The sequence below is a fragment of the Bacillus sp. FSL K6-2971 genome (assembly GCF_038006405.1).
GTDB classification, from domain to species: Bacteria; Bacillota; Bacilli; order Bacillales; family Bacillaceae; genus Bacillus; species Bacillus pumilus.
The window spans coordinates 632,988-748,330 of record NZ_JBBOVD010000001.1 but is presented as its reverse complement, the minus strand read 5'-3'; the positions used below and the strand labels follow the sequence as shown (position 1 = coordinate 748,330).

The window sequence follows — 115,343 nt, the reverse complement described above, 5'->3', positions numbered from 1 at the left end:
AATGAAGCCAGACGTCCTGGACCGACAACCCCTAATAGGTCATCAATTTGATAGTACTTCGCAATGTTAAAGGTCGCCATATTGTATGCATCGATGATAGGCACGCCTTCTTCAAGGGCAATTGAAATCAAACGATTAATCATACCCTCCTCATAAAAATGAGGCGCCGCTCCATCTGTTGTATAGAAGAAGTGATCATAGTGTCTAAAGTCACGCTCGTGCAGCTCTCTTAAAATGTTCACTAAATCTGGGCGGATGGAAGAATGACGAAGTGAGACATGGTAGCCAAGGGATAAGCGCTTTAGCACATCGTCTGCATTCATCGCTTCATGATCGCTGTCCGCGCCAAACAGCTTCATTTTTGTTAGCGTTTTCTCAGAAGCTCCAGGGAAATGCCCTTCAATTCGTTTCCTCTGCTTCTTCGTTTCTTGCATGCAATATAAAATGAGATCATCACCGTCCATCAATCTTGGCCAGCTTGTTAATTCGCCGCCTTGAAGGACATCAGGATGATCAATCCATTCCTTCCGGTAGTTGATAGGAAGCATCTCATCTTCATATCTGACTTCAGTTTGAAGATCGTATCTAGACCACCAGAAATACTGAAATGGCTGCTGTTTTAATTCACATAGAGTGGAAAGCGCTTTCTTTTCATTGCTCTGCAAAAGAAGAAATAAGTTATCACTGACCATCGTTGTTGTGCCAAATTGAGACACATATTCTGCAAGTGATTGGGGATTATAAATATGGAACGGGTGCGCGTGAGGCTCTATATACCCAGGCACAATGTATTTCCCTTCACAATCAATCACACGTTTAGCTGATTTATTTTGAGGAAGCTCTGCTCCGACATAAACAATTCGATCATCATGTATCCAAATATTTGCCTTCACCCATTGTTTTAAAAACGGGTTTAGCACGAGTCCATTCGTTAAAAGGAGTGTTGGAACTATTTTTGAGTCGACTACATCGATTTGTGTGCGGATGTCATTGTTTCTCCAATTAAAAGTACGTTCGGACATTCACATACTCTCCTTCATTTGTATTAGCCCTATCGTAACATAACGAACCACGTTACGCATTAATGAAACGTTACAATTTCTTGAAATCACACTTAAAATATTTAAAAAAGGAGATTTACCTTCAATGAAACCTAATCTCGGCTTAATGGAAGCGCTCATTCGAATTGCCTGTGGAATGACAATATGTACTGTGGCTGGTTCTTTATATGCTAGAAAACCATGGAGTAAAATGCTGCTTTTCAGCATCATGTTCGGCGGAATGAAACTGGCATCTGGCATTCTTCGTTTTTGTCCAGTGACGTATATGTGTGAGCAGCAGGACACACATGAAGAGAAGGCTGAGTGAGACAGCCTTCTTTTTTTGTGATCGTTTTCATATCACTCCGCTGCTTCACACCATTCCACCATCGTACCTGCGATGATTTCTGCAGCTTCAATGACATGCTCAATGTCGATGGATTCATTCGGAAAATGGGCAAGCTCCGTTGTTCCAGGTCCGAAGACAATGATCGGGATACCTGCCGCCTGTGACAGTAATCCTCCGTCTGTTCCCCAAGGAGCGGCTTCGATCTTTGGCGGCTCCTTCTTGACCGCTTCATATTGTTCCTTCAATAGACCTAAAAGTGGATGGTCCGTATCGATTGAGCCTGGAAGCCATCTTGCACCAAACCATTCGACTTTAACAGGATGCTCTTTGAACCATTCATCCTCTTCCCCAAGTCTCATCATCCAATTTTCTAGTTCCTTCTCTGCCTGCTCAACCGTTTCACCTGGCATCACACCAAGTCTTCCCTCCATTGTGACTAGATCTGCTACAGAGGACGGCCAATCACCACCTTGAATTTTCCCTATGTTGATGGGGATTGGAATGGGGATATGCTGAAATAATGGTTCGGTGATGCGTTGATTTCGTTCTTCTTCAAGTGCCGCTACATGCGAAAGAACGATCGTACTCTTTTCAATAGCGGAAACGCCATGATATCTTGTTCCGCCATGAGCTGCCCTTCCTTTAATATGCAGTCTGAACCACTTAGATCCCTGCTGAATCGGAAAGATTTTCATATGACTTGGTTCTGGAATGATGGCCGCATCTGCTGTATACCCTCTCAGTATGGCTGCAAGGGTGCCGGCACCGCCGCTCTCTTCTTCGACGACACTATGAAACACGACATCTCCTTTCAGCGGAATCTGAAGCGCATGCAGTGCCTCTAGTGCAAAGAGTAAAGAAACATTTCCGCCTTTCATATCTGTTGCCCCGCGTCCATAAAGTCTCCCGTTTATGATATGCCCGCTGTAGGGCTGATATGTCCATTGTTTCGTATCTCCTGCTGGCACAACATCGACGTGCCCGTTTAATAAAATGGATTTGCCGCCCCCTTTTCCCTTCAATCGTCCGGCGACATTGGGACTTCCTTTAAAGGAACGTCTCGGGGAATAGAAATACGGGTGTTCTAGCAAGTCTTCTCCGCCAATGTCCCATACATCTACATCAAAACCAATGGCAGACAGCTTATTTGCTACGATTTGCTGCACATCTTGTTCATTCCCTTGGGTGCTCTCACATTGCACCATTTGCTGAAGAAGCGCAATCGCTTCATCTTGGTGCTCTCTCATCCAGCTTCTGATACGTGTGATTGGCTGCAAGTCATTCATCCTTTCTACACAACAGATTTGACATCAGGCGCTAAAATTAAAGGTGCCTCTGTCGCCCTTATGACATCTTCCGGCTGATACGGCGGCATGACTTCACGTAAAATGAGCAGCTGTGATTTGACCTCAATGACTGCCATATCCGTAATAATTAGATCCACACAAGACTTAGCAGTTAAGGGCAGTGTGCAGGCAGATTTCACCTTTGACTCACCATGTTTATCGAGGTGGCTCATCACCACCACAACCTTTTTCGCCTTTTGCGCAAGCTCAATCGCTCCGCCCATCCCGGGTACTCGTTTGCCTGGCACAATCCAATTCGCAAGATCACCCTGACTGCTTACTTCAAGTGCACCTAAAATGGTCATATCCAGCATGCCTTTTCGAATGATGCCAAAAGCGGTCGTGCTGTCCATGTATGAGCCGCCTTTTGTTAACGTAATAGGAAAACCACCGGCATTGCACAAATTCGGATCTTCTTCTCCTTGTGCTGGTGAGGCGCCTGCCCCCATAATGCCGTTTTCTGCATGAAGCCATACGTTGTAATGCGCTGGAATGTAATCAGCCGCAAGGGTTGGGATGCCGATCCCAAGATTGACGATCATGCCATCTTCAATTTCCTGCGCCGCCCGTTTGGCTATGCGGTGTCTTAAATCGATGTCTCCCATGCCCATGTCCAGTTCACTCCTTTTGATTGCACGATCTGGTTCACAAATACGCCTGGTGTCACGATTTCCTCTGGATGAAGACTGCCTACAGGCACGATCTCTTCCACTTCCGCAATGGTCCAGTCTCCTGCCATCGCCACAATCGGGTTTGTATTCCGTGCACTTTTATCAAATATCAGATTTCCTGCTTCATCTGCTTTGAAGGCATTCACAATGGCAATATCCGCTGTCAGCGCAGGCTCAAGGATATATGTCTTTCCGTTTAGCGGCACGAGCTGCTTCTCATCGAGATTGAGGCTATCCATGCCGACATCTGTTACAATGCCTGCCAAGCCCATCCCGCCAGCTCGTATTTTTTCTGCTAGAATGCCCTGCGGGTAAAAATGAACGTCTAGTGTTCCTGCCTGCATTTTCTGTCCGGCTATTGGATTTGAGCCAATATGAGAAGCAATGATCTTCTTGACTCTTCCTTCTGTGATCAGCCGGCCAACACCTATTTGCGGGAAGCCTGCATCGTTTCCGATCAATGTCAGATCTTTAATATTCGCTTCTAGGATGGCGTCGATCAATGATGGCGGCGACCCTACGCCGCCAAACCCGCCAAACATGATGGTCATGCCGTCCCTAAAATGCGTGATCACTTCATCTACATTCACTGTTTTGTTCATCATCTTTCCTCCCTACATCGCAGATGGGAAAAACCCTCGGTTGATGACTTCTTGTTCGACCTGCGTGATGGTCTGCTCAAATAATTGAATGAGTTCATCCATCTCCTGCTGCGTGATAGAAAGCGGCGGTGCAATCATGACCGCTGCACCTCCCAATCCATCCTCGCCGGCGCTTGCTGGGTATACGAGCAAGCCATTTTGCTTCGCTGTCTCAACGACTAAATGCGTCATCTGAGCATGGGCAGGAAATGGTGTTTTCGATAAACGGTCTGCGACAAACTCAATGCCGATGAGCAGTCCCTTTCCTCTCACATCTCCTATGATGAAATGGTTTGTTTGCAATTCCTTTAAAGCATTCATTAAATAGCGGCCAGACAGATCCGCTCGGTCAGGAAGCTGATGTTTTTTCATATATCGAATGACAGCCAGTGAGACGGCTGCTGAAAGCGGATTGCCGCTATAGGTATGACCTGCCATCACAGATCCAGAACCGCTCAGAATTGGCGCGATGACATGATCCGCTGAGACGGCAGCCGCAATCGGTGAATAGCCAGCACTCATCCCTTTGCCGAGAACCATAATATCTGGTACGACGCCCCAATGCTCCATCGCAAACATTTTCCCAGTTCGTCCAAAGCCTGTCATGACTTCGTCTGCAATCATTAAAATATCGTTTTCCTCACAGACACGCTTCATTGCTTCAAAATATCCGTCTGGCGGTACTAGAGCCGCTCCCGATGCTCCGACAATCGGCTCTGCAATAAAAGCGGCAATCCTCTCTTTTCCTATACGCTGAATGACGGTTTTAAATTCCTGGACATACCATTCAACCTGCTTGCCCTCTTCCTTCGGCAGCCATGAACGATAGCTATATGGCGGAGACAGCACTGGGTTCTTTTCGAGCAATGGTTCAAAGCGCTCTCTCCTTGCAATATGTCCGGACATCGACAGCGCACCGAGGGTGATGCCGTGATAACTCATCCATCGTGAAATAATGTGATTCTTCTCAGCCTTTCCCTGCTCCTGCCAATGCTGAATAGCAATTTTCATAGCCGTTTCCGTTGCCTCTGATCCGCTTCCGACAAAAAAAGACCAGTTCAGGTTACCTGGACAAAGCGTACTCAATTCATAGGCAAGTTCTTCTGCTGGTTCATTTGTGAATTGTGATCTGTACGTAAAGCTCACTTTTTCCGCTTGCTCGGTCATGGCATCAATGATTTCACGTATGCCATGTCCAATACTTGCCGTGACAGCCCCCGATGAGCCATCTATATATTTTTTTCCGTCCCGATCATATAAATAAATTCCCTCTCCTTTCACAGCCACAGGATAATGCTGATTCAACATTGGTTTGATTAAGTAATCCCGGGTATCCACTTTGCCATTCCTCCCTCTCTCGTCAGCAGCTGCCTCTTTCTTTTTCATGAATCGCAAGAAAATTTTGTATACTTGTTATAAGATTAGCTTAATCAAGAGGGCAGTCATCCTCCATTCGCCACATGCCCGAATTTCAGACGCATTTTTTATACATCGTGTATAAGAGTGTTCAAAAGGAGGTCATGAGTCTATGGCGATTCTCGTCAAAGATGCACTTTCGCTCGATATCATGAAGGGAACAAAGCTGCTTGCTGGAGAAAATGGACTGGATCGCCTCATTCAGTGGGTGACCATCGTGGAAATCATCGAGGACACGTCGAGGCTTTCCGAAGGGGAATTACTCGTCACAACCGGATTTGGGCTCGCAGACAATCAAGAAAGACGCGCCCGGCTTGAGGAATTGATTCAATCTCAAAGGCTATCAGCTATCGCCATTTATAAAGGTGTGTACTTAAGCGACATTCCAACATCACTCATTCAAGCGGCGAAAAATAGCGGCATTCCGCTCATCGAGATTCCGCCACACATCAATTTCTCAGATATTACAAAAGCCGTGTTAGAACAAATCGTGAGTAGCCAGCTTCATCAGCTTAAATATTCATCCGCGATTCATCAAAGACTGACCCAATTAAATGTAAGGAATAAAAATGTGACGCAAATTACAGAAGAACTGGCACATCTCACTGCAGCGAACATTGTCGTTCTTGATGTCTTTTTACATCAAACAGCGGCTCATCTCATAAAAGATGAAGTGACGTACTCTCCTGTTTTTGGCTTTCTGACAGATCATGAACCAATTGAAACTATGCCCCTTCTCAAGCAGGCAGAGGAAAAAGGGCGGCTCGTCTATGACACGTGCGGAGCATTTGTCCTCGCCGCATGTCCGGTGATTGCGATGGGTGATATTTTCGGGTTTATTGTGTCTTTAAAGAAAAAGGATACGTGGCATCATCTCGACGCGATTGCGATCGAGCATGCCGGGGCCGTGTATGCGATTGAATGGCTGAAGCAAAAAGCCATTCAAGATACAGAAAACCAAATGCAGGGACATTTGTTAGATGATATTTTGCAGCAGCAATATACAGAAGAAAGCTACGTGGTCGAACAAGCAACAAAGCTGCAATATGATATGAGCGAGGAGCAGGTGGTGATCTACTTTCAATTCCAGCATCAGCACACACAGCTCGATCACCAAATGATGCAGCGTCTATCGCAATTACTCACGTCGATCTTTGAACGCAGACATATTCCCTTTTTACTAAAGGCAAGGCTTGATTCCATTTTTGTCCTGACACCCGCAGGAAAAAAAGCGTTTCAAGAAGCGGAATGGTATCGCGCAGCAGAGGAGTGCCGGAGCACTTGGTCTTATTTTTTCCCCGTCCATCCGATTGTCATTGGTATTGGGAGAGCCTATGACCAGATCAGTCTCTTTTCTAAAAGCGCGAAGGAAGCGCAGTATGCAGCAAGGCTTCTTCCGCTTTTAAAGACAGACGACAGCATCATTCATTATCAAAAGCTCGGCTTATATGGGATGCTTCTTGAAATGAATGAAGCGGGTATGAATTTGCATGATTTTTACGTGGAGCTGTTAAGTCCTTTGCTTTATACGAAAAAACAAGGGGCTGACCTGATCCATACACTCGAAGTGTATTTGGCACACAATGAAAATATTCAAAAATCTGCGGGAGAATTGTTTATCCACAGACATACATTAAGCTACCGGCTGAAACAAATTGAAACGAGAACAGGCTGCAGCCTCAAATCCACTGATGATCGGATGAAGCTGCAGCTCAGTATCATGGCGTACCGCCTATCTGGTCTACTTGATCAGATGAGAACCATTTCATGATTCATTCGGCGTTTTGACCCATAGATTCATATCTTCAATTTTGTCAAAAATATAGCAGTTGTTTTGGAAGCGTCCGGTATACGTATAACCGAGCTGATAAAATACTTGATTCATTCCATAGGACAGTGCACGGGCAAGAGAATAAAAGACATAGATATGCATCGACTGGAGTTCCTTTTCAAGTGCTAGAATCAAATGATGCATGAATCCTAGTTTTCTATATGAAGGAAGGGTCGCACAATCTGTTAATTCCGCATGACCATACGGCGCATTGATTTCAGCGGATGCTGCACTCACAATGTGTCCGTCATGTTCAACGGCATAAAAAACAGTCCCTTCCTCCATTACCTTTTGAATATAATCTGGCTCGTTCATTGGCGTAGGATACGTTTCAAAGACCGTATCATAGAGCTTTGCCAGCTTGTGCACATCCTTCAGATCGGCTTTCCTCATCACATACTCATCCTGCCACGTGCCTTGATCTTTTTTAATCGGCTTTTCTTGTATAGACGCAACTATTTCATCTTCCTTCAGCCAATATGGACTGTTCATCCGCCCCTCAGTGAGAAATAGAGACATGCCGTACGCATCACTTCCAAGAAAATAATGAGAAAACACGCCTTCAAGCCGAAAGCCTTTCTCTAAAAAAAGAGGCATATGCTCACGCCTTACTTTCACAATGACCTTAGAGGCCTTGCAGTCTGCTGCTTCCTGAAGAACGGACTGAATCACATCCCGCACCCTCCCGCTATAATCATCTAAACGAATTCGCTCATTAAATGAATCAATACAGACCAAGGCAGAAAAACGCTCGTTTGCAAGTTTCTTCAATTGCACCATACACTCATTCCTCTCTTAGCTAATGAAAAACTTCCAAATTAAAAATGAAGAAATAGCGATGCCAGAAAAAATCGAAATGATCATATAGCTAATGGCTAAGCTTTTTTTCAATTTATTTTGCTTAATGGCAATCAACATGATGTTATTTATAGTTATTAGAAATAAAATAAGTATGACGATTGCAAAGATAATAAATGCTTTGATTTCCATGTTTCCTCCCGATACCTATTCGTGATCCCATACTACTTCTTCATTTTCAATCGGCATCCCTTCTCATGAACAAAAAACACCTTTCCATCTCATCAGATAGAAAGGTGTTTTGATTAAACGGTTTTCCCCGCAGCCTTCAGCGCACGGGCACCAATGTCACGGCGGTAAAATAGACCTGGTTGAATGATTTCTTCAACCGCTTCATACACTCTTGATCTTGCCGCTTCAAATGTGTCGTCAAATGCCGTCACATTCGCTACACGGCCGCCATTTGTGACGAATTGATCGTTTTCCTTTTTCGTTCCTGCGTGGAAGGTCACGACATCAGACACCGTTGTTTGCAAAGCACCGATTGGCGCGCCTTTTGCGTAGTCCTCCGGATATCCTTCTGAAGCAAGAACGACACTGACAGCGGCAGTGTCTTTCCACCGCAAGTCCACATCTTTTCCGTCCAGAATGTCGAGGAAGACTTGAACTAGATCTGATTCAAGACGAGGGAGAACCACCTGCGTTTCAGGGTCGCCGAAGCGTGCATTGAACTCAATGACCTTTGAGCCTTCTGGTGTTAGCATTAAGCCTGCATATAAAATGCCTGTAAACGGACGCTCCTCCTGCACCATGGCACGAGCAGCCGGTTTGACGACATCTTCCACCGCTTTTTGGACAACTTCATCTGAAATTTGCGGAACTGGTGAATAAGCGCCCATTCCGCCGGTATTCGGTCCTTTGTCATCTTCAAATGCCCGTTTGTGATCTTGCGCGATCACCATTGGGTACACCTTTTCTCCATTAACAAAGGCCATCAGTGAAAATTCCTCGCCTGTTAAAAATTCCTCGATGACGACAGAAGCACTTGCATCGCCAAACTTTTCATCCTCTAAAAAGTCGTGCAGACAGTCGATCGCCTCTTCAAGTGTCATCGCAACGGTCACGCCTTTTCCTGCTGCGAGACCATCTGCTTTAATGACAATCGGCGCACCCTTTTCTTCCACATATGCTTTCGCTTCTTCAAACGATGTAAAAGTGGCATAAGCGGCGGTAGGGATATCGTAGTTTTTCATTAAGTCTTTTGCAAATTCTTTTGAGCCTTCAATGACTGAGGCTTTTGCATTTGGTCCAAATACCTTTAGACCTGCCTCTTCAAATGCATCGACGACACCTGCAATTAAAGGAACCTCTGGACCGACAATCGTTAAGCCGATTTTATTGTCTTTTGCAAAACGAATTAACGCCTCATGATTACCTTCGCCGATTGGAACAAGTTTCGCAGCATCTGTCATTCCATCATTGCCGGGTGCGACAAATACTTGGCTGACAAGTTCACTTTGGTTCACTTTCCATGCGATGGTATGCTCTCTTCCGCCTCTGCCGATAATTAATACGTTCACACTGTCATCCCCTTAATGTTTGAAATGTCTAACGCCAGTGAAGACCATGGCGATGCCGTATTCATCTGCCTTTTGAATCGATTCTTCATCACGAATGGAACCGCCTGGTTGAATGATCGCTGTGACGCCTGCCTTCGCAGCAGCTTCCACTGTATCGCCCATTGGGAAGAACGCATCAGAGCCTAGTGCGCTTCCTTTCGCTTTTTCACCTGCTTGTTCAATCGCAATGTTCGCTGAGCCCACACGGTTCATCTGACCAGCGCCGATACCTGCTGTCATTTGATCCTTCGCGAGGACAATGGCATTTGATTTCACATGCTTGACGACTTTCCATGCAAGCTTTAAATCTTTCCATTCGTCTTCTGTTGGTTCTCTTTTCGTTGGAATAGAGATGGTTGCTTCCTCTAAGCCGTACGTGTCAATATCCTGCACGAGCAGTCCGCCATGGACACTTGTCAGCTGCTTTTCTTTTTTCTCAAGATTCGCTTCTACATCTAGTGTTAATAGACGAAGATTCTTTTTCGCTGTTAACACGTCAAGTGCTTCTTGGCTAAAGGATGGGGCGATGACGATTTCTAAGAAAATCGTATGCAGCACCTCAGCTGTTTGTTTGTCTACTTCACGGTTAAGCGCCACAATGCCGCCAAAAATAGAGGTTTCATCTGCTTTGAATGCACGGTCAAAGGCTTCTGCAATCGTTTCTCCTGTACCAACGCCGCACGGATTCATATGTTTTACAGCAACAGCCGCTGGCTCCGTAAATTCACGTACGATTTGAAGAGCTGCATCTGCATCTTTGATGTTGTTGTAGGAAAGCTCTTTTCCGTGTAATTGCGTTGCAGTAGCTAAAGAGCCTTTGCTTGGAAGAGCATTTTCATAGAAAGTCGCCGCTTGGTGCGGGTTTTCTCCATAACGAAGGGATTGTTTTTTCTCAAACGTGACGGTGAACTGCTCTGGCTCCGTTTCGCCAACATAGTTCGTTAAATAATCCGCAATAAGGGCATCATAAGCAGCCGTATGACGGAATACCTTCGCCGCAAGCTCACGTTTTTTCTCTAGCGACACGCCGCCTTCTTTGATTTGCTGAACGACTGTATCATAATCACGAGGATCGACAATCACTGTGACGTCTTGGTGGTTTTTCGATGCCGCACGAAGCATTCCCGGTCCGCCAATATCAATGTTTTCAATTGCTTCTTCATACGTTACATCGTCTTTTGAGATCGTCTCTTTGAATGGATAGAGATTCACGACAACAAGATCAATCGGCTGAATGCCATGCTTTTCAATCTGTGCCATATGCTCATCGTTTTCTCTCACTGCCAATATTCCACCATGAATGTTCGGGTGAAGCGTTTTGAGTCGTCCGTCCATGATTTCAGGGAATCCAGTGACTTCAGAAATCCCAATGACATCAATGCCATTCTCTTGAAGAAGCTTATGAGTACCTCCAGTTGAAATGACTTCAACACCAAGTTCTGTTAATTCTTTCACAAAAGGTACAAGATTTGTTTTATCAGAAACACTGATTAATGCGCGTTTGATCGTCATGCCTTCGTCACCTCATTAAGATAATTCTAAAAGTGATTTGATCACTTTTGGATATAGTGTGTGTTCTAGTTCATGCATTCTTTTTTCAATCGATTCAAGCTCTTCGCCTTGTTCAATATAAATCGCGGCTTGGTCAATAATCGGACCTGTATCCATCCCTTCATCGACAAAATGGACGGTGATGCCTGCCACTTTGACGCCTCCTTGATAGGCTTGTCCGATGGCATCAAGACCTGGGAAGGCTGGCAGCAAGGATGGGTGGATATTCACAATTTTCCCTTTGTATGCTTCAAGTAATGTCGGACCGATCAGTCTCATATACCCCGCAAGGAAAACCCATTCTACTTCATGAAGCCTCAGTTGTTCGATGATCGTTTGTTCAAAAGCGGCTTTATTCGGAAAAGCTTTCGGTGTAAAAGCAAAGGAGGGAATGCCCTCTTTCTCAGCACGCTCCAGCACCTTTGCACCCGGTTTATCACAAATCACAATGGCGGCCTCTGCCTGCCACTTTTCTTCTTTTAACGTATCTATAATGGCTTGAAAGTTCGTCCCGCTTCCAGAGGCGAAGATCGCAAACTTCTTCATGAGAGGCTTCCACCGCCGAATGTGACACCTTCTCCTTTTTGAACACGTCCGATGAGAAATGCTTTCTCTCCATCTTGTTCAAGCTCACTAATCACATCCACAAGATCGTCCTCTTTGACAGCTAGGACAAAGCCAATGCCCATATTAAACACGTTGAACATCTCTTCTGCCTTCAACTGACCCTTTTCTTGGATAAAGGAGAAAATTTGTGGTACTGGCCATGAGCCGTTATCAATCTCAACGCCAAGACCTTCAGGCAGCATACGTGGTAAATTCTCAATAAAACCGCCGCCTGTCACATGTGCCATGCCATCAACTTTGCCGGCTTTTACTTGTTTGAGTACGGGCTTCACATAAATTTTTGTCGGTTCAAGAAGCTCTTCACCGAGCGGTCTTGTAAAAGGTTCATACGTTTGGTGCAGATCAAGACCAGCGTCTTCCAGCAAGACTTTACGAACGAGAGAGTATCCATTGCTATGAATTCCACTTGAGCTGAGTCCAATGAGCAAATGTCCCTCTTTGATGCTGTTTCCTGTCACGATTTCGTCCTTTTCAACGACACCTACTGAAAAACCAGCAATATCATATTCTTCTTCTGTGTAAAGACCTGGCATTTCGGCTGTCTCACCGCCGACAAGTGCTGAACCAGACTGCTCACATCCGTCAGCCACACCTTTGACAATGGATTCAATTTTTACCGGATCTGCTTTTCCAACGGCTAAGTAATCTAAGAAAAAGAGCGGTTCTGCCCCTTGTGCAAGCACATCGTTGACACACATGGCCACGGCATCGACGCCGATCGTATCGTGTTTATCCATTAAAAAGGCAAGCTTTAATTTCGTTCCGACACCATCTGTTCCTGAAACAAGAACGGGCTTTTTGTATGGCAGCTCAGATAGATCAAACATACCGCCAAATCCACCTAGAGCGCCCATGACACCTGCTCGTTTTGTACGTTCTACGTGTGTTTTCATTCGTTTGACGGCCTCGTACCCTGCTTCGATGTCGACACCGGCGTTTTTATATGCTTCTGACATCCCATTCACTCCTTTTAGCTGCTGCTTTCCATGTATTTTCGGCAGAATGAAAGAGCAGCATATCAACTCATCTTGACTGCTGCTCCTTTATTCGATTATTTCGTCAGGACTGTTTCCTTCACATGCGGAAGAACTGTATCTTCATATATTTCAGTCGGATATTTCCCAGTAAAGCATGCTAAACACTGACCGCGTTGCGGATCATCATACTTCCTGCCAATCCCATCCATTAAACCGTCTACAGATAAAAATGCAATGGAGTCTGCACCGATTTCCTGTCTAATTTCTTCCACTGAATGAGAAGAAGCAATCAGCTCTTCGTGTGTGGATGTATCAATTCCATAAAAACATGGGTGTGCGATTGGCGGTGAACTAATGCGTACATGGACTTCCGTCGCACCCGCTTCTCTTAGCATCGTGACAATTCTGCGGCTCGTTGTCCCGCGTACGATGGAATCATCCACCATCACGACACGCTTTCCTTCGACTACACCGCGCACAGCAGACAGCTTCATCCGTACGCCCTGCTCACGCAATGCTTGAGACGGCTGGATAAACGTCCGGCCAACATAACGGTTTTTAATCAAACCGAGCTCATACGGAATACCTGTTGCTTCGGCATATCCAATCGCTGCAGAAATACTGGAATCTGGTACACCTGTCACAACATCTGCTTCGACATGCGCTTCCTCAGCAAGCTTTTTGCCAAGACTCTTTCTCGCACTATGCACATTGATGCCGTTGATATTGCTGTCAGGTCTTGAGAAATAAATGTATTCCATGCTGCACATGCTGCGGTTAATGTTCATCGAGAAGCGCTCAGATTTGAGGCCTTCGTCATTAATGATCAGCATTTCGCCAGGCTCCACATCACGTAAATACGTGGCACCGACGACATCAAATGCACATGTTTCAGAAGCGACAACATAAGCATCCCCAAGCATACCAAGTGAAAGCGGGCGTAAGCCGTTCGGATCAAGCGCCACGATCATTTCTGTTTCCGTCATGATTAAGAAAGCATAGGCTCCCTTAAGCATGGACAGTGCATTTTTGATCTGCTCCTTTAATTCCATATGCCCGCTGCGCTTAATTAAATGAGCCAGCACTTCGGTATCAGAAGAGGTCTGGAAAATGCTCCCTTGGTTCTCTAGCTGCTGCTTTAACTGCGTTGCATTCACTAAGTTCCCATTATGAGCAAGGGCAAGGCTGCCATTGTTTTGCGAACGGAAGAAGAGGGGCTGCACATTTTCAAAGCCGCCTCCACCTGCTGTCGCATACCGAACGTGTCCGATCGCACCTTTTCCTTTCAAATCCTTTAGCTCACCGTTTTGAAAGACTTCCGTAATCAGTCCAAGGCCTTTGTGTGACGTCAGGTTCTCACCATCTGTTGCAATGATTCCCGCACCTTCTTGTCCTCGGTGCTGAAGGCTATGCAATCCGTAATATGTGATTTGCGGGGCTTCTTCGTGTCCCCAAACCCCAAAGACACCACACTCTTCATTTAAGCCTCTGATTTCAGCAAGCATGGGATCGCTCCTTTCCATGCACGTTCAAGCTCGTTGACCGCTGCATGAATCCATTGTTGTCCTTCTTGATTTTTGACAGTAAATACACCATCATTTGTAACCGTTCCGACTTCTTTCGCATCTTTGACAGCCGCAGCAAACGCTTCGCGGTGCTCTGGTTTAACTGTGACAACAAAACGTGACTGTGTTTCACTGAATAATGAAGCTTCACTGTCTAAATCGATTTGGATATCTGCACCAAGCCCGTCAGTTCCAAATGTACTTTCAGCAAGTGCTACACCAAGTCCGCCTTCAGATACATCGTGTGCTGATTGAACGAGACCGTTTTGAATCGCGGCTAGCAGAGCTTCTTGACGCGAAAGCTCTACGTTCAAATCAATTTCCGGTGCTTTTCCGTAAATACGGCCTTCTGTCATCTTTTGAAGCTCACTGCCTGCGAATTCTTCCTTCGTCTCACCAATGACGAAAATGACATCGCCAGCCTGCTGGAACGATTGAGTCGTAATATGAGCAGTATCTTCAACCAAACCAACCATCCCAATGACTGGTGTTGGATAAATCGCTGTTCCATTTGATTCATTATATAAAGAGACGTTCCCACCGATAACCGGTGTGCTTAGCGTGCGGCATGCTTCGCTAATCCCGTCAGCAGATTTTTCAATTTGCCAGAAAATTTCTGGTTTCTCCGGGTTACCGAAGTTCAGGTTATCTGTCACTGCAAGTGGACGAGCGCCTGAGCAGACAATGTTACGTGCTGCTTCTGCGACGGCGATTTTCCCGCCGACCTCTGGATCAAGGTAGAGATAGCGTGCGTTACAATCTGTTGTCATCGCTAGGGCTTTTTTCGTTCCGCGGATTCTTAGTACGCCCGCATCAGAGCCCGGTGCAACGACGGTATTTGTCCGAACCATGTAGTCATACTGATCATAGACCCATTCTTTACTTGCAATCGTTGGCTGCTGAAGAAGCTGCTTTAATGTCTGAGCCGCATCTGTGATCGCTGGAGCTTCCACTTTTGTTTCTAAAAACTCACGATAGTATGCAGGCTCGCTTGACGGCTTATGATAAACCGGTGCTTCTTCTGCAAGAGCGTCAACAGGAAGCTCACATACCACTTCCCCTTGATGGAGTAAACGAAGCATTTTATCGTCTGTCACATGACCGACTGATACTGCTTCTAGATCGTATTTTTCGAAAATATCAATAATTTCTTGCTCACGGCCTTTTTCAATGACCAGAAGCATTCTCTCTTGCGATTCAGACAGCATCATTTCGTATGCGGACATGCCTGTTTCACGCTGCGGAATGAGGTCTAGATTCATCTCAATACCAGAACCTGCTTTACTCGCCATTTCCGCACTTGAGCTTGTTAAGCCAGCCGCTCCCATATCTTGAATCCCAACGAGCGCATCATTTTTGATGACTTCAAGGCACGCTTCAAGCAGCAGTTTTTCCATGAATGGATCGCCGACTTGAACCGCTGAACGTTTTTCTTCTGATTCATCGGAAAATTCTTCAGACGCAAATGTTGCACCGTGAATACCGTCACGTCCCGTTTTAGCACCAACGTACATCACCGTGTTGCCGACACCTTTTGCCTGCCCTTTTTTGATGTCCTCATGGTTGATTAATCCAACACACATCGCATTCACAAGCGGATTGCCTTCATAGCTTTGATCAAAATGAACTTCTCCGCCGACTGTAGGAATTCCGATACAGTTTCCATAGCCTGCGATCCCTGCCACTACTTCTTCAAACAAGTACTTCACGCGCGGTGAAGTCAGTTCACCAAAACGAAGAGAGTTTAGTACAGCAATTGGACGCGCACCCATGGAGAATACATCACGGATAATTCCGCCGACACCAGTAGCTGCTCCTTGATACGGTTCAATCGCAGATGGATGGTTATGTGATTCGATTTTAAATACAACCGCTTGGTTGTCTCCAATATCAACGATTCCAGCGCCTTCCCCAGGACCTTGAAGAACATGCTCTCCTTTTGTCGGGAATTTGCTTAAAACAGGCTTTGAGTTTTTATAACTGCAATGCTCTGACCACATGACAGAAAAAATACCCGTTTCTGTGTAGTTTGGCAGCCTGCCAATAATGGATTCGATTAAAGCGAATTCTTCATCACTCAATCCCATTTGCTGATACAATTTCTCTTCTTTAATTTGCTTGTGACTTGGTTCAAGCAGTAGTGACATGAGTGTCCCTCCAATTTTTCACGATAGATTGAAACAATTTAAGTCCGTCTGCGCTGCCTAGTAATGTATCCACCGCGCGCTCAGGATGCGGCATCATGCCGAGTACATTGCCCTCTTCATTCGTAATACCTGCAATTCGATTGACACTGCCGTTAATATCGTCTCCGTAAGTGAAAGCGATTTGGTTATTTTCAATAAGCTTTGCTAAAGTGTCTTCATCACAGTAGAAGTTGCCTTCACCGTGCGCTACAGGAACCGAAATGGATTCGCCTTTTTGATAGCCGCTTGTAAATTGCGTTTCGTTGTTCTCTACAATGAGTTCAACTGGACGACAGATAAATTTCAAGTCTTTATTTCGTCTCATCGCACCCGGAAGAATGCCAAGCTCCTGAAGAATTTGGAACCCGTTACAAACACCGAGAACAGGTTTTCCTTCCGCAGCTGCTTTTTTCACCGCTGGCATAATGTTTGAAAAGCGAGCAATCGCACCACATCTTAAGTAATCCCCATAAGAGAAACCGCCTGGTACGAGTACACCGTCAAATCCGTCTAGACTCGTTTCGTCGTGCCATACATATTCAACTTGTTCACCTAACTCATCTTGAATCGCATGGTACATATCGATATCACAGTTAGAGCCAGGCAAGACGATCACTGCAAACTTCACTGTGCGACAACCTCCTCCACCTCATAGCGGTAATCTTCAATCACCGTATTGGCCAGTAATTTTTCACACATTTCTTTGACGACTGTGTCTAAATCACGATCTGATTTTTCAATGACAAGCTCCATGTATTTCCCGATACGGACATCCTTTACTTCCTGATAAGACATGCTGTGCAAGGCGTGCTGCACGGCACTTCCTTGTGGATCAAGAACGCTCTCTTTTAAGCTGACAAAAATTTTCACTTTATACATGTTTATGGCCTCCAAGTCTTTTGAAAATTTCTTCGTATGCATTTGTTAAGCCGCCCAGGTTTCGTCTGAACACGTCTTTATCAAGCTTTTCGTTTGTATCTTTGTCCCAAAGCCTGCACGTATCAGGTGAAATCTCATCAGCTAGCAAAATACGATTCTCGTGATCTATTCCGAATTCAAGTTTGAAATCAATTAAATTCACATGGCAGTCTGAGAAGATTTGCTTTAACTCTTCATTTACTTGTCTTGTGATCTGCTTCATTTCCTCGACCTGCTCTGGTGTCGCTGCATCTAAAATGCGAATATGATCTTCTGTAATGAGCGGATCGCCGAGTGCATCATCTTTGTAGTAAAACTCGATCAATGGTGTATCCAGTTTTGTTCCCTCTGGAATGCCAAGGCGCTTTGACATACTGCCTGCCACCACATTTCGTACAACGACTTCAAGCGGCACAATCTGCACCTTTTGAATGAGCTGCTTTGTTTCAGAAAGGCGTTTCACAAAGTGATTGTTGATCCCTTTCTCATGCAGCATTTGAAAGATTAAGCTTGAAATTTCGTTATTCAGTCTGCCCTTGCCTTCGATTTCAGCTTTCTTTTCGCCGTTAAATGCTGTCGCTGAGTCTTTATATTCGACATATAGAATATGCTCGTCATCGGTCTGATAGATTTTTTTCGCTTTGCCTTCGTAGAGAAGTTCTTGTTTCACAGTCATTCAGGTTGGCCTCCTAATTTGAATGTTGGCAATTTTCAGGATTGGGCACCTGACGAGCAGGCGACCCATTTCTTACGCAAGACCTAGACGTTCGAAAATCATATCGACATTTTTCAAGTGATAGTTGTAATCGAAGCAGTCAGCGATTTGTTCAGGTGTTAAGCGTGATGTGATTTTTTCTTCCGCTTCTACTAATGAACGGAAATGCACTTGCTTTTCCCACGCTTCCATTGCCTTCGGCTGAACCGTATCATATGCCTCTTCACGTGCCATGCCTGTATCGATTAATGCAAGAAGAACGCGCTGTGAGTAAATCAAGCCAAGTGTGCGGTCCATGTTGCGTTTCATGTTCTCAGGGAAGACCGTCAAGTTTTTCACAATGTTTGAGAAACGGTTTAGCATGTAGTTCAGTGCAATCGTTGCATCTGGTAAAATGATGCGTTCAGCAGACGAATGAGAAATATCACGCTCATGCCAAAGTGGTACATTTTCATAAGCTGTCAGCATATATCCACGGATGACGCGGGCAATTCCCGTCATATTTTCAGAGCCGATTGGGTTGCGTTTATGCGGCATTGCTGATGATCCTTTTTGTCCTTTTGCAAAGAACTCTTCTACTTCACGTGTTTCACTCTTTTGAAGTCCACGAATTTCAACAGCAAATTTCTCAATGCTTGTTGCGACGAGTGCAAGAGTTGCCATGTAATCGGCATGACGATCACGCTGCAAGGTTTGGGTTGAGATTGGTGCAGCTTTGATGCCAAGCTTCTCACATACATATTGCTCAACAAACGGGTCGATGTTCGCATATGTGCCAACAGCTCCAGAAATTTTGCCGAATTCAATGCCAGCTTTTGCTTGTTTAAAACGTTCTAGGTTACGCTTCATTTCTTCGTACCAAAGACCAAGCTTCAGGCCAAATGTTGTCGGTTCAGCGTGTACACCGTGTGTACGGCCCATCATGACGGTATATTTGTGCTCTTTTGCTTTTTCTTTTAGGATGTCAACAAATCTCTCAATGTCCTTGAGCAAGATATCGTTCGCCTGTTTTAATAGATATGAAAGCGCCGTATCCACTACGTCTGTAGAGGTTAACCCGTAATGAACCCACTTTCTTTCTTCTCCTAGAGATTCAGATACAGCACGCGTAAAGGCAACCACGTCATGGCGCGTGTCTTGTTCAATCTCTAGAATACGATCAATATCAAAGCTTGCATTCTTGCGCATGGTCACAACGTCTTCTTTTGGAATAACGCCGAGCTCTGCCCAAGCTTCACAAGCGAGAATTTCTACTTCAAGCCATGCATTAAATTTGTTTTCCTCTGTCCAGATTGCTGACATTTCTGGTCGTGCGTAACGTTCGATCATTTCCCGTTTCCTCCATCTCTTTCAGTCCATATCTTTGTGATGTTTGTCATCCATTCATCATCAAGCTGTTTCATAAATGTCATATGCCCCATTTTGCGGCCGGCTTTTACTTCATGCTTTCCATATAGATAAAGCTTCGCTTCTTTGAGAAGCTCTGGATGCTCTTTTGGGATGTCTACTTCATCGCCTAATAAGTTCACCATCATGCCCTCTGATAAAAGGGCTGTACCGCCAAGCGGCAAACCGCATATCGCGCGAACGTGCTGTTCAAACTGACTCGTCTCACATAAATCGAGCGTATAATGACCAGAATTATGCGGGCGAGGCGCCAGTTCATTGACGAGCAGTTCTCCTTCGTTTGTCAGGAACAGTTCTACAGCAAGTGTACCCACTAGCCCCAGCTTTTCAGCCAGTGTCGTTGCCAGCACTTTTGCCTTCTCCTGAATGCTTTCATCAACTCTTGCAGGCACAATGCTCTGGAACAAAATGTTGTGCTTATGAATGTTCTCAGCGACAGGGAATACCGCAATCTCCCCATGAATAGAACGAGTGACGATGACCGAGAGCTCCATTTGAAATGGGACCCAGCTTTCTAAAACACAAGTTCCATGTGTGAGCAATGCAGTTGCTTCATGAAGCTGTCCTATTTCCTTGATCACATACTGCCCTTTTCCATCGTAGCCGCCTCTGCATGTTTTCAGAACGGCTGGCAAACCAACTACGGTTACTGCGTCTTCCAGCTCTTTTTCATCATGAATGATACGATAAGGCGCGACTTCACAGCCTGCATCTACAATCCCTTTTTTCTCCGTTTCACGATTTTGAGTTAAAAGAAGAAGTTCACTTCCTTGCGGTAAATTGGCTTCTTCCTTCAATTGATTAAGTGCATCATAATCAATATTTTCAAATTCATATGTCACGACATCGCTAATTTCTGCGAGCTGTCTGATTCCATCCAGGTCACTATATGCAGCTGTGATTTCTGTATCAGCAACCTGTCCACAAGGAGATTGTGCGACTGGGTCTAAGACAGCTGCCCGGTACCCCATTTGCTTTGCGCTGACGGCCATATATCTGCCAAGCTGTCCTCCGCCGATAATACCGATGGTTGCGTTTGGAAAAATGGTCTGCTTAGCCAAGCTGATCACTGCTTTCTAGTACAGTCTGTTTTGTTTGCTCTCTTCTTTCTTCAAGGCGAGCAGCGATTGTTTCATCAAATGCTGAAATCATTTGTGCAGCTAGAAGCCCTGCATTTGTTGCACCGGCTTTGCCAATCGCAACTGTCGCAACTGGTACACCGCCTGGCATTTGAACGATGGATAATAAGGAATCCAGTCCATTTAGTGCTTTTGATTGTACGGGCACACCAATGACCGGCAGTGTCGTTTTCGCTGCGACCATCCCCGGTAAATGTGCTGCGCCTCCAGCACCGGCAATGATGACTTTTAGTCCTTTACCTCTTGCTTCTGTCGCATATTCAAACATCAAGTCAGGTGTCCGGTGTGCGGATACTACCTGTTTTTCATACGGAATGTCTAATTCCTCTAAGATATCGCACGCATGTTTCATTGTTTCCCAATCAGATGTACTTCCCATGATGACACCTACAAGCGGCTTCATTTTGTCCCCACCTTTAAGCTGATATTCGATTTTGTATCGTTTGACACGCTTCCCAAACCTAAGCAGCTTGTCAAACGCCGAACAAAAAAGCCCGATTTGCATTGCATTGTTAGGAAGCAACACAAACCGGGCCATGGTAAGCGCTGTTCGCTTTTGAAACGCCATGTCAGTTTTGTTCACTATCCTGCATAGTCCAGTCATTTACGGTAACTGGGTAGAAACTTATGGGCCATATTCCCAAGATTATATGAGGTTCGTGTTTTGAATTCATGTTTATCTTAACAACGGATGTTCATGATGTCAACGGATTTATCGAACAATCTATGAAGTCGTCGTTTTAATGTTCGGATTTAGACTATTTTTCCTTCAAATACGATTTTTTTCCCAACCGGAATGATCTGAATCGACCCATTTTCCTTCTTTTCTTGAAAAACCGGCTCCTCCATTCGTCGGACAGGCGAGTAGCCTTCCGCTGCCATCTGGGACAACACTTGATCGATCGACATGTTGTCTTCCACATAGAATTTTTTCTTCTTTGGTTTTGCGGTCATTCTTTAATTCTCCTTTTCTTCACAGCCTTCACCCAGAAGCCGCCGTGAATTGATTTGGGCTCATAAGAAATGATAAACGCCTTTGAATCAAGCGTTTTAATCGTTTCATATAATTGCAGTTCATATTTTCTCGGTGTTAAAATTTGCATTGCTGACCGGTCTCCTTCAAGACCGCCTGCTGCCCAGGTGGTGACACCATATCCTTTTTCTCTCAATTGTCTTGGGAGATCGACATCTAATTCTTTTGTGATCACGTTAACAGTTGTGTAGCCAAGTGCCAGCTTCTCTTCAATTTTCATCCCGACAATGATCCCCATCCCATAACCTAGCGCATACGCAATGACATTTTGGATTTGATCTAAGTTATCAAGTACGATACTTAATCCAATCACATAAATAAGCATTTCAATCGTACCAGCAAATGCAGCTGCGTACCGTCTTCCTTTCATTGTTAAAATCAAACGCATGGTGGAAAAAGAGACATAGACAATATTAATGACTAAAATGATCAAAACCATGGTGAACGCATTGGATAAAAGTTGTTGAAGCACGATTCGAACCCCCTGCACTAAAAAATCAAATAAAGCACCCCATATTCTACTAGAGAACATACCTTGATACAATCAAATTTGCGCGAGAAAAACACATATATCTTTCGACAAGAAAGGTGGTCTTTGTTACCAAGAGTTTACCCGTTTTTTCCTCTTCTCAACATGAAAACCTCCTTTTTCAAAAAAGGAGGTTTTCAGTGTGTGTATTATCCAAATCGAACAGGCACAAGTGATGGAATCAAATACTCTCCGACAATGCTCCAAAGCAGTGCAATGATGACAAGCTCCACCAATAAAAAGATCCAGCTGGCATACATCAAATCACCGCGCACCGCTTCATGCTCCGATTGAACCGAGTGAAACAGTACGACCGCAATCAACTGGAGACCAAAAAACATCATCACAGATAAAATGACCGTCACATATGGAATATTCAGCATGGCAAATACAAGCCAAAGGATGGATAAAACCAAAACCGGTACAAGTGCGGCACCAAACTTCATGATCACTTCTTTCAGTGATATGTTTCCTTTTAGCATGTACTTTCCGAGTAACCAGACGGTCAGCATCATCAATGTCAACAAAATGAGTGTAAAGACCGCTACCCTCAAAAAGGCGTCACCAAAAGAGTAATGAATGCCAAAGCCTAATAAACGAGTCTTTGACGCCTTTAATTGAACATAGTTGCCTAAAGCAAAAAACACGCTGAATAACACAATCGAGATCCAGGCGTACTTCATCCGTAATGTTTCCGCTTGATTGATGGACCGGCTCGGTGATTTTAACATCGCAAGTCCATATGAGCCATAGCGCTTAAACGCGCCTCCTACACCTTGCAGCATACGCTGAATGGCAGAACGCTCATCATCCGCTGCTGCTTTTACTTTCGACGTTCTTCCACGTTTTGCGGCGCTTCTGCTAAGGCGGGATTGCCTCGTTTCTTGATCTATTGATGGCTCTTCATTTTTTAAGTCTGATGTACTTTGCTCTTCATCTTTTTCTAACATCTCATATCAACTCCTATCCAGCACAATCCTTATAGGCTCATACGAATGACCTATTCGGATGACTCCTCTTAAAGTAGCGGAGTCTCTCTGTTCAGTCAAGATTCCTTGACGTTCATACGAATAGACGGATAAAAGGCAGCAGAGGTTTTAAAGTGCCAAGAAAATAAGACAAAACAAAAAAACAGCAGCTTCCATGAGCTGCTGTTTCAGCGTGTAGACAACCCCTCGCATTCGTTGTCAGTCCTGCGCGCTGGTGCTTACGAATGTCAAATTCGCTCCGCGCCAGTGCTCGTCCTTCCTAGACTTCAAATGTTTTCTATCACGCTGAAAGAAGACAAAGGGATAAAATAAAGATCATTTTAACCCTTTGTCAACAATTAATGATTTAAGAAAACAAAGTAGAGAATAAAGATCACAAACAATCCGTACATAATCGGATGTACTTCTTTGGCTTTCCCTTTAAAGATCATCGTAATCGGGTAGAAAATAAAGCCAACCGCAATCCCTGTTGCAATACTGTATGTGAGTGGCATCATAATCATCGTTAAGAACGCTGGTACGGCAATTTCAAAACGATCCCATGCAATCTTCGCAAGCGGAGCGACCATCAGTGCACCCACAATAATCAAAGCAGGTGCTGTCACATTCGATGTAACGATGGATAATAGCGGCGAGAAGAACATCGCAAGCAAGAAGAAAATACCTGTCACGACAGCTGCAAATCCAGAACGTGCACCAGCCGCAACACCTGAGCTAGATTCAACATAAGATGTTGTCGTCGATGTTCCAAGAACAGAACCTACAACGATTGAAGATGAATCCGCTAGAAGTGCTCTTCCTGCACGCGGCAGCTCATTATTTTTCATTAAACCAGCTTGGGTTGCAACAGCCACAAGCGTTCCTGCTGTATCAAAGAACCCAACGAATAAGAACGTTAAAATCACGACAAGCATTTGAATCGAGAAAATGTCTGGCAAGTGAATCAAGGCTTGTCCAAAGGTTGGAGATAAGCTTGGAATACTTCCCACAATTTGAGTCGGTACTGGGATAAGACCAACAATCATTCCTGCAATAGCTGTCACAAGCATCCCAATGAAGACACCTGCATTTACTCGCAGAACCATTAAAATGACAGTCACCACGATACCAAACACCGTTAATAAGACAGGACCACTATGAATGTTTCCAATCGAAACGAGCGTATTATCATTATTGGCAATAATGCCAGAGCCTTGCAGACCGACAAACGTAATGAATAGGCCAATACCTGCACCAACCGCCAGCTTCAGCTCAGCCGGAATGGCATTGATGATTTTTTCACGGAAACCTGTTAAAGAAAGGGCAACGAAAATCAATCCTGAAACAAATACACCAGAAAGTGCTGCTTCCCATGTGATGCCCATGCCAAGAACAACCGAGAAGGCGAAAAAGGCATTCAAGCCCATACCTGGTGCAATCGCAATCGGATACCTGGCAATTAGCCCCATCAGAATACACCCTGCGGCAGAGGCTAACGCCGTCGCTGTAAAGACAGCGCCCTGATCAATTCGTAATTTATCTGGAAAATCCGGTACTGCTACTAAAGCAAGTGTGGTCGGATTGACAAACAGAATGTAAGCCATCGACAAAAATGTGGTTAAACCACCGATGATTTCTCTGCGGTAATTCGTTCCTAACTCATCAAACTGAAAAAACTGTTTCAAGCCAACTGACTCCCTTCATGTCCTTTTGCTTTAGTCTGCCCCATTCACAAGTCAAATAAAAAACGCCCCAACAGTTTTGGGACGCTTGACTACATATGTGAATTCAGACGGTGACATAAAACAAGAACAATGCATGATTTATATCAAACGAGTGTGAATTGACGTAGTCAAGCTATTTACGGTAGCTTGGTAGAAACTTGCGGGCCATATCCCCGCTATTATACGACTTCTATCTATTTGATTTCTGTGTCTATTGTACCAACTTCATTTTTAAAACACAATACGAAAAGCGAACATTTTTCAAAGAAATGTCCGCTTCATTCGTCTTATTACACGAATTTGGAAAATCGCATCTAGTTCTTTATACATCCTTCTCCAAATCCTTCTCTTTTGCAAAAACTGCTGCGGCTACATGGAAAAACTCTTTCACTGCCGGAGAAGCTTGGGAGAGAGACGGACAGGCAAGTGCAACCTCACGGTGATGAGAGACATTCAACTTTCGAATGTGCACAAGCTGCTGCGTTTTTAAAAACAGCTCAGGACCTATCGTGACACCAAGTCCTTCTCCGACCATACGAGCAATGGTCGTACAATCGTGTACTTCAAATAAAGTAGCTGGCTTCAATTGAGCCTCAGAAAATATATCCTCTACATGTGATTGATACATGCCAGTCGGCATAATAAATGGTTCATCCGCCAAATCTGTAATGTCTACAATGGACAGCTGGTGAAATCGATGATTTGGATGATAGGCGACCACCATTTCATCTTTGATCAGCGGCAACAAGTCAAAGGCTTCATCCGCATGGCCTTTCACAACAAATCCAACATCAATGATGCCAGAGCCCAGCCACTCCAATATTTCTTCATACGTCCCCTCATAAAATTTAAATTCGATTTTCGGATGCTTTTTCTGATAGCTCACAAGCAGCTTAGGCAATAAACAAGCAGATGCACTGGCAAATGTACCGATACGAATCAAGCCAGTTTCGATATTTTTCGTTAACGCAATCTCCTGCTGGATCTTCTCCACCCTATTTAACACTTCTCTAATATGCGGGAGAAGCGTTTGACCGATATCTGTCAGCATGATGCCCTTTTTTCGATCACGAATGAATAAGGACACATCCCACTCCGTTTCTAAACTCGCCACCGCATGACTGACCGCGGACTGCGTCATATTTAATGCTTCAGCTGCTGCGGTAAAGCTGCCAAGCTCGACCACTTTTGCAATAATATCAAAGCGAACAAAGCTCATGAGTATTCACTCATCTCCTTCATGAAAAACATCAATTTTACTTATGTTAGCACGGAATTTAAACTAAATACAACGTATCAAATTGAAGGAAGGGTTCAAAAATGAAAAACACATCACATCAGTTATTGATTATTCTTTTAGCTGTCGGTTCATTCGTCACAGGCACTTCAGAATTCGTCGTGTCAGGCATTCTAGATATGATTTCTGTTGATTTAAATATCTCCATTCCTGCTGCCGGGCAGCTTATCACCGTTTACTCTCTCTTTTATGCAGTAGGTGCTCTCTTTTTAGTGATGGCAACATCGAAATTGAACCGAAAAAAGGTTCTGTTATCGGCTATTTTTGTGTTTATTTTAGGCAATGTGGTCGCCTTTCTTAGCCATCACTTTATGCTACTCCTGCTATCCCGAGTCATCATGGCCATGAGTGGCGGCTTATATATTGTCGTCGCCACGAATTATGCAGCGCAGATCGCCCCTCCAGAAAAAAAGGGAAGTGCAATGGCGACGGTCATTACTGGTTTTACCGTTTCACTCGTACTTGGTGTCCCTATTGGCACATTTCTATCAGGTCATGTAGATTGGCACTATATTTTTCTCATCATTGCACTAGGTACTGCTTGTCTTTTACTACTGCTTTATCAATTACTGCCACGCATGGAGGGACATTCACAACTGCCATTGAAGCAGCAATTACATCTCCTTCAAGATAGCAGGGTGATCAGCGGCTTAGCCACGACCGTCTTTTGGATCTTAGGCTACACAATGGTGTTCACTTATATCTCACCTTTATTACGACAGACCGCTGGCTTCTCTCTTGAAATGACAAGTATCGCCTTACTCATTTTAGGAATCGCTGCTTTTATAGGCTCACGATTTGGCGGCTTCGCCGTTGATCAATGGGGACCAAACCGAACCATCTCGATCAGCATCATGATCCAGATGCTCGCTCTATTCACCCTATTTTTTACACAATTTTCTACAATTAGCGTCTTGATCACATTAGCCATATGGGGCATCGCAACATGGACGACAACGCCAGCAAAGCAGTTTTATCTCATTTCTCTAAAACCTCAAGCATCAGAAACCGTGCTGAGCTTTAATACAGCGATTATGAATATTGGCATGATGCTCGGATCGTCAATGGGCGGCGTGATTATACAATATACAAATGTCACGAACTTAAGCTGGATTGGCGGTTTAGCTAGTTTTGTGGCATTCATGTTGATTCGGTACTCGTTCCATCGCAATCAGCTGGTCCAAAAGCAGACAAAAAGCGAACATGTATAATCATGTTCGCTCTCTTATTTATTGACTAGCTTTTGAAGTTTCTTTTTTGACTGGAATGGTTACCTTTATCGCTTTCTGTGGTGCCAACATATTCAGTTCTGACAAATCAAGATAAAGCCCATAATCTTTAAAAGAAAAATGGTTTAATGATAAAGTCTCTAGATTCTTATCATCAAATTCAAAGGTGGATTGCATGGAAGCTGTCTTTACATTCGTCATCTTCGCATGGTTCCCCTTCAAGTAATATCCGCTTTCATAGTCTGCTTGTGGATTGGGCCATGATTTCATCTTTTCAACATCGCCTAATCCAATGAATTCACCTATATTCTTCATCACATCCTGATCTAATTCTTTTTGATCTACTCCAGTAAATTGATAATCAACCATCACAGAACGGTCTTTTTGCTCTATCTTATTGATTTTGATTCCGATGCCATGGTGTTTTGTTTTGAACTGAACAGGCAGCTTTGTCTTGAGAGGAATGATGTGGCTGTATTCTCGTTCGATATCCACAGATGTGTCAAATGTCAATTCGGTCGCCTTTGGATTGATCGGCTGATTCAAAATCGTCAAATGTTCTTTTCTATTTTTATCAGAAGTCAGTTGTTTTTTCCTTAAAACAGTTCCAATCTCAAGCTCATACTCATTTCCTAAATTATCTTTCATCCCATGTATACTAACTTTATCATCTTTGGCAAAACCATTGTAATCAATGGCATATTGAATAGCAGAGCCATTCACTCCGTTTTCAACCTTTACGTTTCTTATTTGATAACGTCCATTTAAAATAGACACGTCTTTTTGTCCCGCTAATAAAGTGGTTTTTTGCTTGACCACAGGTAACTTGAAGCGCCAATTCCCTACAATATCCCCAATCTTCGAAATAACAAGCGGGACTTGTTGACCTTGTTTGATCGTTTGTCCATTTGTATAGACTTCCGTCTGCCCAACATAGCGGCCATCTTTTAATTTTTTTAACTCTGTTTTATCAAAATTCAGTTGAAAGTTTCCATCGATTTTTTCTGGATTCACTCTAAACGATACAAAATCTTCTTTTGTATGGAAATTCTCCACAGTAAACGTATAAACAAGCCGCCCGGCGTCATAGTACACACTGTTCACTTTCACAGTAACCCCTCTTGATTCAGCCCCCTCATTGACGTGCTTCACCAAATCACTCTGAAAAAGAGACATTCCTACTTTATCGTGAAACATCATATAAAACTGTCCAATAATCGGGACACGTGCCATCGCTGTATTAAGAGAAGGAAAAAGGAAGCCTGATGAAAAATAAAGAACGATCAGTACGATGACAGAGTATATTGGCGTTCTCCAATTCCATGTGAACCAACGTCTTTTCTTTTCCGCTTTCACATCTCCTATTGCTTGGCGAACCGCAGAGGTTACTTCCACAATTGGTACTTCAATCTCATCATAAAGCTTTTTCATTTGTTTTCGTTCCATCGACACTCTCCTCCTCTTCCAACGTTTGCTTTAATAACTTTCTTGCGCGATACAAATGAGTTTTGACCGTTCCTTCAGGCATACCCATCTGCTGAGAAATCATCGAAATCGAATAATCTTGAAAATAAAATAGCTGAATCACAATCTGGTATTGCTCATCTAACACATCAAGAGCATGTTTTAAATCTAATTTGTCTTCCAAAAAATCATTCCGCTCAACGCTTTCGTGCTGCTGTTCAAACGGCACAACATCTTGCTGCTTTTTCTTCATCGCAAAAATCGTATGAATCAAAATCCGAGTCAGCCAGCTAGAAAAATAAGCTGGTTCTTTCAAACCAGATAGATGCTTAAACGCTTTAAATACTGTCTCCTGAACAGCATCTAACGAATCCTCTTTATTTCTTGTGTAGAGAAAAGCCGTTTTATATAAACGCTCCTGATACATCAGCATTAATTTCTCAAATACCGGGACATTCCCTTTTTGTGCTTTTTTAATTAGACGCACTTGCTTCATCTCACTCAACCTCCTACACCTGTTAGAGCACGCTTTCTCTCAAACGGTTTCAACAAACGGACATTTCTTTTACTTAGCATATGTCGGATAAAAACAGAAAAAGTGAATAATGGAGTCGAAAGAATAAGTTGGATATTTGATATAATGGAAGAAATATCTACAAAAAGGAGTATGTCGATTGTTTCTATTTGAAGAACCTACGTGTGCTAGCTGTTAGAAAAAGATAGAAGGAAACGAAGAAGTTTACGTTAAGCTGGTCTATCCAAAGAGAAAAGGAATGACAGAGGTGAAGGCTTGGCTGAGGAATGAAGGGGTTTTTTATTGTAAGGCATGTACAGAACAAAAGACATCACATGGAGGATAAAAAATGAACAAAATCACCTATCCAAAATCATTTCCAACAATACATACCGAAAGACTAATCTTAAAACAAGCAACAATCGCAGATGCTAAGGATATGCACATCTATTTATCCAATGAAACCGTGTGCCGATACATGGGAATCGATGCTCATGAAACCATCGAAGACACAAAAGAAGAAATCAAGTGGTATGACGATATCTTCAAAGAACAAACAGGCATCCGGTGGGGCATTTCTTTAAAAGATGATCCTGCGATCATCGGCAGCTGTGGATTTTTTCATTTGAAAAAACAGCACTGCCGCACGGAAATTGGCTATGAATTGCATCACGATCATTGGAGAAAAGGCATTATGAGCGAGGCGATTGCTGCGGTGTTACGATATGGGTTTCAGGAGATGAATCTGAACCGGATTGAAGCCATCATTGATCCAACAAACACGTCTTCTGTTCAATTATTGAAGAACTTTGATTTTTTACGTGAGGGTTTATTGAGAGAGTATGATCTTGGTCAGAATGGGTTTGATGATGTGTATATGTATTCGATTTTGAAGAGGGATTACGAATAAAATTCTATTAGACAGAGAAGAAACAAATGAAAACGGATATTCATTTCATCCAAAAATCGCAATCAGAGTATGTTTCTTTTCTTTATGAACTCAATCCGGCTATTGAAAAGCTTGCCAGCAAGTGGGACAGTCAGCACCCCTATTACTTAGCACAAGAACCCAATAAAGATGGGGTGTTTCTCATAAAAGAAAAGTTATTTAAACTTGAAAAAAGCTTGAAGCACATGATTATGTCAGGATTTTGAAATCAATGATTCTTAATATTGGTAATATTACCTCTATTTCTCCTAAAATGAGCGGCCTTCTCGATGCAATCCTGACAATGAGGTAAAAGTGATGATTCACGTTTTTATATTCAAGCATTGAAAGTTACAGAGAAAGTGAACAGGCTGAGAAGTTATATCATCAATCTTTTCATCACATTTTGTATGAACTTTACGGCGTTAGTGATGATTACTGTTTCACATTTGGATCAATGCCTAATAATTAGAAAAGACACCTCATTATAAAGTGTCTATTTAGAGATTCATAATTTTGTGAAAATTTATTTATACCAATATGTAGGAATTAGTTTTTCACCATGATGCCAATTTTCAATAATACACGATTCAAAGTTTTCATTCTCAACTAGATTGGCATGGTCAACAACAATTATCTGTAAATTCTTATTTAAAGTTTTAACTCGTTCATTAATAAAATCATATATTTTCCCCACCATATTCCAGTCAGTATCTTTTTCTTGTACTTTTGACGGGAAATAGACTTGAGATGGTTGATCTAAAAATAAAAAATGCGGTACTGGCCTTTTATTTTCAATAAAGAAACTTTGTAAAGCGAAGTAGGCAATTAAATGTACTCCCACCCAATTTGAACCACTACCCAATTGTTGTAATGGAACAACTCTATCTGGTTTATCAACTACAACAGTCACTTTATTCATATCCAATCTATATGGATTAGCTGAATGTTCCAAATCCAACTGCGTAGCCCATTCAGTCATTTTAGTAGATATTCTTGACAGAGAATATTGCTTTCTTTCTTCAAGAGTATCTCGATCTAATTGCTTATCAATTTTTTTAATTTGATCATTTAATGACATTATTCTTTCTTCGATATTGCTTAAATCTGATCTATCTTTAACACTCTCCAGCCAAAGACTTATTCTTCCTAAAATTTTAGCTTTTCGAGTATACAAGTCTCTTAGTGCAATAGCATCTTGATTTTGATTGTAAATTCCATCAATTTGAGCTTTAATATTCTGTATTTCTTCTACTAATTTTTGTCTAGTACTTTCTAAGTTATCAATATATTTTCTAATTTTCGGCTTTTCTCTGCTTACATTTTTTATATTATTATCTAAACTTGTGATAGCAGTTCGTATACTTTCTATTCCAGGTAGCGGATTATTAAGTATATTACTACAAAGGGGACAATGATTTGGTCGGAAGTCAATCTTTTCAAATAAGCCTATGGAACTTAATCTTAACTTTTGATGTTCCACTTCCTCAGAAAAGAATGAGGTCTCTCCATTGAAGGTTTTTGCAAACTGAACATCTTCATTTAATTCAAATAAACTCTGCTGTTTTTTATCTAACTCGGTTTGCAAGTAACTAATTTTATCCATACCAATTGTTTGAATATTATCTGGAGTCCAATCTTCTACAGATTTTAATAAATTATGAATCTCAGTGAAGTTCCCATAGTCAACTTTGTGCTCATCTTGAATTAGACCTACAGCTTTTGCTTCAGAAATTAGAGTAATGGCTTTCTGTAATCCTCCACCTTGTAACATTTCCAATTCCTCTAATTTTCGTTTTTCTATTGAAACTTTACGTTTAAGAAGAGAGCGCTCTCTTTCTAAAATGAGGAATTTTTCATTTACTATACCCATAAAATAAGGTAAAGTATCCTTGATTGATTGAGTAATAAAAGGTTCAGACTGCCTATGAAATAAAAAAGATTTTGCAGCAATCTCGTCTTGATTTTGAAAACAATAATATAGTGCATGTCGTATATTAGCCGATAAAGGTCTTCTTGTTTGAGTTTCATGCGGAATATTTAAATTTTCAGATATACCAATTCTATTCGATAAAAGTGTTTCAATACCTGATACAGTTTCATTTTGTTCAAAATTAAGCTCATTGGGAGAATTAATGTTTTCACCAATTTCAATGTAACAAACATTTGTTGTTTGTTGCCCTATTTCGGGATTTTTTCTAGCAACGAAAACCCTTTCTGTATCAAATTGTAATAATAAACCATACCATAGCGAATTTTCCCTTACAACACCATCAGCTATATTACAAGAATCTCCCCCTAAACAATAATCAATAATATCACCAATAGCTGATTTTCCAGTTTTCGACTTACCTGTGATAATATTAACTTTACCAAGTTCAAAAGAAACTTTTCTTACTTTTCCGTTTTCTCCATAAATAATAAGCTCTCGTATTTGCACTATGGACGCACCCCTAAACCAATAAAAATAGTCTCAACTTTTCCTGCATTTGCAAACCATCTACCTATATGCTCACTTTTTGTCAGACACTGTTTTATTTCTTCATCTACAAATTTTGTTTTACTCAAACCTTTTTGGGTACTATTTACTTCTAATTCAGCATTTTCATTTATGAGTAATATATTTGTTTGCAAAAGAAATTCAACAGATTCATTAGCTATCTCTACAAGCTCTTTTACACGTTCACTATATCCAATTAATAATTCTGGATGTTTTTGTGTCCAAATTAAAAACTTAGTTTTACTTGATATAGTGTCTCTAGTATTCTTGTGTAATACAAGAGGCAAGATAAGATATATCAATGGAAAAGGAAAAGCTCTATTAGATACTTTATTAAATTGTTTTATAACTGTATAAATTAATCTACCACAAAAAGCAGGGTTTAAAAGATATGCAACTTCTTTGGATCGTTCATTCCAGCTATTCACTTGATAACCACTTCTCTTCCAATCAAATAATCTAACCTTTCTTTAAAGTCATTATGCCACCCCACTTTTAAATCATCTGCAAGAATATGATAACTTCCACGCATGATAAATGGTTCAGAGCATCGTTCTCTTATTCTAATGTCTTTGTTTTCAATTTCTTTAAAAAGCGACTTCCCATGTTTCTTGCTAATATCGTCTGTGAGTTCACCATAATCCTGTAATTCATCTTCCATATCTGCAAAACAATGCTCCCATTCATCTATCAATCTGGATTCATATCTATCTAATTCATTTAAGTATAATAAATCGTTTCTTACCCAATTTGCTCTTTGCCTGAATGCTCTCTGATAATCTCGTAAAGCAACTTTCAATTTATTTTTATTTATTCCTATCAATTTTAATTGTTCATAGAAGAGCTGACCATCAAAAGAGGAACTATCAACATCATTGTAGAGATTGTCTATATCTATTGGTAAATTATCAGTAGAGTATTCTTGGCTTATATCAACAATATAAGAAGCTACTTGCCTAGCATTAACATATACTGGTTTTGTTGAACGAAGTGCATCAATTGCTTTGTTAGTCCACCAACCCTCTAAACGTTCAAATACAGAAGATATGTATTGAGGTTTACAACTATACCTCAATATTTTTTTAATATGTGAAGCGGTATCTACTATATTAGAAGACTTATCAACAACATAAACATTATATAGTAACTCCTTGGAAATTAATGAAATATTTTCTATGAAATTATCATAATAACTTTTATGAGCTTTATTATTCGATTTTTCAGCAATACTTTTTAAAATTGTAAATGCTTTTTCTGGGTTTCTTATATTCATTTCAGTAGTTAGAAAAAAACTTGCTGAGTTCTCTGGTGATTTTGCAGTAGTAATTATCAAAAATTTGGTTTTTTTTAGTAAATCACAATCCTTTTTCAGTTCATTTATCCACACATTCAATGTTCGCCAAATATCTGTACTTGAATCCGTTAAGTCCCCATACTTTTTGGTATGGTGTTTCAATTGGATAAATACATTTTCTGACCCATCTGGTTTGGTAAATGCGATATCATCAAATTTTTCTATACTTATATTGGATTCTTCGTCATCATTTTCAAGCAAGAGATATAAAGCATATCTTATTTGATAAATATAGCCTATCATTTGTTCCGAAGCTTGATGATTTGACATATAATACCTCCTTAAACAATATATGAATTTATTATACGTTCCTCACAACTAAACATCAATTGGGATAAAAATTGTTATTGGTTTTTTTAGTGAAAATTTTACTCATTTTTCAATTATCACTAATATTATTGTTAATCTAGATTATGTTAGTGTAGAGAATCGCATCAAATTCACAGACGATTTCTAGTTTCACCTAAATACACGGATACCTAGTCCTGAACCTGAGAATGACTGTCTCCACACGATGTCGGAATACTTAGCTTTGGAACCTATTACAGAAAGGTCCATTCTATAATTGCAACACAGCACAAAAAGTCAAGTTTCCTAAAGAGCATTTCCGCTATACTAAACTCGTAAAGCAAGGAGGTGCACGGTTGTCCTATCAAGAACATGAAAAAACGATTCAAGAAACATTAAATTATATTGAACAGCATCTGAAAGATGATTTACCGCTTCAAACTCTAGCGAAACACGCTGGTTATTCTAGGTTTCACTTTCACCGTATGTTCAAAAAAGTGATTAAGAAATCAGTGGTTGATTATATACGGGAACGACGGATGACCCAAGCGGCAAAGGATTTAATTCATACGGATCAACGGGCGATTGACATCGCATTGCAGTATCGATTTAGTTCACAGGAATCCTTCACTAGAGCCTTTAAGAAGATATATGACATGTCACCCGCACGTTATCGGAAATTATTAAGAAATGTGATTAATGAGGAGGAAACAAATATGGCTGATCATCAGAACACACCTACTGGCTGGATTATGACGGGGGATACCCCAACTGACTATGAAACAGGTTTGGATAACAGAATTGTACACAGTGGGACTAACTCCGCTTATTTAAAATCAAAAAATGAAAAAGCTGGAGGTTTCGCAACATTGATGCAACAAATTAAGTCTGATCGTTATCGAGGGGAACGTCTTCAATTTTCTGCTTTTGTCAAAAGCGAAGATGTGAAAGGCTCAGCTGGTTTATGGATGAGGATTGACCATTCTTCAGGTGAAGTTCTTGCGTTTGACAACATGATGAACCGTCCCATTACAGGAACAAATGGATGGAATCATTTTAGTGTAGTACTAGATGTTCCAGTAAAAAGTGAAGTCATTGCGTTTGGCATATTACTACAAGGTCCAGGTCAAATTTGGATGGACGAACTTAGTTTTAAAATTGTAGATGAAAGTGTGCCAGTGACAGAACAAAATACTGTGGATCATTTAGAGGATGAACCAGTGAATTTAAATTTTGAGGGCTAGCAGACTGAATTTAAGAGGAGGTTAATTGTCATGAAAAAAATTGGTGCAATTTTATTGTTCGCTTTGAATTCACTCACCTTTATTTGTGGCCTCGGATTTTTATTTGGTGAAGAGGATACCACATTAAAACAGAAGTAAAATAAAGAAAATAAAATTTAAAATGAAGATAAGCACCCATAGGACAAAAAAAATCAATTAAAAAAGATATCCCTACCACTATCTCTTTTTTGTCATCTTGGTATAATAGAAAAAATCAGAAAAATTAGAATGCGATGATAAGGAATAGTACTTGCCGAAATGTTTTCAGAAAGTTGCTGGTTGATGAGAAGCAATAACAAAAAGGTAGGGAACTCACCTTAGAGTAGCCTTAGTGAAATGAAAAGTATTGATGTAGTTAAGGTCGGCACCCCACCGTTATATGGGAAGGATATAAGATATAACAATCTGTATCCGAATAAGGGCATGATAATGTATGGTTATCATGAAACAGGGGTGGTACCGCGTAAGAAGAAGTCTTTCGTCTCCAAGTTAAATCTTGGAGATGATAGGCTTTTTTTATATTCCAATTACAGGAGGAATCGATGATGTTTAACCACAAAAAATACGAAAAGAAATACTTTTTGCCACCGAACCTTACTTATGATTGGGTGAAGAAAGAAACATTAGAAAGTGCTCCGATATGGTGCAGTGTGGACTTACGGGATGGAAATCAAGCATTACCTATTCCTATGAACTTAGAAGAAAAATTGGAAATGTTTCAGTTACTAGTAGAGATAGGTTTTAAAGAAATTGAAATCGCATTTCCAGCTGCTTCCGATACGGAGTTTAGGCTATTACGGACACTGATTGATCATCATATGATTCCAGACGATGTAACGATTATGGTGATCACGCAAGCGAGAGAGCATATTATCCGCCGAACCTTCGAAGCAATTAAGGGGGTACCGAAAGCGATTGTTCATTTATATAATTCGACTTCAGAAGCGCAGCGCAGACAAGTATTTAAGAAAACAAAAGATGAAATTAAACAAATTGCAATTGATGGAGCTATTTTAGTAAAAGAACTGGCCGAAAAAACAGAAAGCGATATTTATTTTCAATATAGTCCTGAAAGCTTTCCAGGAACAGAAGTGGATTATGCGTTAGATATTTGTAAGAGTGTTTTAGATATTTGGAAACCGACACCAAATCATAAAGCGATCATCAATATTCCGACAACAGTTGAATATTCAATGCCTCATATCTTTGCAAGTCAGATTGAGTATATACACAAAAATCTGTCTTACCGAGACAGTGTGACATTATCTGTTCATCCTCATAATGACCGTGGCTCTGGGGTGAGTGATGCAGAATTTGGTGTGCTAGCTGGCGCAGAAAGAGTCGAAGGTACATTATTTGGTATCGGTGAACGTACAGGGAACGTAGACTTGATTACCTTGGCGATGAATATGTATTCACAAGGTTATAATCCAAAATTGAATTTCAATAACCTAGAAGCTATTCGTAAAAAATATGAAAAACTAACCAAAATTACTGTTCATGAAAGACAGCCATATTCTGGCGAGATGGTTTTCACCGCATTCTCTGGGTCACATCAAGATGCTATATAATATAGAAAGGAAAATCATGTTGATAAATGGGACGTTCCGTATATCCCAGTAGATCCAGTTGACTTGGGGAGGAATTATCAAACGGATGTGATTCGAATCAATAGCCAGTCTGGAAAAGGCGGCATAGGCTATATACTAGAAACAAATTATGGCATTCAACTTCCTTATCAAATGAATGAAGCCATGGGATATGAAGCGAAGAAAGTATCTGATCAGACAAATAGGGAATTGTCTGTCGAAGAAATATATCATGTATTTGAAAAGCAGTATGTTGATTTTCACCCTCATTTCCAGGTGCTTGATTATCAATTTCATAAAGGAGAGAAGCAGGAAGTCACCTTAACTTTGCTGAGAGATCATCAACAAATTGAAATACAAGGAACTGGCACTGGAAGTTTAGATGCAATCAGTCATGCGTTAAAAGCTTACTTTAATCTCGAGTATGTTTTGGAAGTCTATGAACAGAATTCTTTGGGCAAGGATTCTCAAGCAAAAGCCTGTGCACAGATTGGTATTTCATATCAAGGAAAAATGCATTGGGGTGCTGGAATAGATAAAGATATTATAGAAGCAACAGTGAAGGCCCTTGTGGTTGCAGTAAATAAGCTAGAGGTTTGGATGTAGATGGAAAAAGATAAACTTGAAAAACATGAAGCGATGCAATATTTAAGAGAATATAACGAGCAAGAAATCTTTTATCAACAATACCAACAGAAAAGGCATGACAATCAATCATTGCAATTATTTTTGAAGGATTATGATCAAAACAATTTAATGCATAAGCAAATATATATAGAAGAATTTTTGCTTAAAGGGCAGAACGAATTTGAAAAAGAGGATACCATGTGGTTAGGTCAGGAGAAAGATATCGAAGTGAGAAAGTATAGCCGTTTTATGCCTCCATTGTCGGCTATCCATGATTTCTTTGAGATGATCTATGTTCTGGAAAATGAGATGTATTTAGAAGTGGAAGATAAAAAAATGACTTTAAAATCAGGAGATATTGCCTTTATTCCACCTGATACAATACACAAGCCAATTGTCATGGAGAATACAATCGCAATCCAAATCATGATCCGTAAAAGTACTTTTCAAAAAGTGTTTTTTAAAATGTTAAAAGGCAATCATGTCATTTCAGAGTTCTTTTTGAATGCATTGTATATAAAAGAAAATAAAAATATTCTTATTTTCCATAGTCGCTTGGATAAAAATTTGCTAGACTGCTCTCTTCAACTATTTACAGAAAATCACAATCGGTTTCCTAGTTACCAATTGATTATGAATAATTTGTTTGAGATATTATTATGTCTCTTATTAAGATTCAAACCAAGTCATATGAACGTAAATCAGGTCAAACAATATAGTGATATACGTATGATTCAAATGCTCCAATATATTCAGCAATGTTGTGAGCATATCACAATCCAGGAGATGGCAGAGGAATTTAACCTTTCACAATCTTATCTGTCAAAATATATAGCTCGTAAACTTGGCAAATCATTTAGTGAGATTCGACAAGAAATAAGATTGGAAAAAGCCTGCAAAATGCTCACAGGTAGCAATTTACAAGTAGATGATATTGCGGCAGCCGTTGGTTATCAAAATGTAGAGCATTTCATTCGTTTATTTAAGAGAAAGAATCACCTAACACCACAACAATATCGTTTAAATAATAAAGTCGAGCAAACTTCAAATCAATACTAATAAAAAGGAGAAATCATCATGTCAATCAAAAAAGTAAAAGATTATTTTAAACAATATGATATGGATACTCGAATTCAAGAATTTTCAGTATCTAGTGCAACCGTAGACTTGGCTGCTTCTGCATTGGGCTGCGAACCTGAAAGAATCGCAAAAACACTCTCCTTTCTAGTAAATGGGCAAGCTATTTTAGTTGTGACCTCTGGCGATGCAAAAGTTGACAACAAAAAATTCAAGGAATATTTTAAAACAAAAGCTAAAATGCTTTCTCCTCATGAGGTCGTTGACTTGGTCGGTCATGAAATTGGCGGAGTATGTCCTTTTGCTATAAAGAATGGCATTTCTGTTTATTTAGATATTTCACTAAAACGTTTTGAGACAGTCTATCCAGCCTGCGGGAGCAGAAACAGTGCTATTGAACTAACAATCAAACAATTAGAAAAATACTCCGGTTATTCACAATGGATTGATGTGGGTAAGGGATGGAATGATTCATTAACGCATTAAAACGGAAGGAAAAATAAAGTGGGATTCAAAGATTTAATAATAAGCATAACGATAATCCAAGAGCTAGACGCAAATAACACAGAGCCAATCATTTGAGTTTGATATATCACTCATCTTATCAGCTCTTTTTTTAAATAAAGTTTATTCATTTTTTATAGTTTTCGCTTCTTTGATACCATTAGCTAAAGCTTCATAAGCAGTAGTAGCTCTGGATCATCTCCTTTAAGGAGACAAAGCAAAACTATGATACCTCCCACAAAAATCAATTTACCTGTGGACTATTTAGGAAAGCAGAAACAAAAAGTGCAATTAAAAATAAAAAAGAGCTAAAAACCTTGATACATAAAGGTTTCTAGCTCTATTACAACTATTCCCATTCAATCGTAGTAGGTTCCCCAAACCCCTTTAAAACAAAGGTTTCTTTTAACCTTTTGCTTCCTTGGTGGGGTTTTTGGTGGGGTTCTTCTTATTTATCGCCTGATTACCATTGAATCGAAGTTTTGTTTCAGATGCAGTCTTTATTTTAATATTTCCAGCCATCATTTCTGCTATCGTATTATCTGCTCCAGTCCACATATGGGCATAATGCTTTAATGTGATTTCTGGACTTGAATGACCCATACGTTGGGATAAAACAAGAACTGAAACATTAAATTCATTGATGAGATAAGATGCATGTGAATGACGCAGCCCCTTCGCTTGTATCTTCTTCACTTCCGCCAATTTTGCATATCGAGAAAGCATCCTACCAATTGTTGATTTAATCATGGGCAAACCATCATAACTAAAGACAAAATCATCTACTTTTCCTAAACCTATAGCTAGCTGGCGTTCACGCCAAACTTTTAATATGTTTATAGTGTCATCATCAAGCGCAATGGTTCTCTTTCCATCTTCAGTTTTTGTATAAGAGTTTCTTTTCCATTCTGTCCTCGTTTTAAGAATCAACATATGATGGACACGCATACGCTTCTTCTTCAAATCAATATCACACCAGTTTAAAGCAGTTCCTTCATTCACTCTGATACCGGTCATGTAATACACCCATATCATAACAAAATTTAAGTGTTCATAAAAATCATCAATATATATTTGATTTATTACTTGTTCAAACTCTTCTTTTGTCCAATATGGAACAACTGCTTTACCTTTTGGTATTGCTTTAACTTTCTTTGATATATTGTATTCCAAATACTGCATATCAACTGCTTTATCTAAACTCTGTCGAAAGACACCAAAAACCATACTAGCGTAGGATTGAGAATATCCAGCTCCTCCCCTTTTTTTGCTCGTTAATAGCCATGTACGGAAATTTTGTACATCCTCAATTGAGATTGATCTAAGAGACATCGATCCAAACCTATCTTTTATTTTTTCAAGAATCCCTTCCTTAACTTCAAAGGTACTTTCTTCAACTTCTGTTTGGTAATAAGGTATATAGACTTGGTTCATGAATTGCTCATAAGTCATCTTATAATTCGAGAAGCTATTGACTTTATGGTATTCTCTTTTCAATCGTGTTAACTCTTTATTAGCCTCAAATGCTGATGCAAAGGGTTTTCCATTAGCATCTTTTCTTCCTTTTTTTCTTATCCTCTTACCTGTTATACGATCTATTCCAAATTCAGACTGATAAAAAAACCTTCCTTTTTCGTCTAAATAGACTCCCGGATATTTTGTTTTTTCTTGTTTCTTTTTCAAAGGTGATCATTTGACCTCCTTTTATTTATTTCTCCTTTTAATCTAGTTACCTCTTTATGAGCTTCAAAAGCAGACAAAAAAGGTTTACCATCACTTCCCACTTTAGATTTTTTACGTATTCTTTTCCCTTCACTCTGACACTCTATTTGATAAAAAATAACTCCGTTATCATCAATGTAAACATCATCATACTTAGTTCTCTTCATTGGGAAACTCCTCTCGCTTCTTCTGATAAGGACACCCCTAAAATAGATTCAACTACATCTCTCGGAACTCTTCCGAGCCTTTTATTATTATAATAAGGGCAACCTTTTTGAACCATGATTGCTTTTGCTTCTCTAATTAAATTCACAGCTTGATATTTTTTATATCCGATTTTGATCAGATCATCTTTACATATTGTCGTACCCATTAAAATGCTCCTTTCATAATACAAACTTTGCTTGACCTGCACATCATCAATAATCCTTTTTTACATTCTTCGTTTATTGCCTAAAGCTCAATTCAACTCTCACCCACTTCATTAAATTTCTGAAATAAATGACAAGAATTAAAAAACCATCATAGCTTTTCCTGATCTTTGGTCTCGATCAAGTTTGCTTTGATGGCTTTTATTTTGTTTAATGACTTTTTATAACGAATTGTGCTAGAACAAACTTTATTTAAAACAGGTAGGGAACTTCATTAATTACTCCCTTTCACTTGAACATTATCAACAATCCATCCACCTTTTTCTTTTTTCAATTCTGTTTGAATAATCAATTCCTGTTTCGTTGTAACAGCATTCACAGTAAGCGCAATTTTTACTTCATTCAAGTAAAGCTCCCTGTCTTCATCTACCTTCTTTGAATAGCTTTCGAGAGATAACAAATCTCCCTGCATTGTTACACTATGTTTTTCAGGACTCTTTGAAGGAAACGCATAACTCATAGCCTTATCGGTTGCTAGCTTTCTAACCGCACCTTCACGATCATCCGCATCTTCATATTGAAAGAACGCTTCAAAAAACTTTTGATTCATGTCAGCAGCTTCAGACTCTTCCAATTGACTCATTTTATTCTCAATTTTTTGTTTGTCTCTAATAGCTTGATTTTTTTCTTCATTCAATTTGTTGTAAGTCATGTAGTAGCTAAATGCCCCTAATATCAAAATGACACCACCTATTACCCAAAAAATTTTCTTCATGAAATAGACCCCCTAATTTTTTATTCTGCCAAATGAAACTAAATGGTCTCGCCAATATCCCTTTTTAAGATCAGAATATTGAACGCCACCATCGTTACTATTATACATTCTTCCTTCTCCTACATAAATTCCCACATGCGTGATGAATTTACCTTTATATGTGCCTGTAAAAAATACTAAATCTCCCGCAACTGCTTCACTTTCAGCAATCTTTTTTGTGGCTCCGTATTGTTCTTGAGCCGTCCTGGGTAAAGAAATACCCGCTTTTCTATACGCCCATTGAACAAGACCCGAACAATCAAAACCCGTTTTTGGAGTTGAACCAGCCCATTGATATGGATCACCTTCATACTTAAGGGCTTCGTTCATTACAGTTTCATATCCCTCCATAGCGCCGTTGACAGGCTTTACAGTGCCACCGCCCTTTAAATAACGCATAACATGATCTACATAGTTAGGATCACCGTAACTACGCCAACCCAATTTAAGAGCTTGGAATCTGCTAAATTCTAGCGCAAGAGCTTTTGTATACTTCCCTCCACGTTTTTTCACGAAGTCAATAAATCCACCACCATAATTGTAAGACTGTAATGTAAGACGCACGTCTCCACCTGCTTTTTTAAAGACAGCCGCAAAATGCTTTACTCCTACTTGAATGGAATACTCTGGACTTGTTATAGAGTTAGGCGGCAAACCTATTGATTCGCTTGATTGCATGATATCCAAGTATCTGCCCCCACTCTCCTGCATTGTCAGCGCCATGATGATGTTCAACTGATCGTAAACACCTTCTTTGCGGGCATATTTTTCAAATACGTGACGCAACCTTTCAATTTCTGGCGCAATGCCATTTGTCACGTACTCATCATCACCACCGCCAATTTCTTCTTTTTGGTTACTGCCCCCAAATATCAACACAACAACAACCAGCATTCCCACAAAAAATACGACTGGAAGAAAAGTAAAAAAAGCCGTCAATAGCTTTTTCATGACCCACTACCTCCTCGATCACTTTTGCTTTGACGGCGCTCTATTTGATCTATTTGATCTAATTCAATTTTTACGTGTTTTGGTTGCTGCTGAATTACTCTTTTGGTTTTTGGTTGTGTATCTGACGTCTTAACTGTTTCATTTTCAGTTTTTGGAACTGGTGCACTTACTTTTTCTTTTAGTTGTGTTTGTTCATTTCTTGCTACGTTAGCATTAGGAACAGGATTCACAGGCTTTTGATTACTGATACTTTCCTCTGTTAACGTTTTTTCAGAAACACCTTGATCGCTTCTTTCAACATCAACCTCATGAATTGATGTTGAACCCTTCGGACTATTGGTTTTTTCTTCTTCGGCAATATGTTCTTTAATTTGATCACTTCTCTCTACATCCACTTTCGGAATGGCATTTGAAGCATTTGTATTACTGTCGCCTTCTTCTTTCAGTTGATCTTTAGCAAGCTGTTCATTTCTCTCTACATCAACTTTAGGAATAACGTTAGAAGCACTTGTATTACTGTCACCTTCTTCTTTCAGTTGATCTTTAGCAAGCTGTTCACTTCTTTCAACATCAACTTTCGGCATGACATTCGAAGCACTTGTATTACTGTCACCTTCCTCTTTCAGTTGATCTTTAGCAAGCTGTTCACTTCTTTCAACATCCACTTTCGGCATAACATTTGAAGCACTTGTATTACTGTCACCTTCCTCTTTCAGTTGATCTTTAGCAAGTTGTTCACTTCTTTCAACATCAACTTTCGGCATAGCATTTGAAGCATCTGTATTATCCTTGTTTTCCTCCGCCAATTGATTAGAGGCTGCTAATTGACGCTTTCTTTCAACTTCTTTTTTCGCAGCTAAATCCCCCTTATTAAAATTATCCTGTGAAGTTCTATCAAATTTAGAATTGCCAGTAGTTGATTGATTTTGTGGCGCACTTCGTCTTTCCGCTGAATACTGTTGTTCCTCTTCTGCCTTTTTCTTTTGTTCAGCAGCTTTTTTGGCATCATGTTTCTTTTTCCATTCGCCAATACTACCTCCAACTTTATTTACACCTTCCCATGAAGGTTGAACGACGGATTTTCTAGTATTCTCTAATAAATTCGCATCCAGAGATTGAACTTTACCAGCAGTCACAAATTTGATGATCTTGTCACGTTTCAAGAAAGAAACAATTAGAATTGCTGATATAGCTGCCACATTTAAAAAGTACATTCCTAAATTTGTTGGCGGAATGGTTTTATTTGTAATGACGCAAATTGCATAAACAAATATCAATACAAATGTGAGCATAGCTTTCATCACAAATAAAGCAAGCATCCTTCCTAGCGACACGAATCCGCTATAAGCAAACTGGGGAACGTAGGAAAGAATGAACGCCATTGGAAGAAACAGGGCAATCGCAAGTATAATAATTTGAATCAAGAAATTAAGAAAAGGAATTAGAAAGAATGGTACACCAAGAGAAATGGCAGCAAGCAAACCTATAAATGAATAGCCTAACTGTGCGTAAATACTTCCCTCTGCAATACTCTGATTTTTATATTCCTTGACTTCCTTATCGTTAATAAATTTCTTTTTCGCACTTTGACCCTCACTAGTCAGTTTAAAAGAAAGCAGCGTATCTATTCGATCAAGACCACCTTCTCCATTACCTTTTTTCAAGATTGTTTTTTCATTTGGTGTACCGTAATTAGTAACCAAATATGGACTTTTCAACGCTGCGTCAAAATAAAAGTTTCTCAAAACGGCTGTTGTTCCTTTTAACTCCTGTCCCTTTTTCACATCGTCCATACTCAAAGAAGAATCGGTTTTCCCAGAAAAGGAATCAACCAATTTATTTCCAACATTTATAAGTTTTCCTTGTCCCTCAATTGACAAGGCATTAAGAGATTCAACCCAATATCCAGCTTTATTTACCCATAAGCCTGCCACAATCATGACAAGGAAAAATAAAGCTAGACGTCTCATACCGTCTTTAAAATTACCTCGTATCAAAAATAGATAGACTAGGAAGCCTATCAAAAACACAAAAATTATTTCCCCGAAGCTTTTTTTCAGAACATTGTACATCTGTTTAGAAACACTCGTAATAGCATCACTAAAGTTTTCAATTGGTTCAGCACTCATAAACAAATCCATCGCCTTATCAACGACAAGAACAATTATTTGTGTCGTGCCTAGCATTACATTGGACAGAGAAACGATAGTACCCTTTATCATTCCATCCTCAGCTTCGTTGTGGGCTTGATAATGTTCAAGTGGAAATCTACTAATTTCAAGCCCCACTCCTCCAACTTTTTCAACTTTTGGTTTGACCGTTTTATCACCTTCTTTATCGTCAGCTAAAGCAAATGAAAAAACACTAGTTAACAGAATAACCACGATTGAGAAAACCAATATTATTTTCCGTTTTATTTGAATCGCCCCCGATCCGCAAACAAAATAAGCCATGCTGCTCCACATGACTTCCTACAAGTATTGTTCTTCTGCATACGCAACCTCACTTTTATTGATGGTCTCGAAAGCCCCCATCCACTCTTCAAACAGGCATTCAATTGAAATTTTAGAGGTACGCCCATAAATATCTTTAAACAGACATTGCCCTTGAAACATTGACCCAAGCATCTTTTGATTTTCTTCACTTGGTTCAAGATTCATCCATTTCAAGACATCTTCCCTTTCACTAGGTTCGTCAAATGCAAAAGCGACACCAAAGTTTCCTTTGTCATCATCATGTAAAGCATCCTTTGTTGATTGTGAGATGAAGAATTCAGCATTATTATAAGAACGTCCAATACGTCTCATTTGACGTTCAACTTTTCTTCCCTGTGGCGAAGCTGTAAATATCCACGCTTCATCAATAAATTCTGCTGTTTTTTCATCCGCATCCATCCCGAACAATTCGCAAAACTTACCGAGTGCAAACATGACCGCACTAGACTTCATTTGTGACTTTGTGAAATTTTCTATCCGTTCCCCGAAGTCTGGTAAATCCATGTTCTCAACTTCCAAAATTGTTAAACGCTCTGTTAACGACAAGGAAGGATTTGAACCATCATGAATGAGTAACTTCATGATGGAGTCTTTGACTGATTCATAAAGATAGTCTCCTGCTTTTCTCACAGGTTCTTCTTCATGCTGCTGCATTTCATATATGACATGAAGCGATCCGACTTGGTCACCACGTTCTTTCATTTCTAACACTTTTGTTATCGCCCTCAAAAAAGCCGTACTTATGTCATCCTTGCCCTTAAAGCTATAAATTTGTTCAAAAATGACTTCAAGTAAATCTTTCGCTTTACTTGCCGGCATAAATGATACAGGGTCCAGCGCACCCCAGTTTTCTTTTTTCTCGTGATCAAGCGTTATAAAGTGATACTTCTTCAGATGATTAATATAGAGTGGAAACTCTTTGCGTGTTTGTGGATTGTTAATGATTTTTGTTATCCACTTCCTCATTTCTTTTTTGGGGTCAATGTATAGGGCTTTGACATCCATAAACGAAATATAGGTGTACAAGAGCTTTGCAAGGAACGATTTTCCGTTTCCTGTATCACCTGTAATTAAACAGTGTGGCGATCTTGTTTTAGAGCCTTTGATTTGCTGATTCGCTAAGAATGGATGATACAAAATGAAGTCTCGACTTGATCGAATGGCGCTTTCTAAATCTGTATGCTTATCAAAGCGATCTCCCCAACCAAGGAAAAAGCCAATTTTTGATCCTATAAAAGAATCAACACCTAATAAACATTCTGCGATCCCGCTTTGCGTTGTTTTTTGAATCCAGTTTTTGTCCATAAGATCAAGCTTTTGAGCAGGAAGCATTTTATAAAATAGGGACAGTTGATCAGCGATAGGAATTCTGCATTTAATCCCTGCCCCTTTCAAGTGCCTTACTACTAAACGTGCTTTCTCAGTGCATTCCTTTTTCGATCTCCCGTCAACTATTACAACCGCAAGCCAGTTAATTAAAGACACTTCTTCTTTCTTAATCTTGTTTTGTAAATCCTTGACGAGATAAGCACTTGTCATTGTTGACTGATCACTTTCGTCACCGAGACTATACTTTTCATTTTGCTCTTCTTTTAATTGTTGATGTTTGATATTTAAAGCAGCCTTTGTCATTCCTTTGCCTTCGACTTTTGCTTTAATATCAACTTCTACAGGAAAAGGTAAAGCTTGAACTTCAAAAAACAAATCACTGTTGACCATATTATCTAAATATTCGTCAATAACAACAAAAGATATATAGCCTTCATCTTGATCACTAGTGAGTTTTAACGTAGCTGGAATCGTTGGATCAATGACTGTATTCGTGATAGATTGTATGTCTCCACTCTCACTTTCCTCATCCACATCATGATATAAACCTCTTACAAAGTGATAACGATTAATATATTTCAGTTCACTTTCCTTCAACCTCTCGGCAAATACTGATGTAACTGTACTTGCCAAGTCATCTTCAATTTCTATATATTTCTTAAAAAATTCAGAAGAGATATCTTGTTCCCACCCCAACATATTGACTACTGTATCAGTAGCCGTATCAAGCATTGAAAATAGGTTGTCTTTCATATCAGCATCCAAGCTAAGCAATGACTTATTAAGTTTGATTCCAATAATGAAATCTGGTTTGGTCAATCTCCCTAAACGCTGATTCATTACATTGACTGTTTCTTGCATATAATAAGAAGCAACTTCCGCAGAATCCTCATGAATGTCTTTTTTCAAAACGTTTAATCGACCTTCCAAGTCAAATCTACTAGGATACATCATCAAGTGGAAGTCTTCATACTCTGTAATATCTTCATAAAACGAAGTCCATTTATCCTTGTATTCTTCTATTTTACTTCGGTTTTGTGATGGAATGGAACTGCTCTTGATCCGATAATACGCCCAAACATCACCGGATCTCGTCAAGATCAGGTTGTTGAATATACTCTTCATTGGTGTTTCCAGATTCAAAATTCTGCACCTCCCTTAATGGTTTAAATCGTATTTCTTTATGGTTAATAAATGGAACTTCACGATCATTACAAAATTTCTTTTTTGGGAACTTAATCATAATCAAATATTTTAAGACACCCCAGAAGTACAAATAAATATTTTTCCCCTCTGGTTTAACCTTGCTAACAAAAATAGTTAAAGCTAAAGGGATTCCAAAAATTACGATTAAAAATGTATTTTCAAAGGCGCTAGGAAATATCTTCCTAACACCTAAGAAAAAACCGAAACTAATTGCGACAAAAATAAAATAGTTGATCATAGGAATCAATTCTATTGCGAAAGGCAAACTGAATTTATCCGTAATCTTTTGTATTTTCTTTGGTTCGCGCATTGCCTTTCTATAATTGAATACCATTCTAGTCATTCTTCCACCTCTTATAAGAGTTTAAGTAATGCTCCACCCCATCCAGTAACCATAGACCAGTTTCGAACGGCAAAAACTAAGGCACTTGCAAGCACAATAATGCCAACGATTTTCCCAATACTCATCTTGATTAGAAATTTACAAACAACAAAGATGGTAACAATATAAATAGCCTGTTCCACAACCTGCTTTGCCCAGTCTCTTACGCCGCCTAATGTCGGTAAATCTGACCCTGCTTTTGCACCTAACACAAGAAAATCCAAGAATTCCATAAATACCACTCCTATTGATGTTATAGTTGATCCACATAATATTGACCGTTGTTTTTCACAACAGATAATGTAAAACGTTCTTTTACTGGCAAATTCGTTTCTTTTTCTTTAAAAATAGCAATGGACGACACTTCAAATCCATCACCTTTTTTATAAATTCGTATATTTTCAACATCACCAAATACCAAATGACCATTTAAAGTCTCTGGTGTTTTCATGACATACGACATGTCATCTTTTGATTCTTCCGCATATTTTCGGAAGAATGTATTTAGAAACTCTTTTATGGCAGCTGACTGATCCCCGTCATATTCCTCACGTTCCTCTAAGGAACCAGAAATATTGCCTTTAAGATCATATATTTCTGAAAGATAAGGCGTGCCACCCACCGCAAATTCATCACCTTTATGCTTCACAGGGATATTTAACAATGCTTGTTTATCTATCTTGTGTTCTTTCTTTTTGATCTTCACAACATTTTGGTAATTCACCTTATATTGAAAAAGTGAATCTCCATCACCTTTTTTGACATTGTAGAGGACAAAATCATTTAAAACTCGATCCCCCTGAGCACCAGATGTATCAAACCATGTTTCTTGATCTGTCTCATCATCCTTAACGAGATATTTCATCAAGGTATTTTGACGCTGTTCAGCAGCAGCCCTGTCATTTTTCACATTGATATACTGCTCAATGAATCCAGATAAGAAGCGTTCTCCTGCCACAATAGAAACTTCCTCTTTCTGCTTACTGTTTTGTTCTTGTTGTCTCGCAAGATCGTTCAAAGCTGACCTATTGCTAACAGACAGTAAAACCGCCAAGAAAGCAAAAAAGACAAGCGTTCCAATCATTGACCATATAAATATGGCAATCATTTTTGAACGATCTTTTTGAATTGATTTAGGTTTCTTTTCTGGCTTTTTCACACCTTTCAGCTTCTTCTTAAAAGCTGAAAACAATGGATTGTTTTCAATGACCATCTTACCGTCATTCTTTTTCTTTTTCATTTTCCCCCTCCTTTACTTTAATTGAAGATGTGAGCACACAAATGAAGCAGCAAAGAGCCAGTATTACCAAAGCAAAACCAGCAGAATTAGCAACAAAGTGACGTATAACAATAGATTCATGAGTAAACAATTTATACAGTGAGCCACCAAAAGCAATAAGTAGTATGAAAAACAATAAAGCAAGTGAAATATACCTAGCAATAGTGGCGACCCACTTCGAAAAAGTCATGATACCCCCCCCTTTCTTCAAGATACTTTATTGAATGGATTAGGTAACATAAGAAAAATAGAAGCTAAATATGTTATTTGCAAAAGCGTCAACCAATTTGAAATCGTAGGAGTCATGTCATACAAATAAAGCAATAGAAAGCTAATAACAGCAGATAAAACAGCAACAGCACCAAGAAAAAACAGTTTAATCATTGATAAAGTAATCTCACTTTTTAAATAAAAAGAGCAAGCCCCGAAAGACTCGCCCTAGAAAATTACTTCTTAAAAATTCCGAGAAGTTGTGATTTCATTCCGTTTAAAATTTCTGGAATCAAATCTGGAAAGAATCCATTTACTGCTACTCCCATAACTACAATTACTCCTGCTGCAACCATTCCCCAACCAATTTCTGTAATATTTTGACCTGTCATTTTTTCATTCTCCTTTGATTAACTTTTTTAATACATACCTTCTGTGATGCTTTCAATAAATACTTGAATCCCTGTCATAAAATCAGGGTAATGATTTTTAAAAATATAAACACACATTCCAAAGACCACAGCCCAACAGGATAGCATTCCTATCCTAATAATATGACGGCTCATTTACCTCCCCCCTTACCTAATTAAAGACAACGCCCCTCCTTTTACTTCGATCACTTCTTTATGACCACCAAGCTGAAAGTTATATGTTGTGGTAATTTTATAAGAGACCTCGCTCCCATATGGTAAAGTCTCGTTTAATGAGGTACTGTGAACTTGAAAACTGCCCCCATACGCTTCTTTGTTCTTCTTCTCAATTTCCTTAAGAGCATTTGAATTCAACCCCCCATTCCTTTCAATTTGATAGTTAACCTGTTGCTTAAAATCATTGGTCTGATTCAACCGAATACAATATCCTGCCACATCAATAATTAAAGAAATTGACAGAAGAGCAATATAGATTTTAAAAAACGTCATTTGAATGCCGTCTAACATTTAACCGCCCCCAAATTGAATAGCTTTTAGACTATCCACTAGAAGAGAAATGAAAAAGACTAGCACGACAGCAACGACAGGCATTGTTATTTTCATTGGAAAGTTCATAAACTTTCCATGCTTATATTCAATAATGTCATCCACCACTAAGAATAATTGTTCGCTAGTCATCTTCCCTAGCTGATAGATGATCGAATCGTCTTTTGAATTTTGGTGATATTCAAAGAGCGTTATCATAAAGAGCTTTGACCTATCGCTGCCACTCGTTCTATTTGCAAAATCAATAAATGCCTGAACATCATCGGGACGTTCATGCAAGTCTATTAGCAAATCCCCCAAAGCATCTTTTAGAACACCTTCTTTCTCCCTTTCTTTCATTTTTTGAAATGCAGAATAGATTGTTGTCTTGTTTTCCAATAAATAAATATAAATTTCTTTGGAAAACTCCAAGAAAACAAGCTCCTTTTGAAAGCGAGCTGCATTGAATTTTGACTTAACTCGCAGATACTCATAGAAATAAAAAGCAAGCGCAAGTCCTAAAAATACTAATGAAATCATGGGTTTCAGAAAGAATACGGGAATACCCATTAGCAAAAATAAGCAAGCCTTAAACAAACGCTGCTTCTGAAAACTGTTCACATTAGTTTCATTTAAGTAATCAATCATGTTTTTCAAATCGCTTTCGGCGATTTTTTCCCAAAAAGAAAAGACTGTCATAGATTGACCGCCTAAATTTGTCTTCTTTTTATTTTTCACGATTTAAATCTTCACCTCCGTTATGGTGTCATCGAAGTACTTTTTGTTAAATGAGTGGTACAGCCCAAATATAATAAGCAGGTACAAGGAACTCGTAATCATTCCCACCATAGTATGTGCATAGATGTTGATGAATTTTGGAATGGTGAACGAAAACATCAAAGCACCAATAAATGCTACTGAATAAAAAATCATCGTATTAAAGTCACGTCTACGAGCTTTTTTCATTTGAATAAATTTTTCCTGCTTCACTAGAATTTGATTGTGAAAGTTTTTAGTGTCTCGTAATGAATCAATAGATGTGCGCCCTTCGACTAACATAATTGCCAGTTGTTCCAAGAACTGATCAAATTGCACATCACTTTTATAAAAATCTCTCAACACACGAAACGCTTCAATTACTTCTTTTTCAGTTCCATCAACCAAAACAGCTCTTAAATCAATGAGTTTTTCTTGCAACTCCCCTTCTGCATAACCAGTACATGTAGAGAAGGTTTCCAACAAAGTCATATTCTCATTTGTTAGCATCTGGGTGATATTATTCAAGAACCTATTTCTTTCTTCAAGGGCTGCTTTTTCATAGTCGTTCTTGACCTGTTTTTGCATTAGAAAGAACCACCCGTATAAGCTCCCTATTAATCCTCCTATCAAAGCCATCCACCAATAATGAAAAAGGAGATATGAAAACCCACCAAAGCAAAGAAAAGGAACTACAGCGAATTTAACATATGCCTTCTTTTTTAATGGCTGCCCAAATGCTTGAGCCATTGCGTGAATTTCATTTAATCTATAGAGTTTCCTCTTACGCATTAACTTCATGCATAGTCAACCTTTCAGCAAGTTTTTCTTGCAACTCAATTGGAACTAATTTTTCCATCATTCTTTTGACAAAGTTGCTGCTTATTCTTCCACCATCATGATATTTGAAACCATCGTTTGTTAGATCACACCTAAAAACCGTCAAGACTTCACCATCTGGTAAAAACTCCACGATTTCTTTTAGATACCTAATTACTTTTCCATCTTTCCCAGTAATCTTTTCAAGATGTACTCCAAAATCTAAATAACTGTGAAGGTCTTGTTTCATTGATTCCTCATCAATTACATATCCCATCTTCATCATATTGATAAGTCTCGATACGATAAATCGAGGACCTGGTGTATGAATTCCAGCAATCAATCTATGACCAGACAAGGCAGCCTGTATCATTTCATAGGCTTCTTTACTTCTAACTTCCGCAGGAATTATCCAAACTGGATTATTTCTAAGTCCTGCTTTCACTAATTCTTCAATCCCTGTAGAAGCATTCGTAATCCATGATTTAATATCCTTATCAGGAAATAGAGTTTTCACGTGACTCTCTGGTGTATCTTCGATCATGATAATATGATCTTTGTAGTCAATCATGGAAATCAATAATTTTTGTAATTCTGTTTTACCAGTGCCAGTTTCTCCACTGATAATGACATTTGATTTTGACGCTATAATTGCTTCAAAAATTGCATAGACATATTCTGGCGCAAAAGCAGCAAAATTGTTTTTAGTAAGCGCCAATCTCGGTCGTACAATTCGCAATGCCATTGTAGTCCCATATTGAGCTATATTTTTGTGAACAGCATTTAAGCGCAAATTTCCATAGGTTGCATCTATAATTGGAGAATTGGGTGTAAACTCTTTTTTGCATGCATTTCCAAATTTTTTAATGATCTTCACAATATATTCTTCATCAATTTTCCCATATCGTATTTTCCCTGTGTTTGTTACAACATCAAGGTGTGTACCATTGAAAGAAATATCAGTAACGTCTTTATATTGCTCCATAATTTCTTCAATGACTCCAAACCCTACAATTTCCCTCATGGAATATTCCAAATCATCATCACTCAAATGGGGGAAATCTTTTTTAAGTGTTTCTTTCATCTTCTGTCTTTCTTGTGAATCAACGTAAGCATTCAACAAGTCAGAAGGATGGTGTCGTTTTAAATGCGCCCGAACCTTCTCTATCAATTGTTTTTGTTCATCAACTACAGCATTATTCATTTACGTTCCCCTTTCGGTCTATCGACAACTAATGTTGTTCGATAGGTTTTCTTTTTTTCATCTGTCAAAGCAATTTTTACAGCTTTCATTTTCCCATCTGTGTCTTTCAAATACTGATATTTGAAAGATGTTTTCCCAAGATTTACGTTGGATTTTTCTTTTAGCGAGCTTTCAAAATTCAATTCAAAAGCCCTCTCAGATAGCTCGACCTTTCCTTCTTCTGTACGTATGCTGTTATCAACGTTTCTCATACTGGCTATACGAGCCGATTCATTCATAGTGTTGATAATGCTATGTTGCTTGTAATCAGTCGTATAGTAATAGACAAGTATACTGACAACAAATATCACAAACGCCAGTAAGATCATTTTTAAGGGTAATTCCTTCAAATCCCCTCCCTCCCTTCAAAAATCATTTCTTCACCAATCAACTTCCGAGACATTGACACGTTCAAAAGACATTTCACATGCCCCATCGTCATTCATATGAGCATTGAAAGAAACAGTCACAAGGCTTAATTTGTAATTTCCTTCATTGTCCTTATCACCTAAAGTGATATTTCCTGTAAGATCAATGGCTCCATTTTCTCCACCTTTTATACGTTCGACAAGTTGAATATATATATCTTCTGCTAATGAAGAACAGCCGATTTCAGACATTTGTTTTTGATAAGCACCGTAATTAATAAAATTATGCTGCATAATCTTTAATTCTCCTTTCCAGCTCTCTCACTCTCTTTTTTCTAAGGTCAAATGATCAAATGACCATGATCGCCAAAGATGATCTCCTTTTCCTTCATTACACACAAAAGTCACCGATAGTCTATAGCGAACTCCTTCAATTTTGAAAAATTCAACAACGATGGCTTTTTCATCTACTGGAAAATGATCGAGTTCCATCACTATGCTGTGATAGACCCCTAAACATCCGACTCTTTCTAACTCATTCACCAAGTCATTTTGATTTTTCAAATAATCATAGCTCACTTTTCAACACTTCCTTATTTACCTTTAATCTTCATTCATTTTTTTCCAACCACAAGCAATCAAAGCGACAGACAGGTAAAGCAGCTATAGGCGTTTTAGCATTTTCATTCAAACCATCAATTGTAAAGAAGACTCTCAAAATATAAGAGTCTTCTCCTTCCTCCAAATTGCCCTCAACCTCAAACGACTCTGCCCCACTTGCAACATTCTCACGTAAAGCTCTTAAAAAAGAGCCACTAGGCGATTGAGAACCAACCCTTTGCAGCTCTTTTTGGAAAGTAGATATGTTTTCAAAAACAAATGACATTTTGTTATTCCCCTTTCTTTAGTTTTGCAACTCAAAGCCAGTATATAGGACGTCAATATATGTTTCTCCGTCTCTTGTTTCTGGAAGCAGCACCTCAAAATCCACTTCCAAAATATACTCTTGTCCATCCATTTCAATTTTCTTTTGAACGGAAAGTGTTCCAAATAGTTCTTCAGCCCTTGTAGACCTCATTTGATCTGTCGCTTCTAACCAGATGCTTTCCCATGCAATTCTAGCCTTTTTTTCAATTTCTGATAGAGCTTGTGCAAATTGCAAACCATTAGCAAAATGTAAAATCATTGTTTTTCCCTCCTTTTAAAAATTATTTTTGGACTTCATGACCAGAATAGATGACACCAACATACATTTCTTCGCCTCTATCTTCTGGAGGCTTAACTTGGAAATCTACTTTCAGATTACTTTCTTTACCTTCCAACATAATTTTCTTATGCACCGTAATGCTTTCTTCAATGATTCTAGAGAACATTATTTGTTGACCAACTTCCAGCCAGACACTTTCAGTTATATTACCTGCTTTCTTTTCAATCTCTGCAAAATCTTCATCAAAGTGCGTAGGGTTTTCCAATAACACATTTAACATTCTTATTCCTCCTTTTTTTTAGAAACAAAAAAGGACAGTCTTTTGACTATCCTTTAACCTAACTTTTATAAAAACCTGTTTATTGAACATTAAAAAGTGTTCTGCAATCATCAACGAGTTTCTCCATAAAAGGCGTATCTAATATTTTAAATTCATTGGTTAATTCCATAATTGCAAATGGCTTTTCAATATTTTGGGGATACTCTTTCTTTAAGAAATCGTTGGTGTCTTCCAAAGAAGCAGCATTAAGAGTAAAAACACGTTCATCAAGCACAATTAGAAAAAGCCTCATTGGGTCAGGATATTTCCCTCCAGTAGAAGCACCAAAATCTATAGGTCCAATTGCCATTACAATAACTCCTCCTTTCTTGAGCCTTGCCTAATCCCATCAACGGAAGCCCGTTGGATCGCAAATATCAATCCCCCTATTCCCCCGATTCTTCGGGGGACTCCCTCGCCGGTAGGCAGCTCAAAAGGTATGATGACCTTTTGAGACATTAAAAGGGTATTGGGGGCGCTGATTGTTTCAACTCCTTATCCTCACTACGTTCCGGTACCGTTGACACAAGCCTTAATCGCATCACCTGTGTTTAACAGTAGCAGCCACTTGTTTTTTCAACTGATAATTCTCTATTTCTAATTTTTTTATTGTTTCTAAAAACCAGTTCAAATCAGTTCTTGATACAGTCAAATAAGGATAAACTTCATATGGTGTCTTTGCCTTACTATATTTTTTCTTTGCCTTCTTATAGGTTGTCAAATGCTTGTATTCCACTTTTTGGTCGTTCTGTCCTTTCACACTTTCCCACCTCTCTGACAATTAATCAGACATAACCCAATCCAAATCCTTTTTAGTCCATCCTTCTGGCAATCCATTAGGAAATGGATCATTTGCATATACAGGTTTCAGCAACACTTCATCTTGATCTATGGTTTTACTGTCCATGTGAGCATACATGGACGCATAAAGCTCCAATTGTTCGGTGACTTCTGTCTTTATTAAATTGACACCCATTGGTTTTGACTTGATTTTCGTTTCGTAATTCCCCAAGTCTGACCAAATTGGCGTGTAAAATTTTCGCCCTCCGTCAATCAATTCATAAGAAATTCTTTTGTCTTTATCATTCACCTGTTGATCGCTGAACAGGTTGCCTGTGTGTCGCTCAACGTTTATATGCGGAAGCTCATACACAAGGTCATAGACTGACGTTTCTCCCTGTTTTTTGTTAGTCGCTTTCGTTTGTTCCATAGTAATCATCGAGTTATCGCCGCTTTTTTTATACGACAAATAACTATCGACTAAACGTGTGGGAACTTCAAAGTCAAATGATGGCTTAATGCTGCTGCCAATTTCATTTTCATAATGAAGATCAATTTCACGTTTCGTTCCATAGCCCGTTTTCTTCTTTTCAATTTTCGCTAATGGGAAAGTAAGTGTTTCATAATAAACCTTTCCTGCTGATGGCGTTTTTTCAGTCATCACAACGCCTTTGTATGACAATTCTTTTTGCTTTTCAGAAGTTGCCTTGATCGTTTTTTCGCTTGCTGCATATCCATCCGTACTCAATGTAGATGCAGCAGCATCAATTTTAAAATCATTTTTGTCGAAGCCTGTGAATTTTACAGTGTAAAGAGCCTTGTCATTAATCTTCAAATACTTTGCAGGGATTGTCATATTAATCTTCTTAGGCAATTCTTTTGCGGTATACGTTTTTGACGTGACCTTTGTCGTGCCACGATATAGCGCCACTGTGATTTTTTTGTCAGCCATATCTTTCAAGCTAGACTTGTAATTCAATTCCTTTGATAAATACACTTTGACAGGAAGACCCTTTTCCCATTGCGCTGTATAAATTTGTAGCTTATCAAACGATAGCTTTGCCAATGGCTTATCATAATGATAATTGATGACAATATTCTTGCCGCCAATCGTTCCACTTTCTTTGTCTCCTGTTGCTTTCACATAACGGTATGTGTATTCACCATCCTTAATTGTAGGATGTTTTTCGGTATATTTTTCACCACGAACCTTTTTATATTTCTTGGTTGCTTTGATCTTATCGCCTGTACGGTTGTCATAATAATTGACCGTCACAGACCTCTCCAGATTGTAATAAAACTTGATCGTCACATCTTTGCTGCCTAATGTACCCGTTTTCTTGTTGGTGTTCACAGGGATGAATTTTTCTTTCCCTTTTGCAATGGACTTTTTAGGAGAAAATGAATACGTTGAACCTATGTTTCTTGTGTAGCTCTCCTTTTCAAGAACTTTTCCTGAATATTCATCAATGTGCTGCACATTGATTTTCTTTTGGCGCACTTTAAATACAGCAGTAAAAGATGTTGTATTATTCGGGTCAGTATACCAATCCCCATAACCCAAAACCTGTGTATTTCCTCCACTAGGCTTCGTTATTAAAGGTTGAAATATTTTCATGTTGCTGCCTAATTCCCCAGTGCTGTAATTATATTTTTTATCTAAATCAGCTTCTAGATGTATTTTCTGTTCCCCATAAACTTTCATTTTACCTTCAGTTACCTTCTTACCACTTGTTTCATTAACTAAAGTTATACCAATAGGAACAGAAACTATAACATAATTCTCTTTGTCCGAATTAAGTTTCGTTGTTTCAGAAATTTGCTTGTTTCCCTTTACAGCTACAGTCAGTTTAGTATTTGTGAATCTTACTTTTCTGTTTAAATCTTTTCCATTCAAGACTAAATCCCACAATTTTTCATAGCCAGGGAGATTCTTTCCCAAATCACCATTTGAATACAGCCTATCGAGTATTAAAGAAGTAATTACAATCCCTTGCTTTCTATTCGTAAAAATATTACCTTGACCACCCCAACCATAATACAAAGCCCTTTGTACCTTTTCGTTGTCGTAAGGAACAGATTCTTTATACTTTGATCCCGTTGGGGGAGACGCTTTAGAATGCTGAAAACAAAATGCTTGTTTACCGTCTACTCTAAAATCCCCTACTACTGAACCACGATAATTAATTGCACCTTTATATTCAATCTTGGGCGCTGCTGCCTTTGCTTTATCAGTAGCAAAAAACGAGAATATGAAAGATAAAACTCCTTTATCATTCTCTTCAATATCGCTTTTTAATAATAGTTCTTGATCTTTGTCCCCCTTCTGAATTAAACCTTCTAGCGTTGCTTTCTCTCGTTTACCATCAACGGACATATACAGAACTTCACCATTAATTTCTAAATAGCCATCAGAATTTATACCGAAGGTTTTCACGCCTCCCTCAGTCGCTTCCGCTTTCGGAAAAACAGAAAGCATAACCACAATCATGAGTAAGACTATACTTTTAAATGATCTCCTTCTAATCATTAAAAATTTTTCACCCCCTAAAAATAAAAAGGTGCTCAAATTTTTGAACACCTTCAATTAATTACTTATTCAATTCATCCCAAGGGACACCATTTAAGTCATTAGCATCAAACGTACCAGTTTCATAAGTCGAATCAGAATTTTTTATTTTCCCCCCGCCAGTTTTTTCACCTGTAGTAGATGTTCCACCAGAAGAACTAGGGGACTTTTTAGGAACAGCAGTTGATTTTTTAGGCGCACTGGATTTACTTCGTTGATTTGAACCATCATTACTCACGTATTTCTTTTTTGTTTGAACATTTTTTGAAGGACTAGAAGAACCAGTTGTATTTCTATAAACCTTCGGTTGTTCTTTCTTCACTACTGGAGCTTTACTAACACTTCTATTGTTACTTCTTTTCGGTTCACTGGAAGCAACAATTCTTTCTTTTTGTTGCGGCTGCTCACTAACGACCTGCTGTTGCTGTTTTTCGACTTTCTTGACCTTTTTAGGCTTTTCTTCCTTAACTTTTTTTACTTCCTTCTTCTTTACTTTTTCTTTTTTCGTTTCTTTTGTTTCTTTTGTTTCTTTTGTTTCAGCCTTTGTTTCTTTTACAACAGTAGCTGTTTTTGGTTGCTCTTTATCTTGTGTCTCCTGCTTCGCTTCATTTTTAGCATTAGCAGAGAAACCCCAAATAGTTCCACCAACTAATACGCCCGCCAACCCTAGACTAATTACAACTTTTTTCGCTTTCATAGTCTCCCCGACCTTTCTCTTTTCGTTTTATTCTTAATACAATTATACCATTTTTTGTACTTTTTTGTTTTTTCCAAATAATTGATGTAGTTCACTACCTTGCTATATACTTGCCGAACACTGCTTTTATCAAGAAATATCTTGGTACTGGTCATTCTTCCGTCATCCATAAATTTCGTTTTGTAAAATGAATAACGATATTCTGAATAACCTTTTATACGCTCTCCCTCAACCACTAAAAACCATTCTCTACTTATCTGCCTTACATAAACCTTAGAAGGAACACCAACCATAAAACCCAAATTAAATAGTCTATGATCTAACCCTTTCCATTGGCTCATGTTACCTCACACAGCTTGATCCAATTTAAGTCTTTTAAAATTCAAGACAACATAATCATCCTGCTGCTGATAGTCCGTAATGAAGCTAATTCTCCCTAATACGCACCTTCCTGTATAATTCCCATCTTTATACTCACGTAACTGAATCAAATCCCCCACTTTAAAGTCCCTATCATTTTTTCGAATTTCAAAGCATTTATGACCTGTTTTACAAGCCCAAAAGTATTGAGGTAGTATTTTTAATTCATGAAATCCTTCCTTCAAGAAAATCTCCCCTTTCTTATCCAAACAAAAAAGGACAGTCATTTGACTATCCTTTAAAATCATTCATGTAAATTAATTTTCATTTCTGATGATTCTTTTTTAACACCTCAAAAACTTCTTCGATATAAGGTTCGTCTTGATTGATGACAAGATAATTATTAAATGGCTTTTTACCATCTTTTTGTCTACCTTCTTCAATACTCTTTAAGACTTTACTTAATTCATTTAAGAATCCTTGCTCAATATCTTTTGGAACATACGAAGAAAAATCCTTTAAGTTTATAACAGCGAATTTCAATTTAAATTCACACCCACTTCAAATAATTTAAAGAAAAAGATTTCTTCCCCCTATTCCCCCAATCATGGGGGACTCCCTCGCCGGTAGGCAGCTCAAAAGGTGTGATGACCTTTTGAGACATTAAAAGGGTTTGGGACGCTGATTGTTTCAACTCCTTAATGCTCCCTACGGTGCGCTTACCGTTGACACAAGCCATATACGCATCACCTGTGTTTATTAGCAGCAAGCACCTAAAATTAAACCACCATTTCATGAATTGGCGTTAAGAATGTTTCTAACATTTTTTCATGTTTTTCTTGCAATTCCGCATTGATGATCATGTCTGATAAATCATTTTGCCCTAAGGCTCTATCAGCTTCAAGAATCATCTTCATCGTTGGCGCACAGCTATTTTTCAACCAATTACGGGACTTTTGATAAAAGTCAGTTTGCGGCTTTGTATACAACCTTAACTTCTTTACATCACCGATAAATTCTAACCAAAAAGGACTTGTTTCTCTCATCCTTTTTTCTTCTGGTCCGTCTTCTTCTACAAAGCGAACATAGTTGTTTATGATAGCCATTCCGATGCTGGTCAAATTTCTATCTTTAATTAGTTCACAAACAGCAGAATGAGCACGTTCATTTTTCAACCTTATTTCATACCTATTCCAATCTTCTATTTCATCATAAGGAATGTTATACTTTTCAGCTTGTTCAAAATTCTTTTCGTAAAAACAAAGATACGCATCTGATTTTTTAGAACCGAAATATAACGTTGTTCCCCCAAGTCGACCATCACCAATATCAAATGATCCATTATAATCAGATTTACGAAATCTCGAAACGCAGAGCCCATTTTGTGCTTTTTCCAGAAGAGAAGGTATAGTGAAATAGGTTCGCTTGTCATCAATCGCTATATCTAACCTTGTGAAGCTGCCTTTCTCATTTAGACAGTCTTGAAAGAAATCAAACCACGTTTTCTTTCTACATTCGAGAAAAGATTCAAATTGTCTACAACCCTTACCAGAAAATTCAATCAGTGTGCCCCTTTCATCATCTGGAGCACTGTACATGACTTTGATCATATCCATTTCCCACGTTCCAACATATCCGTAAAAGCCTTTCGGCTTCTCTGTCATAAAATCTTTGTGGATATGTAAAATATTTTGAATGATATGATCTACATCGTGAGTCTTAAAACTAACCCTTACATAGTCGACCATTGATGTTAAATTTTCTTCATCTTTTTCATCCTTGCGTACTACCCCCCTGTTAGCGTGGGGGGGTTTTACTTGCCCCTCGGTCATTCGCTTCGCTCACTCCTCCGTCGTCACTTGGGCGCTTTCGCTGCCGCTTGCGGCTGTCGCCGCCTGCGCGCCCTGCGTTCCTTCCTTAGCAAGTCGGATTTCTTCTAGGAAATCATAGCCACTAGGTATTAAAGGACTGTAAAATTCCATAATATTTCCCGATCCTGCATAGGCGTATCCTCTACCTTTAATATCCTTTTCAACGAATTTTTTATCAGTGTCACCAAACAACATACCGTAGCCTGTTTCACTCATTTTCCCCAACGAGACCCTAAAATTAAACTGATCTCGTATTCCGTCAGCAAAATACTTTGCATCTGGACGTTGCGCTCCTGCAACGAGAAAAAAGCCCATCTGTCTGCCGAGCATGATAATTTGCTTAATATCTTGCATTGCTGTTTCACGTTCCTTGAAATCGAGCATATCCATAAACGCCACGTACTCATCAAATATGATAAAAACAGGTTTATAGCCCAAATAGGCATAGTTCTCCCCTGTCCTATAATTCGGATGATTCTTCATCTCATCCATCCTATTCATCATATCTTCAACTGATTTACGCAGCGTCATCATGATGCCATTTTTTCGTGAAAATACTTTCCCCTTCAATATTCCTTCCAAGTCTGCCAAATCTGCATTCTTGGGATCTAGTATGCGTACATCCGATCCAAACGCAACAAAGGACTTTATCAAAGTGAGTATAAAATACGTTTTACCTCCACCTGTACCACCAGAGATCAGCATGTGCGGCAACTTATCAAATGTCCAATCAATATGCTTCATAAGCTTCATAGAGCCTTTATTTACAACAGCGTCATCAATGGATATACGATTTTTACCAGCATCATACAATAACTTATAATTGAAAAATCCATCCTCTAATTCCGTTTCAACCAAATCACAAAACAAGCCGTTCTCAAATTCTTTACCCAGTTCCATAAATCGAGACTGGAACCTGCTCATATCCATAGCAACCTTAATAATGATATGACCATCCTTAACCCTATAATAAAATCTAGGGAAATATGTGATTTTTTGAACCATTCTATCGGTTATACGGCTCTTCACGCTTTTACTATCATAAAATTTGTTCGACAAAATCATTCGTGCAATTTTTTGACGATGATAAATTTTCTTTAATTTTGAATACTTACGGAATATGTAGCGCCAACCAAATAAAATAGCTGCTGGAACTACAATTGACACAGTTAAACTTGTAATGATCAAAGGAATATTAAAGATGAAGTTTTGAAATGTATCCTCTAAACCCTTATCATATATAATCCAAAGATGATCTTTCCAAAAAAGAGTCATCAGCAACAAAAAAACAGGCACACTTATTAATGCACCTGTTTTCACCACGTTATTTTTATGTCTAGGACGAATCTTTGTCCCTTTATACTTCCATAGTTTAGAAATGGTCATCCACCCCTAACACTATTACTTTTTGTCATTCGTTGCTGGGGCTGCTGGTGTTACTTTTGTAGAATTAGTATTAGAGCCTTTGATTCGAATATCTTCGGCAAGAATAGTCCAAACGAGAGTACCAAACCGACCACCATTGTCCACCCTTGCTTCAATAATAGGGTTTACCAGTTCTACATCTTGCATAAAGTCATATTCCTTTAATTCAACATTAGAAGGTAAGACCACTTCAACGGGACCACCTTGGCAACTAGCAGCAAGATTATAAGTTCTGCTTTCTAACTCGTCAGTTCTTTTTTGATTGACTTGATCATAAACAAATTTTTCGCGTTTAAATCCTAAGAATTTGCAATCTCCAAAAGTTTCTTCTTTGTTTGGTACAATAAATTTCAATTCCATTATATGTTCTCCTTTGATTCGTGTTCATCACGTTTTTTATTAGTTTATTAAAAAATAAAATCGCTCCGACACTGTCATCATGGCGCTTATCAGTCGCTCACAACATATCCAGTCATGGCAACCTAGTAGACCATTTATGATCATCAAGCTGCTTACAGCTATTTCGCACGCTTCTTCTAGCCTGCTTCGGCATTATTAAACATGATTGCCGTTAATCGTCAAATACTCACGCATGACATTTCAAACAAGAAGCCTTATAATAAAAGTGTCTATGTTTTATCTAAGGCGTTCTTGATGAATATCAAGGCGCTTTTTTTGTCTGTATGTATTTTTCAAAGAACTTCATTCCTTTTTAAAGAGATACTCCACCCACATATGGGCCATTTAAAAGAATAACTTTTGGTTTAGCACCAAATATGACTGGTGATTCATCAACAAGAGGTGTCCTAAAATATTGCATTGGCTTCCCCTCTGAATCATAAAACGTTTGTCTAAACCATTGATCAAATTCCTCATATTCTTTGTGCAGCGACTCATCAATCTTTTTTTGAATTACTGCTGCTAGAGCAAATGTAATTGGTTCTTTTTCATTTTCAAACCTTTTTAAGGATTGATTGAAAAATTCTAAAAGGCTCAATTACTTCACAACCTCTCTTTTATCTCTCACGCTTTATAGTGGTGTAAACTCACACTATTCATTTAGCGAGAAGAGAAGAAATTTCTTGCATTCCGACATTATAATGTTTCTTTATTCTTCGAAATGACATCCCTTTTTGTAACAACTTTTCAATTACTTCTCGTGTCAATGGTTGTGATAAATAATGCTCTATGTACACTTTATTAAGTGCCATCTTCATTCTCGCTGTCCAATTACCCTCAAGCTGTTTTGCTAATGATACAGCCTTTTTCATTATGTCTTTTGTTTCAGACAGGCTCATCAATATTCTCCACCTCCTTTGTTGCATAGTAACAACTTTCAAAATAACTCTTGTTTACTTTCCCTTTCATTACTTTGAATCCATTGTCTTTTAATTGAGAATTTAATTCTCTAATCATCTTGTATGCTTTGTTTTGTGAAACATCCATTATCTTCATAATGTCATTCACATCTAAAAACTCTTTCATCTTAGCCTCCTTTGTTCAATTTTACTCCTTTTTGTTGTTAATTATATTTTATTACTCCTTTTAGAAGAAGTCAATGTTTTTTTATCGAAAAGAGGTTAAAATTCTAATATATACAACTTTTCGTTGTAAACTTTATTTTACAGAGGAATGATATTATGTCATTAGCAGAAAGGTTAAAGAAGGCAAGAATAAATGCAGGTTTTAAAACTCAAAAAGATGCTGCACAAAAATTAAACATTAGACAACAGGTCTTATCCAATTACGAAAACGGAAGAAATAGCCCCGACACTGAAATGCTGAGGGAATTAGCCGATCTATATAATGTGTCAACAGATTATCTATTAGAATCTAAACGAAAGCCTTCAAAAGTAGAAGAAACAATAAATGATGCATTAGCAGAATTAGAAAAAGAAGATACATTATTATTAATGAAAAACGCAGACATTGATGAAGAAACAGCAAAATTAATCAAACAAGCTCTTATTAACGGCATTCGTTATGTTGATGAAATGACCAAAAAAAAGAAAGAGTGAAAAGGGTTGTATACAGATAAAAGGATTAAACATATTGCACAACATGTTATTAATGATCATCAATCAAACGATCCGGAAGTTCTATCACAAAAGTTAGACATAATAATACTTCCTTCTAATTTAGGAAGTAAAATTAACGGGTTTTTACAATATCATGAGGGTGCAAATAAGTACCTCATTCACCTCAACAACAACTTAGAATTGCATGATCAACAAGCAACACTTGCCCACGAACTAGGACATTTCTTCTTACACAAGGAATTTAATACTTTCAAGATAAAGAAAACTTCAATTGTTCTTGAAAGTAAATTGGAATCCCAAGCAAACACCTTCGCAGCAGAACTATTGCTACCAGATAGCCTATTAAAAGAGTCTAGCCTTTATATAAGAAATTTTTCTGCCGAAACAATTGCAGCACGTTATAATGTTCCATTAGCAATAGCCAAGATCAAATATAAACAAAATCAAAAACTCTCCATTTATAATAGAAGAGAAAGCTTCCATGAAAACCACATTGTAATAATCTAATAAAAAAATCTCGTGCTACTGTTCCATTAAAGAACTAACACGAGATTTTTTTATTAAGCTACTATTCTTTCAGCAACATCATGTTTAGATTGTTGTACATCACTAACATAAGCAAATGTTAAAAAACTAATGACCAGTGTAGACATAATCAATAACATCTTTTTCTTTTTCATTATTTTTTCTCACTTCCTTCCTAATATGGTATCTTGACTCGATATTCATTTTATAATAAAAAGTGGATAATTCAAAATCACCATTCTTTTCATAATATTGACCCACATCATTTGAAAGGTATTCAATATCAGCGTATAGCCTTTTCTTCGTTAAATACTCAAAGCACTCATCAATCAGATTTTCATCACCTTCAAAGTACAAAACAGTCAGAACCTTGAACTTCTGTTGATATTCTTCATCATTCATAATTTCAGAGTATTTGGTGCCCTTAAAATAAAAATATTTCGCCTGTTCTAAATTTCCAATTTTACAATGAATCCTTGTCAGCATAAATAAAATTTTTGTCAAATATATTCTTTTATAATTTTCTAATATATCCAAGGCTTTATCTAAATGAAAAGTAGCATTATCATAATCCTCCAGCTCATCATAACATACACCAATATTTATGTGAGCCATCCCTTTTATTAGAAAATCTGATTTCTTTTCAGCCGTATCTAATACTCGAAGAAATATCTCTAAAGCTTCATCATACCTTAAATCATCAATTAAATTACCACCAACAATGAAACGGCATCTAAGAGAATGTTCAAGGTATTCTTCATTCTTATCATAAATTTTAAGAGCTCTTTCAGCATAATTTAAACTAAAATAAGTTTGCTTTTTTGCATAATAAACATGCGCCATTTTGTAATAAAAATCCGCTTTTTCTATTATGTCATCAACTTCATCAAGTTTGCTTTCAGCTTTCCTATAAGCACTAATAGCTGTGCTCAATTCATTTCTGCGGAACTCATACATCCCCATGAAGAAATAAAAATAAAATTCCAACATTCCAGTTAGATTTTCATGTCTCTCAACTTTTCTAAGAGACAAGTAATCATCGTCTAGCATTTTGATGTCATGAACATTAATTTCATTAATCATCATGTAGTGTCTAAATTCAAGTAATTGATAATATAGGAACACGTCTGGGTTTTCTTCCATATTATCTAGTTCCTCAACGACTTCTTCTTTTATAGATTCAGCCTGTTCTATTCGGTTATTTTTTATTGCTGTATACCAGTAATTGAGTTTAGTGGCAACTAAATCATAGGGTATTATTTTTTCCATTGCCTTTCTCCCCTTTTAAATCCTGCTAATTTCAAATATTTACACTATTATTTCAAATCCCTCTTTTTTCTTAAAGGTGAATACGACACAATCCAATAAAAATAACATAAACAAAAATATAACTAATTAACCATAATGTAACAAGTATATTTACCTATTGTAAATTTTTCAAGTGTTAAATAATTTGATTTTTTATTAAATAAAGATGTGCACAAAAAAAGCCAAGTCCTCATAAAAGGAATTGGCTTTTCTCTCCCCCTTGGTGGGGTTTTTGGTGGGGAACCATATCATTTTATAGTGTTTTTCGTCATTTCAAAACAACTCAAAACCTTATAAATCAACATTAACACACCAAATCAATTATATGTTTCATTCCCATTCAATCGTAGCAGGCGGCTTACTCGTAATATCATACACCACGCGGTTCACATGCTTCACTTCATTCACGATACGAGTTGAGATCTTTTCAAGTACATCCCAAGGGATTCTTGCCCAGTCACTCGTCATCCCATCAATCGAAGTAACAGCACGGATGCCGATTGTGTAGTCGTATGTTCTTGCGTCACCCATAACACCTACGCTGCGGATGTCTGGGAGAACCGTGAAGTATTGCCAGATGTCGCGCTCAAGGCCGAAGTTGGCAATTTCTTCGCGTAGAATCGCATCCGATTCACGGACGATTTCTAGTTTTTCTTCAGAAATTTCACCTAGTACACGGATACCTAGTCCTGGACCTGGGAAAGGCTGTCTCCAGACGATGTCGTCAGGAATGCCTAGCTCTGAACCTAGGGCACGGACTTCATCTTTGAATAGCGTATTCAAAGGCTCAATCAATTCGAACTGCATGTCTTCTGGAAGACCGCCTACGTTGTGGTGAGATTTGATTGTTTGTGCCGTTGCTGTTCCGCTCTCAATGATATCTGTGTAAAGTGTTCCTTGTGCTAAGTAGTCGATTCCTTTTAGCTTGTCCGATTCATCATCGAATACATAGATGAATTCGTTACCGATGATTTTACGTTTTTGCTCAGGATCAGACACACCTTTTAGCTTGTTTAAGAAACGATCTTTCGCATCTACTTTAATCACGTTCATGTTGAAACCTTCGCTAAATGTCTTCATAACCCCTTCTGCTTCGCCTTTGCGAAGAAGACCGTGGTCAACGAAAATACATGTCAGCTGATCGCCGATGGCTTTGTGGATCAATACCGCCACAACAGATGAATCTACACCGCCGCTTAGTGCGCACAATACTTGTTTGTCGCCTACTGTTTCACGGATTTTCTGCATTTCGATTTCAATGAAGTTCTCCATTGACCATTTGCCATCGCAGTCACACACGCCGAAGACAAAGTTTTTCAATAGGTCATTTCCGTACTCAGAGTGACGAACCTCTGGGTGGAACTGAACACCATAGAAATTCTTCTCAGCTAAGCTCATCGCTGAGTTTGGACAATGTGCACTTGTTGCATCAACTGTAAAGCCTTCTGGTACTTCAACAACGAGGTCACCATGGCTCATCCATACGACTTGATCAGTCGGAAGGTCTTTAAATAAAGCAGGGGTTCCATTAATGTGGATATCTGCTTTTCCATATTCACGCTGGCTTGCCGCTTCTACTTTCCCGCCTAAATAGTGAGTCATGAGCTGCATGCCGTAGCAAATGCCTAGAACCGGAATATCTAGATCAAAAATCTTTTCATCACAGCGGAAAGATCCTTCATCATAAACACTGTTTGGTCCGCCAGAAAGGATGATTCCTTTAGGCGCCATTTCTTTAATTTCTTCAGCAGTTAAAGTGTGCGGATGAAGCTCACTGTACACACCAAATTCACGAATACGGCGTGTGATCAGCTGATTGTACTGACTGCCGAAATCTAGAACCAAAATCATTTCATTGACTAAATTTGTCATGGTGTCACCTCTATGTCCAATATAGTTTTTTATAAACGCACAGAAAAAATGAGAGGAGAAAACCTGCTCTCAGTGTGAATCACGCTTTTGAAGCGCCCAGACTCACATCCGAACGCTTCAATTTCATGTATTTTAGAAGGTTTTAATATTCACCTATTCTAACAACAGGAAGGTACGCGGTCAAGACTATCTCCTGTTTATTAAATTTTCCCATAACTTTGCCGATTGCCGCCAAAGCACCGTCGCATCCTCTCGTCGATAGAGTGCCCGCTCATAGAGCTGCGTCAGATCTGACATGCGATGATCTCCTTCGTTGTCATCGATCAAAGAAGCAAATTCTCTTAGCGTCATGCCAGGTTTTTTCTCAATTCCCCTGCGCTTCAGCTGCTTTAATAGAGCAGCATACGCATAGAAGAATGCTTCCTCCTCTGGCAGACGTTTCACCTTTCTCACAATAAAGAATGGTAGCCATCTTGCTCTGAATCGATAAAGAAGCCAGCTTATCAATCCTAGAAGGACCATAGCTCCTATCGCGAAACCCAAGATTGAACCAACATGCACCATATTAGGCTTCGCTTGCGCTGTTTGTTTCTTTGGTTCTGCCGGCTGCTCTGTCTCCTGCTGTGGCTGTTCTGCCTGCTGATCTTCGCTTGCATCAGAGCTAGACTGATCTTCTTCCTTTTGATCATCATCTGTCTGATCGCTAGAAACAGCTTCATTCGTAAATGTTTCTGGGTTCGTAAATCCTTTTGTCGGTTCGAAGGTCACCCAGCCTCTGTTTGGAAAATACACCTCTACCCATGAATGCGCATTGTTATTGGTTACTTCATACACATTGTTTCCATCCATCTGTGTTTCATATAATTGACCTGACGTGTACCCTTTCACCCATCTCGCCGGAATCCCGATCGAACGGAGCATCACAATCATAGAGGATGAAAAATTATCACAGTAACCGATCATCGTATCAAACAAAAATTGATCCACATAATCTTCATTACGACTAGGCACAGCGACATTTTGCGTTTCATATGAAAACTTCGCTGACCCTAAGTAATCCTCAATCGCTTTAGCCTTATCGTACATATTATCCTTCGTTTCCGTTAAGCTGTTTGCCAATGTTTTCACTCGCTCTGGCAATGAGGAAGGAAGCTGCAAGTAATCACGGCCAACCTCCTGATTGACCTGCTTCTTTGTCGGTACTTTGATTCTCTGCAAATCCTCAAGGATAAATGTAGGAGACAAGAAGGTGACTTGGTAGTTCCCTAAATTTTTCGGCGGATTTTGAATGGATGGGACAATTTTCTCCGTTTTCCCCATCATTTGCAACGGGATGTTTTCCATTGGCATCAGCATGATCGTCCCAATCGGATAGACGGCATGATTAAATCGATAGTTTGATTCCAGATCGACTCTCGTTTCGTGCACCTCTGTTTTTACACGCTCGGTAAACCAACGATTCCGCACACTGTTCTCTTTTAGCCGCGTAGGCTTCGTATCATTTGAGGCATCCTCCCAGCCCTTTCCGGTATAGATACTTTTTGTTTCAACACGAAAGTAAGACGGCTCCTTTCCGCTCCATTTAAAGACCGGTGTGCGGTCCTCACTAAACGGTCCGCCAAGCGACGAATCATCTGTACTATATCCCACCTTATTCTGTCCGGCAGAGCCATCTTGATTCGTCACCGCCTTAAAAAATGGGACAGGATCAGGCCATTTCGGATCAGACTTTGGTAAAGAAGCGCCGAGTGTCGCTGACAGAAGAACGAGCGCCAGCATGGGCAAAAACCACTTTAGGCGCGCCTTCTGCGACACCCGAATACCTTCAGCCGAACGCAGTCGGTCGAAATACAGCAACCCAAGCAAACAAAAACCAAACACCATAATGCGAACGATCGCAAAGGTTGCATCATATGGCGTAAACGTATCCAGAATGGTGACATACACAATCGTCATGAGTAAAAAGAAAAAGATACGCTGCTGATAGACCACCCAATAATGAAGCAAGTAGACAAGCAGCCATAGCAAAATATAAAACAATAATGTGCGGAAGGAGGGGTACATGTCACTCCACATGCCTGTGCTCATGAAGGTGATATTATCTTTGATATCAGCAAATAAAGCAGCCGGATAGCTTGGCTCTGCTTGATAAAAGATCAAATATAAGGCGAGCAAAATCAAGCCAGTACAAATAGGAAATGTCACATACCACTTCAAACGAAAGAATGTAAACAAACATGTAAGCCCTATAAAAATGATGAAATAAGACGTATGACTCGTCTCTGTAAAATCTTGAAGCGGTCGAAGCCACTCCCAAAGCAGCAGAAATGCTACAGCATAATAGATGAACAACTCAAAACGGCTTTGCCGCTGATGCGTATGCAGCATAAATGTTTGTCACCTCACAGTTCTTTCGTGTAGCCGGTCTTCAAATAAAACGGTCGTGCGTATTCCAGATGCCTTGAGCCGGTCTACAAGCTGTTTTTCTTTTGTCGTGAATCGATCCACTGCTCTCTTCACTAAAAGAACAATGATGTTCTTTCTGTTTCGATTCCCAAAGAGACTCGCAGCAAGCTCCTCATGAAGCTGACCCGTGACGACATATTTTCCAGAATGCTGATACTCACTCGCTGCTAACGCCTTATATTCTTGTACGCGAGAAGGTTGATGCTGCACTCTTGTTAAATAATAAAGCATGTCCTGTAAATGAAGTTCTCCTTGATCCACTCGAAAGGCATGCGGATCTCCTAGAGGTACAAGACCTGACGGTAACCCTTTTTTCACTGCCGATTGTAGAACAGACGCTGCAATAGACACGACGGTCTCAAATACCGCTTCGTCGGTAAAATCAGCAAACACGACAAGATCCTTTGTTTGATTCTGTTCAAATTCCTTCGTCATCAGCTGACCCCTTCTAGCCGTCGTCTTCCAGTCCACCCAAGCAAAACGGTCGCCTTGCTGATATTCCCTTACGCCTGTTGTCACATGGGTCGGTTCATTTAACCACGAGTGAACCGCTTTGCCTCCATTTTCATTCAATGACTCAGCAGACTCCACCTGAAGATCGAGGATTTTCGGATAAACAAGCAGCTTTTTTTCTAACGGAATGATGACTTCTTTCTCCACAAAACCAAACATATCACCCGTTTTGATTCGAACTGCTGACAAATGATGTTCCCCGCGCATGACATCATTCAATTGATAGGAAAAACGCCACGTTTTCCGAAACCAAGGAAACAGCATTTGCTTCATCTCAATTTGTTCCTTTAAATGAAAGGTATCTGGTGGATCATCCTCAATCAAGACGTAAACGTATGGAAATGGATTTGTCCGCTTGATTTCAAGGTCAACGGACAGTACGTCTCCCGCCTTCAAGCGGGTTTGCTGTAAAGTCCTTTTCGCTGTCACTCTCAACGGAACGAGCGCAAACAGCAAAGCATACAAAGTATATGGTAAAAATGCATAAAAAAGGAACCAGCTCACAAACCCTCCCTGAAACATGGCATAACAAAAGACTGCCGCAGTGAGGATGATGAGCATCATCACCCGTAACCATAATGAAAAAGCGAAACGATGACCTAATTTCATTGAGTCATCGACTTTTGAACTGGCACGCCAATTTGCTCAAGCATTTGTCGCAGCAGTGTCTCCGCCTTCTTCCCTTCGTACGTCGCTTCTGAAGTCAAAATCATTCGATGCGGCAATGTATAAGACGCCAAATACTGTACATCATCAGGAATCACATAATCGCGCCGATTCAACAGTGCATACGCCTGAGCCGCTTTCATGAGGGCGATCGATCCCCTTGGACTCACACCTAGATAAACAGATGGATGCTGCCGCGTCGCTTGTGCAATTTCCACAATATATTCTTTAATGGATGCATCCACATGAATGGTCTGAACCGCTTGCTGCAACGCATGGATATGATCCTTGGTCATGACTGCTTGGAGCGTATCAATCGGGGACTGCTTTTCCTGCAAGTTGAGCACCTCCAGCTCCTCCAGCATGGTCGGATACCCCATTTGCAGCTTGAATAAAAACCGGTCCATTTGTGCTTCTGGCAGCGGATAAGTCCCTTCATATTCCACTGGATTCTGCGTAGCCATGACGAAAAAAGGATCAGCAAGCAGCATTGTTTCTCCGTCCACTGTAACACTGCCTTCCTCCATCGCTTCGAGCAATGCAGACTGTGTTTTGGGAGAGGTCCGGTTGATCTCATCAGCCAAAATAATCTGCCCCATAATGGGTCCTTGCCTAAATTCAAATTCATTTGTCTTTTTATTATAAATCGACACACCTGTCACATCTGAAGGCAAAAGGTCAGGAGTAAATTGGATTCTCTTAAACTCACAGCCAATGGATTTTGCCAAAGCACGAACCATCATCGTCTTCCCAACGCCAGGCACATCCTCTAGTAGCACATGCCCCTTCGCCAAAATCGCAACAAGGCTTAATATCGCAATGTCTTTCTTCCCAACCATGACTTTATTGATGTTATCTACGATTTTTTGTAAATCTGAATGCATCGGTTCATCAAATGCCATCCTGATCCTCCTATCACGTTTCCGTTAAATTTCATATAGTCTAACTTTACCATACAACGCGCAATAGCATAAAACATCAACACGTAGAAAAAAAGAAGCCTTCTCACGATGGAAAAGACTTCTTCTCTTCTTTTGGCTCACCTGCTGGCTCCATATGAACATGAGAGTGTAAAATATCATGTTCCTTCTTCATTCTACGTTCGATCTCATCTGCAATATCATGGCTTTCTGCAATGTTCAAGTGCGGCTCGACCTCCACTACTACATCCACATGGACCGTACTTCCGAGATACCGTGCCTTAATATCTTTCAAATCGCCCACCCCAGGTGTTGCTTCAATGGTCTCTTTATATTTGGACATATCTTTTATATGAAAACCGTCCGTTAACGAATGAGAAGCATCTCTGAAAATCTCCCACGCCGTTTTACAAATAATGAGGCCAATCACAAACGCTGCAAGCGTATCAATCCATGCCAGTTGAAATTGAGAGGCGATAATCCCTACAAATGTTCCGATACTCACATACGCATCTGATTTATTATCAGCAGCTGCTGCATGAAGAGCTTGGCTATTGATCCGTTTGGACAGATTGCGGTTGTAAATATACACACCATACATCACCACAGCACTTCCTGCTGCCGTCCAAGCTGCGATCATATCAGGCGTTTGATGCTCAGATGAGAAGAGCGACTGGCCTGCACTCAGCAGAACCTGAAGTCCAACAAGCATCATAATAAAGGACGCCACAAGAGACGCAATATTCTCTGCTCTAAAATGACCGTATGGATGATCTTCATCAGGCGGCTTTTGAGAAATACGCAACCCAATCAACACTGCAAGGGATGCAATAATATCCGTCGTATTATTCAATCCATCTGCCGAAAGAGCCTCTGAATGAAACGTATACCCAATTAGAAGTTTCACCGCAGATAAGATCACATAGGCAATGATGCTGACCCAAGCACCTGTTTCACCTTGTCTTAATTCGTTATAGCGCTCCATGTCGAACCGCGCCTCCTCACACATCACTTTTCTATTATTTATCTTACAAAGCAAAGCCCGTGTGGGTCTACAGCAACATGATTCGCTTGTGTCAGCAAAATAGGATACATAGAAATGTGTTGACCTAAGTAAACTTATTTTTATAAGGTCAATTGACCTCAAGACCTACTCCCACCAACCTTTTTCCAATTCACTCTGTGATGATCGTATTGGCAATATCACTCTTTCTGGTAAATTATCAGAATAATTTTATTTTGAGACACAACTTCTCCCATCCGATCTTATGCTATTTTTAAGAATGAACAGAGGAAAAAGAGGGAACATAATCTCTCAAATCCTTTATACTTTTTAACATCATGTTAAGAGGTTTGAAATGTCAGTTTGATAACCTGTCCAATGCTGAATGACAATTCAGTATGATAAAATTTAAAATATTCTAAAAACAAATTCTCTATGAAGAGAAATGTTTGGAGGTAAAGACATGTCCAACATGACAAACGGTCTTCAAAAAAATCTTAAAACAAGACATATTTCAATGATCTCCATTGCTGGGGTTATTGGCGCAGGGCTATTTGTTGGTAGCGGCGCTGTCATTCATTCTGCAGGACCTGGATCCATTCTTTCCTATTCTTTTGCCGGACTTCTCGTGATCTTTATTATGAGAATGCTTGGAGAAATGGCATGCGCCTATCCGACAAGCGGTTCCTTCTCACAGTATGCGAGCGATGCCATCGGTCCATGGGCCGGTTTTACAATTGGCTGGCTTTATTGGTTCTTCTGGGTGATTGTCATCGCCATCGAAGCCATTGCTGGTGCTGCCATTATTCAGTATTGGTATGGAGATGCACCTGTTTGGCTCACAAGTCTTATCCTCACTATCCTCTTAACATTAACAAATATCTTTTCTGTTAAATCTTTTGGCGAATTTGAATATTGGTTCTCATTAATAAAAGTCGTCAGCATTATTCTCTTTCTACTCATCGGTTTTGCATTTATCTTTGGTTTTGGTGGTCATCATACTGTAGGTCTTGCCAATTTAACGGGGAACGGCGGTTTCCTTCCAAATGGATTCAGCTCTGTTTTACTCGGAATTGTCGTCGTCATCTTTTCCTTCATGGGAACCGAGATTGTGGCAATAGCTGCCGGAGAATCAGCAGACCCGGTCAAGTCTGTGACAACAGCTACACGTTCTGTTGTATGGCGTATTATCATATTCTACGTCGGTTCCATCGCTGTCGTTGTGACCTTGCTTCCATGGAATTCAGCGAATATTTTAACAAGCCCGTTCGTTGCGGTATTAGAATACATCGGCGTTCCATCAGCTGCTCAAGTGATGAACGTCATTGTTTTAACAGCCGTTCTATCTTGCTTAAACTCCGGATTGTACACAACGTCCAGAATGCTTTATTCATTGGCTGAAAGAGGTGAAGCACCGAAACGCTTTATGAAAATCAGCAAACGTGGTGTTCCTGTAGCGGCTACAGTCGCAGGCACCTTCTTTTCCTACATTGCCGTCATGATGAACTACTTTTATCCTGAAACCATCTTTTTGTTCTTAGTCAACGCATCCGGCGCCATTGCCCTTCTTGTCTATTTGGTCATTGCTGTTTCACAATTAAGAATGCGCCGTAAAATCGAAAAAGAAAATCCAGAACAGCTCAAAATCAAAATGTGGCTGTTCCCATATCTCACGTACTTTACCATTTTGATCATTTGCGCCATCTTGGTATCGATGCTGTTTATCGAATCAATGAGACCGCAGCTCATTTTGACGAGTATCATTACCTTCGGTGTGCTTGCCGCTTATTTCATCTTTAAACCGAATAAAAAAGTGCCTGCAAATGCAGCGCTTGAAAATAAACATCCGTAAAGTTCCCGCTGAAAAGCGGGTTTTTTATTTTATTCACCTATTTTGATGTCCGCACTTATACTGTATCAAATTGGATTTTAAGTGAGGATTAGATAACATGAACCTAGAAAAATTTGTTGACGAGCTGCCAATTCCAGAAATTGCGGAGCCCGTCAAAAAGAACCCAAAACAAACGTATTATGAAATCGCTATGGAGGAGGTATTTCTAAAAGTTCATAGAGACCTGCCCCCAACCAAGCTATGGACCTATAATGGCAGTTTGCCTGGTCCAACCATTCATGCGAATCGAAATGAAAAAGTCAAAGTGAAATGGATGAACAAATTGCCACTTAAGCATTTTCTACCGGTCGATCACACCATTCACGAAGGCCATCATGATGAACCAGAAGTCAAAACCGTCGTTCATTTACATGGCGGCGTCACACCAGCAAGCAGTGACGGCTATCCAGAGGCTTGGTTTTCACGAGACTTTGAAGCAACCGGCCCCTTCTTTGAACGAGAGGTGTACGAATACCCAAATCATCAGCAAGCCTGCACATTGTGGTATCACGATCATGCGATGGCATTGACACGATTAAATGTGTACGCCGGATTAGCTGGATTTTATTTGATTTCAGATGCGTTTGAAAAATCACTAGAATTACCGAAGGGTGAGTATGATATTCCGCTAATGATCATGGACCGTACGTTTCAGGAGGATGGCGCACTGTTTTATCCAAGCAGACCAAACAACACGCCAGAAGACAGTGACATACCAGATCCGTCCATCGTGCCCTTCTTTTGCGGAGAAACCATTTTGGTCAATGGAAAAGTATGGCCGTATTTAGAAGTAGAGCCGCGAAAATACCGTTTTCGTATTTTAAATGCGTCCAATACAAGAACTTACGAGCTGCATCTAGACAACGATGCGACGATTTTGCAAATTGGATCTGATGGCGGCTTTTTGCCAAGACCTGTTCACCATCAATCCTTTAGCATTGCTCCTGCTGAGCGATTTGATGTCATCATCGATTTTTCAGCTTACGAAAACAAAACGATCATCCTAAAAAATAAAGCTGGCTGCGGACAGGAAGTGAATCCTGAAACAGATGCCAACATCATGCAATTTAAAGTCACACGGCCGCTAAAAGGTAGAGCACCTAAAACATTACGGCCTATCTTCAAACCGCTCCCACCACTTCGACCTAGTCGAGCTGATAAAGAGCGTACGCTCACTCTTACCGGTACACAGGATAAATACGGTCGCCCCATTTTATTGCTCGATAACCATTTTTGGAATGACCCTGTCACGGAAAATCCTCGGCTTGGCAGTGTAGAGGTTTGGTCCATCGTCAATCCAACAAGGGTCACACATCCTATTCATTTACACCTTGTTCAATTCAGAGTGATAGACAGAAGACCATTTGATACAGAGGTCTATCAATCGACAGGGGACATTGTGTATACAGGACCAAACGAAGCACCTCCTTTACATGAACAAGGCTACAAGGACACCATTCAAGCGCATGCCGGTGAAGTCATTCGGATCATCGCTCGCTTTGTTCCATACAGCGGCAGGTATGTGTGGCATTGTCATATATTAGAGCACGAGGATTATGACATGATGCGGCCGATGGATATTATTTAGTAACATGAAACCGATCTCCCGTCACATGCGTAAACACATGTATTGAGTACATCATTGGGAAGGGCTAACAGACAGCGATATATTAGCCCTTTCCTTCCTTTTCATTGAATCATTCTAAAATAAAACAATGCATGACTTGAAATGACATTTATTTGTACATTCAACACTTAAAAATTTGGAGCAGCAAACCGATAATACTACTATATACCCATTGCATCTATCAAAAGGCACATAAGCCACAATGAACGAACAAATGGAAAATTGCGATAAAAAACGGAGGAGTTCAATTTGAATGAAGAAAAAGAGACTTGCCAGATCACACAAGAAACAGCGGCAGGTAACATAGAGAAGCTTTCAATTCAGGAAAACGAGAGCATTCTGTCAAATATTGAACAGCTAACAATTGAACTCGGTGAACAAAAAGAATTCAACCACTTCATTTTAGATGAAAAACAAAAGGCCATTAGCACATTATCTGCCCTCATCACAAAAGGCGATAATGATGAAGAATTAAAGACTCATTTTGAACAAGCATTACATATCGGACTTTCTGTCATAGAGATCATGGAGATTATTAAGCACTGTACAAAAGTTGCTGGATTCCCTCACTCCATTAATGCCCTGTTTATCTTTCAAAACTTATTAGACAATAACACCAAATAAATCAGAGAAAACGAGAAGCATCTGTCCTCTCGTTTTTTTATGTCCACTCATATTACTCTCTTTCTTTTCCTCTGTCACTTAAGCAAAATATGAAAATACCGCACGTTTCCCACCTTAAAAACTGATTCCCCTTACATAAATTCCTTAATTTCTGCAACATGTCAAACGGCAAAATAAAAAAACGTCCAGTTATATAAAAATAACTGAACGTACCCTTTATCGATTGACAGTGAAATTGTTAACAATCCCGCCATCCTTCTCCCAAACGGCTTCCACTGTTTTCTTCTTGATATTGTATTCAAATATCGTTCTTACCTTTGCTTTTCGTCCGGTGTCATCCTTTAATTCCTTTGCGTTTTTAGCAACACCTAAGAAATAAACAGAAGACCCATCCGTAGAAAATTGCGGCTGTGCGGCACTTAAAATATGCACATCCTTACTGTTCTTAACGAGTGTCGCCTGTTTTCCTGTTTCTACATCAAGCATTTTAATAGAGGCTACTTCTTTTTCGTTTCGCACCTTCACTTCTGTATAAATCAATGTCTTATGATCTGGTGAAAATGAAATATCATTAATCGTTTGCGAGATACGTGCAATTCGCTTCCCCTTCGTGCCTGTTTGAACGGTGATCTTCATGGTCGTTGGTTCAGGGTCTCTTCCCTTTTCATTCGCTTCATCGGTTTTCTTGTAATCTTCTTTTAAGGAATAATGCTGGATTGCCAGAAGGTTTGACGCCGGATCATATGCAAAAGAACTTACCGTGTCATCCTTACTTTTCTCTGGATACAATACCTTCACTTTGTGTGTATTTACATCAAACATAGCGACATAAAATTGTTCCCCAGAATCCTTATTATACCTAAGATATAACTGTTCCCCGTCTCCAGACAGCCTCATACTGTCGATGGAATCTTCACTCGTAAATAGCGTTTTTTCTTCATCCGTTTTTACATTCAGTTCTCGAATACTCACTTTTTGCGTGTCTTCATCCGTATACGTGTAATATAAAAGCTGTTTCGTAGAATCATAAGCAATCGAAGGATAGGCTGTCAGTTTCTCCGTATGAAGCGCCCGGTCATGCAAGTAATACGTATTGTTTAACTGTTGATCTGTAAATGAAACGAGTAATTCGTCTTTTGCATCCTGATTTGTTTTCACTTTTACCGCATGCTTCGGCTCTTGCCCCGGCTTCATCATAAAGAAAATGATGGCCGCAATCACTGCGACTCCGATGGCCGTGATGATCCACCATGTTGATTTTTTCATTGCCTTTCAGACCCTCTCTACAAGAAAAGAAGCCAGAAAATGAACTTTTCCCGCTTCTTTGCATGCCTATGTATTAATAAGTGTAATGTCCTTTTACGACACCTTTACTTGTTTTAAACCCTAGTGCTTTGAATGCTTTTGGGCTGACGTCTAATACAGCGTTTGGCATTCTACCTACATCATATTTATATACTGTAATCACTTTATGTGGTTTCGCTTTTGTTGTCACTCTTAGTTTTGTACCTTTTTTTGGTACGTCAAATCCCATTTTAGTTGCTGCATCCCAATGACCGAGTTTTTTTCCATCTGCGCCTTTTTTACCGACACCATTATACCAAGTAATATTGCCGCTTACTTTTTTTGCACTTGCTCCATGTGAGAAACTAAACGCCAAAAATAAACTAGCTACTGTTACGATTGTCGCGATAAGCTTTTTATTCATTAAAAAATCCTCCGTATTTGGTTTCTGCACTTATTATACATGAAGATGCCCCCAATTATTTTACAGTCACATTACAATTCGAATACAAGTTGACCACTTTTTTATGACCGATTTTGTTCACAAAAAATACCAAAATCAGCCAGAACAATGTAAGTAGCCCCTCTCTTTCATTGTATATAATAAAAGTGAATCCAATATAAGGAGGAATTTTTATGAAAAAGTGGTTCATTGTTTTGAGTGTGAGTTTGGCCTTCGTTTTGATGCTTTCAAGTCTACCTGCCTCAGCAGCTGGTCCCCGTCACGGTGCGATTGTGACACAAACGGATGAGGCCAAATGGTCAGGTATCTCTGCTGATATTGTGCTTCCGAAAACAGCGACGATTAAAAATGGATATGCTGACTGGTATCTCGGTCTTGGTTCTGCCGTTATAGAGAGCGGTATTTCAAAAACGTCTTCTGGCTATAAGGTCTTTCTTGGCAGTGGCTCACAAGGCGGCAGTCAATACTGGAACAGTGAATACGATACGAACATTAAGGATGGCGCACGTGTCAACTTAAAGCTCATCAACAATGGTGATGGCACGGTGTCACTATATGTCAATGGGAAATTGCGTTACAAACAGCCTGTTTTCAACCCTAGCCGTCTGAAAAACTTTGATGTTGTCAAAATGGTACACGGTGTTCAGGATAATGGAGCAAACAGCTACACACAAGCAAGCTTCTCGAATGTACAGCTTCGTGCAGATACATCAGGAAGCGTCTATAAAAAATGGGATGGGTCCATCAAATCATCGCTTTTACGTAAAAATTTAGAATCAGGTGCTGCGGCTCCTAAATTCACCGTCATTTCTTCTGTTCCATTAAGTACAAGCCTTTCAGCACAATAAGAAAAAAGCGCCCTTTTTGGGTGCTTCAGATTGTTGACAAAGGGCTAAAATGATCTTTATTTTAGCCCTTTGTCTTCTTTTCAGCGTGATAGAAAACCTTTGAAGTCTAGGAAGGACGAGCATCGGAGCGGAGCGAATTTGACATTCGTGAGCACCGGAGCGCAGACCTGACAACGAATGCGAAGGTTTGTCTACACGCTGAAGCGCCCTTTTTGGGTGCTTTTTATTGTTCACAGCTTATCAACACTTCTCTTTTAATCAAAACAAGGATTCGTGGTAACATAAACATACATACTTCGAAGAAAAAAGGAGAACGAACGTGAAAAAAAGTCTACTTGTTTTCATGAGCCTAGTTGCAAGTCTCTTCATGCTAGCAGCTTGCTCAAATACGACAAACGAACAAAAAACAGAAACGAAGGCACTTCCAACGATCAATGAACGCATTCAAAAAGAAACGAAAGAAGTCATGGAACAGTCTAAACTCATAAAAGACACAGCGATTACCGTTGATCAAAAGAAAAAAGTCATTTCATTAAACGTGATCGCTTCCTCTGACACCAATAGTGATTACGCTGAAGTCATCGGTTTAAACTTTGCCAAGACACTGGCCATTGGAGCTTCAACTGAAAAAGAAAACAACCTGCACAAACCGGAAAATGACAGCCTTGGTGCTCTGTATTCTTTTTACGACCTAAACATCACCGTGAAACAAGAAAACGGCAAAGTGCTGGCAAAGGGAACGAAAAAAACAAATGAAACAAAAATCACTTGGGAAAGAGCCCAGTAATTTATGATTTTTTACGATAAAAAAGCTTGTAGAGGATTGATCGCTCTACAAGCTTTTTTCAAGTTTATACAGACAAATCATCTCTCATCGCATCGACCAGTGTGTGAATATCTGAGTGAGCCCACGATGCTAATCGTACCAACAAATCATCGATACACTCATACAAATGGTGTTCCCTCAAAATATACTCCTTATAAAATGGAATGACAAAGAAATAGAGCAAATCAGCCAATTCAAGTGCAACGTTATCGTCATCCTCATCTTCTAACGCCTGTCCAACACTTTGAATCAGCCACTTCAAATCTGCTTTCTTTTCAATCGGAACATACATCAGTTGATGAATAATATCCGTATCCTTCGTTTGTAAAATCCGCTCAGCCGCTTCCTTTGACAGCGCCCCAATTTCTGTAGAAGATATATTCACAACAGCTAATTCACCCTCTGATCTCACTCGATTCATTTGCAGCAAGTTTTGGTCCATTTCGACTCACTCCCCATTCTCAGATACTTTTATTATAAGGAATTGATCTGATCTTTTATGGAAATAGTGGATTTTTTTATGTAATTTTAAAGAAAATGTGACATTATAAACCAAGGTATCTCATATCTCTCAAAACAAAAAAACACTCTTGATCATAAGAGTGCTTTTCTCATACGTCCTTTACCTTCTCTTTCATCGCCTTAGCCATTTCCACTTCTCCCTCTGCTTCCAACTTTTCAATAATGTGAGCATAATCCCTTTCATGGCGATTTTGGCTTAATTTAAAAGCAGCCTGAACTTCATCAATGATGATTTTAAAGCCTACAATGCCTTTCATTTGTTTCTCTAACAGTTCATCAGACAACGTATGCCATAACACTGGTTGTTCTCTATGGCTTTCGTATGTCTCCAGCATCGTTGTTAATTCTTTGACCAGTTCCGATTTTTCAAGCAGTTTAGCCTTTCCATAAACATGAACAGCTTGGTAATTCCATGTCGGTACTGCTTCTTTTTCATACCATGAAGAGGATATGTAGGCATGCGGCCCTTGAAAAATCACAAGCACCTGCTCATTCTCTTCAAACGTTTTCCACTGAGGATTCCCAATGGCCATATGCCCTGAGATCACAAACGAATCTTCAATTTGAAGAAAACTCACTGGGATATGTGTCGCAATGGGCTTTCCATCCATCGTGGTCACAACTGTTGCAAATGAATGTGATTGAATAAATGCTTTTACTTCCTCCATATCTTTCACTTGAAAAAATGATGGAATATGCATGTTCCCTTCCCCCTTTTTGATCAGCTAAGTGTTTTGGTCATAATGAGGTCCAATTGTTCTTCGTCTCCCAAAAGGAAGGCGTGCACCCCTGTTTGAACAAACCCAAGCTTTTGATAAAATGCGATGGCCGCTTTGTTGTGCTCCCACACCCCAAGCCAAACATCACGTTTATGATATTTCTTCGCGATCTCAAAGGCTTGATTGATTAAATATCGGCCTAATCCTTGTTTTTGAAAGGACTGCTTGATATAAATTCTTTCAATCTCTAACGCTTCACTTCCCATCTCTTCTGACTGCGCATCCTCCATATTGACCTTCAAATAACCAGCAACTTCGCCATTCACTTGAACAAAATAGAACTGTGAAAATGGATGATGTAATTCTTTTAACAGCTGGTTTGGATGAAAGGCTGTCTTTACGTAAGCATCGATATTTTCGGCTTCGTTTGGATCCTGAAAGGTTTCTTTAAACGTGTCGCTGCCGACTTTTTGCAGCTCTTTTACATGCTGATCATTACACGGAATAAAAGTAACGGTCATTGAAGTCATCACTCCTCATCATTTAGTAGCGTCTCTTATTTCCTTTTTTCACATAATCCCAATCTTTTTCGATATTTTGTCTCACCCTGATGAGATACTCATTTATCTGTTCCACTTCCTCTTCAGAAAATCCATCCAGCGCTACTTGATTCGAGTAATCATGTTCTCGTTTGATCAGTGGATATATGGCTTTCCCTTTATCGGTTGGACACAGCTTTTTGATTTTTTTATTCACCGGGTCATCTTTCTTCTCAATAAAACCATGAAGCTCTAGTTTTTTGATAGCACGGGCAGCCGTTGTTCGATCCACCTTGATCATTTCCGCTAGCTTTTCCTGAATGATGCCCGGCTCCTCACAAATACGCACAAGATACAAATACTGCCCCTTCGTTAAATCGTACTCTTTAAATTCAATATTACTAATGGAATCAAGCGCCCGAGCAATCACGCCGATTTCTCGTAAAATCTCTTTCATTTATCACGACTCCTTTTTGTTGCATTTACAATAAATCATTAAAATTAGTATAGTTCATTAATGTTGTATTTGCAATAAAAAAACCCACTTCCTCTGTAGAAGTGGGTTGCAACCTCTTATTTATCACGCTTCTTCGATCCAAACAATCCAAACACGACGGCCAGTGCAACAATAATCGCCACCCAAGTCGTCAAGCCCATACGATCACCGCTTTTCTTTTTATAATCATATTTTAGGTAAAGATTCATAAAATCATTATCTCTTATGTTAACGAATGAGAGGCGGTGAAGGTTTCAGTTCATCAGAAATCGTGACCAAATTCATGAAGACAAAACAAAAACCCCTATATTTCAAGGGGTTTTCGAGGGTGTTACATCATGCCACCCATTCCGCCCATGCCGCCCATATCCGGCATTCCGCCGCCTGAGCCGCCTTCTTCTGGTTTGTCAGCAACGACTGCTTCAGTTGTTAGAAGCATTGCTGCAACAGAAGCTGCGTTTTGAAGTGCAGAGCGAGTTACTTTTGTTGGGTCAACGATTCCTTTTTCGATCATGTTTACCCATTCGTTTGTTGCTGCGTTGAAGCCTACGCCAATTTCTTCGTTTTTCAAGCGCTCAACGATGACTGATCCTTCAAGACCTGCGTTGTGAGCGATTTGGCGGATTGGCTCTTCAAGAGAACGTAGAACGATGTTTACACCTGTTTGAACGTCACCATCAGCTTTGATTGAAGCGACTTTTTTGTATACATTCACAAGTGCTGTACCACCACCGGATACGATACCTTCTTCAACTGCTGCACGAGTTGAGTTGAGTGCATCCTCGATGCGTAGTTTACGCTCTTTTAGTTCTGTTTCAGTTGCAGCACCAACTTTGATGACAGCGACGCCACCAGCTAGTTTTGCAAGACGTTCTTGTAATTTTTCTTTATCGAATTCAGAAGTTGTTTCTTCTACTTGTGCACGGATTTGGTTCACACGTGCTGAGATTTGAGCAGAATCTCCTGAACCTTCTACGATGGTTGTGTTTTCTTTTGTCACAACGACTTTAGAAGCGCGGCCAAGCTGACCGATTTCAGTTGATTTCAGGTCAAGTCCTAGATCTTCTGTGATTAACTCTCCGCCAGTTAGAACAGAGATATCTTCAAGCATTGCTTTACGACGATCACCGAATCCAGGTGCTTTTACTGCCACTGCGTTGAATGTTCCACGAAGTTTGTTCACAACAAGTGTTGCAAGTGCTTCGCCTTCTACATCTTCAGCAATGAGCAATAATGGTTTTCCTTGTTGTACAACTTGCTCAAGTACAGGAAGGATTTCTTGAATGTTTGTGATTTTTTTATCAGTGATTAAGATGTAAGGATTTTCAAGAACCGCTTCCATCTTATCAGAATCCGTCACCATGTATGGTGAAGCATATCCGCGGTCAAACTGCATTCCTTCAACCACTTCAAGCTCAGTTGTGAATCCTTTAGATTCTTCGATTGTGATCACGCCGTCGTTACCTACACGCTCCATTGCTTCAGCGATTAGGCTTCCAACTTCTTCATCTGCTGCAGAAATAGACGCAACTTGAGCAATTGATTCTTTGCCTTCGATTGGTTTAGAAATCTCGTGCAAGCCTTCAAGTGCTACTTTCACTGCTTCTTCGATCCCTTTACGAACGCCAACAGGGTTTGCACCAGCTGTTACGTTTTTAAGACCTTCACGGATCATCGCTTGAGCTAGAACTGTTGCAGTCGTTGTACCGTCACCAGCTACGTCGTTTGTTTTGCTTGCAACTTCAGCCACAAGTTTTGCACCCATGTTTTCAAATGCATCTTCTAATTCGATTTCTTTTGCGATCGTTACACCATCATTTGTGATAAGTGGAGAACCGAATTTTTTCTCAAGAACCACGTTACGTCCTTTAGGTCCTAAAGTTACTTTTACAGCATCTGCAAGTGCATCTACACCACGTAGCATCGCGCGACGTGCTTCTTCACTGAACTTAATATCTTTTGCCATAATAACGAAACCTCCTCAGTCTTTTTAAAAATGTATCTCAATGTTTTTTATGTGATTAACCAATAACAGCTAAAATGTCGCTCTCACGAAGGATTAAATATTCTTTGCCTTCATATTTCACTTCAGTGCCTGCATATTTTGAGAAGATAATGCGGTCGCCTGTGTTTACTTCTAACGCAACGCGCTCACCACTTTCAAGTACACGGCCTGAACCTGCTGCAACAATTTTACCTTCTTGCGGTTTTTCTTTTGCAGAATCCGGTAACACAATACCGCTAGCGGTTTTTTCCTCAGATTCAACGAGTTCAATGATTACGCGATCGCCTAATGGCTTTAACATAAGAAACAACCTCCTCAATTTTTATATGTAGTCTTTTTTTAGCACTCATCACCAGTGAGTGCTAACACATTTATTATAATAAAGAATGTCTTCTGTAATTTCAAGTAAAAACCTTTAAAAATTTTTACGCTTTCATGATCTTTTTTCAACTCAGATTCTTTCCTTTTCATCGAAAAAGAAGACTTGTGTTACAATAAATCTAGTTCTTTTAGTAAAGGGGTTTTCGTTACTTGAAAAAACAATATTGGTACATCATCTTAACGTATATATTGGTGCAGGTTTCTGCGTTTCCGTATGTGTTCATTATGAAGTGGTTAGGTTACATTCAGACACCGATGACACAAGCAGAGCTCTCTAAATTGTCAGGTACATGGACAATCATCAGCTTCTGTGTCGGATTAATCATTATTCTGCTCATCCTTCGGACTGTGCCAAGAGCTTCACTTCGAAATGAAGAACCGGCTTCAGTCGGCGCGGCAATCGCTTGGATCATTGTCGGTTTCTTTCTATCACTTCTAACTCAATCGATTGCAGGAATGATTGAACAATATGCATTCGGCATTGGACGTGAGTCAGAAAACACGCAAAATATCTTATCTATTATGGATGCTTTTCCTTTTCTGGTTGTTATTATTGCACTAATTGGACCGATACTTGAGGAGATTATTTTCCGAAAAATCGTTTTTGGTGTAATTTATGAAAGGTCGAATTTTTTTATTGCGGCACTTGTTAGTTCAGTATTTTTCGCTGCTGCACATTCTGATTTTGACCACTTCTTTCTTTATACCGCAATGGGCTTTACCTTTGCCTTTTTATATGCGAAAACAAAACGAATCATTGTTCCAATCGGTGCTCATATGCTGATGAATTCGCTCGTTATTCTTGTGCAGATTGAGCCAGTAAGAAAAATGATTGAAGAACAATCTCAAACAATGCAAATGATTATTGGAGGCTTTTTCTCATGAGAAACCCTGTTGTATGGGGCATCATTTATTTTGCCGTAGGTGTGGCTTTCACCTATATGGCCATTCAAAATCCAGGTGACATGTGGTCATTTTACAGCATTTTGCTGATGGTGTTTGCGGCCTATAATATCAATATCGCGCTTAAAATGTTTGCCTTCTCTGTCAAACTCAAAAAACAGCAGCAAAAATAAATCAAAAACCATTTTCCGCACTTGGAAAATGGTTTTTTTATGGAGGACAAGTTTTCATGGAACAAGAAAAACTGAACATCTTAAATAAGCAGCATGAAACGATTGGAGTTACAACCCGTTCAGATGTCCACACCCGAGGCCTTTGGCATGAAACCTTTCATTTCTGGCTTCTCAAAAAGGAACATGACACCGTATATCTCTATTTTCAGCTAAGAAGTCCCGCAAAAAAGGATTTTCCTTCTCTGTTTGATATCACCGCAGCAGGTCACCTTCTAGCAAATGAACAGCCTTCTGACGGTGTGAGAGAGGTAGAAGAAGAGCTTGGTCTTACTGTCCCTTTTGAAGATCTAGCCTTTGCAGGTGTTATACAGGATGAAATTCATCTACCCGATTTGACTGATCGTGAATGTTGCCATGCCTATCTTTACGTCCATCAAGAAGAGCAGATGAACATTCAATTACAAAAAGAAGAAGTCGCTGGACTTTACAGAGCAAAACTAATGGATGCACAGCAGCTTTTCACTAGAAAATGTGACAACATGCAGCTGGAGGGCTTTGAAGTTGATGAATTCGGAGAACGACGTGAGAAAAGCAGAGTAGTCTGTATACAAGATTTTGTCCCGCATGAGACTGCCTATTATCAGCATCTATTTCAAGCGATCAATCAATTCCTTTCACAATAGAAAAAGCATCGTGACCCTTATTCGGATCACGATGCTTTTTTTTATGTGACATCATAACTTTCTTTCTCCTCTGTTTGCTGCATTTTGCGATAGGTCACTCTCGATATGACAATACTCACTTCGTACAATACGAGCATTGGCAAGGTAACCATGAGGTGAGAAACGATCTCTGGCGGTGTAATCAGTGCGGCAATGACAAGGAGGACAAAATAGGCATACTTCCGTATTTTTGATAAAAACATCGGTGTGATGATGCCAAGTCTTGTGAGAAACATCAACACAACGGGCATCTGAAACAAAAAGCCAAATGGAAGTGTTAACTGCATCAGAAATGTAAAATACTCATGAATCCCAATGACTTGCTCTACATTTAAATCATTCGACATTCGCATCATAAAATCAACGACAAACGGAAACAAAATAAAATAAGAGAAAGCCACACCGCTCAAAAATAAAAGCAGTGCAATCGGAATATAAGCAAGTGTCACCTTTCTTTCTTTTTCATATAAGCCGGGGCTCACAAACGCCCAAAGCTGATATAAAATCACGGGACACGTCAAAACCAAAGCGATGACAAATGCGAACTGCATAAACACGTACAGCGGATCTGTTAGCTTAAATGCATTCAGTGTCAGTGTGGCCGCTTCATCGGTATTTTGTAAATACACAATGACCGGCTTAGCAAGAAAAAAACCAGCCACCATAAAGGCGACAAAAAACATCGCAATGATCACTAAACGTTTTCGCAGTTCCACAATATGCTCCATAAGCGGCATATCTTTGACATTCATGAAGCTCATCCTATTCTACTGATCTTCTTTTTTCTTTTTTTCTTCCTGATCATCAGCTAAACCTTTTGTGGCATTTTTGAATTCACGTAATGTATCTCCTGCTGCTCTTCCTAATTCAGGAAGCTTTTTCGGCCCAAAAATAATGAGCGCAACAATCGCAATCAGAACCAAACTTCCAGGACCGATCGGACCCATTTGCTCCACCCCCTTTACCCCTTTTCGTCAATCCTCCTGTGTAACAGAGTAATGCTTTAAGAAATACACAAGTGACTGAAGTTCAACCGCCAAATCTATATGATGAATTCGAATGTGTTCCGGCACATTCAATCGAGCCGGCGTAAAATTAAGGATCCCTTTGATGCCAAGGGCAATCAAACGATCTGTAATGGGTTGAGCTGCTACGGCAGGTACTGTCAAAATAGCAACAGGTATATCCCCTACCTCTTGAACATGCTCTTCAAGCTTATCCAAATCATAGACAGGCACGCCGCCTATCTCACTTCCTATTTTACTCTCATTGACGTCAAAAGCCATCGAAATTTTTGTATTATTGTTTTTGATGAAATTATAGTGTAAAAATGCAGTCCCTAAATTCCCGACACCGATGAGCATGACATTGGTCATTTCATCTTGGTCAAGTGTCTTTCTGAAGAAGGTCAAAAGGTAATCGACATTATAGCCATACCCCTTCTTCCCAAGTGCACCAAAGTATGAAAAATCTCGGCGAATGGTAGCAGAATCCACTTTGACTGCATCACTAAGCTCTGCTGATGACACCCTTTGTTTTCCTGATGCATGCAGATTTTTTAAAAAACGGTAATATAGCGGCAAACGTTTGGCTGTCGCTTGTGGAATTTTTGACTGATCTATATTCATATAAGGTCCTCCAACTTAAATATCAGATGCTCTGTGAAAATCACCGTTTTTCCCACCTGTCTTTTCAATTAAATAGGTAGGACCGATGATCATGCCTTTATCAATCGCTTTGCACATGTCGTAAACGGTGAGTGCACATACTGAAGCAGAAGTGAGCGCTTCCATCTCAACACCCGTACTTCCTTTTGTTTTCACCTGTACTTGTATGTTCAGAATGTGCGCATTTCCGTCTTCCTCCCAATCAAAGGAGATATCCACACCTTTTAGTGCAAGCGGATGACACATTGGAATGATGGTAGATGTTTGCTTTGCTGCCATAATGCCAGCAACCTGTGCAACAGACAGCACATCCCCTTTTCCAATTTCACGCTGCTCTATTTTATGAAACACTTCTTTTATCATACGAACACTTGAAGCAGCAACGGCGGTTCTCACGGTAGACGATTTGTCACTAATGTCGACCATCTTTGCTCTTCCCTGTTCGTTAAAGTGGCTAAATTGACTCATCTTTTCAACGCTCCCTCACTCAAATGATACACTATTTTTTCCTATCTGTCTTTCATTTGAATATGGCGATTGTATGTAACATTTGCTGGTTTACTGCTGATAAGCTACACTTAACATATTATAGCAGAGGTGAAGTTACATGATGATTCTACAAGTGAATCAGCTATCCAAATCGTTTGGTGCTGATACCGTTTTAACGAATATAAAATTGGAAGTCAAAGCAAGGGATCGGATTGCCATTGTAGGTCGTAACGGCGCAGGCAAATCCACCCTTTTGAAAATCATTGCCGGTCAATTGTCTTACGAACAAGGTGAGATCATCAAACCAAAAGACCTATCGATCGGCTATTTAGCACAGCATACCGATGTGACGTCTACACGTACGTTAAAAGACGAATTATTATCGGTTTTTGATCATTTGAAAAAGATGGAACAAGAGATGAGAACCATCGAGGAGAAAATGGCTTCCTCCACAGGTTCTGAGCTGGATTCCCTCATGAAAACCTATGACAGGCTACAGCAGGAATTTAAAGATCAAGGCGGCTATCAATACGAAGCAGACGTCCGCTCCATTCTTCATGGGCTCGGCTTTAGTCACTTTGAAGATGGGACAACCGTTCAATCCTTAAGCGGCGGCCAGAAAACCCGTCTAGCGCTTGGAAAGCTCTTATTAATGAAACCAGAACTCTTAATTCTGGACGAGCCGACCAACCATTTAGATATTGATACCTTATCATGGCTGGAGCAGTATTTGCAAAATTATACAGGCGCCATTCTGATCGTGTCCCATGACCGCTACTTCTTAGACAAAGTGGTGAACCATGTATATGAAGTCTCAAGAACTGCTATGAAAAAATTTGCAGGCAACTATAGTAAGTATCTTGATCTGAAAGCTGAGCAGCTAGAGCGCGATATGAAGCTTTACGAAAAGCAGCAAGAGGAAATCTCAAAGCTCCAAGACTTCGTAGATCGCAACCTGGCAAGAGCCTCAACCACAAAGCGCGCTCAGAGCAGACGCAAGCAACTGGAACGGATGGATCGTATAGATAAGCCATTAGGTGATGAAAAATCCGCAAACTTTCATTTTGATATTACGAGACAAAGCGGCAATGATGTGCTGAAGGTACATGATCTCTACATTCGTTATGATGAAAAAACACCGCTTCTATCCTCTCTTTCTTTTCAGATCAAACGCGAGGATAGCGTGGCACTCATTGGTCCTAATGGGATCGGAAAATCAACCCTTTTAAAAACGTTAACGAACACATTAAAGCCTGTAAAAGGCGACATCACCTTTGGATCTCATGTCACAATCGGCTACTATGACCAAGAACAAGCCAAACTGACATCCTCCAAAAAAGTGCTCAATGAGCTTTGGGATGACTATCCTCATATGAATGAAAAAGAAATTCGGACATGTTTAGGGAACTTCCTCTTTTCCGGTGACGACGTCTTAAAGCCCGTTCATGCATTAAGCGGTGGAGAAAAAGCGCGCCTTGCCCTGGCAAAGCTGATGCTCCAAAAAGCCAATTTCCTGATACTTGATGAGCCTACAAACCATTTGGACTTAGATAGTAAGGAAATTTTAGAAAATGCACTGATTGATTATCCAGGAACCATCTTATTTGTCTCGCATGACCGTTATTTTATCAACCGTCTGGCAACGAAAGTATTCGAGCTGTCGCCTACAGAAACAAAAGAGTATCTCGGTGATTATGACTACTACCTTGAAAAGAAAAATGAACAATTAGAGCTTGAAGCGATTCAAGAAAATGAGGCGCTGAAAAAACAAGCAGCAAAGCCAGTTGAAACGGCAAAGCTTTCGTATGCGGAAGAAAAAGAACTGAAAAGGAAAGAAAGACAAAAGCAGCGCAGAATCGAGGAAATTGAAGAACGGATTGCTAACATTGAAGCGAAGCTTGGTGAAAATGAAGAGCTTCTATGTGATCCTGCTATTTTTCAAGATCACGAGAAGGTCCAAAACATTCAAACAGAAAATGATACGCTTCATCAAGAGCTGGAATCCCTTTTCGCAGAGTGGGAAGAGCTATCCGAATCGTAAAGAGTGCCCTAATGGGTGCTCTTTTTTCTTTTAGTGAAAATTTCTTATCCACATTAATATCCACAATAACTTCTTTATTATTCTTTTAAAAATCGGACTTATCCACTTTATCCACAGAGATTTAATCACATATCCACATAAAAGAACGTATTTGTGCACATCCACTTCATTTTAAAACGAAATTTTCTAACAATTGTGGATATATCACGTTTACTTGTGAATAAATCGCTTTCATTAAAAATGAAAAAACCTGTGTATCCACAGGAGTTTTCATTCATATGAGACAAGCGGTAAGCCCGGCTGGCCATTCATCGCCATATCGCCTCTTATACCTTTTTCAAACGCAATGGTTCCAGCAGCAGCGATCATGGCTGCATTGTCTGTACAAAGAGATAATGGTGGAATAATGACCTTCACGTCAGGAAGCTTCGTGAATGCTGTCGTTAAAGCTTCTCTCAGTCCTTTATTGGCAGCGACTCCACCAGCTAGGACAACCTGCTTGACGCCATAGGCCTCTGCCGCTTTTAATGTTTTCCCAACAAGCACCTCAATGACACTTGCTTGAAAACTTGCTGCCAAATTCTCTGGAGCAATTGTTTCTCCCTTTTGAGATGCATTGTGTAGTGTGTTAATAACAGCTGATTTTAATCCACTAAAGCTAAAGTGATAGGAACCTTCTTCAAGCCATGCACGTGGAAGCTTAATCGTTGGCTCTCCTTCATGTGCTAACCGATCAATATGAGGTCCGCCTGGATACGGAAGACCCATCGTCCGGGCCACTTTATCGTAAGCTTCTCCAGCCGCATCATCTAATGTTTCTCCGATAACCTCAAAAGACCCGTGCTCTCTCATTAGTACAAGCTCAGTATGTCCACCAGAGACGACAAGAGCCAAACATGGAAACTCCAATTCATCTACAAGTTGGTTTGCATAAATATGCCCCGCAATATGATGTACACCAACAAGAGGAATTTGATGAGCAAAGCTCAGTGCCTTTGCTGCATTGACACCGATTAGAAGGGCACCGACTAAGCCTGGTCCTTCTGTGACAGCAATGGCATCTAAATCCTGAAAGCTCATATTAGCCTGTGCCATTACTTCTTCTAACACGATGGTGACTTGCTCCACGTGATGCCTTGAAGCGATTTCTGGGACAACTCCGCCAAATCGTTTATGGCTTTCTATTTGCGATGCGACAACATTCGCTACAATTTCTTTCCCATTTTTCACAATAGATGCAGCTGTTTCATCACAGCTTGTCTCTATACCTAATATGAATCGATCTGTTTGTTCATTCATTTATATTCACCCACATGACCAATGCATCTTCCCCATTATCCGTATAATAATTCTTTCGAATAGAAGCTGGTCTGAAACCAAGCTTTTCATAAAGGGATTGTGCGGGTGTATTTGAAACCCGCACCTCTAAAGAAAGATGATCTGTCTTTTTTTCTTTACAAAATTCCATGACATATCGCAGCAACGCTTCCCCGTAACCCTTTCCTCTATGCTCAGGGAGAATCGCAATGTTCGTAATTTGTGCATCGTCCATGACGATCCAGACCCCGCAATATCCAACAGGCTGCTCATCTTCTTCAATGAGAAAATAATGGCTGTACTGGTTATGAAGAATCTCATAGACAAATGATTCTTTTTTCCAAGGGGCAGTAAACGAATGCACTTCAATCGTATACACCTCTGGAATGTCCGCTACTGTCATTTTTCGAATCTCTGTTATGTTGAGATTATTTTTGTCCTTCAAGCCATTTCACTTCCGCTTCTGCCAAACGAATATAGTTAGGAACAAGCTGATGGACATCTTCAGCAGGACGATCTGCCGCTAAAAATGCAAGCATTGAAGGTCTTGGGTTATGAAAAGCTCCCTCCGCTATCACAGCCGTTTCTCCTAAAATGGAGCGAATGCTCTCCTCATGAAGATGCACATCCTGTCCAAGAAATAGGACAGGCTTTCCTGTTTGCTTCAGCTCATGAAGCCAATCCGTGAGCAAGATATTTTGGTCTGGTTTGATCTCTTTGATCTTTCCTTCTTCAAACGTATATAGCCCAGTATATACTTGTCCTCTTCTCGCATCGAATAGTGGCGAGATCCATCCATCAAAGTATTGACCATTTGCCGCAAGTGTTTCTAAACTCGAAAAAGCCGATATCGGGATAGATAGCGTCCATGCGAGTGTTTTTGCAATGGTCACACCGATTCGGACGCCAGTGTAGGAACCAGGTCCTTTCGCTACAACAATTTTACTTAGTTCACTTGGGGCTACACCACATTCTTTCATCAATGCCTCAACAGTCGGCATCGCTCGGACGGAATGGTTCTTTTTTAAATACGTAATGCTCTCACCAATCACTGTGGAATCTTTGACAAGGGCAATTCCTAGTGTATGGTTTGACGTATCAATTGCCAGTATGGTCAAATTCTTTCATCTCCTTACAAAGGGTCTCATAGCGATCCCCTTTTGCACTAAACGTGAGATGACGTTCTTCTTCACGTTCTGTTCTCAGCATTTCTATTTTCAAATAGGAGGAAGGCAATTGAGGCCCAATGAGATGTGCCCACTCAACCAAGCATACACCTTCACCCTCAAAATATTCTTCGAGCCCGATATCTTCTTCCGCATCTTCCATGCGATACACGTCCATATGATAAAGTGGCAGTCTGCCATCGGTATATTCTTTAATGATCGTAAAGGTAGGGCTGTTGACGATACGGGTAATCCCTAAGCCTTCTGCAAAACCTTTTGAAAAAGTCGTTTTACCTGCGCCTAAATCCCCTTCTAATGTCAAAACATCGCCTGGCATCACAAGTTTGGCCAAAGCAGCGGCAATTCGTTTCGTCTCATCCGCACCTTTTGTCGTCCATGTTAATTTCACAGTTGATGTCACCTCATTTCTTAAAATGATTATATCCATTTTTCATTAACATTGTTTGCTGCTCATTGTCTTTTAATAGAACGCTTGCTGCTTGATCACCTTTGACTTGTCCAATGCGTTTGACTTGAATGTCTTTTTTTCTACATTGCATTTCAAAGCTTTCCCAATCAGCCTCTGGAATCGCACCAGTTAATACAAAGTCTTCCCCGCCAAATAACACCCATTCCAGCCAGTCTTTACGCAGCACTGGTAAATCTGGATGTACGGGGAGCTTGTTTGTTTCTATCTCTATCGTCACATGACTCGCTTCGGCTATCTCATTCAGCTCACTCGCTAATCCATCACTCACATCATTCAAAGTGACCCGAGGGAAGCTTGAGCAAATGATACCAGCAGCAATATGAGGCTGAGGCTTTTTATGACGCTCAAGAAAAAAGGCTGTGTCGACTGCCTTGGGAGGGACTATTTCGTTCATTAAAAGTGATAAGCCAGCAGCTGATGAACCAAGCTGACCTGTGACAAAGACGACGTCTCCTGTCTGAGCACTGTGACGATAACAAGCTTTCCCCTTTGGTACCTCGCCAATGACCGTCACTGTAATGACATAGTCACTGCGAGTGGCAACCGTATCTCCACCAATCAAATCCATTTGATAAGTATCAGCCAATGCTTTCATTCCCTCGTAAAGGGCTGAAACGACCGTCTCATCACCATGAGGCGGGATTGCAATTGATACAAGATAATACTTTGGGGTTCCTCCCATTGCGGCGATATCACTGACATTGACCGCTAGTGCTTTAAAGCCAATCTCAAAAGGTGTGGAAAAATCAAAGCGAAAATGAACATGCTCCACCATTGTATCAACACAAACGACCTCTTCACAATGTGAATGAGGTTGATAAACACTTGCATCATCACCGATGCCCATAACCAAAGAACGCTGATGTGTTTCTTTTGGTGTAATTCGGCGAATAAGATCAAATTCATCCATAAAAAGACAGCCCCTTCATGCAATCAATTGATTGAATAGACACGATGTCAGACATAATTAGTATTAGTGTAAGCCAATATGAGTTTCAGTTTCAATTAAAAATGATATAAATAAAGCCTGGTATGAAAAAAACCAGGCTGGGTTAAAGTGATCTATCTTTTCTTTTTACATAACATGTAGCCAAACACAAAGCCATTCAATGTATCTTGGATACGTATGAAAAGAAAAAGACATAAAAAAAAACGAAACTATACGTTTTCGTTTACAAGTCATAAAAATGGCGGTCCGGACGGGACTCGAACCCGCGACCTCCTGCGTGACAGGCAGGCATTCTAACCAACTGAACTACCGGACCATTTTGGTTGCACTCACTGAGCACTACCTATTGGTATATAAAATAATTTGGTTGCGGGGGCAGGATTTGAACCTGCGACCTTCGGGTTATGAGCCCGACGAGCTACCGAACTGCTCCACCCCGCGACGATATAAATATAACAAGCTTGGCGGCGTCCTACTCTCACAGGGGGAGACCCCCAACTACCATCGGCGCTGAAGAGCTTAACTTCCGTGTTCGGTATGGGAACGGGTGTGACCTCTTCGCTATCGCCACCAAACCTGATGGAGAGAATGTTCTCTCAAAACTAGATAACAATGTTCAAGCTTCACATTAGAATATAGGTTAAGTCCTCGATCTATTAGTATCTGTCAGCTCCACGTGTCACCACGCTTCCACCTCAGACCTATCAACCTGATCATCTTTCAGGGATCTTACTTCCTTGCGGAATGGGAAATCTCATCTTGAGGGGGGCTTCATGCTTAGATGCTTTCAGCACTTATCCCGTCCGCACATAGCTACCCAGCGATGCCCTTGGCAGAACAACTGGTACACCAGCGGTGCGTCCATCCCGGTCCTCTCGTACTAAGGACAGCTCCTCTCAAATTTCCTGCGCCCGCGACGGATAGGGACCGAACTGTCTCACGACGTTCTGAACCCAGCTCGCGTACCGCTTTAATGGGCGAACAGCCCAACCCTTGGGACCGACTACAGCCCCAGGATGCGATGAGCCGACATCGAGGTGCCAAACCTCCCCGTCGATGTGGACTCTTGGGGGAGATAAGCCTGTTATCCCCGGGGTAGCTTTTATCCGTTGAGCGATGGCCCTTCCATGCGGAACCACCGGATCACTAAGCCCGACTTTCGTCCCTGCTCGACTTGTAGGTCTCGCAGTCAAGCTCCCTTGTGCCTTTACACTCTGCGAATGATTTCCAACCATTCTGAGGGAACCTTTGGGCGCCTCCGTTACATTTTAGGAGGCGACCGCCCCAGTCAAACTGCCCACCTGACACTGTCTCCCTGCCCGATAAGGGCAGCGGGTTAGAAGGTCAATACAGCCAGGGTAGTATCCCACCGATGCCTCCACCGAAGCTAGCGCTCCGGTTTCCAAGGCTCCTACCTATCCTGTACAAGCTGTACCAACATTCAATATCAGGCTGCAGTAAAGCTCCACGGGGTCTTTCCGTCCTGTCGCGGGTAACCTGCATCTTCACAGGTACTATAATTTCACCGAGTCTCTCGTTGAGACAGTGCCCAGATCGTTGCGCCTTTCGTGCGGGTCGGAACTTACCCGACAAGGAATTTCGCTACCTTAGGACCGTTATAGTTACGGCCGCCGTTTACTGGGGCTTCAATTCGCACCTTCGCTTACGCTAAGCGCTCCTCTTAACCTTCCAGCACCGGGCAGGCGTCAGCCCCTATACTTCGCCTTACGGCTTCGCAGAGACCTGTGTTTTTGCTAAACAGTCGCCTGGGCCTATTCACTGCGGCTTCTCGGGGCTTTAACACCCTAAGAAGCACCCCTTCTCCCGAAGTTACGGGGTCATTTTGCCGAGTTCCTTAACGAGAGTTCTCTCGATCACCTTAGGATTCTCTCCTCGCCTACCTGTGTCGGTTTGCGGTACGGGCACCTCTCACCTCGCTAGAGGCTTTTCTTGGCAGTGTGGAATCAGGAACTTCGCTACTAAATTTCGCTCGCCATCACAGCTCAGCCTTCACGGGAAACGGATTTGCCTATTTCCCAGCCTAACTGCTTGGACGCGGATATCCAATACCGCGCTTACCCTATCCTCCTGCGTCCCCCCATTGCTCAAATGGTGAGGAGGTGGTACAGGAATATCAACCTGTTGTCCATCGCCTACGCCTTTCGGCCTCGGCTTAGGTCCCGACTAACCCTGAGCGGACGAGCCTTCCTCAGGAAACCTTAGGCATTCGGTGGACGGGATTCTCACCCGTCTTTCGCTACTCATACCGGCATTCTCACTTCTAAGCGCTCCACCAGTCCTTCCGGTCTGACTTCACAGCACTTAGAACGCTCTCCTACCACTGTTCGTAAGAACAGTCCGCAGCTTCGGTGATACGTTTAGCCCCGGTACATTTTCGGCGCAGAGTCACTCGACCAGTGAGCTATTACGCACTCTTTAAATGGTGGCTGCTTCTAAGCCAACATCCTGGTTGTCTAAGCAACTCCACATCCTTTTCCACTTAACGTATACTTTGGGACCTTAGCTGGCGGTCTGGGCTGTTTCCCTTTCGACTACGGATCTTATCACTCGCAGTCTGACTCCCAAGGATAAGTCATCGGCATTCGGAGTTTGACTGAATTCGGTAACCCGGTAGGGGCCCCTAGTCCAATCAGTGCTCTACCTCCGAGACTCTTACCTTGAGGCTAGCCCTAAAGCTATTTCGGAGAGAACCAGCTATCTCCAGGTTCGATTGGCATTTCACCCCTACCCACACCTCATCCCCGCACTTTTCAACGTGCGTGGGTTCGGGCCTCCATTCAGTGTTACCTGAACTTCACCCTGGACATGGGTAGATCACCTGGTTTCGGGTCTACGACCACGTACTCATGCGCCCTATTCAGACTCGCTTTCGCTGCGGCTCCGCATCTTCTGCTTAACCTTGCACGGGATCGTAACTCGCCGGTTCATTCTACAAAAGGCACGCCATCACCCTTTAACGGGCTCTGACTACTTGTAGGCACACGGTTTCAGGATCTATTTCACTCCCCTTCCGGGGTGCTTTTCACCTTTCCCTCACGGTACTGGTTCACTATCGGTCACTAGGGAGTATTTAGCCTTGGGAGATGGTCCTCCCGGATTCCGACGGAATTTCACGTGTTCCGCCGTACTCAGGATCCACTCTGGAGAGAACAACATTTCAGTTACAGGGCTGTTACCTTCTTTGGCGGGCCTTTCCAGACCTCTTCGCTTATATCGTTCCTTTGTAACTCCGTATAGAGTGTCCTACAACCCCAAGAGGCAAGCCTCTTGGTTTGGGCTGTTCCCGTTTCGCTCGCCGCTACTCAGGGAATCGCATTTGCTTTCTCTTCCTCCGGGTACTTAGATGTTTCAGTTCCCCGGGTATGCCTTCTCATACTCTATGTATTCAAGTATGGATACTACTCCATTACGAGCAGTGGGTTTCCCCATTCGGAAATCTCCGGATCAAAGCTTGCTTACAGCTCCCCGAAGCATATCGGTGTTCGTCCCGTCCTTCATCGGCTCCTAGTGCCAAGGCATCCACCGTGCGCCCTTTCTAACTTAACCATTTCTTACTTTAGAAAGAATCACTATGTGTGATGAACTTTGCATTGCATTCAATGTGAATGTATTACTTATTGTTATCTAGTTTTCAAAGAACAATCCTGTCTCGCTAGAGACATGTCTTGAAGGAATGATCCTTCAAAACTAAACAAGACGAAAACGCACACTGCTCCATATATCCTTAGAAAGGAGGTGATCCAGCCGCACCTTCCGATACGGCTACCTTGTTACGACTTCACCCCAATCATCTGTCCCACCTTCGGCGGCTGGCTCCATAAAGGTTACCTCACCGACTTCGGGTGTTACAAACTCTCGTGGTGTGACGGGCGGTGTGTACAAGGCCCGGGAACGTATTCACCGCGGCATGCTGATCCGCGATTACTAGCGATTCCAGCTTCACGCAGTCGAGTTGCAGACTGCGATCCGAACTGAGAACAGATTTATGGGATTGGCTAAACCTTGCGGTCTCGCAGCCCTTTGTTCTGTCCATTGTAGCACGTGTGTAGCCCAGGTCATAAGGGGCATGATGATTTGACGTCATCCCCACCTTCCTCCGGTTTGTCACCGGCAGTCACCTTAGAGTGCCCAACTAAATGCTGGCAACTAAGATCAAGGGTTGCGCTCGTTGCGGGACTTAACCCAACATCTCACGACACGAGCTGACGACAACCATGCACCACCTGTCACTCTGTCCCCGAAGGGAAAGCCCTATCTCTAGGGTTGTCAGAGGATGTCAAGACCTGGTAAGGTTCTTCGCGTTGCTTCGAATTAAACCACATGCTCCACCGCTTGTGCGGGCCCCCGTCAATTCCTTTGAGTTTCAGTCTTGCGACCGTACTCCCCAGGCGGAGTGCTTAATGCGTTAGCTGCAGCACTAAGGGGCGGAAACCCCCTAACACTTAGCACTCATCGTTTACGGCGTGGACTACCAGGGTATCTAATCCTGTTCGCTCCCCACGCTTTCGCTCCTCAGCGTCAGTTACAGACCAGAGAGTCGCCTTCGCCACTGGTGTTCCTCCACATCTCTACGCATTTCACCGCTACACGTGGAATTCCACTCTCCTCTTCTGCACTCAAGTTTCCCAGTTTCCAATGACCCTCCCCGGTTGAGCCGGGGGCTTTCACATCAGACTTAAGAAACCGCCTGCGAGCCCTTTACGCCCAATAATTCCGGACAACGCTTGCCACCTACGTATTACCGCGGCTGCTGGCACGTAGTTAGCCGTGGCTTTCTGGTTAGGTACCGTCAAGGTGCGAGCAGTTACTCTCGCACTTGTTCTTCCCTAACAACAGAGCTTTACGATCCGAAAACCTTCATCACTCACGCGGCGTTGCTCCGTCAGACTTTCGTCCATTGCGGAAGATTCCCTACTGCTGCCTCCCGTAGGAGTCTGGGCCGTGTCTCAGTCCCAGTGTGGCCGATCACCCTCTCAGGTCGGCTACGCATCGTCGCCTTGGTGAGCCATTACCCCACCAACTAGCTAATGCGCCGCGGGTCCATCTGTAAGTGACAGCCGAAACCGTCTTTCATCCTTGAACCATGCGGTTCAAGGAACTATCCGGTATTAGCTCCGGTTTCCCGGAGTTATCCCAGTCTTACAGGCAGGTTACCCACGTGTTACTCACCCGTCCGCCGCTAACATCCGGGAGCAAGCTCCCTTCTGTTCGCTCGACTTGCATGTATTAGGCACGCCGCCAGCGTTCGTCCTGAGCCAGGATCAAACTCTCCGAGGTATGCAGGATGCATATCACACATGCGTTGCTACACGATGTAGCGAACTTAGCATGTGATCATTTCCTGCCTCGTCAGCGTTTGACTGACTACCTATGATATAACATAGGATTTTTTTATAAAAACTCGAATTAACAGGTACGTTTTGTCTTGTTTAGTTTTCAAAGATCATATTTCAAAAAATGGAGCGGGTGATGAGAATCGAACTCACGACATCAGCTTGGAAGGCTGAGGTTTTACCACTAAACTACACCCGCGTGGTTTGTATTGGCGCGCCCGAGAGGAGTCGAACCCCTAACCTTTTGATCCGTAGTCAAACGCTCTATCCAATTGAGCTACGGGCGCTTAATCAGGCGACTTAATTATCTTAACATATCGTTTTTATCAAGTCAACATCTTTTTGAGATTTGTTTATCGCATGTGTTTGAATGTCTTTGTTTCAAATACGTCATCAGCGACGATTAAAAATATACCATGGATCATATAAAAGGGTCAATACATTTTTCTGAAAAAGTTTCATATTTTTTAAGAAGTGGTTTTTCCTTAGATAAATAGAGATGCAATAGCCCTATTTTCTTCCCTTTCTTCATAATTCCAATGATTCTTAAATAAAATCTTTCTAAATCCAAAGGAGGACAAAACATGGTCACATAGAATTTTTATTTATTGGAAAATTCTTAAAATTTTCCAAGCATTTAAAGGGGGTAGGAGATGATGAAAAAGTTCGTCGCTTTTCAAATCATGATCGCTTTGGTGATAGGAGCTCTTATCGGCCATTTCTTTCCTGACTTCGGGATGGCTCTCAGGCCAATTGGAGATGGATTCATCAGGTTGATTAAAATGATCGTTGTTCCTATCGTTTTCTCTACCATTGTTATTGGTGCAGCTGGCAGTGGTGGTATGAAGAAAATGGGAAGCCTAGGATTAAAGACGATCATTTGGTTTGAGGTCATCACAACCATCGTTCTAGGAATTGGTCTATTGCTGGCTAATGTTCTAAAGCCTGGCGTTGGCCTTGATTTCTCTAAATTAGCTAAGAAAGATATTGGTGAATTAGACGGTTATACGCAGAAAGTCGTCGACTTTAAACAAATGGTACTCGATATCATTCCAACGAATATCGTCGATGTCATGGCTCAAAATGATTTACTTGCTGTCATTTTCTTCGCCATATTATTTGGTGTAGCCGCAAGCGGCATCGGTAAGGCATCCGCTCCTGTTCTCACCTTCTTTGAATCAGTGGCACAAATTATGTTTAAGCTAACGCAGATGGTCATGGTGACAGCACCTATTGGAGTGCTTGCATTAATGGCTGCTTCCGTTGGTCAATATGGCATTGTGTTATTAATCCCAATGATGAAGCTTGTTGGGACTGTATTTTTAGGATTATTCATTATTCTCTTTGCTTTGTTCCCTCTAGTCGCACTGATCTTCCGTTTTAACTACTTCGAAGTTTTAAAAATGATTTGGGATTTGTTCTTGGTTGCCTTCTCTACTACAAGTACAGAAACTGTCCTTCCTCAGCTTATGTCACGAATGGAGAAATACGGTTGTCCGAAAAGAATTGTCTCCTTTGTCATTCCATCTGGTCTTTCTCTCAATTGTGATGGGTCCAGTTTATATTTATCGGTTTCCTGTGTGTTTCTTGCACAAGCGTTTGGTGTCGACATGAGTTTGTCACAGCAGCTTTTGATGATGCTTGTTCTTGTGTTAACGAGTAAAGGGATTGCAGCGGTGCCATCCGGTTCACTCGTCGTACTTTTGGCAACCGCCCATGCAGTAGGTCTTCCAGCAGAAGGCGTCGCCATTATCGCCGGTGTTGACCGAATTATGGATATGGCACGAACAGGTGTGAATGTTCCAGGTCATGCCGTTGCATGTATTGTCGTATCGAAATGGGAAAAAGTATTCCGCGAGTCTGCTTGGGAAGTTCCAAAAGCAGGTGAAGAAACAAAAGGAATGTAGTGTTATATGAAGGAAAGGGCTTCCCCTTTCCTTCAGCGTGTAGACAAACCCTCGCATTCTTTGTCAGGTCTGTGTGCCGGTGCTCACGAATGTCAAATTCGCTCCGCTCCGGTACTCGTCCTTCCTAGACTTCAAAGGTTTTCTATCACGCTGAGCTGAAAAGAAGACAAAAGGAATGGGCTTCCCCTTTCCTTTTCTTATGATAAAAATGATTGCTTTAGGACTGCTTTGCCTTGAGGTTGCAGCTGCACTTCTGCATATGCGCCATTAATCAGCGTCATTTGCGGCGGGACATGCCCACAATCTATATCGTAAAAAATGGGGATTTGTAATTCCTTTTGTAATTCTTCATATACATCCTGATATTCATATCCTTCCACAGGCACATCTACTGCACTTCGCCCAAACATAATACCTGAACAGTGGTCAAACCACCCGGCTAGTTGTAATTGAACAAGTGATCTCTTCACGCTTGCAGCATTTAATTCGCAGTTTTCGAAGTACCAGAGAATTGGTTCATCTTTTAAGAATGTTTTTTGAAAAGCTTTGACGTCTCCAAAAGGCGTCCCCGCTAAGTGGCGTATGACATCAATACAGCCGCCCATTAGCCTCCCCTTTACCATCTTTTCTTGTCGATCAACCGTATGCCATGCGGTCGGTTCTGTTAAATGAAAAACATGTTCAATCGGATTGTCAAACTGCCATTCCTTTTGATACATAGATGAAGAATATTGGCTGATGTCCATTTCCCCTTTTGTTGAAAGTACGTCTTCCCACATGACAGTCGTTTGATCAAGCTCTTCTCCCTGAAGATCTACTAGGTTCGGCCCATGCGCAGTGGCAATGCCTGTTTTGAATGTCAACGCCAGCAGGAGTGCACTCGTATCTGAGTAACCAAGAATCCACTTTTTTTGCATCGATGAGAAATCAAGGTGCTCTAGCACTTCCATAAGAAGCTGCCCTCCCCATGGCGGGATGATGTGATCAATCTCATCACAAGTCATCATGTACTGAAGCTCCTTTGCTCGTTCTACGGCAGGAGCTGATTTTGCCTTTTCCTGGTGCCATACCGTATCTCCACATATGACATCATAGCCTCTTTTTTTCATTCGCTCGCATGAGAGCTGAAACATGTCATGCAAAGACGGCTGTACACCTGAGGAAGGTGCTGTGACGCCAATTGTTTGTCCTTTTTGTAATTGTGGAAATTGTATCATCCTATTTCCCTCCATCCTCTCTCAATCTCTCATTTATAAAGAAGATGCCCCCTATTACAAGGGACATCTTCTTTTATTCCTTTTGACGCAGCACAGTATAGACACCTGCAAAGATACATAGAATGCCAATGAATGAGCGTAATCCCATTTCTTCTCCCAAAAGCAGCCAGCCAAGAACGGCACCTACGATCGGTTGAAAGAAAAAGAACAAACCGCCGCTTGAGGCATCCATTAATTGTAGCCCTCTATTCCATAAAAAGAATGCTAGAGCTGTTGAGATGATGCCTAGATAAAGAATACCGCCCCAAATCTCCGGCCTTGCCATCTGTTCCACTTCTAGGTGAGGTAAACGAAATAATACAGGCGGTGTTAAAACAATGAATGCAATGATGATCGCATATGTGGTTGTCACCACCTGAGGGTACTTTCCTGGAACACGTTTGAGTAAAACAGACATCAGCGCCCATGTTAAAGCAGCGAAGACCAATGAAAGACCACCAACAAATTCATCTGTCTGTACTGCAACTGGTCCAATCATGAGCCATACACCTGCTGTAGCAAGCAGGATGGATGCGCACTTTCGAACAGTCATGGCTTCTTTTAATAGAAAGAAAGCAAACAGCACCATAAACGCAGGAGTTGCAGATGTAATAACAGCCCCCATTTGTGCAGAGGTATACATCGTCCCAATTTCTTGGGTCACGATTGAAAGGAAATTTCCGATCAGCCCAATCAACACCATAAGTGGGATATCTTTTTTATCTAAGCGAAAGGAATAGCCCAAGCGCCAAATGGTGAACACCAAAACGACTCCTGCTACAGCATATCTCATCCAGACGAGCTCAAGTGGCGGGACAACTGCTACTGTTACTTTGACAACAACGTACATGCCGCCCCAAATACTTGCTGCGATTGCTAGGTAAAGGGCGCCTATATATTTTTCATTCATCATTTTCCCTCCGTTATTGGATATTTTGAATACCATATCCACAAACGGAGATCACTCTCCGTTATGGACGGAGGGCATTTGGAACATCATGTTCAAACAAAGGTTTGCACAGCATTGTCGTCACTCCAATTTTTTTATTTTCTGATACTTTATAACAGATTCTGGATGACTTCAATCCTTTTTGCACCTTTTTTCTTTATATAATAGAAGATAAGGGGCTATTGACATGCTAAATTCGTTTTCATATAGTAAGTAAAACTATAGGTCGTCACGCAGAAAAGGAGTAGAGGTCGTTGGATATTGAAGCTAGAAAACATATTCCCGGCACGGAACACGAACCATTTCTCGAGGGAATAAAAGATTGTGTGCCAACCCTGCTTGGTTATATGAGTATCGGGTTTGCCTTTGGAATTGTTGGAATTAGCGCACAGTTGAGCCTATGGGACATTGCGCTTCTAGCAATCTTTATTTACGCAGGTGCTTCACAGTTTATTATCTGTGCACTGCTTGTCACGGGAAGCCCCCTTTCCGCTATTATTCTCACTACATTTATTGTGAATCTGCGTCATTTATTACTAAGCCTGACGCTGGCTCCTCATTTTACACGCTACTCTTTAAAACAAAATATTGGATTCGGTCTATTGCTGACTGATGAATCCTTTGGCGTAGCCATGAATAAATTAGCTCAGCATGGAAAGCTGAATAACCGGTGGATGCACGGGCTGAACATAACGGCTTATTTGTGCTGGATTGCTGCCTGTATACTTGGCGGCATTTTTGGACACTGGATCTCAAATCCTGAAGCACTTGGTCTTGATTTTGCCCTTTCCGCTATGTTTGCTGCACTGCTGGTTCTTTCTTTGCAAACTGTGCCTAAAAGTAAATTAACCCATCGCCTGTCACTTGTTTTGTATATGGTCGTTGCGATGTTTGCCCTGCTTCATTTTGTTCCATCACACGTGGCTGTTCTGTTAGCCACCATGATTGTCGCAACCATTGGGGTGGTGACAGATAAATGATCAGCAGTTTTATGATGTGGCTCATTCTCGGCTGTATGATTGTCACTGTGATTCCAAGGGTCGTTCCCTTTATATTTGTACGAAGTATCGAGCTGCCTGAAGTGGTGCTCAAGTGGTTATCGTTTATTCCCATTTGTATCTTTACGGCTTTGATTGCAGAGCATTTGTTCATTCATAATACAACAGGTGTCACCATTCACTGGATGTACCTTGCTGTCTTGGTTCCGACCGTCGTGATCGCTGTTTGGACAAAGAGCTTATCACTTACTGTTCTTGTAGGCGTCATGCTGATGGGGACTGCCAGATGGTTTTTTTAAAAGAAAAAGCTTAACCGCATGTGGTTAAGCTTTGTTTCATTTTACGATTCCGTATACAAATCCATCGTAACCCTTTTCACCAACAGTTTGAATGGCTGTAGCCTCTATTCTTGACTCTTGTTTGAGTAAATTGAAAAATTCACGAGTTCCCTGCACTCGCTCATCCCCATCAGAGTCATGAACGACTGCTCCATTTCTGACGACATTGTCTGCAATAATGACTGTTCCCTTTTTCGAGAAATGTAACGCCCACTTTAGATATTTCGGGTTGTTCGGTTTATCTGCATCAATGAAAATCAAATCGAACGGAAGCACATCCCTCTCTTTTAACTGAGGTAGCGTATCCAATGCCTTTCCTTGCAAAATGCTCACCCGTTCCGATAAGCCCGCTCTGCTAATGTTTTGCTGCGCAATCTGTACATGATGGCTGACAGCCTCTAATGTGATGAGTTCTCCATCCTCTTCAAGAGCACGCGCCAACCAAATGGTACTGTATCCACCGAGTGTCCCGATCTCTAAAATGCGCTTTGCATTCTTGGTTTTTGCTAATAAATAAAGCATTTTCCCTTGAGCTGGTGACACATCAATTTCTGGCAGGCCTGCTTGCTTATTATGAGTAAGAGCTTGCTCCAAAACATCATCTTTAGGAATCAACTTGTCTGTGATATACTCGTCAACTTTCTCCCACACTTGCTTCATCTCAACCATCTCCCTTGATCATGTCTTCTGTCTCAAGTCTACATGATGATAGCGAGCGCGTATAATCAATTCTTTTCACACATCTATTCATTTTATTGATGAAAGACATGTCATGATGGAGACATGAAGCAGTGCCATGTTTTCGGATTTACTGGTTCAGGTGATTTTTCAAATCCCCTTTTTTATCTTGAAGCTTTCCTTTGGCTTGATCCTTTTCCCCTTCTGCTTTCAGGTTTTGATGATCTGTTGCTTCGCCAAGCTTCTCTTTCAATTGACCTTTGGCTTGATTTGTTTTTCCTTTCGCTTTATCCATATGTCCTTTTTCTTCACTCATTTGTTCCACCTCCACGTTTGATACTATTCATTTAGCCTTTTTCACAGATACAAAACATCTGAGTGTGCGATCCAAGAAACTACAGCAACAAGAAAATCCAGCCAAGGTCGGCTGGATTAAAAATAATGATCTATAAGATAGACTTAAAAGCTTTAACCTGTTTTACTCTGATCGTACTCAACAAGATCACCTAGAATTTCGTCAATCTGATTCATCATATCAGTTTCAATTTTCACCTCAGATGCTAAAGCATTCTCCCTCACCTGTTCTGGACTAGATGCACCGATAATTGCTGCAGAAACGTTCTGATTTTGCAGTACCCATGCTATTGCAAGCTGAGCGAGAGTAAGATCAACCTCTTGTGCGATGGGCTTAAGCTTTTGGATCGCCTCTAAGGTATTATTATTCATCCAGCGTTGAGCAAGGTTTTTAAAAAAAGGTTTTCCAGCAGGTGAGTTAGCACGCGAATTAGTCGGAAGTGATTTTCCTGGGAGATACTTTCCAGTAAGGATTCCCTGGGCCAAAGGCGACCATACTACCTGGCCAAGTCCTTCGCGCTGACAGGTCGGTATTACATCACTTTCAATGATTCTCCATAACATGGAGTATTGAGGTTGGCTGGCAATTAGGGGGACTTTTAGCTCTCGTGCAAGCGCTGCCCCTCGAGTAATTTGTTCTGCTGTCCACTCACTTACACCAATATAGTTCACTTTACCCTGTCTTACTAGATCTGCGAAAGCTAACATCGTTTCTTCCAGAGGTGTAGTTGGATCAAACCTGTGTGCATAGTAAATATCAATATAATCCGTTTGTAAACGTCGCAAAGAGGCATGACAGTTTTCCAAAATATGCTTGCGTGATAATCCTCTATCGTTTTTCCCAGCACCGGTTGGATGACATACTTTTGTACATAGTTCAATGCTCTCCCGCCGGATCCCTTTTAAAGACCTGCCTAGTATTTCTTCAGCCTTGGTGTCTGAATAAACATCAGCAGTATCAAACGTCGTAATACCAACATCAAGAGCAGCTTTCACACAATCATGGGCAGTTTCTTCATTTATCTTACCACCATGATTAATCCAATTTCCGTATGCAAGTTTACTAATTGTTAATCCACTATTTCCAAGTTTACTATATTCCATAATAATGCCCTCCTTTTGAAAGAATACTTTCATTATAAAAAGAGGTCATTAATATGTATAATATATATATTCAGATAAATATATATATATTTTATATAATTAAAAATATTTCCATAAAAAAAGCGCAAAACTGTTTAATCACAATCCTTCGTAATCAATTACACAATAAGCAAAGTTTAAATTTATAGGGGGCATAAAAAATGGATCTGAGACAAATACGTTATTTTATCATGGTTGCTGAAGAACTAAATTTTAGCCGGGCAGCTGAACGTCTTAAAATGGCACAGCCTCCATTAAGTCAAGAAATCCGCAAATTAGAAGAAGAGTTAGGTGTTACGCTTTTTCATAGAACGAGAAGACAGGTTGAACTTTCAGATTCGGGGAGAGTATTTTTAGAAGAAGCCCGCCGTACGCTTCTTCAAGTAGATAGAACGATTAAAGCAACACAGCTTGCAGATGACGGAAGAATAGGTCATTTAACGATCGGTTTCGTTGATTCTACTGATATTGTGATTGATATTATTAAAAGGTTTCGAGAAAGTTTCCCTAACATCCATCTTGTCTTATGTGAAATGGCTACAGAACAGCAGTTAAAAGCACTATATAAGAAAGAAATTCAAATAGGATTTATTCGTTCTAACCAAAATAATAAGATACTTACCTCAGAAATTTGTTGTGAGGAATCATTAAGCTTGGTTTTGCCAGAAAATCATCCTTTAGCTTCATTTCCCAAAGTTCCAATTCATTTATTAGCCAATGAACCATTTATCATGTTTCCACGTCATCTAGGTGCAGCATTTTATGATTTAATTATCAGCTACTTTTGGGAAAATAGCATAAGTTTAAACGTAGTTCAGGAAGCTATTCAAATGCATACGATTGTGAATTTAGTTGCTGCAGGAATGGGAATCTCTGTGGTTCCATCCTCAGTAGAAAGCGTAAAACGCTCAGGGGTTGTTTATAGAAAAATCCAAGAAACTACACCAAAAGTAAATTTATATGTTTCATGGAGACAAGATGAAACATCAACCGTCGCTGACCACTTTTTAACAGTTGTGAGAGAAGCCTATTTAAGTTCTCAGTCTAAATCATGAAAATCCAGCCAGGGTCAGCTGGATTAAAAAATAATGATCTATAAGACAGACTTAAAAGCTTTCACCTGCTATGTACACGTTTCAAGTATGATAGACATAATAGAAAGAAGGGTTGGTGTTCTATGATGATCTCTGAAAACATATTCACCGTTCGTGGTTTGACCTATCGTATTCGGTCTGCTGCAATTGGCGATGCCAAGCAGTTATCAGCGCTCAGACTGAAAATTGATGGTGAAACAGAATATTTAGACCGTGAACCAGGCGAAGCCTTTCTTCATGAAAAAGATTTTGAGGTGTTGATTCAAGATGACACCAAAAAAAACAGGCATTTATTTTTGGTCGCTGATATTGAAGGAGAAATTGTTGGTTTCTCCAGATGTGAGGGACATTCACTCAAGCGCTCTGCTCACAAAGTGACTTTTGGGGTCGCCATTCAAAAGAATGTTTGGGGCTATCACATTGGCAAAGAGCTTTTAGCCGCTTCTATTGACTGGGCTGATCAGCAAGGCATCCAGAAGATGTCACTTCAAGTGCTGGAAACGAACCAAAAAGCCATTCGGTTATATGAGCACCATGGCTTTCTGATTGAAGGGGTATTAAAAAAGGATAAACGTCTGGCAGATGGACTTTATTACAATACTGTTGTGATGGGCAGGCAGCGGCCAAGCTTCTGACTACTTACATCACATAGCCCCATACCATTGAAATCGCACTGTATATTAGAAGCAGCCCCATGACATACTGGAACGGTCTTTCATAAGCAGTCAAAAAGCGCTTATACAAAGAACCAAATAAGCTCCAGCTAAATGTACCGAGAAATCCAATAAGTGCGAGAATCAGCGTCCATATGACATACTGCATATTCGATTGTCCATATGGCAAAACAAATGTTGAAATCACAGTCAATCCATACAAGATCGCTTTTGGGTTGATAAATTGCAGCATCATACCAGGGATAAAATGATTGTAGCGATCAAGTGTTTCGTCATCCCCGCCTTTACTTTTCATGATTTTGACCGCTAAATAAATCATGTATGCAGCTCCGATGAACGCCATGACCCAGCCTATTTTCGGCATCACTTGATAGAGAATGATATTAAAGAAGCAACTCAAACACAAAATAACGAGAAATCCGATACCCACACCTAAACAAAATCGAAATGTTTGCTTGACCCCATATTTATTCGTAAAAACCATGGCCATGATGTTGTTTGGCCCTGGGGTAAAGCTGCTCACAAAAGCATAGATCAACATAGAAAGAATCATAGTTGCCGCCTCCCTTGTACGTTATTAAGACTTTAATTACTTTATTGCGCATGTTACGCTTTATTGTAACGTTTGGTCTTTATAAAGTAAATAGAGAAAGGAGTTTTTTTCATGGAAGATGTACAATCGATTATTTCTAAAAATGTGAGGCTTCTTAGAAACCAAAAGAAATTAAGCCTCGAAAAGATGGCAGAATTAACTGGTGTCAGCAAAACCATGATTGGACAAATTGAAAGAGGAGAATCAACCCCTACCATCACGACTTTATGGAAAATCGCCAACGGATTAAAGGTATCTTTTAGTGAGCTCATTCACGCACCACAGCCTGAAATCAAAGTAGTACGCAATGAAGATGCACAGATTTTAACGGAAGATGATGGGCGATATCGCGTATATACGACTTTTCCTTTTGATGACCGGGGGAAATTTGAAGTGTACCGAGTAGAAATTGATCCTGGCGGGTCGCTGCATGCAAATGAACACATTGGCGGGACAGAGGAATTGATCACTGTTTTTGAGGGGACGCTTGATGTATCGATTGGTGATGAGCAATACAGCTTAAAAGCCGGCGACTCCATTCGTTTTAAAGCGGACCGTACGCATGCATATAAACAAACCGGAGAACAAATGGTACGGCTGCAAATGATTCTTTATTATCCTCATGAAAAAAGCTGACAGGCTTGTCCACCTGTCAGCTTTGCATTTTATTTAATTAAATCCTGGATCGCGTACCACTGTTCCAGTAAATGTGACACTATATTTTCCTAATCCTAATTCTTTAATAGAGGTTTGTTTTAAAATACCGACCCAGCCATCCTCTGCATATACAATACTTTCTGGGATGTTTGATGTCGTATATGTTCTTGTTACTGAAACAGTTCGACTGGCCTGAGCCGTTATTTCACTGTTTGTTTGCTCCTTTGCTTCCACTGGAGTAGTTGTGACCCCAGCACCCGTTAAGACAATTGCTCCAACCAAAACAGAAGACATGACCTTTTTCATAAAAAAATCCCTCCCTTTTTTTGTAGAACATAATAACCATACCATAATTCAGTACTTATATAAGATATTTTTTCATTTTTTTGAAAATTATGATATGATTGTCTTATGTTGGATAGAGAGTGTTTTATACTTCTATGCTTTTATCCTCATCTCATTCCGTCAAACAATTGTGAACGGAGGTGATTTCATGAAAAAATGGCTCATCTGTTTTCAACTTGTTTTCCTCTTCACCTTGACGACCACACCACTTGCTTCTGCTGCTTCATGCCCTACAGTGAAACCTTGTGTCATCGATCCTTAAGCATCAAAAAGGTCGATCAAGCCTATTCACTTGATCGACCTTTTTCGTTATGCTTGCTCTGCTTCCCAGCGGGCAACCTCTTCTCTTACTTTAGGAGCGACTTCTTTTCCAAATAGCTCAATGGCTTTTAATACTTGATCATGCGGCATTGAACCAACCGGTACATGAAGCATAAAACGCGTGATTCCCACATTTTTTCTAAGGTGAATCACTTTCTCTGCCACGGTATCTGGATCTCCTACATACAGCGCGCCTTCTAACGTTCTCGCTGCATCAAATGTAGAACGAGTATATGGTCCCCAGCCTCGCTCTCTTGCTAATGTGTTCATCACATGCTGTGTGGAAGGGAAGAATTGGTCTGCTGCCAGTTCTGTTTCTTCCGCAACAAACCCATGCGAATGTGACGCCACGGTTAATTTCTCAGGGTCATGTCCAGCGTGCACTGCCGCTTGCTTGTACAGCTGTACAAGCGGTGCGAACTGTCTAGGACTTCCGCCAATGATGGCAAGTACTAAAGGCAGTCCCAATAATCCAGCACGTACGACAGATTCACGGTTTCCCCCACTGCCGATCCAAATTGGAAGCGGATCTTGAACAGGTCTTGGGTACACCCCAACATCCTGGATAGCTGGGCGATGCTTTCCGCTCCATGTAACTCGCTCAGACTGCTGTAATTTGAGCAACAAATCGAGTTTTTCTTCAAATAATTCTTCATAGTCATCAAGGTCATAGCCAAAGAGCGGGAATGATTCAATAAATGAACCACGACCTGCCATAATTTCTGCACGCCCGTTTGATAGTCCATCTAGCGTTGCAAAATCCTGAAAGACACGAACAGGATCTGCTGATGAAAGGACTGTCACTGCACTTGTCAGGCGGATATTCTTTGTCTGTGTTGCTGCAGCCGCTAAGACAACAGCGGGATTCGATGCAGCGAAATCTTGTCGATGATGCTCACCTACGCCAAATACATCGAGACCGACTTGATCTGCTAAAATAATTTCTTCTACTACTTCTCGAATACGCTGTGCGTGACTGACTGTTTTTCCTGTTTGAAAATCAGGTGTTGTTTCTACAAATGTACTAATTCCTAGTTCCATGAGTGGAACCCCCTATCTTATAAATATGTCACAAATTCAGAGACAGGCTTTCGGTAGCCTCTCGGTTGTCTGCTCTCTACTTTTTCTTTTCCTAGTGTGATCATTAACACAGGAACCAAATCCGAATCGATGTTGAGCACCTTTTTCATTGCTTCAGGGTCAAAGCCGATCATTGGGCACGTGTCCCAGCCCTTGTTTTTGGCGGCGAGCATAAATAGCATCGCAGATAATGAAGCATTGCGGATTGCCTCTTCTTTCTGAAAATCCGCTCCTCTCTGTTCATAAAAGCTCATCGTCTCTCTGACCATTTCTTCGTATTGCTGCGTGTTTAAAATGCCAAGCATTTTCAGACCTT

Annotated in this window: 124 protein-coding genes, 4 tRNA genes, 3 rRNA genes, 1 pseudogene, 2 riboswitches and 1 other annotated feature (2 of these 135 cut by a window edge); of the genes and pseudogenes, 27 read left to right on the top strand and 105 right to left on the bottom strand. The window is 40.5% G+C overall.

The genetic code is table 11. The features are described 5' to 3' along the window. Positions 1-1,022: the 5' portion of an adenine deaminase C-terminal domain-containing protein gene (locus MHI33_RS03875; RefSeq protein WP_340909274.1), read on the bottom strand. The gene continues 721 nt to the left of window position 1, outside the view; only the first 1,022 of its 1,743 coding nucleotides appear in the window; it begins with the start codon at positions 1,020-1,022; its stop codon lies beyond the left edge, outside the window. Between the two features lie 124 nt (positions 1,023-1,146). On the opposite strand from MHI33_RS03875, the gene MHI33_RS03870 reads away from it, so the two are divergent. Beyond that, the gene (locus MHI33_RS03870) at positions 1,147-1,368 is read left to right on the top strand and encodes a YgaP family membrane protein (RefSeq protein ID WP_106066665.1); all 222 of its coding nucleotides are present in this window, start codon (positions 1,147-1,149) and stop codon (positions 1,366-1,368) included. A gap of 32 nt (positions 1,369-1,400) precedes the next feature. Here MHI33_RS03870 and MHI33_RS03865 read toward each other — a convergent pair whose 3' ends face one another. Genes MHI33_RS03865 through MHI33_RS03850 form a run of 4 tightly spaced genes read right to left on the bottom strand, consistent with a single transcriptional unit; the run spans position 1,401 to position 5,385 of the window. Next, positions 1,401-2,666 carry a peptidase gene (locus MHI33_RS03865; protein ID WP_340909270.1) on the bottom strand — a complete coding sequence of 422 codons (1,266 nt, stop codon included), beginning with the start codon at positions 2,664-2,666 and terminating at the stop codon, positions 1,401-1,403. 14 nt (positions 2,667-2,680) lie between these two features. Beyond that, complete coding sequence (locus MHI33_RS03860) at positions 2,681-3,346, bottom strand: 3-oxoacid CoA-transferase subunit B (RefSeq protein ID WP_003213973.1); 666 nt, start codon at positions 3,344-3,346, stop codon at positions 2,681-2,683. Beyond that, positions 3,322-4,008, bottom strand: a complete 687-nt coding sequence (locus tag MHI33_RS03855; protein WP_081277220.1) for a CoA transferase subunit A — start codon at positions 4,006-4,008, stop codon at positions 3,322-3,324. The genes MHI33_RS03860 and MHI33_RS03855 overlap by 25 nt, the downstream gene beginning before the upstream one ends. Before the next feature lie 12 nt (positions 4,009-4,020). Next, positions 4,021-5,385, bottom strand: a complete 1,365-nt coding sequence (locus MHI33_RS03850; RefSeq protein WP_319610659.1) for an aspartate aminotransferase family protein — start codon at positions 5,383-5,385, stop codon at positions 4,021-4,023. A 190-nt stretch (positions 5,386-5,575) separates the two neighbouring features. Here MHI33_RS03850 and MHI33_RS03845 point away from each other — a divergent pair, with 190 nt between their 5' ends. Next, positions 5,576-7,234 (top strand): PucR family transcriptional regulator, encoded by a 1,659-nt coding sequence (locus tag MHI33_RS03845; RefSeq protein WP_340909263.1) that lies wholly within the window; start codon positions 5,576-5,578, stop codon positions 7,232-7,234. On the opposite strand, the gene ablB is transcribed toward MHI33_RS03845, so the two are convergent. From ablB to MHI33_RS03750, 19 genes are all read right to left on the bottom strand, one after another. Beyond that, positions 7,229-8,074 carry a putative beta-lysine N-acetyltransferase gene (ablB, locus tag MHI33_RS03840; RefSeq protein ID WP_340909260.1) on the bottom strand — a complete coding sequence of 282 codons (846 nt, stop codon included), beginning with the start codon at positions 8,072-8,074 and terminating at the stop codon, positions 7,229-7,231. The genes MHI33_RS03845 and ablB overlap by 6 nt on opposite strands. Before the next feature lie 15 nt (positions 8,075-8,089). Next, a complete protein-coding gene (locus MHI33_RS03835; RefSeq protein WP_113768220.1) occupies positions 8,090-8,284 on the bottom strand; it encodes a hypothetical protein in 195 nt (64 codons plus the stop codon). 113 nt (positions 8,285-8,397) lie between these two features. Next, positions 8,398-9,672, bottom strand: coding sequence for a phosphoribosylamine--glycine ligase (gene purD, locus MHI33_RS03830; RefSeq protein ID WP_340909257.1), 1,275 nt, complete (start codon positions 9,670-9,672; stop codon positions 8,398-8,400). Positions 9,673-9,684: 12 nt separating this feature from the next. Further along, entirely contained in the window at positions 9,685-11,223 is a 1,539-nt protein-coding gene (purH, locus tag MHI33_RS03825) for a bifunctional phosphoribosylaminoimidazolecarboxamide formyltransferase/IMP cyclohydrolase (protein WP_340909254.1), read from the bottom strand. Positions 11,224-11,238: 15 nt separating this feature from the next. Then, entirely contained in the window at positions 11,239-11,808 is a 570-nt protein-coding gene (purN, locus tag MHI33_RS03820) for a phosphoribosylglycinamide formyltransferase (RefSeq protein WP_340909251.1), read from the bottom strand. After that, the gene (purM, locus tag MHI33_RS03815; protein WP_340909248.1) at positions 11,805-12,845 is read right to left on the bottom strand and encodes a phosphoribosylformylglycinamidine cyclo-ligase; all 1,041 of its coding nucleotides are present in this window, start codon (positions 12,843-12,845) and stop codon (positions 11,805-11,807) included. The genes purN and purM overlap by 4 nt, the downstream gene beginning before the upstream one ends. A 95-nt stretch (positions 12,846-12,940) precedes the next feature. After that, on the bottom strand, positions 12,941-14,371 hold the full coding sequence (gene purF, locus MHI33_RS03810; RefSeq protein WP_012009144.1) for an amidophosphoribosyltransferase: 1,431 nt from the start codon (positions 14,369-14,371) through the stop codon (positions 12,941-12,943). Beyond that, on the bottom strand, positions 14,347-16,578 hold the full coding sequence (gene purL, locus MHI33_RS03805) for a phosphoribosylformylglycinamidine synthase subunit PurL (RefSeq protein WP_340909245.1): 2,232 nt from the start codon (positions 16,576-16,578) through the stop codon (positions 14,347-14,349). The genes purF and purL overlap by 25 nt, the downstream gene beginning before the upstream one ends. Then, a complete protein-coding gene (gene purQ, locus MHI33_RS03800; RefSeq protein ID WP_066031226.1) occupies positions 16,562-17,245 on the bottom strand; it encodes a phosphoribosylformylglycinamidine synthase subunit PurQ in 684 nt (227 codons plus the stop codon). The genes purL and purQ overlap by 17 nt, the downstream gene beginning before the upstream one ends. Continuing rightward, a complete protein-coding gene (gene purS / locus MHI33_RS03795) occupies positions 17,242-17,496 on the bottom strand; it encodes a phosphoribosylformylglycinamidine synthase subunit PurS (RefSeq protein ID WP_003214349.1) in 255 nt (84 codons plus the stop codon). Before purS ends, purQ begins: the two co-directional genes overlap by 4 nt. Next, complete coding sequence (gene purC / locus MHI33_RS03790; RefSeq protein WP_044141517.1) at positions 17,489-18,211, bottom strand: phosphoribosylaminoimidazolesuccinocarboxamide synthase; 723 nt, start codon at positions 18,209-18,211, stop codon at positions 17,489-17,491. Before purC ends, purS begins: the two co-directional genes overlap by 8 nt. Before the next feature lie 72 nt (positions 18,212-18,283). Continuing rightward, positions 18,284-19,579, bottom strand: coding sequence for an adenylosuccinate lyase (gene purB, locus MHI33_RS03785; protein ID WP_044141516.1), 1,296 nt, complete (start codon positions 19,577-19,579; stop codon positions 18,284-18,286). Beyond that, positions 19,576-20,718: a 5-(carboxyamino)imidazole ribonucleotide synthase gene (purK, locus tag MHI33_RS03780; protein WP_126741184.1), complete on the bottom strand. Its 1,143-nt coding sequence runs from the start codon at positions 20,716-20,718 to the stop codon at positions 19,576-19,578. The genes purB and purK overlap by 4 nt, the downstream gene beginning before the upstream one ends. Beyond that, complete coding sequence (purE, locus tag MHI33_RS03775) at positions 20,711-21,199, bottom strand: 5-(carboxyamino)imidazole ribonucleotide mutase (RefSeq protein ID WP_044141605.1); 489 nt, start codon at positions 21,197-21,199, stop codon at positions 20,711-20,713. Before purE ends, purK begins: the two co-directional genes overlap by 8 nt. Positions 21,200-21,368: 169 nt before the next feature. Continuing rightward, positions 21,369-21,470: riboswitch (purine riboswitch) on the bottom strand. A gap of 79 nt (positions 21,471-21,549) precedes the next feature. Next, positions 21,550-21,750, bottom strand: a complete 201-nt coding sequence (locus tag MHI33_RS03770; protein ID WP_044141514.1) for an NETI motif-containing protein — start codon at positions 21,748-21,750, stop codon at positions 21,550-21,552. Continuing rightward, positions 21,747-22,301: a DUF2179 domain-containing protein gene (locus tag MHI33_RS03765; RefSeq protein ID WP_003214176.1), complete on the bottom strand. Its 555-nt coding sequence runs from the start codon at positions 22,299-22,301 to the stop codon at positions 21,747-21,749. The genes MHI33_RS03770 and MHI33_RS03765 overlap by 4 nt, the downstream gene beginning before the upstream one ends. 206 nt (positions 22,302-22,507) lie before the next feature. Next, entirely contained in the window at positions 22,508-23,308 is an 801-nt protein-coding gene (locus tag MHI33_RS03760; protein ID WP_113768213.1) for a hypothetical protein, read from the bottom strand. Positions 23,309-23,685: 377 nt separating this feature from the next. Beyond that, positions 23,686-25,011: an NCS2 family permease gene (locus MHI33_RS03755; protein ID WP_126741185.1), complete on the bottom strand. Its 1,326-nt coding sequence runs from the start codon at positions 25,009-25,011 to the stop codon at positions 23,686-23,688. 144 nt (positions 25,012-25,155) lie between these two features. Then, a riboswitch (purine riboswitch) is annotated at positions 25,156-25,257 on the bottom strand. 115 nt (positions 25,258-25,372) lie between these two features. Next, the gene (locus tag MHI33_RS03750) at positions 25,373-26,269 is read right to left on the bottom strand and encodes a LysR family transcriptional regulator (RefSeq protein WP_335351302.1); all 897 of its coding nucleotides are present in this window, start codon (positions 26,267-26,269) and stop codon (positions 25,373-25,375) included. Between the two features lie 101 nt (positions 26,270-26,370). Between MHI33_RS03750 and MHI33_RS03745 the strand changes: the two genes are divergently transcribed. Beyond that, complete coding sequence (locus MHI33_RS03745) at positions 26,371-27,558, top strand: MFS transporter (RefSeq protein ID WP_340909235.1); 1,188 nt, start codon at positions 26,371-26,373, stop codon at positions 27,556-27,558. Between the two features lie 18 nt (positions 27,559-27,576). On the opposite strand, the gene MHI33_RS03740 is transcribed toward MHI33_RS03745, so the two are convergent. Both MHI33_RS03740 and MHI33_RS03735 read right to left on the bottom strand, forming a co-directional pair. Further along, positions 27,577-29,022 (bottom strand): DUF4179 domain-containing protein, encoded by a 1,446-nt coding sequence (locus tag MHI33_RS03740; RefSeq protein ID WP_340909233.1) that lies wholly within the window; start codon positions 29,020-29,022, stop codon positions 27,577-27,579. Continuing rightward, the gene (locus MHI33_RS03735; RefSeq protein WP_340909231.1) at positions 28,991-29,536 is read right to left on the bottom strand and encodes a sigma-70 family RNA polymerase sigma factor; all 546 of its coding nucleotides are present in this window, start codon (positions 29,534-29,536) and stop codon (positions 28,991-28,993) included. The genes MHI33_RS03740 and MHI33_RS03735 overlap by 32 nt, the downstream gene beginning before the upstream one ends. A 223-nt stretch (positions 29,537-29,759) precedes the next feature. Between MHI33_RS03735 and MHI33_RS03730 the strand changes: the two genes are divergently transcribed. From MHI33_RS03730 to MHI33_RS03720, 3 genes are read left to right on the top strand one after another with little or no spacing between them, the layout of a single operon-like run. After that, positions 29,760-29,900 carry a Fe3+ hydroxamate ABC transporter substrate-binding protein gene (locus MHI33_RS03730; RefSeq protein ID WP_340913768.1) on the top strand — a complete coding sequence of 47 codons (141 nt, stop codon included), beginning with the start codon at positions 29,760-29,762 and terminating at the stop codon, positions 29,898-29,900. 3 nt (positions 29,901-29,903) lie between these two features. Beyond that, positions 29,904-30,464 carry a GNAT family N-acetyltransferase gene (locus tag MHI33_RS03725; protein WP_340909228.1) on the top strand — a complete coding sequence of 187 codons (561 nt, stop codon included), beginning with the start codon at positions 29,904-29,906 and terminating at the stop codon, positions 30,462-30,464. 26 nt (positions 30,465-30,490) lie between these two features. Beyond that, positions 30,491-30,709, top strand: coding sequence for a hypothetical protein (locus MHI33_RS03720; protein ID WP_260335835.1), 219 nt, complete (start codon positions 30,491-30,493; stop codon positions 30,707-30,709). A gap of 299 nt (positions 30,710-31,008) precedes the next feature. On the opposite strand, the gene MHI33_RS03715 is transcribed toward MHI33_RS03720, so the two are convergent. Genes MHI33_RS03715 through MHI33_RS03705 form a run of 3 tightly spaced genes read right to left on the bottom strand, consistent with a single transcriptional unit; the run spans position 31,009 to position 34,606 of the window. Beyond that, the gene (locus tag MHI33_RS03715; RefSeq protein WP_283924194.1) at positions 31,009-32,922 is read right to left on the bottom strand and encodes a DUF3732 domain-containing protein; all 1,914 of its coding nucleotides are present in this window, start codon (positions 32,920-32,922) and stop codon (positions 31,009-31,011) included. Next, on the bottom strand, positions 32,922-33,410 hold the full coding sequence (locus MHI33_RS03710) for a three component ABC system middle component (protein ID WP_228280397.1): 489 nt from the start codon (positions 33,408-33,410) through the stop codon (positions 32,922-32,924). The genes MHI33_RS03715 and MHI33_RS03710 overlap by 1 nt, the downstream gene beginning before the upstream one ends. Next, complete coding sequence (locus tag MHI33_RS03705) at positions 33,407-34,606, bottom strand: ABC-three component system protein (protein WP_260335832.1); 1,200 nt, start codon at positions 34,604-34,606, stop codon at positions 33,407-33,409. Before MHI33_RS03705 ends, MHI33_RS03710 begins: the two co-directional genes overlap by 4 nt. 374 nt (positions 34,607-34,980) lie before the next feature. Between MHI33_RS03705 and MHI33_RS03700 the strand changes: the two genes are divergently transcribed. From MHI33_RS03700 to MHI33_RS03685, 4 genes and pseudogenes are all read left to right on the top strand, one after another. Next, positions 34,981-35,868, top strand: a complete 888-nt coding sequence (locus MHI33_RS03700; protein WP_340909214.1) for an AraC family transcriptional regulator — start codon at positions 34,981-34,983, stop codon at positions 35,866-35,868. 263 nt (positions 35,869-36,131) lie between these two features. Then, positions 36,132-36,396: a binding site (T-box leader), on the top strand. Between the two features lie 56 nt (positions 36,397-36,452). Further along, positions 36,453-38,102, top strand: a pseudogene (locus MHI33_RS03695) (2-isopropylmalate synthase). Beyond that, positions 38,103-39,182: an AraC family transcriptional regulator gene (locus MHI33_RS03690; protein ID WP_340909212.1), complete on the top strand. Its 1,080-nt coding sequence runs from the start codon at positions 38,103-38,105 to the stop codon at positions 39,180-39,182. Between the two features lie 18 nt (positions 39,183-39,200). Next, entirely contained in the window at positions 39,201-39,686 is a 486-nt protein-coding gene (locus MHI33_RS03685) for a YbaK/EbsC family protein (protein WP_065099129.1), read from the top strand. 423 nt (positions 39,687-40,109) lie between these two features. On the opposite strand, the gene MHI33_RS03680 is transcribed toward MHI33_RS03685, so the two are convergent. The 36 genes from MHI33_RS03680 to MHI33_RS03505 all read right to left on the bottom strand — a co-directional run bounded on the left by MHI33_RS03680 (position 40,110) and on the right by MHI33_RS03505 (position 65,318). Beyond that, the gene (locus tag MHI33_RS03680; RefSeq protein WP_044141490.1) at positions 40,110-41,387 is read right to left on the bottom strand and encodes a tyrosine-type recombinase/integrase; all 1,278 of its coding nucleotides are present in this window, start codon (positions 41,385-41,387) and stop codon (positions 40,110-40,112) included. Beyond that, positions 41,384-41,593 (bottom strand): hypothetical protein, encoded by a 210-nt coding sequence (locus MHI33_RS03675; protein ID WP_044141489.1) that lies wholly within the window; start codon positions 41,591-41,593, stop codon positions 41,384-41,386. Before MHI33_RS03675 ends, MHI33_RS03680 begins: the two co-directional genes overlap by 4 nt. Then, positions 41,590-41,799, bottom strand: a complete 210-nt coding sequence (locus MHI33_RS03670) for a DUF3173 domain-containing protein (RefSeq protein ID WP_044141488.1) — start codon at positions 41,797-41,799, stop codon at positions 41,590-41,592. The genes MHI33_RS03675 and MHI33_RS03670 overlap by 4 nt, the downstream gene beginning before the upstream one ends. Before the next feature lie 272 nt (positions 41,800-42,071). Then, positions 42,072-42,572: a hypothetical protein gene (locus tag MHI33_RS03665; protein WP_216927604.1), complete on the bottom strand. Its 501-nt coding sequence runs from the start codon at positions 42,570-42,572 to the stop codon at positions 42,072-42,074. A 12-nt stretch (positions 42,573-42,584) separates the two neighbouring features. Continuing rightward, complete coding sequence (locus MHI33_RS03660; RefSeq protein WP_436967813.1) at positions 42,585-43,505, bottom strand: lysozyme family protein; 921 nt, start codon at positions 43,503-43,505, stop codon at positions 42,585-42,587. Between the two features lie 53 nt (positions 43,506-43,558). After that, entirely contained in the window at positions 43,559-46,015 is a 2,457-nt protein-coding gene (locus tag MHI33_RS03655; protein ID WP_340909198.1) for a CD3337/EF1877 family mobilome membrane protein, read from the bottom strand. An 18-nt stretch (positions 46,016-46,033) separates the two neighbouring features. Further along, complete coding sequence (locus MHI33_RS03650; protein ID WP_216927599.1) at positions 46,034-48,529, bottom strand: ATP-binding protein; 2,496 nt, start codon at positions 48,527-48,529, stop codon at positions 46,034-46,036. Further along, positions 48,468-48,935 (bottom strand): conjugal transfer protein, encoded by a 468-nt coding sequence (locus MHI33_RS03645; protein ID WP_340909196.1) that lies wholly within the window; start codon positions 48,933-48,935, stop codon positions 48,468-48,470. The genes MHI33_RS03650 and MHI33_RS03645 overlap by 62 nt, the downstream gene beginning before the upstream one ends. A gap of 11 nt (positions 48,936-48,946) precedes the next feature. After that, positions 48,947-49,207: a hypothetical protein gene (locus MHI33_RS03640; protein ID WP_216927597.1), complete on the bottom strand. Its 261-nt coding sequence runs from the start codon at positions 49,205-49,207 to the stop codon at positions 48,947-48,949. A 20-nt stretch (positions 49,208-49,227) separates the two neighbouring features. After that, positions 49,228-50,214: a conjugal transfer protein gene (locus tag MHI33_RS03635; RefSeq protein ID WP_340909193.1), complete on the bottom strand. Its 987-nt coding sequence runs from the start codon at positions 50,212-50,214 to the stop codon at positions 49,228-49,230. After that, positions 50,195-50,443, bottom strand: coding sequence for a hypothetical protein (locus tag MHI33_RS03630; protein ID WP_268508524.1), 249 nt, complete (start codon positions 50,441-50,443; stop codon positions 50,195-50,197). The genes MHI33_RS03635 and MHI33_RS03630 overlap by 20 nt, the downstream gene beginning before the upstream one ends. A 256-nt stretch (positions 50,444-50,699) precedes the next feature. Further along, complete coding sequence (locus MHI33_RS03625; RefSeq protein WP_161792792.1) at positions 50,700-50,855, bottom strand: hypothetical protein; 156 nt, start codon at positions 50,853-50,855, stop codon at positions 50,700-50,702. A gap of 27 nt (positions 50,856-50,882) precedes the next feature. Beyond that, complete coding sequence (locus MHI33_RS03620) at positions 50,883-51,029, bottom strand: hypothetical protein (protein WP_340909189.1); 147 nt, start codon at positions 51,027-51,029, stop codon at positions 50,883-50,885. A 12-nt stretch (positions 51,030-51,041) separates the two neighbouring features. Then, the gene (locus MHI33_RS03615; protein WP_268508523.1) at positions 51,042-51,401 is read right to left on the bottom strand and encodes a hypothetical protein; all 360 of its coding nucleotides are present in this window, start codon (positions 51,399-51,401) and stop codon (positions 51,042-51,044) included. Further along, entirely contained in the window at positions 51,402-52,157 is a 756-nt protein-coding gene (locus tag MHI33_RS03610) for a hypothetical protein (protein ID WP_340909183.1), read from the bottom strand. Between the two features lie 3 nt (positions 52,158-52,160). Continuing rightward, positions 52,161-52,976 (bottom strand): hypothetical protein, encoded by an 816-nt coding sequence (locus MHI33_RS03605; protein ID WP_340909180.1) that lies wholly within the window; start codon positions 52,974-52,976, stop codon positions 52,161-52,163. Next, the gene (locus MHI33_RS03600) at positions 52,960-54,198 is read right to left on the bottom strand and encodes a CpaF/VirB11 family protein (RefSeq protein ID WP_340909176.1); all 1,239 of its coding nucleotides are present in this window, start codon (positions 54,196-54,198) and stop codon (positions 52,960-52,962) included. The genes MHI33_RS03605 and MHI33_RS03600 overlap by 17 nt, the downstream gene beginning before the upstream one ends. Beyond that, positions 54,195-54,587, bottom strand: a complete 393-nt coding sequence (locus MHI33_RS03595) for a hypothetical protein (protein ID WP_340909173.1) — start codon at positions 54,585-54,587, stop codon at positions 54,195-54,197. The genes MHI33_RS03600 and MHI33_RS03595 overlap by 4 nt, the downstream gene beginning before the upstream one ends. Positions 54,588-54,617: 30 nt before the next feature. Continuing rightward, entirely contained in the window at positions 54,618-54,899 is a 282-nt protein-coding gene (locus MHI33_RS03590; RefSeq protein ID WP_340909171.1) for a hypothetical protein, read from the bottom strand. A 27-nt stretch (positions 54,900-54,926) separates the two neighbouring features. Further along, positions 54,927-55,184, bottom strand: coding sequence for a hypothetical protein (locus tag MHI33_RS03585; protein ID WP_283924293.1), 258 nt, complete (start codon positions 55,182-55,184; stop codon positions 54,927-54,929). Between the two features lie 31 nt (positions 55,185-55,215). Then, complete coding sequence (locus MHI33_RS03580; RefSeq protein WP_340909167.1) at positions 55,216-55,491, bottom strand: hypothetical protein; 276 nt, start codon at positions 55,489-55,491, stop codon at positions 55,216-55,218. An 18-nt stretch (positions 55,492-55,509) separates the two neighbouring features. Next, positions 55,510-55,791, bottom strand: coding sequence for a hypothetical protein (locus MHI33_RS03575; RefSeq protein ID WP_340909164.1), 282 nt, complete (start codon positions 55,789-55,791; stop codon positions 55,510-55,512). Positions 55,792-55,813: 22 nt separating this feature from the next. Then, the gene (locus tag MHI33_RS03570; RefSeq protein WP_283924291.1) at positions 55,814-56,092 is read right to left on the bottom strand and encodes a hypothetical protein; all 279 of its coding nucleotides are present in this window, start codon (positions 56,090-56,092) and stop codon (positions 55,814-55,816) included. A 79-nt stretch (positions 56,093-56,171) separates the two neighbouring features. After that, positions 56,172-56,441, bottom strand: coding sequence for a hypothetical protein (locus tag MHI33_RS03565; RefSeq protein ID WP_283924290.1), 270 nt, complete (start codon positions 56,439-56,441; stop codon positions 56,172-56,174). Between the two features lie 231 nt (positions 56,442-56,672). Continuing rightward, a complete protein-coding gene (locus MHI33_RS03560) occupies positions 56,673-56,891 on the bottom strand; it encodes a hypothetical protein (RefSeq protein ID WP_045035174.1) in 219 nt (72 codons plus the stop codon). A gap of 21 nt (positions 56,892-56,912) precedes the next feature. Beyond that, the gene (locus MHI33_RS03555; protein ID WP_340909158.1) at positions 56,913-59,480 is read right to left on the bottom strand and encodes a thioester domain-containing protein; all 2,568 of its coding nucleotides are present in this window, start codon (positions 59,478-59,480) and stop codon (positions 56,913-56,915) included. 22 nt (positions 59,481-59,502) lie between these two features. Further along, on the bottom strand, positions 59,503-60,177 hold the full coding sequence (locus MHI33_RS03550; protein ID WP_340909156.1) for a hypothetical protein: 675 nt from the start codon (positions 60,175-60,177) through the stop codon (positions 59,503-59,505). Continuing rightward, positions 60,174-60,518 (bottom strand): hypothetical protein, encoded by a 345-nt coding sequence (locus tag MHI33_RS03545; protein WP_340909153.1) that lies wholly within the window; start codon positions 60,516-60,518, stop codon positions 60,174-60,176. The genes MHI33_RS03550 and MHI33_RS03545 overlap by 4 nt, the downstream gene beginning before the upstream one ends. A 6-nt stretch (positions 60,519-60,524) precedes the next feature. After that, positions 60,525-60,782, bottom strand: coding sequence for a DUF3850 domain-containing protein (locus MHI33_RS03540; RefSeq protein ID WP_249476507.1), 258 nt, complete (start codon positions 60,780-60,782; stop codon positions 60,525-60,527). A 79-nt stretch (positions 60,783-60,861) separates the two neighbouring features. Further along, positions 60,862-61,080: a hypothetical protein gene (locus tag MHI33_RS03535; protein ID WP_106032846.1), complete on the bottom strand. Its 219-nt coding sequence runs from the start codon at positions 61,078-61,080 to the stop codon at positions 60,862-60,864. Positions 61,081-61,316: 236 nt separating this feature from the next. Next, positions 61,317-62,369 (bottom strand): replication initiation factor domain-containing protein, encoded by a 1,053-nt coding sequence (locus MHI33_RS03530; RefSeq protein ID WP_216927578.1) that lies wholly within the window; start codon positions 62,367-62,369, stop codon positions 61,317-61,319. Positions 62,370-62,378: 9 nt separating this feature from the next. Further along, positions 62,379-63,794, bottom strand: a complete 1,416-nt coding sequence (locus MHI33_RS03525) for an FtsK/SpoIIIE domain-containing protein (protein ID WP_216927576.1) — start codon at positions 63,792-63,794, stop codon at positions 62,379-62,381. Between the two features lie 15 nt (positions 63,795-63,809). Next, positions 63,810-64,193, bottom strand: a complete 384-nt coding sequence (locus tag MHI33_RS03520) for a DUF961 family protein (protein WP_216927574.1) — start codon at positions 64,191-64,193, stop codon at positions 63,810-63,812. 352 nt (positions 64,194-64,545) lie between these two features. Then, the gene (locus MHI33_RS03515; protein ID WP_065097530.1) at positions 64,546-64,830 is read right to left on the bottom strand and encodes a hypothetical protein; all 285 of its coding nucleotides are present in this window, start codon (positions 64,828-64,830) and stop codon (positions 64,546-64,548) included. 58 nt (positions 64,831-64,888) lie between these two features. Next, on the bottom strand, positions 64,889-65,131 hold the full coding sequence (locus MHI33_RS03510) for a hypothetical protein (RefSeq protein ID WP_106067397.1): 243 nt from the start codon (positions 65,129-65,131) through the stop codon (positions 64,889-64,891). Next, positions 65,118-65,318 carry an ICEBs1 excisionase gene (locus MHI33_RS03505; RefSeq protein WP_106067396.1) on the bottom strand — a complete coding sequence of 67 codons (201 nt, stop codon included), beginning with the start codon at positions 65,316-65,318 and terminating at the stop codon, positions 65,118-65,120. The genes MHI33_RS03510 and MHI33_RS03505 overlap by 14 nt, the downstream gene beginning before the upstream one ends. A gap of 155 nt (positions 65,319-65,473) precedes the next feature. Here MHI33_RS03505 and MHI33_RS03500 point away from each other — a divergent pair, with 155 nt between their 5' ends. Together MHI33_RS03500 and MHI33_RS03495 are read left to right on the top strand one after the other, a co-directional pair. Further along, positions 65,474-65,851, top strand: coding sequence for a helix-turn-helix domain-containing protein (locus tag MHI33_RS03500; protein ID WP_041115327.1), 378 nt, complete (start codon positions 65,474-65,476; stop codon positions 65,849-65,851). A gap of 6 nt (positions 65,852-65,857) precedes the next feature. Next, positions 65,858-66,379 (top strand): ImmA/IrrE family metallo-endopeptidase, encoded by a 522-nt coding sequence (locus MHI33_RS03495; RefSeq protein WP_106067395.1) that lies wholly within the window; start codon positions 65,858-65,860, stop codon positions 66,377-66,379. A 126-nt stretch (positions 66,380-66,505) separates the two neighbouring features. Here MHI33_RS03495 and MHI33_RS03490 read toward each other — a convergent pair whose 3' ends face one another. From MHI33_RS03490 to MHI33_RS03465, 6 genes are all read right to left on the bottom strand, one after another. Continuing rightward, a complete protein-coding gene (locus MHI33_RS03490; RefSeq protein ID WP_106067394.1) occupies positions 66,506-67,666 on the bottom strand; it encodes a response regulator aspartate phosphatase in 1,161 nt (386 codons plus the stop codon). Between the two features lie 369 nt (positions 67,667-68,035). Beyond that, on the bottom strand, positions 68,036-69,577 hold the full coding sequence (gene guaA / locus MHI33_RS03485) for a glutamine-hydrolyzing GMP synthase (protein WP_012009093.1): 1,542 nt from the start codon (positions 69,575-69,577) through the stop codon (positions 68,036-68,038). 186 nt (positions 69,578-69,763) lie between these two features. Further along, positions 69,764-71,965: a transglutaminase TgpA family protein gene (locus MHI33_RS03480; protein WP_340909135.1), complete on the bottom strand. Its 2,202-nt coding sequence runs from the start codon at positions 71,963-71,965 to the stop codon at positions 69,764-69,766. A 9-nt stretch (positions 71,966-71,974) separates the two neighbouring features. Then, positions 71,975-73,060 carry a DUF58 domain-containing protein gene (locus tag MHI33_RS03475; RefSeq protein WP_223252858.1) on the bottom strand — a complete coding sequence of 362 codons (1,086 nt, stop codon included), beginning with the start codon at positions 73,058-73,060 and terminating at the stop codon, positions 71,975-71,977. 101 nt (positions 73,061-73,161) lie between these two features. Beyond that, positions 73,162-74,124, bottom strand: a complete 963-nt coding sequence (locus MHI33_RS03470; protein ID WP_003214081.1) for an AAA family ATPase — start codon at positions 74,122-74,124, stop codon at positions 73,162-73,164. Between the two features lie 103 nt (positions 74,125-74,227). Then, the gene (locus tag MHI33_RS03465) at positions 74,228-75,127 is read right to left on the bottom strand and encodes a cation diffusion facilitator family transporter (RefSeq protein WP_044141457.1); all 900 of its coding nucleotides are present in this window, start codon (positions 75,125-75,127) and stop codon (positions 74,228-74,230) included. A 481-nt stretch (positions 75,128-75,608) separates the two neighbouring features. Between MHI33_RS03465 and gabP the strand changes: the two genes are divergently transcribed. The 3 genes from gabP (at position 75,609) to MHI33_RS03450 (ending at position 79,287) form a co-directional block, all read left to right on the top strand. Continuing rightward, positions 75,609-76,997, top strand: coding sequence for a GABA permease (gene gabP, locus MHI33_RS03460; protein ID WP_065099126.1), 1,389 nt, complete (start codon positions 75,609-75,611; stop codon positions 76,995-76,997). Between the two features lie 97 nt (positions 76,998-77,094). Then, positions 77,095-78,624, top strand: coding sequence for a multicopper oxidase family protein (locus tag MHI33_RS03455; protein ID WP_065099125.1), 1,530 nt, complete (start codon positions 77,095-77,097; stop codon positions 78,622-78,624). A gap of 288 nt (positions 78,625-78,912) precedes the next feature. Further along, positions 78,913-79,287 carry a carboxymuconolactone decarboxylase family protein gene (locus MHI33_RS03450; RefSeq protein WP_065099124.1) on the top strand — a complete coding sequence of 125 codons (375 nt, stop codon included), beginning with the start codon at positions 78,913-78,915 and terminating at the stop codon, positions 79,285-79,287. Between the two features lie 216 nt (positions 79,288-79,503). On the opposite strand, the gene MHI33_RS03445 is transcribed toward MHI33_RS03450, so the two are convergent. Continuing rightward, on the bottom strand, positions 79,504-80,553 hold the full coding sequence (locus tag MHI33_RS03445; RefSeq protein WP_065099123.1) for a hypothetical protein: 1,050 nt from the start codon (positions 80,551-80,553) through the stop codon (positions 79,504-79,506). 73 nt (positions 80,554-80,626) lie between these two features. Next, a complete protein-coding gene (locus MHI33_RS03440; RefSeq protein ID WP_044141453.1) occupies positions 80,627-80,995 on the bottom strand; it encodes a septal ring lytic transglycosylase RlpA family protein in 369 nt (122 codons plus the stop codon). Between the two features lie 212 nt (positions 80,996-81,207). On the opposite strand from MHI33_RS03440, the gene MHI33_RS03435 reads away from it, so the two are divergent. Further along, on the top strand, positions 81,208-81,882 hold the full coding sequence (locus MHI33_RS03435; RefSeq protein ID WP_065099122.1) for a hypothetical protein: 675 nt from the start codon (positions 81,208-81,210) through the stop codon (positions 81,880-81,882). Between the two features lie 319 nt (positions 81,883-82,201). Then, on the top strand, positions 82,202-82,669 hold the full coding sequence (locus MHI33_RS03430) for a hypothetical protein (protein ID WP_065099121.1): 468 nt from the start codon (positions 82,202-82,204) through the stop codon (positions 82,667-82,669). Positions 82,670-82,733: 64 nt separating this feature from the next. Here MHI33_RS03430 and MHI33_RS03425 read toward each other — a convergent pair whose 3' ends face one another. The 7 genes from MHI33_RS03425 to groES form a co-directional block, all read right to left on the bottom strand. Next, complete coding sequence (locus MHI33_RS03425; RefSeq protein WP_065099120.1) at positions 82,734-83,150, bottom strand: hypothetical protein; 417 nt, start codon at positions 83,148-83,150, stop codon at positions 82,734-82,736. Positions 83,151-83,319: 169 nt separating this feature from the next. Then, positions 83,320-83,931 carry an FMN-binding negative transcriptional regulator gene (locus MHI33_RS03420; protein WP_065099119.1) on the bottom strand — a complete coding sequence of 204 codons (612 nt, stop codon included), beginning with the start codon at positions 83,929-83,931 and terminating at the stop codon, positions 83,320-83,322. A gap of 20 nt (positions 83,932-83,951) precedes the next feature. After that, on the bottom strand, positions 83,952-84,470 hold the full coding sequence (locus tag MHI33_RS03415; RefSeq protein ID WP_065099118.1) for a GNAT family N-acetyltransferase: 519 nt from the start codon (positions 84,468-84,470) through the stop codon (positions 83,952-83,954). Positions 84,471-84,492: 22 nt separating this feature from the next. Continuing rightward, a complete protein-coding gene (locus MHI33_RS03410) occupies positions 84,493-84,945 on the bottom strand; it encodes a MarR family winged helix-turn-helix transcriptional regulator (protein WP_044141446.1) in 453 nt (150 codons plus the stop codon). 116 nt (positions 84,946-85,061) lie between these two features. Then, positions 85,062-85,193 carry a hypothetical protein gene (locus MHI33_RS03405; RefSeq protein WP_258395145.1) on the bottom strand — a complete coding sequence of 44 codons (132 nt, stop codon included), beginning with the start codon at positions 85,191-85,193 and terminating at the stop codon, positions 85,062-85,064. Positions 85,194-85,315: 122 nt separating this feature from the next. After that, positions 85,316-86,950: a chaperonin GroEL gene (gene groL, locus MHI33_RS03400; RefSeq protein WP_065099117.1), complete on the bottom strand. Its 1,635-nt coding sequence runs from the start codon at positions 86,948-86,950 to the stop codon at positions 85,316-85,318. Positions 86,951-87,005: 55 nt separating this feature from the next. Next, positions 87,006-87,290 (bottom strand): co-chaperone GroES, encoded by a 285-nt coding sequence (gene groES, locus MHI33_RS03395; protein ID WP_003214120.1) that lies wholly within the window; start codon positions 87,288-87,290, stop codon positions 87,006-87,008. A 230-nt stretch (positions 87,291-87,520) separates the two neighbouring features. On the opposite strand from groES, the gene MHI33_RS03390 reads away from it, so the two are divergent. The 3 genes from MHI33_RS03390 to MHI33_RS03380 are packed head-to-tail and all read left to right on the top strand — an operon-like array spanning position 87,521 to position 89,129. After that, complete coding sequence (locus MHI33_RS03390; protein ID WP_065099116.1) at positions 87,521-88,255, top strand: CPBP family intramembrane glutamic endopeptidase; 735 nt, start codon at positions 87,521-87,523, stop codon at positions 88,253-88,255. Beyond that, positions 88,252-88,446 carry a YdiK family protein gene (locus MHI33_RS03385; RefSeq protein WP_003213897.1) on the top strand — a complete coding sequence of 65 codons (195 nt, stop codon included), beginning with the start codon at positions 88,252-88,254 and terminating at the stop codon, positions 88,444-88,446. Before MHI33_RS03390 ends, MHI33_RS03385 begins: the two co-directional genes overlap by 4 nt. Positions 88,447-88,502: 56 nt before the next feature. Then, positions 88,503-89,129: an NUDIX hydrolase gene (locus MHI33_RS03380; protein ID WP_065099115.1), complete on the top strand. Its 627-nt coding sequence runs from the start codon at positions 88,503-88,505 to the stop codon at positions 89,127-89,129. A 41-nt stretch (positions 89,130-89,170) separates the two neighbouring features. Here the strand turns inward: MHI33_RS03380 and tatC are convergent, their stop codons facing one another. Genes tatC through moaC form a run of 4 tightly spaced genes read right to left on the bottom strand, consistent with a single transcriptional unit; the run spans position 89,171 to position 91,303 of the window. Next, a complete protein-coding gene (gene tatC, locus MHI33_RS03375; RefSeq protein ID WP_437435422.1) occupies positions 89,171-89,920 on the bottom strand; it encodes a twin-arginine translocase subunit TatC in 750 nt (249 codons plus the stop codon). Positions 89,921-89,935: 15 nt separating this feature from the next. Next, entirely contained in the window at positions 89,936-90,115 is a 180-nt protein-coding gene (locus MHI33_RS03370; RefSeq protein ID WP_003214302.1) for a twin-arginine translocase TatA/TatE family subunit, read from the bottom strand. Between the two features lie 27 nt (positions 90,116-90,142). Further along, a complete protein-coding gene (locus MHI33_RS03365; protein WP_003214118.1) occupies positions 90,143-90,796 on the bottom strand; it encodes a redox-sensing transcriptional repressor Rex in 654 nt (217 codons plus the stop codon). A 15-nt stretch (positions 90,797-90,811) separates the two neighbouring features. Beyond that, a complete protein-coding gene (gene moaC, locus MHI33_RS03360) occupies positions 90,812-91,303 on the bottom strand; it encodes a cyclic pyranopterin monophosphate synthase MoaC (RefSeq protein ID WP_003214058.1) in 492 nt (163 codons plus the stop codon). A 139-nt stretch (positions 91,304-91,442) separates the two neighbouring features. On the opposite strand from moaC, the gene MHI33_RS03355 reads away from it, so the two are divergent. Beyond that, the gene (locus MHI33_RS03355) at positions 91,443-93,365 is read left to right on the top strand and encodes an ABC-F family ATP-binding cassette domain-containing protein (protein WP_283924179.1); all 1,923 of its coding nucleotides are present in this window, start codon (positions 91,443-91,445) and stop codon (positions 93,363-93,365) included. Between the two features lie 270 nt (positions 93,366-93,635). Here MHI33_RS03355 and tsaD read toward each other — a convergent pair whose 3' ends face one another. The 12 genes from tsaD to MHI33_RS03295 all read right to left on the bottom strand — a co-directional run bounded on the left by tsaD (position 93,636) and on the right by MHI33_RS03295 (position 102,928). Continuing rightward, a complete protein-coding gene (tsaD, locus tag MHI33_RS03350; RefSeq protein WP_283924178.1) occupies positions 93,636-94,664 on the bottom strand; it encodes a tRNA (adenosine(37)-N6)-threonylcarbamoyltransferase complex transferase subunit TsaD in 1,029 nt (342 codons plus the stop codon). After that, complete coding sequence (rimI, locus tag MHI33_RS03345; RefSeq protein ID WP_003214231.1) at positions 94,657-95,085, bottom strand: ribosomal protein S18-alanine N-acetyltransferase; 429 nt, start codon at positions 95,083-95,085, stop codon at positions 94,657-94,659. The genes tsaD and rimI overlap by 8 nt, the downstream gene beginning before the upstream one ends. 25 nt (positions 95,086-95,110) lie before the next feature. Next, positions 95,111-95,800, bottom strand: a complete 690-nt coding sequence (gene tsaB, locus MHI33_RS03340) for a tRNA (adenosine(37)-N6)-threonylcarbamoyltransferase complex dimerization subunit type 1 TsaB (RefSeq protein ID WP_340909101.1) — start codon at positions 95,798-95,800, stop codon at positions 95,111-95,113. Next, positions 95,781-96,296, bottom strand: coding sequence for a tRNA (adenosine(37)-N6)-threonylcarbamoyltransferase complex ATPase subunit type 1 TsaE (gene tsaE, locus MHI33_RS03335; RefSeq protein WP_445661769.1), 516 nt, complete (start codon positions 96,294-96,296; stop codon positions 95,781-95,783). Before tsaE ends, tsaB begins: the two co-directional genes overlap by 20 nt. After that, positions 96,271-97,248, bottom strand: coding sequence for a thiamine-phosphate kinase (gene thiL, locus MHI33_RS03330; protein ID WP_340909096.1), 978 nt, complete (start codon positions 97,246-97,248; stop codon positions 96,271-96,273). Before thiL ends, tsaE begins: the two co-directional genes overlap by 26 nt. A gap of 278 nt (positions 97,249-97,526) precedes the next feature. Further along, a tRNA-Asp gene (locus tag MHI33_RS03325) sits at positions 97,527-97,603 on the bottom strand. Between the two features lie 48 nt (positions 97,604-97,651). Further along, positions 97,652-97,728 (bottom strand) — tRNA-Met (locus MHI33_RS03320). An 18-nt stretch (positions 97,729-97,746) separates the two neighbouring features. Then, positions 97,747-97,862 (bottom strand): 5S ribosomal RNA (rrf, locus tag MHI33_RS03315). A 61-nt stretch (positions 97,863-97,923) separates the two neighbouring features. Next, positions 97,924-100,854 (bottom strand): 23S ribosomal RNA (locus MHI33_RS03310). 182 nt (positions 100,855-101,036) lie between these two features. Continuing rightward, a 16S ribosomal RNA gene (locus MHI33_RS03305) occupies positions 101,037-102,585 on the bottom strand. The 16S, 23S and 5S rRNA genes sit together here with 4 tRNA genes alongside, the layout of an rRNA operon. A gap of 181 nt (positions 102,586-102,766) precedes the next feature. Beyond that, a tRNA-Gly gene (locus tag MHI33_RS03300) sits at positions 102,767-102,840 on the bottom strand. A gap of 11 nt (positions 102,841-102,851) precedes the next feature. Beyond that, a tRNA-Arg gene (locus MHI33_RS03295) sits at positions 102,852-102,928 on the bottom strand. Between the two features lie 369 nt (positions 102,929-103,297). On the opposite strand from MHI33_RS03295, the gene gltP reads away from it, so the two are divergent. Continuing rightward, on the top strand, positions 103,298-104,548 hold the full coding sequence (gltP, locus tag MHI33_RS03290; RefSeq protein ID WP_034666069.1) for a glutamate-aspartate/proton symporter GltP: 1,251 nt from the start codon (positions 103,298-103,300) through the stop codon (positions 104,546-104,548). 197 nt (positions 104,549-104,745) lie between these two features. On the opposite strand, the gene MHI33_RS03285 is transcribed toward gltP, so the two are convergent. Together MHI33_RS03285 and MHI33_RS03280 are read right to left on the bottom strand one after the other, a co-directional pair. Then, entirely contained in the window at positions 104,746-105,765 is a 1,020-nt protein-coding gene (locus tag MHI33_RS03285) for a S66 family peptidase (protein WP_340909093.1), read from the bottom strand. A gap of 73 nt (positions 105,766-105,838) precedes the next feature. After that, positions 105,839-106,714 carry a DMT family transporter gene (locus MHI33_RS03280; RefSeq protein ID WP_065097481.1) on the bottom strand — a complete coding sequence of 292 codons (876 nt, stop codon included), beginning with the start codon at positions 106,712-106,714 and terminating at the stop codon, positions 105,839-105,841. Between the two features lie 293 nt (positions 106,715-107,007). On the opposite strand from MHI33_RS03280, the gene MHI33_RS03275 reads away from it, so the two are divergent. After that, the gene (locus MHI33_RS03275) at positions 107,008-107,733 is read left to right on the top strand and encodes an AzlC family ABC transporter permease (protein WP_340909090.1); all 726 of its coding nucleotides are present in this window, start codon (positions 107,008-107,010) and stop codon (positions 107,731-107,733) included. Continuing rightward, positions 107,730-108,050 (top strand): AzlD domain-containing protein, encoded by a 321-nt coding sequence (locus MHI33_RS03270; protein WP_111913392.1) that lies wholly within the window; start codon positions 107,730-107,732, stop codon positions 108,048-108,050. The genes MHI33_RS03275 and MHI33_RS03270 overlap by 4 nt, the downstream gene beginning before the upstream one ends. 36 nt (positions 108,051-108,086) lie before the next feature. Here the strand turns inward: MHI33_RS03270 and MHI33_RS03265 are convergent, their stop codons facing one another. The 3 genes from MHI33_RS03265 to MHI33_RS03255 form a co-directional block, all read right to left on the bottom strand. Continuing rightward, positions 108,087-108,749 carry an O-methyltransferase gene (locus MHI33_RS03265; protein WP_340909085.1) on the bottom strand — a complete coding sequence of 221 codons (663 nt, stop codon included), beginning with the start codon at positions 108,747-108,749 and terminating at the stop codon, positions 108,087-108,089. Between the two features lie 148 nt (positions 108,750-108,897). Further along, positions 108,898-109,083, bottom strand: coding sequence for a CsbD family protein (locus tag MHI33_RS03260; RefSeq protein ID WP_065097483.1), 186 nt, complete (start codon positions 109,081-109,083; stop codon positions 108,898-108,900). Between the two features lie 152 nt (positions 109,084-109,235). After that, positions 109,236-110,225, bottom strand: coding sequence for an aldo/keto reductase family protein (locus MHI33_RS03255; RefSeq protein WP_340909081.1), 990 nt, complete (start codon positions 110,223-110,225; stop codon positions 109,236-109,238). A gap of 200 nt (positions 110,226-110,425) precedes the next feature. Between MHI33_RS03255 and MHI33_RS03250 the strand changes: the two genes are divergently transcribed. Continuing rightward, the gene (locus MHI33_RS03250; RefSeq protein WP_034620209.1) at positions 110,426-111,319 is read left to right on the top strand and encodes a LysR substrate-binding domain-containing protein; all 894 of its coding nucleotides are present in this window, start codon (positions 110,426-110,428) and stop codon (positions 111,317-111,319) included. 122 nt (positions 111,320-111,441) lie between these two features. Beyond that, entirely contained in the window at positions 111,442-111,993 is a 552-nt protein-coding gene (locus MHI33_RS03245; RefSeq protein ID WP_340909079.1) for a GNAT family N-acetyltransferase, read from the top strand. Between the two features lie 4 nt (positions 111,994-111,997). Here MHI33_RS03245 and MHI33_RS03240 read toward each other — a convergent pair whose 3' ends face one another. Continuing rightward, positions 111,998-112,585: a LysE family transporter gene (locus MHI33_RS03240; protein WP_065097486.1), complete on the bottom strand. Its 588-nt coding sequence runs from the start codon at positions 112,583-112,585 to the stop codon at positions 111,998-112,000. Between the two features lie 111 nt (positions 112,586-112,696). Here MHI33_RS03240 and MHI33_RS03235 point away from each other — a divergent pair, with 111 nt between their 5' ends. After that, complete coding sequence (locus tag MHI33_RS03235; protein ID WP_340909075.1) at positions 112,697-113,260, top strand: helix-turn-helix domain-containing protein; 564 nt, start codon at positions 112,697-112,699, stop codon at positions 113,258-113,260. Positions 113,261-113,293: 33 nt separating this feature from the next. Here the strand turns inward: MHI33_RS03235 and MHI33_RS03230 are convergent, their stop codons facing one another. The 3 genes from MHI33_RS03230 to MHI33_RS03220 form a co-directional block, all read right to left on the bottom strand. Continuing rightward, positions 113,294-113,587 carry a hypothetical protein gene (locus MHI33_RS03230; protein ID WP_044140610.1) on the bottom strand — a complete coding sequence of 98 codons (294 nt, stop codon included), beginning with the start codon at positions 113,585-113,587 and terminating at the stop codon, positions 113,294-113,296. Between the two features lie 348 nt (positions 113,588-113,935). Beyond that, positions 113,936-114,988, bottom strand: coding sequence for an LLM class flavin-dependent oxidoreductase (locus MHI33_RS03225; protein WP_044140609.1), 1,053 nt, complete (start codon positions 114,986-114,988; stop codon positions 113,936-113,938). A gap of 17 nt (positions 114,989-115,005) precedes the next feature. Beyond that, a protein-coding gene (locus MHI33_RS03220; protein ID WP_003214133.1) for a nitroreductase family protein crosses the window boundary here: on the bottom strand, positions 115,006-115,343 show its 3' portion. Its footprint extends 286 nt past the window's final position; only the last 338 of its 624 coding nucleotides appear in the window; its start codon lies beyond the right edge, outside the window; it ends in the stop codon at positions 115,006-115,008.

Bases quoted from the DNA above. Each gene is read 5' to 3' on its own strand.
- MHI33_RS03225 (WP_044140609.1), bottom strand. From the start codon at position 114,988: ATGGAACTAGGAATTAGTACATTTGTAGAAACAACACCTGATTTTCAA.
- MHI33_RS03770 (WP_044141514.1), bottom strand. From the start codon at position 21,750: ATGACCGCAAAACCAAAGAAGAAAAAATTCTATGTGGAAGACAACATG.
- MHI33_RS03580 (WP_340909167.1), bottom strand. From the start codon at position 55,491: ATGTCATTTGTTTTTGAAAACATATCTACTTTCCAAAAAGAGCTGCAA.
- MHI33_RS03740 (WP_340909233.1), bottom strand. From the start codon at position 29,022: ATGGAACGAAAACAAATGAAAAAGCTTTATGATGAGATTGAAGTACCA.
- purC (WP_044141517.1), bottom strand. From the start codon at position 18,211: ATGACTGTGAAACAAGAACTTCTCTACGAAGGCAAAGCGAAAAAAATC.
- MHI33_RS03665 (WP_216927604.1), bottom strand. From the start codon at position 42,572: ATGAAGAAAATTTTTTGGGTAATAGGTGGTGTCATTTTGATATTAGGG.
- MHI33_RS03565 (WP_283924290.1), bottom strand. From the start codon at position 56,441: ATGGCAATTGGACCTATAGATTTTGGTGCTTCTACTGGAGGGAAATAT.
- MHI33_RS03735 (WP_340909231.1), bottom strand. From the start codon at position 29,536: ATGAAGCAAGTGCGTCTAATTAAAAAAGCACAAAAAGGGAATGTCCCG.
- purF (WP_012009144.1), bottom strand. From the start codon at position 14,371: ATGCTTGCTGAAATCAGAGGCTTAAATGAAGAGTGTGGTGTCTTTGGG.
- MHI33_RS03675 (WP_044141489.1), bottom strand. From the start codon at position 41,593: ATGAAGAGAACTAAGTATGATGATGTTTACATTGATGATAACGGAGTT.
- MHI33_RS03835 (WP_113768220.1), bottom strand. From the start codon at position 8,284: ATGGAAATCAAAGCATTTATTATCTTTGCAATCGTCATACTTATTTTA.
- MHI33_RS03235 (WP_340909075.1), top strand. From the start codon at position 112,697: ATGGAAGATGTACAATCGATTATTTCTAAAAATGTGAGGCTTCTTAGA.
- MHI33_RS03620 (WP_340909189.1), bottom strand. From the start codon at position 51,029: ATGAGCCGTCATATTATTAGGATAGGAATGCTATCCTGTTGGGCTGTG.
- MHI33_RS03285 (WP_340909093.1), bottom strand. From the start codon at position 105,765: ATGATACAATTTCCACAATTACAAAAAGGACAAACAATTGGCGTCACA.
- purL (WP_340909245.1), bottom strand. From the start codon at position 16,578: ATGTCACTACTGCTTGAACCAAGTCACAAGCAAATTAAAGAAGAGAAA.
- purM (WP_340909248.1), bottom strand. From the start codon at position 12,845: ATGTCAGAAGCATATAAAAACGCCGGTGTCGACATCGAAGCAGGGTAC.
- purE (WP_044141605.1), bottom strand. From the start codon at position 21,199: ATGAAGCCGCTTGTAGGTGTCATCATGGGAAGTACATCTGATTGGGAA.
- tsaE (WP_445661769.1), bottom strand. From the start codon at position 96,296: ATGGATATAATCATTTTAAGAAATGAGGTGACATCAACTGTGAAATTA.
- MHI33_RS03845 (WP_340909263.1), top strand. From the start codon at position 5,576: ATGGCGATTCTCGTCAAAGATGCACTTTCGCTCGATATCATGAAGGGA.
- MHI33_RS03365 (WP_003214118.1), bottom strand. From the start codon at position 90,796: ATGAATATAGATCAGTCAAAAATTCCACAAGCGACAGCCAAACGTTTG.
- MHI33_RS03660 (WP_436967813.1), bottom strand. From the start codon at position 43,505: ATGCTGGTTGTTGTTGTGTTGATATTTGGGGGCAGTAACCAAAAAGAA.
- MHI33_RS03750 (WP_335351302.1), bottom strand. From the start codon at position 26,269: ATGAGCTTTGTTCGCTTTGATATTATTGCAAAAGTGGTCGAGCTTGGC.
- MHI33_RS03855 (WP_081277220.1), bottom strand. From the start codon at position 4,008: ATGAACAAAACAGTGAATGTAGATGAAGTGATCACGCATTTTAGGGAC.
- moaC (WP_003214058.1), bottom strand. From the start codon at position 91,303: ATGAGTCAATTTAGCCACTTTAACGAACAGGGAAGAGCAAAGATGGTC.
- MHI33_RS03605 (WP_340909180.1), bottom strand. From the start codon at position 52,976: ATGAAGTTAATGCGTAAGAGGAAACTCTATAGATTAAATGAAATTCAC.
- MHI33_RS03270 (WP_111913392.1), top strand. From the start codon at position 107,730: ATGATCAGCAGTTTTATGATGTGGCTCATTCTCGGCTGTATGATTGTC.
- MHI33_RS03635 (WP_340909193.1), bottom strand. From the start codon at position 50,214: ATGAAAAAGAAAAAGAATGACGGTAAGATGGTCATTGAAAACAATCCA.
- MHI33_RS03640 (WP_216927597.1), bottom strand. From the start codon at position 49,207: ATGGAATTCTTGGATTTTCTTGTGTTAGGTGCAAAAGCAGGGTCAGAT.
- MHI33_RS03440 (WP_044141453.1), bottom strand. From the start codon at position 80,995: ATGAATAAAAAGCTTATCGCGACAATCGTAACAGTAGCTAGTTTATTT.
- purH (WP_340909254.1), bottom strand. From the start codon at position 11,223: ATGACGATCAAACGCGCATTAATCAGTGTTTCTGATAAAACAAATCTT.
- guaA (WP_012009093.1), bottom strand. From the start codon at position 69,577: ATGACAAATTTAGTCAATGAAATGATTTTGGTTCTAGATTTCGGCAGT.
- MHI33_RS03445 (WP_065099123.1), bottom strand. From the start codon at position 80,553: ATGAAAAAATCAACATGGTGGATCATCACGGCCATCGGAGTCGCAGTG.
- MHI33_RS03600 (WP_340909176.1), bottom strand. From the start codon at position 54,198: ATGAATAATGCTGTAGTTGATGAACAAAAACAATTGATAGAGAAGGTT.
- MHI33_RS03860 (WP_003213973.1), bottom strand. From the start codon at position 3,346: ATGGGCATGGGAGACATCGATTTAAGACACCGCATAGCCAAACGGGCG.
- MHI33_RS03760 (WP_113768213.1), bottom strand. From the start codon at position 23,308: ATGTTAGAAAAAGATGAAGAGCAAAGTACATCAGACTTAAAAAATGAA.
- MHI33_RS03655 (WP_340909198.1), bottom strand. From the start codon at position 46,015: ATGGCTTATTTTGTTTGCGGATCGGGGGCGATTCAAATAAAACGGAAA.
- MHI33_RS03570 (WP_283924291.1), bottom strand. From the start codon at position 56,092: ATGTTAAATGTGTTATTGGAAAACCCTACGCACTTTGATGAAGATTTT.
- MHI33_RS03705 (WP_260335832.1), bottom strand. From the start codon at position 34,606: ATGTCAAATCATCAAGCTTCGGAACAAATGATAGGCTATATTTATCAA.
- MHI33_RS03615 (WP_268508523.1), bottom strand. From the start codon at position 51,401: ATGTTAGACGGCATTCAAATGACGTTTTTTAAAATCTATATTGCTCTT.
- MHI33_RS03465 (WP_044141457.1), bottom strand. From the start codon at position 75,127: ATGGAGCGCTATAACGAATTAAGACAAGGTGAAACAGGTGCTTGGGTC.
- MHI33_RS03260 (WP_065097483.1), bottom strand. From the start codon at position 109,083: ATGAGTGAAGAAAAAGGACATATGGATAAAGCGAAAGGAAAAACAAAT.
- MHI33_RS03745 (WP_340909235.1), top strand. From the start codon at position 26,371: ATGAAAAACACATCACATCAGTTATTGATTATTCTTTTAGCTGTCGGT.
- MHI33_RS03455 (WP_065099125.1), top strand. From the start codon at position 77,095: ATGAACCTAGAAAAATTTGTTGACGAGCTGCCAATTCCAGAAATTGCG.
- MHI33_RS03435 (WP_065099122.1), top strand. From the start codon at position 81,208: ATGAAAAAGTGGTTCATTGTTTTGAGTGTGAGTTTGGCCTTCGTTTTG.
- MHI33_RS03625 (WP_161792792.1), bottom strand. From the start codon at position 50,855: ATGACAGGTCAAAATATTACAGAAATTGGTTGGGGAATGGTTGCAGCA.
- groL (WP_065099117.1), bottom strand. From the start codon at position 86,950: ATGGCAAAAGATATTAAGTTCAGTGAAGAAGCACGTCGCGCGATGCTA.
- MHI33_RS03425 (WP_065099120.1), bottom strand. From the start codon at position 83,150: ATGGACCAAAACTTGCTGCAAATGAATCGAGTGAGATCAGAGGGTGAA.
- MHI33_RS03590 (WP_340909171.1), bottom strand. From the start codon at position 54,899: ATGCAGCATAATTTTATTAATTACGGTGCTTATCAAAAACAAATGTCT.
- MHI33_RS03525 (WP_216927576.1), bottom strand. From the start codon at position 63,794: ATGACCATTTCTAAACTATGGAAGTATAAAGGGACAAAGATTCGTCCT.
- MHI33_RS03645 (WP_340909196.1), bottom strand. From the start codon at position 48,935: ATGACTAGAATGGTATTCAATTATAGAAAGGCAATGCGCGAACCAAAG.
- purN (WP_340909251.1), bottom strand. From the start codon at position 11,808: ATGAAGAAGTTTGCGATCTTCGCCTCTGGAAGCGGGACGAACTTTCAA.
- MHI33_RS03575 (WP_340909164.1), bottom strand. From the start codon at position 55,791: ATGATTTTACATTTTGCTAATGGTTTGCAATTTGCACAAGCTCTATCA.
- MHI33_RS03500 (WP_041115327.1), top strand. From the start codon at position 65,474: ATGTCATTAGCAGAAAGGTTAAAGAAGGCAAGAATAAATGCAGGTTTT.
- MHI33_RS03530 (WP_216927578.1), bottom strand. From the start codon at position 62,369: ATGACCGAGGGGCAAGTAAAACCCCCCCACGCTAACAGGGGGGTAGTA.
- MHI33_RS03250 (WP_034620209.1), top strand. From the start codon at position 110,426: ATGGATCTGAGACAAATACGTTATTTTATCATGGTTGCTGAAGAACTA.
- MHI33_RS03410 (WP_044141446.1), bottom strand. From the start codon at position 84,945: ATGAAAGAGATTTTACGAGAAATCGGCGTGATTGCTCGGGCGCTTGAT.
- MHI33_RS03690 (WP_340909212.1), top strand. From the start codon at position 38,103: ATGGAAAAAGATAAACTTGAAAAACATGAAGCGATGCAATATTTAAGA.
- MHI33_RS03385 (WP_003213897.1), top strand. From the start codon at position 88,252: ATGAGAAACCCTGTTGTATGGGGCATCATTTATTTTGCCGTAGGTGTG.
- MHI33_RS03685 (WP_065099129.1), top strand. From the start codon at position 39,201: ATGTCAATCAAAAAAGTAAAAGATTATTTTAAACAATATGATATGGAT.
- MHI33_RS03510 (WP_106067397.1), bottom strand. From the start codon at position 65,131: ATGAGCCTGTCTGAAACAAAAGACATAATGAAAAAGGCTGTATCATTA.
- MHI33_RS03415 (WP_065099118.1), bottom strand. From the start codon at position 84,470: ATGACCGTTACTTTTATTCCGTGTAATGATCAGCATGTAAAAGAGCTG.
- MHI33_RS03470 (WP_003214081.1), bottom strand. From the start codon at position 74,124: ATGGCATTTGATGAACCGATGCATTCAGATTTACAAAAAATCGTAGAT.
- MHI33_RS03630 (WP_268508524.1), bottom strand. From the start codon at position 50,443: ATGACTTTTTCGAAGTGGGTCGCCACTATTGCTAGGTATATTTCACTT.
- purB (WP_044141516.1), bottom strand. From the start codon at position 19,579: ATGATCGAACGTTACGCACGACCAGAAATGTCAGCAATCTGGACAGAG.
- MHI33_RS03545 (WP_340909153.1), bottom strand. From the start codon at position 60,518: ATGAGCCAATGGAAAGGGTTAGATCATAGACTATTTAATTTGGGTTTT.
- MHI33_RS03405 (WP_258395145.1), bottom strand. From the start codon at position 85,193: ATGAATCTTTACCTAAAATATGATTATAAAAAGAAAAGCGGTGATCGT.
- MHI33_RS03230 (WP_044140610.1), bottom strand. From the start codon at position 113,587: ATGAAAAAGGTCATGTCTTCTGTTTTGGTTGGAGCAATTGTCTTAACG.
- tsaD (WP_283924178.1), bottom strand. From the start codon at position 94,664: ATGAATGAACAAACAGATCGATTCATATTAGGTATAGAGACAAGCTGT.
- MHI33_RS03265 (WP_340909085.1), bottom strand. From the start codon at position 108,749: ATGAAGCAAGTGTGGGAGAAAGTTGACGAGTATATCACAGACAAGTTG.
- tatC (WP_437435422.1), bottom strand. From the start codon at position 89,920: ATGAATGTCAAAGATATGCCGCTTATGGAGCATATTGTGGAACTGCGA.
- purS (WP_003214349.1), bottom strand. From the start codon at position 17,496: ATGTATAAAGTGAAAATTTTTGTCAGCTTAAAAGAGAGCGTTCTTGAT.
- ablB (WP_340909260.1), bottom strand. From the start codon at position 8,074: ATGGTGCAATTGAAGAAACTTGCAAACGAGCGTTTTTCTGCCTTGGTC.
- thiL (WP_340909096.1), bottom strand. From the start codon at position 97,248: ATGGATGAATTTGATCTTATTCGCCGAATTACACCAAAAGAAACACAT.
- MHI33_RS03480 (WP_340909135.1), bottom strand. From the start codon at position 71,965: ATGCTGCATACGCATCAGCGGCAAAGCCGTTTTGAGTTGTTCATCTAT.
- MHI33_RS03240 (WP_065097486.1), bottom strand. From the start codon at position 112,585: ATGATTCTTTCTATGTTGATCTATGCTTTTGTGAGCAGCTTTACCCCA.
- MHI33_RS03355 (WP_283924179.1), top strand. From the start codon at position 91,443: ATGATGATTCTACAAGTGAATCAGCTATCCAAATCGTTTGGTGCTGAT.
- MHI33_RS03550 (WP_340909156.1), bottom strand. From the start codon at position 60,177: ATGAAAGCGAAAAAAGTTGTAATTAGTCTAGGGTTGGCGGGCGTATTA.
- rimI (WP_003214231.1), bottom strand. From the start codon at position 95,085: ATGACAGTAGCGGACATTCCAGAGGTGTATACGATTGAAGTGCATTCG.
- MHI33_RS03370 (WP_003214302.1), bottom strand. From the start codon at position 90,115: ATGGGTCCGATCGGTCCTGGAAGTTTGGTTCTGATTGCGATTGTTGCG.
- MHI33_RS03720 (WP_260335835.1), top strand. From the start codon at position 30,491: ATGAAAACGGATATTCATTTCATCCAAAAATCGCAATCAGAGTATGTT.
- MHI33_RS03420 (WP_065099119.1), bottom strand. From the start codon at position 83,931: ATGCATATTCCATCATTTTTTCAAGTGAAAGATATGGAGGAAGTAAAA.
- MHI33_RS03505 (WP_106067396.1), bottom strand. From the start codon at position 65,318: ATGAAAGAGTTTTTAGATGTGAATGACATTATGAAGATAATGGATGTT.
- MHI33_RS03280 (WP_065097481.1), bottom strand. From the start codon at position 106,714: ATGAATGAAAAATATATAGGCGCCCTTTACCTAGCAATCGCAGCAAGT.
- MHI33_RS03380 (WP_065099115.1), top strand. From the start codon at position 88,503: ATGGAACAAGAAAAACTGAACATCTTAAATAAGCAGCATGAAACGATT.
- groES (WP_003214120.1), bottom strand. From the start codon at position 87,290: ATGTTAAAGCCATTAGGCGATCGCGTAATCATTGAACTCGTTGAATCT.
- MHI33_RS03870 (WP_106066665.1), top strand. From the start codon at position 1,147: ATGAAACCTAATCTCGGCTTAATGGAAGCGCTCATTCGAATTGCCTGT.
- MHI33_RS03245 (WP_340909079.1), top strand. From the start codon at position 111,442: ATGATGATCTCTGAAAACATATTCACCGTTCGTGGTTTGACCTATCGT.
- gltP (WP_034666069.1), top strand. From the start codon at position 103,298: ATGAAAAAGTTCGTCGCTTTTCAAATCATGATCGCTTTGGTGATAGGA.
- MHI33_RS03255 (WP_340909081.1), bottom strand. From the start codon at position 110,225: ATGGAATATAGTAAACTTGGAAATAGTGGATTAACAATTAGTAAACTT.
- gabP (WP_065099126.1), top strand. From the start codon at position 75,609: ATGTCCAACATGACAAACGGTCTTCAAAAAAATCTTAAAACAAGACAT.
- MHI33_RS03670 (WP_044141488.1), bottom strand. From the start codon at position 41,799: ATGGGTACGACAATATGTAAAGATGATCTGATCAAAATCGGATATAAA.
- MHI33_RS03725 (WP_340909228.1), top strand. From the start codon at position 29,904: ATGAACAAAATCACCTATCCAAAATCATTTCCAACAATACATACCGAA.
- MHI33_RS03520 (WP_216927574.1), bottom strand. From the start codon at position 64,193: ATGGAATTGAAATTTATTGTACCAAACAAAGAAGAAACTTTTGGAGAT.
- MHI33_RS03490 (WP_106067394.1), bottom strand. From the start codon at position 67,666: ATGGAAAAAATAATACCCTATGATTTAGTTGCCACTAAACTCAATTAC.